Source organism: Pseudomonas sp. Sample_14 (assembly GCF_004307515.1).
GTDB lineage: Bacteria > Pseudomonadota > Gammaproteobacteria > Pseudomonadales > Pseudomonadaceae > Aquipseudomonas > Aquipseudomonas atacamensis.
Genome location: NZ_RCOC01000015.1, coordinates 56,315 through 169,599, shown reverse-complemented (window position 1 = coordinate 169,599; position 113,285 = coordinate 56,315). Strand labels below are relative to the sequence as shown.

The window sequence follows — 113,285 nt, the reverse complement described above, 5'->3', positions numbered from 1 at the left end:
TGAGAATTTCCAGCTTGCCGCCGGACGCTTTCTGCCCGAACAGCCGCGCCGGAATCACCCGGGTATTGTTGAACACCATCAAATCGCCCGGGCGCAAATGCTCAAGCAAATCAGTGAATTGACGGTGTGCCAGGGCGCCGCTCGGCCCGTCAAGGGTCAGCAGGCGACTACCGCGACGCTCGGCCAACGGATGGCGGGCGATCAGCGAATCAGGAAGCTCGAAAGTAAAGTCAGCAACGCGCATGATGGGGTTCGTCTAGCAGGGCCGGAAAGTCTAGCGGAAATATCAAAAATTGACCATGAAACGTGATTGACCAACGGTAATCACCTCTCTATACTTCGCCGCCATTGAGCCCTGATGGCGGAATTGGTAGACGCGGCGGATTCAAAATCCGTTTTCGAAAGGAGTGGGAGTTCGAGTCTCCCTCGGGGCACCACATAGCAGTATCTGAGAGTCTCTACCAGTCTCTCAGACCCAAAGAAACCGGCCACTTGGCCGGTTTTTTTGTGCCTAACTGTTTACCCCTGTCTCCCCCTATCCGTTGTATCCCTGTATCCCTCCTTGTATCCTGAGAAAATCACCTAACTTTGGGATACAAGGATGAAGCGCGCAGACATCAAGCGCCGCCCTCTCGCTGACACGACACTCGCGGGACTGGAGCCGGAATCAAAGGAATACCGTGAGTTGGACGGAAACGGCCTCTACTTCAGGGTAAAACCTGATGGCGGGAAGTCCTGGCAACTTCGGTACAAACGACCGGCGGGCAACTGGGCATGGATGGGGCTCGGGGGTTACCCTGAAGTAAGTGGAGCGCTGGCACGAGACAAAGCTGCTGATCTACGTAAAGTAGTGAGCAGTGGAGCAGATCCCCTTGAACAGAAGCGCTCTGCTAAGGCTGCGATTGATTTAGCCAAGACACGCACTTTTCGAGCCGCTGCCGATGCTTGGCTCAAGGCTAAGGAGGAGAAGGGTCTAGCACCCTCCACCCTCAACAAAATACGTACATATCTCGATAAAGACATTCTTCCTGCGCTCGGCGACAAGCCACTGGACGAAATTACTCGTACCGATTGCGCAGAACTTCAAGCATCCATCGAAGCAAGAGACGCTCACAACGTTGCGGAAAAATGCCGCACCTGGATCAATCAGATTTTTGGTCGAGCCATTGGCCTAGGCCTGACTGAGAACGATCCTGGAAGCCGTCTTCGAGACATTGCCGCCCAAGCACCGAAAACTCAGCAGCACCCTCATTTATTGGAGCATGAGCTAGGCGACTTTTTAATCGCTCTCAAGAACACGCCAAGCAGGCTGACGGCTCGAACTGCAGCGTGGCTCTGTCTTTGGACAGCGTCCAGGCCGGGAATGGTCCGCTTAGCCGAATGGAAGGAGTTCGACCTTCACAAAGCTATTTGGACAACACCTGCCGCGAAAATGAAAATGCGCAGGGATTTCGTATGTCCATTACCTAAGCAAGCGATATCAGCTTTGAAAGAGCTTCACAGCCTCACTGGGCGCAGTCGATGGTTATTCCCTGGAGTCGGCGCGAAGAATCCAACAATTAGTGAAAACACTATCAACAAAGTGTTTGCAACGGTCGGCTACAAAGGGAGGCTTGTGGGTCACGGCACACGCCACACTGCTAGCACCCTGCTCAGGGAGCACGGCTGGCCAAAGGAGCACGTCGAAGCTCAACTAGCTCATAAGGAAGAGGGCATTTCAGGAATTTACAATAAAGCTCAATACTTCGAGCATCGGGTAAAGATGATGCAGTGGTACGCGGATTACCTGGATCAGTTGGCAGCAGGAAATGTCATTCATGGACATTTCGGCGAGGCGGTCTGAGCGCACACTCTCAATTCCTCCAAAAATCCATGTAACGCGTGTAACCCGTGTAACGACCTCCGCCAAATGCCCGAATTCATTGGGTCTCCCAGTGGTTACACGTTTGAACGGGATCGCGTAGACCCGGTGTAACGACGACTAACCGTGTAACGCCGGATAGCACCACTTCACTGGTGGCCACATGTGGCTGGGACTTGAATGTCTCTCGCTAGTAACGACAGAAAGCATGGGGCGGGGGGCTGAAGTTCGGAAATTGAGAAACTGCAAAGAGAGAGTCAAAAACTCGGTAATAAAGTACCGTTTGTGTAAAAAATTGTGAAAAACGCGTTTTGCTTTTCATTTTTTCCACTGTATAGAAAACCAGTGGGACATGGTGGGACGGCCCGGCGAAAAATGAAAACTTTGTCGCGAACGTGCTGACTTTACTTGCCACTAAACGGAACACTGCTTCGAAGTAGACGAAAAATAAAGCTTTTAAAAATCAATTATTAGTTTACATAGCTGGGGCCTGTAAGAACTACGACAGGTAACCCCCTATGACTATCCACGACGCCGCAACCCCATTTATAACCATCCAGCCTGCTACAGAGCTTCTCACTACTGATCAGGTAGCGAACGCTCTAGGCTTGTCCAGCCGAACGCTCGCTGCATGGCGCAGCTCACGTACTCATTCACTCCCCTACGTCAAAACCGGATCACGTGTGCGCTATCGCTCCGGGGACGTCGCGGCCTGGCTTGAAAGTCGGGTTTGCTCCACCGCTACCCCGGCGGGAGGACAAACCGAGTGACCGCTTCCAGCCCAGTCAAGAAAATTAAAGAGCTCTCTGCATCCGCCACGTCGATAACTGACCGACGTGACAGCGCCAACGCGCCGCAATCACAAGTCAACGCTTCTGATTGGGATCTCTGCCGGTATGACCCCGCTGCCACGTTGATTCGTATCAACCAAGTCATGGCCCTCACAGGCATCGGCCGCGCAACCGTTTACAAACTTATGAACCAGTCCGAAAGCGGATTCCCACAGGCAGTGAAACTCACCAATAGCAACGCACGCGGCGCGCCGGTGGCATGGGTTTTAGCCGAGGTTTTGAATTGGAATCGTGCACGCATCGCAGCCCGCAACGAGGTGGCCGCATGAAATTCAAGATAGCCAGCAAAGCGCTGATGCATCCGTTTTCAGTGTTGCGCCAAATCGGTTTTTCAACCCAAACCATGCAGCGGTTTGAACGCTTTCGCAGCCGAGAAGAAAAAAAGGGGCGTGTAGTCAGCATCCTCAGATGGGCCGACGGCACCTGGTGCATTCTCGCTCTCCACTGCGAAAAATTTGGATTTGTGGTCGTCGATGAAGGCCAGCAGATCGACGCCTACGAAGACGCCAGATCATTGATCGACGGCGACTTCCTGCCCCTGCTCTCCCTGCGCTGGGAAGCTCACGCCTGAAACGAAAACGCCCCCGGGGGCGATCCGGAGGCGTTGAGGTCAATCTACATGCCCGAACAATTTATGCCGCACCAGAACAAACCGCAAGCCACCAGCGCAGTTGCACTTTCGAAAAACGGACGTTACTCTCTGGCCGTCGCTGCAAATTCAGCGACCGACCTTGGCGGGTCGAACGATTTCAGGCGCAACGGCGCCATATACTCAATTGCAGGCGCTTTTTTTGTGCCCGCGATTACGCGTTATGGCGAGTTGCGCAGGAGCACCTTCGGGTGCGCCGGGTTCCTGAATCACCGGTCCGCCAATCTTGCGCAATTCGCCACCCATTCCTGCTTGGCGGCAGGCTGTGGTGGCTCCTCTGATTCGGGAGCTACATCTAATGATCACCATCGATCCGTCCAAAATTCGCGCCGCTGCACACCGTGCAATGGCTCTCGCCGCTTTACACGCCAACTCCAGCCTCGCTACACGCCTCTCCCGTTACAACGCTCACATGGCCAAAGCCCGCGCACTCGAAACCGCAGGCGGTGCCCAATGAATAACGCCCTGAGTTTCTCTCTGCCTGAAGACCTGCTTTGCGTGAATCCCACCGCAGAAGCCGGTGTGCCCATCGACGCTATTACCTGCGCGATTGACCGTGCCGATTCAGTGCTGACATTGCTCGAGGATCACTTCGAAAATGAATCCTCGCGCCTCGCTAATCACGTTATCGCAGCCGTCCTTTGGGATGTACGCGGCACCCTCGGCCTGATCAAAACACTGGCCATGCACGGCGATAACACGTCGACGCCTGCCATGCAGAAAGGCGGTGCGCTATGAGCGCTTCTACCACGCTCGGCCACGCCACTTTTACTCGCGTGAACGCCACCGACTTGAAGCTGTTCCGGGTCAATGCCGGAGTACCGGTCGAGGATGCACTGGAGATGGTTTCCCTGCTGCAGCATCACGCCAACCAGCTCAACTTCGACGCCGCCATGAGCGACAGAGGTGAGCGTTTCAGTTGGCCTGCTCTGTACCTTGGCGAGATGGCCAAAGCGCTGATCGATGACATCAACGACGCACTGTTTCTGCCGAGGGCTGACACATGAGCCAACGCCAGAACAACTCCGCGAAACGCCCAAGCTTTGCCGACGTGAAAGCCGCCGCGCTGAAAGAGATTGATCGTGTCTTGTCGCACTGGCTGCCCAACGGCAAGCGCGTCGACGGCGGCAAGGAATACACCGCTCCAAATCCGATCCGCAGCGATAAGCGCGCCGGTTCGCTCAAGATCAGTTTGAGCAAAGGCACATGGTCCGACTTTGCCACCGGCGATAAGGGCGGCGACCTGATTGATCTAGTGCGCTATTTGGACGGCGGCACCGACATTGAGGCCTGCAACAAACTCGCAGAATTGCTCAACGTATCGCCGGGCGCTGCCCAGGCGAAGACAGCGCCTGCTAAGACAAAAACACCTGAGTGGAGTGCCATTCAGCCGATCCCAGCCGAGGCCATGAACAAGTGTCCAGCCAAACATCGCAATCATGGTGTGCAGTCCAAGGTTTGGATCTATCGTGACGCAAAGGGTCAGCCTCTCATGGCGATCTATCGCTTCGACCTCGGGCCCGATGAAGACGGCAAGCCGAAGAAGGTCTTCGCGCCACTGACGTGGTGTCAGCGCGCCGATGGCCAATCCACACAATGGCGCTGGCAGGGTCTGCCAGATCCGCGCCCCCTGCTTCGCCTTGATGAACTGGCCCTCCGCAGTGACGCAACAGTGGTTGTGTGCGAAGGCGAGAAAGCTGCCGATGCCGCCGCCGAACTGCTGCCCAACCACGTGGCCACGTGCTGGCCGAACGGGTCCAACTCTTGGCACAAAGCCGACCTAACAACTCTCAAAGGTCGGGATGTGTTGTTGTGGCCGGACAACGACGACAGCGGCAAAGGCTGCATGGAAGTCGTTGCCAAGAAGCTGCGCGAAATCGGCGCTGCCTCGGTCCGACTCATCGAATTGGATGTGTTCAAACGCAAGCCGATCCGGAAGAACGAACGTGCCGCATTTGCCAAAGGTGGGCAATGGAACGACGGCGACGATGCCGCCGATGCAATCGCCAAAGGCTGGACCGTCGACCACTTCGTCGAGCTGGAAAGCAGCGGTGAACTGTTCGCGGTGATCGAGGAAAAAGCGGTTGTCGCACACGTTGAACCAGAACCCAAACAGAAGCCTAAAGCAGCGCCCAAGCGCCCAACCAAATCGAAAAAAGACCTAATGCCGGGAGGCTTTCGCCTGACGTCCGAAGGCGTGTTTTATGCCGGAGACGACGGCGAGGCGCGTCCGGTGTGTTCGCCGCTGGCTATCCTCGCCCGGACGCGTGATGACAAGGGCCAGAACTGGGGTCTGCTTGTCGAGTTCGACGATCCAGACGGCACCAAAAAACGCTGGAACATTCCGGCACGCACGATGACCGGCGACTTCGGCAAGGACGTGCTTGGGCCTTTGGTAGACATGGGCCTGCGCCTCGCCGGTAGCCGTTCGGGACGCAACGCACGCAATGACTTGCAGAGTTATCTCGGCGGATTTGACAGCGCGGAACGGGCACGACTGGTAACCCGCTTGGGTTGGCACGACAACGCCTTTCTGTTGCCCGAGCAGCAGGTTGGCACGCACAGCGAACATCTGCATTTCTATGATGCCGGTGCACAGCTTCCACCGATCAGCGAAGCGGGCACGCTCGAACAATGGCAACAGCAGATCGGCGCATTGTGCGTTGGCAATCATCGCCTAGCGTTTGTCGTCGGGGTGGCGTTCGCAGGTCCGCTGCTACACATGCTCGGCCATGAGTCGGGCGGCTTCCACCTGTACGGCGACAGCTCCGGCGGCAAGACCACTCACCTGCAAGTTGCCACCTCGATCTATGGCGGACCGCGCTTGGTGCGTTCGTGGCGCTCGACTGACAACGCGCTGGAGTCCATCGCTGCCGCGCATTCTGATGGACTCCTTGTACTGGATGAAATCGGCATGTGCGATCCACGCATCATTGGCGAAACGGTCTACATGCTCGGCAACGGCACCGGGAAGGCTCGCGCCAATGACCGAGGCCAAGCAGGCCGACAGGTACAAGAGTGGCGCCTGCTGTTCCTCTCCACAGGCGAGAAGACCTTGGCCCAGCACATGGCCGAAGCCAACAAGGAACTGAAAGCGGGCATGGAGGTGCGCATGCTCGCCGTTCCGGCCGATGCCAGCAAAGGCCTCGGCATGTTCGACACGCTCAACGGTTTCGAGGATGCGGCAGCGCTCTCCGATGCGCTCAAAGCCCGCGTAGCGAAATACTACGGCACCCCGCTCACTGCATTTCTGACGGCGCTGTGCGAGCCCGGCAAACGCCACGGTTGGGCGGCGATCTTGCGCCGCACGCTGGAAGGCTTTATCGCTAAATCGCTTCCAGCATCCGCGAGTGGGCAGGCGCACCGTGCCGCCGCTCGTTTCGGTCTCGCGGCAGCCGCAGGCGAGCTGGCCACCGCGATGGGTATCACCGGCTGGCCGGACGGGACGGCCACCACAGCCGCTCGCGTGTGCCTGAGCGCTTGGCTAAACGAACGTGGCGGCGCCGGTAATTTCGAAGGCGATGCGATATCGGCGAGGCTGCGACAGTTCATCGAGCGCTTCGGCGAAAGCCGGTTCACCCGCTGGGAATCGACTGCAGCCAAGATCGACGAACACGGCCCGCGCACGATCGACCGCCTCGGCTTTCGCAAGACGCTGGAGCACGGTATGGGCGACACCCTGCACACCACGAATACCTACTACGTGCTGACGGAAGCTTGGCGCTCAGAAATTTTCCGGGGCATGAACCTTACCGCAGTAAACAAGGAGCTCTTGCAACGCGGTGTGCTAGAGCCGAGCAGCGACGGCAAGGCATCAAGTCTGGTGCGATTGCCCGGCTTAGGCCAACAGCGCTGCTACATCGTGAAGGCAATTCCGGGAACGGATGACAGCGAGGCTCGGGCTGCCTGAGGGCATCTCAGCTGATCGAGGTAACTCCGGCTCACTCCCGGCCTCGCCAGCCAAATCAACGTAATCAGAACTCATCAAGGACCATGAACATGAAAATGAATGAATTGAAACAGCAACGAGCCGCTCTGGTCGCTGAGCACGACACCATCGAAAACAGTCTCTCCGCACTGGAAGCCGCCTGGCACAACGCGCCAAATAACTACAGCCCTGTTGGTAACATGATAGGAAGTCCTGAGAGGCGTGAAGCTATGGATCGACTCTCATCTGCCAAAGCCCGCTTACGAGCCATTCCATCCGAGATTGAACGTATCGATAAAAAGATCGCCTACTTAGAACGGATGGACCAGGTTGACGAAATCAAATCACAGTCGATCCAAACCATGTCCGTAGCTGCTGCTGAGGTCGAAGCGCTGGAACGGACACAGTCGCACTTGAAAGAACGTCTTCTGACGATTCAGACGGATGCGGAGCGATCCCTAGAAAAAGCGCAGCAAGCAGAAAGAGACGCTGCAAGCCTGTATGCCAGAAGTCTTGCGAGTGGCGATAGCGAAGGCGAAAAAGCTGCCAACGGCGAAATTCAGAAGGCAGCCAAGCAACTTGCAACCACAGATGAGCATGTCAGAAGGCAAGAACTTATCCTCGCGGCTTTACAGGCGGAACTCGACTCCCTTGAAGCACGTATCGCAGACGCCAAACAGCGTGAAAATGAAGCCAAAAAATCGGCCCTGAGCGCAGTAGGGCTTACGTTAGACGAAGAGTGGAATGCCGCCACGAATCACCTAGTAGCTATTGGTGCACGGATACTTGCCGTGGACTACCAACAAGGGAACTCGGGATACGGTTTCTCCAACCTAGATGTACCTCGATTCGGTCCTTTTCATTCGGATATTCGTCGTGAAGAGCTTGCCGCTGCTGCCCGAAATATCACATTAGAAGAACTGTTGGCAGCTTGAACCCGAAATAGCCCGCCGACGCGGGCTGTTTAGAAACCCTCGGATTAAATAAATCATGATTACTCCCATACGAAACAGCGCTAGCTGGACTGACACCCTGAAAGCGCGCAAAAGCTATTTGACGGCGCTGATGAAGGTCGTGGATATCAAAGCCGGAAAAGCATCTAAAGTTCAGGCACTAACCGTCAACTTGATCAAGAGCGAAATGAGCCTTATCGAAAGCCAGCTAAAAGGTCGAAAGTAACCTGAACTATATGCTGTAATGCTTTTCAGATAGATATCTTCAAAAATAAATCAGGAAGCAATTATGTCAAAACTTGCCGAATACCGTCAGCTAGAAAAACATTTGGCCGAACAGTTACAGACGCTGGAAGCGTTGAAGAGTGACGGAGCACTGAAAAAAGAGATCGAGTTTGAAACCAAGCTCCGTGAATTGCTCGCCCAGTATGGCTTCAGCCTCAAGCACATCGTCAACATACTAGACCCACAGAGCAGCGCACGGGGCAAAGCGCCTGCTCAAGCGCCAGGCACGCGTAAGCCTCGAGAGTTGAAGACGTATAAGAACCCGCACACTGGTGAAGTGGTTGAAACCAAAGGTGGTAATCACAAGACGTTGAAGGAGTGGAAAACTAAACACGGTTCCGACGTGGTTGAAAGCTGGCTGAAAAAGTAAGATCGCTTCGCCTGAAAAAGGGCCCAGACGGGCCCTTTTTGTCATTTTAGTGTCCCTGACTTACCTACATCGCCAAGTACGGTCGTTCTGGGAGCAGCACTATGTCGCAAGGCTGCGCCAATCCAGCCTCATTTTTTACAACCGTTGTAGCCTTGGCGACGCCCTCCGCGTGACTGGCATAACCTGAGGTTGACCCGATCCACAGTTGCCCCTCACGAAAGTCTTCTATCGGCAAAAAGCGGACGATTACGTCGGGCTTAGCAGGTTTCACTCGTGGCTTGGAGCTGTATACAAGACTTGGATCTATCCATTCATAGGAATTGATCGATATCAACGATGAGTTCCAAGGATATCTAAAGGGAGCAGAGGCTCTATTAGGACAGTTGACTTCCGACGGACTACCAGGGGGTAGCCCAACGCATTTCATAGGTGTTCTTCGTTTACTGTTATTACATCATTACCGGAGTTGAGCCATTGCCTAATCAGGCTATGAATTTGATAAAGCGCAGAAATTAAAAATGAAACAGCTAAAAAAGGAGTAAGAGTAGGCACCAACAAAACAAATTTATTACTTGAAAAGCCAAGAGTAAGCTGGCTGACGGAGGTTATTATCGACAAGAAGATAGCACATACCAGAAGCATGCTAATAAATCTAAGGGGACTGTAAAGATCTCTTTTGGAAATATAGTCACCCTCTTTCAGGTTGTGATGCAGAACATATAGCCTTAAATAATCAGCACTATCAAACATTTTTTCTTTAATATTTATCACAAGAAATGTAAGGAGAGAGATTAAGAATGAGGAAGCACCAAGAAATGCTGCAAACATGTAGCCTCTTATACTATTTTGATAGGAAGCTACCACAACATCCAAACATCCAGTCAGCTTAATTGCTATAGAGATTGTGACGACATAGGTAAGAAGTGCAGCTAAACAGCAGACTATTAATATTTTCTTCTCCATACTAACCTCTTAAGCTTTCTTTACAAGAGCGGAAGAAAGTATCTCTTTCTTAGCCATAGTGAAAAGTTTGCTTTGCAGGAATTGACTAAGACTTATACCATTTAGCTCGGAAATATATTCTGAATACTCCATTGCGTATATGCTGTTTACCGCATCGGCGACGCCTATTGTTTCTCCTGCGAGGCTTCCTGAGACTGTGCCCTTGATGCTGACATTAGAGCAGCCATTTTTAATGAGACCTTCCAAGTAATCAGAAAGTTCTTTTCTCTTTGTTAGCTTTTTAAGAGAATAGGCTCCTACACGCTGTGTAACTCTCAAAGACTTGGCATCCTTGAAGATTGAACCATTCATTCTTACCGAAGTGATTGGATTTGAAAAGGTTGCGTTAATTTCATCTATCTCACTTAGCCTAGATACCTTCTTAAGAATGTCGTCGGAGTCTACCAGCCGTTCAATGCTAAATTTTTCATCTCTTTTCGATTTCCCATATTTACCCCTTAGGACTTGTCTAAACGTCCATCTTAATTTTGACTCGAAAGTATTAATCCTCACCGACCCCTCATTGTGCAAGTAGGCTCCAGCAAAGTTTTTCTTACTGATGATCAAAACATTCGTTTCGGCTATTTTATTTAATATATCGTCACTCATTTTCCAAACAAAATCGCTCCCAGTATCGCTCCCCTCGCAGAAGTTTTTCAGTTCTTTCGTTGTTAAAGCTATCACTATGAAAACTTGCGAATCTTCAAAGAATTTGAATTTTACTTCTTTATCTGTAGATTTAAAGTCGGATTCGCCATTGTAGTTTTTTGTTAAGTAATCAAAAAACTCCGCAATGCTTAACCTGCTGCTCGATACTGCAATTTTGACTGGCGTAAAGTAAACTTTCATAGCAAAGTCCATTTAATTAATGTCATGACGATATCACAACCTCATAGAGTAGTAAAAGTGGCTTTTTGTAAACTCTTTTGCCGTATTGAGTCTTTGTGTTAATAGTTCTCAGAGCGCGCCTTGACTGCTCAGTGTCCACAGCTACCAAAGTCCATGTGTACTCACATCTCGCTTTCAGTGAGCCCCTTCAGTTTGGTCAGGATCTGCATTATATAAACCGCGTTGTGTCCATTCGCACAAAGCCCCCTCGAACGCTCTCCACAGCATAGGTTAGGACTGCTTGTTGGTTGGCCAGACAGAAAATAATCACCCTGCACGGGTTCGAGTTCCTACAAAGAGGAAAGATTACGTCGGGTTAGCCAGGCTGGTTCACGCCTTGGAGGATGGCTACGCCGAGTCCATGATCTGAGCTAGCCAGCGTCCGCTTTCAGCCGGTCTCCTTTCGGCCAGAAGCGGACGCTCGCAATCGAACACTCACGGTCAAAATCGCATGCCCACCACGAGAATGCTTAGGGAAGATTGCAGCCTCCAAATACAACAGATATCGGGTGATATTTATTGTAGAGGGCATTTATTAGGGGTTGGGTTCGGCCTTTTTTCCACGTAACGAAAGGGTTAGGGCATCCAAGCTCTTGATTTCCCGAATCCCAAGTCCCTTTATTTAAATGTGTTTAATCTAATATGATCGCCGTTCGGCTTTTGGGATGAAATTATCTTTCTGTCGACTAGTGACTTTGCAAAACGCCTATTCCTTTCAGTGTTTTCGAGCTTCGGTCGCATGCCAGGTTTTGCTAAATCAGCGAATGGCGATTCCAAAGTTAACATCGCGCTAACGATTTCGGCCTCGGGAAGTATATCTACGAAGTTGTAGAGGATGTCTTTTCGTTCCAGTATTTTTGGGGCGTTAGCGAGACAATAAGAGATCATTCCGAGATCAAAATCTTTATCGGTGAGATCTTGGCGCCCGAGTAATTGACTTGCGTGCTTCACCAGTTCTGCATTCGAGCTGAGCTCGTTTACGGTGATGTGACCCAGGATAAAACATTTCTGTTGCATAGAAAGAGTTGAAGTCAAGAGCAGGGTTTTTACGTCCTCGCTTAGAGGGTATTTTTCCATCGCAGTTGTATAAGCCAAGAAGCTTTTCTCTATAAGCTTTGCTCTGAGTGACACTGAACTTTGCGTCTCGCTGAACGATATGTCGTTGAGTCTTATAACCTCCAGATCGATTAGGATTATTGAGGATTCTTCTGGTATGCCTTTGGGAAACGACTGATAATGATATGGAACGCTTTTGCACAAAGCCCTAAAGCCTACTTCACTTAAGGCATTGTTGGAGATCAAGAAGCGGCACAGGCTCTTGACTAGCTCTTCTTCACCCTTGGCAATGGGAATTTTTTGCACAGAAAGCGCCTGGTAGACCGTATTGCGGTCAAGAATTTCGTTTAAGCGATCCTTATCGCTATCATCAAGGCCGTAAAACTTGAGAATATTAGGCCATGTTACATTTACCTTCTCGTTATATAGAAGTTCGTCCCATTGATAGGCAGGTAAATCATCGAAATTCGCAAAAGCGTGATCTTGCTGAAGGGCAAATTGAATAGCCAGGTCCTGATCAATTTCAGAGTGATTTAACAAACGGACTATAGCGTCCGGAGATTCTGAATCATTGCTATCTATCGCACAGGCAACATCGCGTATATAAGTATTAATATTTCGATCAATATACGACTTTAATGAATCGCTTCCGGATTCGAGTATCGCGGTATAATTCGCTTTCCCTAGGTCGAAAAGGTGATTAGTGCAGTGTTCTTGTTGCTGGATAGGTGTGCTGAACTGTTCAACTAGAAATTTAATATTGTCAGCCGTAATTCGATATAGGTCTTGTTGGTGTGCGTAGTTAAGTAGCGCGACATTTCGGGAAGTATCAGAGATTTGTTCGATTTTGATTTTTAAAAGCTCAAGGGCCTGAAAGCCTTTTTCAAATACGATATTCTCAGCAAATATAACTGCCGCATGTTTTGAAATGTAGCTGCTTAACGATCTGCCGATATTCATATGCTCTGCAACAAAATCCGGCTCGACGTAGGCGATAATGCGTGCGACGTGTTGTGTCGCCGAAGAGGTATCGATAGCGGCCATACCGTACCCCGGCCAGTATTGAGCAATGATCCGGGTTAGAGCTGCGGTATTTTTTCCAATTAGCCAGTAAGCGTCAAAGAATTTTTGTGACTCTGGAAGGCTGCTGGAGAAGTAATCAACGACCAGCTGTATTCTATTAGTATTAGTCGTTGCATTTTGGATAAGCTCATCAATCAGATGAGCATTGAGGGAGTGACCCGAGCCAAAATCCTCATCTCTAAGTTCCTCCAAGACTTCCGCTGGGTTATCAACCTGCGATGCTGGGTCAGGCGTTCTAAAATCTCGAATTGAGAGTATGAAATCCCAATCGTTTCGAGACATTCTACCTTCGTGAAAGGTAGAAATATAAAGATGATATGTTTCGTCAATGTGCCCATTTCGAATAAAATAATTCAACAGGCGAGGGTCATCAATATTGTGCTGCTTTGCTATATCCGAGATTTCAAAGCCAGAGAGCATTAAAAGCTGGCGCAGCGGCTGCCTAGCTAGAGAAGATTTTTCGGACTTTAGCTTTTCGATTTGCGCATTGAGCTCTGTTCTGTTTTTAGCTTTTTTATTGGTTATACTCCTGTGGCGCTGAGTAAATGTTGTGCCGGGAACTATCGCCTCCTCTAAATTTTTAAAAGACAAAGATATAGGGAGCCTGTGTTCGTAGTTGTTGTATTGATTGCGCTGGCGAACCTGCAAGTTTAGATTTTTTTCCTGAAAAATTTTCTCAAAGTTATTCCACTCCAAAAGCTGAGAGACATTGATGGTGGTTTCGCCTGAGTATACGCTTACAATATCATATTCATTATATGCTGAGCATAGGTGTCCCCAAAACAATTTCACAAGCTCAACAATGGCGGTGCTGGTTTCGTGATCTGACTCTTGAATCAGTGTTCTGAGATCCTCTATCTGGATATCTATGTCGCTGGCGGACTGTATCAAGATACTGGTACGCCTCTGAACTATGTCGTGTAATGCGCCACCTCCATGATGTAAGTTCTCAAAGTCTTTAGGGTATGCGTTTTTATAGATTATAGCTGCGAGTAGTCTATTTACGTTGAGATTGTTGGATCCTACTTTCTTTTCATATATCAAAAATTCATTGCTTATATTTTTTATTAACCTCATATCATCAAGATATAGCGAGACCTCTCCGATAAATCTATCTTTGACCCCTATGCCATAACCTGCTGACTCAATGCTCCTTTTTAAAACCTCTCGGGAGTTAGAGTTGTTTATTATTGGAATTATGGGAAGAATGAAGTCGAAAAATTTTGCCCGATCTTTGTTTAGAAATATGTCATCTTTAATGGCGTAAACAAATTTAAGCGGTTGCGTTCTGCTTAGGAATGGAAGCGTCGCTTTACGTTTGGGGCGATCATTTATGATCTTGTTTATTTCACGAAGCTTAATAAATATCTCAGGATTGCCGAATCGATCCAAATCCTCAAAAACGACTAGATCATAATCATTTTCTTCAAAAAAGTAGATAATCTCATCTAGGTGTTTGTTGAGTATGGAGCTTTCGGGTATTCCGTCTAATTCAACCTCACCGCTTTGAAGAGATAGCTTTTTGACTGACAGCGAATGTGAGGCTTGAAATGCCTTTGACACAGTCCGAGCCAGATAAAGGAGCACATACGCCGCGGTGAATATCCACACCCATTCCAATGTTTGGTCGCTGAGTGCCTTCAGAAGTTCGTCATGATTCTGATACAACATACCGACGGAGGCTATCCACCCTACAAACAAGATCGCATTGAGATCGACCCATCGTGGCCTGGAAATTCTCTTGAACCGTGAATAGGGCAATGTGCCAGAGCCCGCCCCATACAGCATTTGCTGAAGGATACTTCTTTCAACCTTAACGGTGACATCGACCTGCTGCGAATCTTGGAGAGGGGGGAGCAAAGAGTTTGGGTCACTGAACGTCGCTAAGGAAACATTCAAAGAGCGGTAAGGGCTGTTTTTCTCGAATGTTTTGATAACGCTGGTCTTGCCTGACCCATACGGGCCGGTAATGGCCACATTACGTATCGATGCATTGCACATCGCAAAGCGTAGCGCCTCTTGGTAAAGGCCATCTTGGTCGGCAAAATCGATAGGTGCCAAATCAACAAAACTGTTGCGGAAAGGGCTTTTCGCATGAAATCGCCGGGCGATACGTTTGTAGGTCGAGGTATTTTGCAGCTTTTCCAGTAACTTGTTAAATCCCATCATCCTTGCATCCTTGACTTTCGCTGCGTTCTCCATAGGAGTGCCGCACACGTCTGATAGATCTCAAAGACCCATTATGCTCTCCTACGTATTGATATCAATCTGCCTCATACATTTGTCCAACCTTGTTGGGCTCTGCGTCGTTAGTAGCGAGTTACCTGCTAAGAAGCAGGCCTGCTCAGAGGGGCACCACGACTGAATCGCCGAAATTATTCAGTGGCAGCTTTTGGCTGTGGATTCAACCGGTGGACGCAACTGACGGCCTGATGCCAGATGATTACCGACGGCTAACCATTACAAGTTGGAGCGCCCTGCTTTCATCTGAAACTGTTACACGACTTGAGTCAGTTACACGCTTGAAAATTGGCGTATCAGATCGGTGTAACTCTAATAAAACACAATAAATTCAATACCTTAGAGACCCCTGTTACACCGGTTACACGAGTTACACCGCATTTTGATCAGATACGATCCCCGCTCCCCGTTAGCACCAATCCCTCCAGCGAACTTCAGGAGCTTCTCCAGTGCTCTGCCGGGGGCCCCTGAGGCTTTCGTTGAAACACGGGGTCGGAAACCCGCCGGACTTTGTTAGCGGACTGGTGCCCAGCTTAGTGAACAGGTGAACCGGGTGAACACGCAGTTCACCAGTGCAATTGCACAAATGATGTGAGGTCGCCGGGAACCCTGAGCACTTCTGAATGACACGGGGCACAAAACCCGCGTGATCTTGGCAGTGGCTGATTTTTGAACATTGGTTGACAGGTTGACTTGGTTGACGGCCCAAGGTGTCCATAATCATCAACACAAAAGGCCATCGTTACCGCTGCGGTAACGATGGCCTTTTTTCAGCAGAATTCTTTCGATTTCAATGGCTGAAATTTCAGTAACTTTGAAATCCTCCCACTAACACAGTCCTGCGGGTTTCCGACCCCGTGTCTACTCAATATCGCCAGGGGCCCCCGGCTATTTTTCAATCGCCAGGCGATCCGGACCCGTTTTGCTCGTTGCCAAAGGTTCGGAAAACAAGCGAGGCAGTTTGGCGCTAGACTTCACCTTCACGTTCGTCCGCCTAAGGCGATGATAAGGCCATCTATGATCGCAAACTGGGAAGGAATGAGACGAATCGATGGTGAGATATTGATCATCGAGGACGATCCGACTCTGCGTAGGATTACCCAACACATCGTGGAGGAGTTAGGCGCGGAGGCCGTCACGTTTGAGTCAGCCGATGACGCGCTGGTGTATCTCTTGCAATCAAGCAAGCACTGCTGCCTTGTGATCGCTGACTACGGCGTGCCGGGCCAGCTCAACGGGATGGAGCTTATTCGACTGGTCAGAGAAAAGTGGCCGTCCGTCAAAACATTATTGATGTCCGGTTACGAACTCTTGCCTGCAACAGTGTCTGCTCCTACGGTCTACCTTCAGAAACCGTGGACGATCAATGAGCTCTTGGTTTCGATAGCTGATTTGCTACAACCCGACTTCCCTATACAGAAACTGTAGGTCGCAATCAGTCGTCGATACAGCCCGGCGAAAGGATGAGAAGGCTAACAGAGCACACCGTGTATCCCAGCTTGTATCCCAAACTTTCGGAATCCTCTACAGACCACAGGATATCTGGAACAAGCGAGTCTCCCTCGGGCACCAACACAGAGAAAAAGGTCTTGCGAAAGCAGGGCCTTTTTTTTCGTCTGGAGGAAAGTGGAGGGTTGTTTTTGTCTTTTTTCCAAAACAATCAGGGCAACCAGCTTTTCACTCTTGCGGCGCCGGGGCCAACGCACCACCGGCTAGCCTAATGCCCAACCGTCTAGGGCAACAAGCCCATCAAAAAACCTCAATCGAACCTGCAGTAATTGCTCTGACTCCATGTCCTGACGCTGGGGAACTGGCCGGATCGGTTACGTGTCGCAGGTTTTGCCAAACGCCCTGTCATAATCGCCTGATCCCGGCTAGTTCGAGCTCAAAGCCTACTTTCGATTTCCTCCCAGATGTACGCGTAGTTGTACTTCAACCAACGAACCAGCACTTTATCGAACTGGCGACGAAACCAGTTTCGCTCTCTAGCTGCCAGCCTTTCCTCAATCGATTCTCCGAGTATGTCGGGGTCGAAACCCGTCCATATCGGAGGCACAGGTGCAACGAGATTGGTAAAGCACACCGGCGCGACCTCTGAATAAAGAATTGAGTAAAGGATTTCAGGGTCGACACCTCTCACCTTATTCGCCAAATAATCATATTCCACGGGAAAATCATTGAATGGCTCGGAAAGAGCGGCTCTAACTTTTGTCAGTTGTGGCTCGGTCAGAAGATGTCCCAATGTGTGAGCTCCTCTAACTCTTCATCCAATGAACTCGCTACCGCTTCGCCTGCAATACCACCGGCAGGCGAGCTGCGGGCAAACCATCGAAGAAAACGTCAGGCGAACCTGTCGCGATGGGGTTCGTTCCGTGCCCTGGAACAGGACAGCTGGAGGGATCGCTTTTACGAGCGGCTGGGTTAGCCATGGATGACTCCTGTCAAAAAAATCCTTTTCGAGAGGTAAACCTATCACGAAATTCAGCCTGGACGGCCGCATCCGATCATTCAAAAAAGTGCTTGTTCACCAGACCGCGCTACCTGTTTCTCCGGTTAACGCGGTTGGTACTTCGCTGGCGTTTTCTACCTTACCATCAACTCACGTTTCAGAATGGGACGCGGCTCCTCCCTACTCCTTGACTGCAAACATCCGCTCAGCAATCTCCCGCCCCCGCTCCAACCCTTCCTCCGTCAACCATATCGATTTGTTCCGGTTCACCGGATTACTGATCAAACCCTGCTCGTGCAAGCGGTTCATGATTTCGAAGTCATAGCCCTTCCACGCATTGCCGTCGTCGGAGCTATAGGCAGCCAGGAGAGCAAGGACGGCGTCGTCGATCAGTTTCATGTCGTATTCCATGATGGTCGCTCCGCTGATGTTCAGTGTTTGTAATCAAAGCGTCGTATCAAAGTGGATGTCAATGCTGCGCGAGCTTGTAGGTTTTAGATGCCCGATTGCTGGTTGCCTCGACTGCGATCCCCGCCCGTATAATCACGCCCGCACGGCAAACCTCCTCTGGCGTTTTGCGCATTGGTTTCAAGCCTTCCACTTCACTGACAGACATCCCCATGGAAACCTCACTGGAAACCGTCGCCCTCTTCTCCCTCAAACTTGCCTACGAAGAAGAGGGCCTGAGCCCGATCCTGCGCGATGACATGGTCATGGGCGATTATCAGAAAGATGTTTTCGAGTTACTGGTGAAGCGCGGCGATGTCGAGGCCATTCAGTTCAAGATGAACGAATGCCTTAACCTGGCGCTGGATGCTTTGGGCGGGGTCGAGAAGCCGTTGGGGCGGGAGTTGCGCAAGTTGTCGGCGGAGTTGGCTCAGGCGCGGTCGGTGGAGCAGCTGGGTCAGCCGCTGCTCGCGCTGAAGGGGTATCTGCGCGACATTCTTTGAATGCCGCGCTACAGCCATGCCGGTATCTCTCCTGATCAGCGACGTGCTTTAAGCACCCGAATATCCGTTGGAAAGCCGTCAGCGCCAGCCAGTTTTTTCCAGCCCATGTATTGAAATTCGCCATTGGGATCAATGTAGTCGCCCTTCTCTGGTTGCCCTCCGCCAACTATCGCCACACGCTTCACTTCGCCGCAGCCGCCATCCGACGGGCGCACGGTGTAGATCACATACGGCTTCACATATTGCGTGGCGCGGAAGTATTGGCCGCAGATTTCGTCGACGGTGATGAGCATGGTTTTCAGGCGGGCTTCGCCGTCGGTGTCTTCGTGCAGTTTCAGAAAGGAGATGTCGCCGACGTCGCTGTAGCCGAGGGAACGGGCGCGTTGGTAGGCGGGGGAATTCTGGTGTGCAATACGGCCCTCCTCCACACCCCGTCGCATTTGCGCGGCGAACTCGGCTTTGCCTTGGGCCAGGGTTGCCTCGGCGTGGGCGGCGACGTTTTCGCAGTGGGCATACTCGCTGGAGTCAAGGTGTTGCGGTAGCAGGTTAAGGCGGCGCTCGTTCATGGAGGCGAGGCTGTCTTGCAGGCCCGACGTGGCTGCATAGGCAGCGGAGACGCGACCGCTCTGGACGTCGGCGATTGTCTCCTGCATCCGCTGGCAATTGGCGAGGTAGTAATTCCAGCTGGCTTGCGGGTGTTCTTTTGCGAAGCAGAAGGCTGGGGTGATGGAGACGGCAAGGGTGAGAGCGCCGAGCAGTTGCAGCAAACGGGTTGTGGAAAACATGGGTAGTCCATTACAGAGAAGGCATGGCGCGACGCTACTATTTTGCTATCGTGCCGTCCACTCTCAACAGGCGAACAAGTTGTCGCCTCTGTCTCGTAGCCAGGAAAGAAATCCGATGGATGCTGTGTTGTGTTTGGTAGTCATGGCTGCAATGTGGTTCTGGGTGGTGCGACAGCGTGGGCGCTGGAATCTGTTGTTGGCAAACCTCGCCGGAGCGGGCAGCGCTGTGGTGGCGGGCATTGTCTTCACACTGCTTTATGACGGGCTGTTCGGCACCACCATGGCAGCGCCGGGACTGCATAACAGCCTGGTGGTGTTCATGACCAGCGCGGGCGTTCTGGCGGGTGTGTGGTTGTGGATCGCCAAACGTCGTCAGCCAGCGCATTCGGTTGCACGTCAACTGCTCGCGGGCGCCTGTGGCGTTGCCGCAGGCATGGTCACGTTGATTTTTCTGGCGGCGAATTATTTTCCGCAACCGTAGCCGGACGGCGCGTCTATTTTGCTATCTTGCCGCGCATCGTCGGGGCTTGCTGATCGTCTCGCGCCGCGCTTGGATTGTTGAAAGGTAAGGAAAGGATCAAATGGAGTTTTTGCGTTTTCTGGCGTTCGTCGCTGTCTGGGGTTTCATGTGGCGCTGGGTGGTGAAGAACCGCGGCAGCTGGAATATTTTCTACGGCAACATCGTTGGCGCGGCGGGTGGGTTCATTGTCGGGCTGGTGATGTTGTCGATCACCTTTTCGCTGTTTCCTTCGTCGTTCGATCACGAGGCGCAGGCGCAAAACACGCCAGTCGTCGAGTCGACCTCTGTACTGCCTGAAGCCGAGGCAGTCACGCCCGCCACCGAACTGAAAGATGCGCCGGTTTTTGCTGCCATCGAAGCGGATGACAAACCTTCCCCGCCGGACTCCGCACTGTTGCCGAATAACGTCAGCCGAGCGCCGAAATCAATGGCGGTACAGACGGTGCTGAATCAGAGCGACTACGAGGGTCGCATGGCCCTGGCCGCGCTGAACAAGAAGTTGCGCGGCGACGCACAGGCCGACAAGTCGATGATCGCGTATGTCATGTGCAGCCCGTTTGTCACCAGCACCCTGCGTTATCCCGCTTCGGCGCGTTTTGCCGACAGCAAAGCGCTGGTCAGCCATCGCTACAAGGATCAGGTCTACAGCTTCAGCAACAGCGTCACTGCGCGCAACATGAATGGCGACGATGTCACCTACCGTTTCGATTGCTCCGTGCAGGAATTGCCACGGGTTGATGCGACGGCTGGGGAATGGCGTTTGCTGGCGCTGAAACTGCAAAAAGCCGACTCTTAAGGCTGATTTAAGGGATCAAGGCGCCGGCTGCGCTATCATCGCCGGCCTGTGCGCCTTGAACTTTATCCTCAATGTTTCCAACACCCGATAACCTCACCTCGCTGCCTCCTGTACTGGCCGGCCCGCTGCTGCGGCGGCTGGAGCCGACGCGCGTCGTGCTGTGGCTAGTCGGCTCGCGTGAACTGTCGCTGACCTTGCGCCTGCAAGGTGTAGGAGATATTCCGCTCGACTCAGAGAAATGCACGGTCATTGCCGTAGGCCGTCATGCGTTCGTGTATCTGATAGACGTTCAACTTGAAAGCGCCCTGCCCTGCGACACTTTCATCGATTACGACCTGCTGATCGATGACGCCATTGGTATGGCTGAGTGGGCGCCTCATCTGCTTTACCCAGATACCAACTGCGCAAACCTCGTCGTGCGTTCGCGGATCGACCAATTGCTCCACGGCTCCTGCCGCAAACCGCATCATCCGGCAACCGATGGTTTGCTCTGCGTCGATCAATTGCTGGCCGACGAAACCGATGCGCAACGGCGCCCGGCGTTGCTGATGATGAGCGGTGATCAGGTCTATGCAGACGACGTTGCCGGGCCGATGCTGCGGGCGATTCATGCCTTGATCGAGCGTCTGGGTCTGTTCGATGAGCACCTTGACGGTGCCGTGGTCAGCGACAGCGCCAAGCTCTATGAGCACCCGGCCAGCTACTACCACCGTGCGGATTTGTTACCGGCGCTGGAGAGCAACGAGACCTTGCGCGAGCGATTTTTCGGTGGCGCGCGTAAGCCGATTTTCACCAGCGGCAGCGCCGACAATCACCTGGTGACATTCGCCGAAGTCATGGCCATGTACATGCTGGTGTGGTCGCCGACGCCGTGGTCGCTGATCAATCCGAGCGCGCCGACGCTGACGCCGGAACGCCGCAAGCGCTACAACCTTGAGCAGACGCGCATCGATGCCTTCAAGGCGGGCCTGGGCAACGTCGCGCGGGCGCTGGCGCATCTGCCGAGCCTGATGATTTTCGATGACCACGACATCACTGATGACTGGAATCTTTCTGCGCAGTGGGAGGAAACGGCCTACGGCCATCCGTTCTCCAAACGCATCATCGGCAACGCGCTGATTGCTTATCTGTTGTGTCAGGGCTGGGGCAACAATCCGGATGCCTTCAAGGACGTGCTGGAGCAAACCGCACGACTGAGCGCCAGCGGTGATGACGGCTATCTGGACATGCCGGTGCAGGATGATCTGATTGATCAGCTGCTGCGTTTTCAGCAGTGGCATTTCGTATTGCCGAGCACTCCGGCACTGGTGGTGATCGACACGCGCACCCGGCGCTGGCGCAGCGAGATGGCGCTCAAGCAACCGTCGGGCCTGCTCGACTGGGAAGCCTTGAGCGAACTGCAACAGGAACTGCTCGATCACCCTTCGGCAATCATCGTGTCGCCGGCGCCGATCTTCGGCGTGAAGCTGATTGAAACCGTGCAGAAAGTGTTCAGCTGGTGCGGTTATCCGCTGCTGGTCGACGCGGAAAACTGGATGGCCCATCGCGGCGCGGCGCAGGTGATCCTGAACATTTTCCGACACTCGCGCACACCGGGGAACTACGTGGTGCTGTCCGGCGATGTGCATTATTCCTTCGTCTACGAAGTCCTGATCCGCCACCGCAAGGCCGGCCCCCGGATCTGGCAGATCACCAGCAGCGGCATCAAGAACGAGTTCCCGCCGACCCTGCTGGAATGGTTCGACCGCCTCAACCGCTGGCTCTACTCACCGCGCTCGCCATTGAACTGGTTCACCAAACGCCGCTTGATGCGCATCGTCCCGTATACGCCGGAACATGCCGAGGCCGGGGAACGGCTGTGGAATTCGGCGGGGATCGGACAGGTGTTTTTCAATGAACAGGGGCAGCCGAGCGAGATTGTTCAGCACAACTCGAATGGGGCGGAGAAGACGAGGATGCTGGCGCCGGAGTTGGGGGATGGGCTGGATTGAGGCCAGACTCTGAGCATTGGTGGAGTACCTGCAATGGGCACTCCACCTGCTGACAATTACCGCTGATAAGGATTACAAGCCTCTCGGAAACGTCTCCGAAGTGCTTGAGTGATACTGGGCGCAATAACAGTCGACCTCACTGTGTACCGACCACTCGCAGGGCTACATCATGCAAACCATCACCTTCAGCAAAACCACAGCTCACCTGGCCTTGTCGATGGACCAAGCAACCAATGATCGCGAACCGTTGCTGATTACCAGGCGCGGTGCCGAACCGGTTGTGATGATAGGTCTGACTGACTATGAGTCACTTTTGCGGACAGTCAATTCGCTGTCCTTACCAGACACTCCGCAGCAGTGATTATGCAGATAGGGCTGACGACAACGCCCGCCCGACCCCTCTGACAATCATCCCCACCTCGCGCTCATCAATCGTCAGCGGCGGCAGCAACCTGATGGTCTTGCCACGAGTCACGTTGATCAACAAGCCGTGATCCCGCGCGGCGATCAGCGTCAGGTCGCGCACCGGTTGTTTCAGTTCGATACCGATCATCAGGCCTTGCCCCCGGATTGCCAGCACGTTCGGGTTGTCTGCCAATTCGGCGCGCAAGCGTTCCAGCAGCCGTGCGCCCTGCACCCGCGCATTCTCCAGCAAACCTTGTTCTTCGATGATGTCCAGCACCGTGCAGCCGACCCGGCAGGCCAGCGGATTGCCGCCGAAAGTGCTGCCGTGGCTGCCCGGGGTGAACAGGTCGGCCGCGCGGCCACGGGCCAGGCAGGCGCCGATCGGCACGCCATTGCCCAAGCCCTTGGCCAAAGTCATGACGTCGGGCACGATGCCTTCGTGTTGACAGGCGAACCACTGCCCGGTGCGGCCGATGCCGGTCTGGATTTCATCGAGCATCAGCAGCCACGCGTGGCGATTGCACAGGTCGCGCAGGGCCTTGAGATAACCCGGCGGTGCGACTTGTACGCCGCTTTCGCCCTGGATCGGTTCGACCAGAATCGCCACGATGCGCGCGCCGTGTTTGCGCTGTATTTGCTCCAGCGCCGGGAGATCGCCGAACGGCACTTTGACGAAGTCCCCTGGCAGTTCGTTGAATCCCAGGCGCACTGCCGGGCCATCGCTGGCAGACAGCGTGCCGAGGGTGCGGCCATGGAAAGCGTTCGCCATGACCACCACCAGCGGCTGCTCGATGCCTTTGCGCCAGCCGTACAGGCGCGCCAGTTTCAGTGCCGTCTCGTTCGCTTCGGCGCCGGAGTTGTTGAAGAACGCGCGCTCCATCCCCGACAACACAGTCAGCCGCTTGGCCAGTTGTTGTTGCCAGTCGATGCTGTACAGGTTGGAGGTGTGCAGCAGCAGCCCCGCTTGCTCGCTGATCGCCGCGACGATGCGCGGATGCGAGTGCCCGACATTGGTCACTGCCACACCGGCAACAGCGTCCAGATATTCGCGCCCCGCCTGATCCCACAGACGCGTGCCCAGGCCCTTGGTGAAACTCAGGGCCAGTGGTTGGTAGGTGTTCATCAGGGCGGCGGTCATGACGTGAAACTCCATTGCGGGTCGGTGTTTTTGCAGTATGGTTAGCCACCTGAGCTGGATAAACTCGGAAAAACTTCAATCATTTAAAAGCCGGGCTTGATAATGGATTTGTTTCAGTCGATGGGCGTCTACGTCAAAGTGGTCGAAACCGGGAGCATGACGGCCGCCGCTGCGAAGTGTGAAATGTCGACGACGATGGTGGGCAATCATCTGCGCGCGCTGGAGCAACGGCTCGGCGTGCAACTGCTGCAACGCACTACGCGCCGCCAGCGCCTGACCGAATTCGGCAGCGTCTATTATCAGCGCTGCCTGGAAGTGCTCGGCCTGGTGGCCGACTCCGAACGCCTTGCCGAACAAGCGTCGGACGAGCCGCGCGGCTTGCTGCGTATCACCGCGCCGCTGACATTCGGCGTTGAACGACTGACCCCGGCTCTCAGCGAATACTCCTTGCTCTATCCGCAAGTGAAGCTCGACGTGGTGCTGACCAACAGCCGTCCGGATCTGCTGGAGAACGGCCTCGATGTCGCATTCCGCCTGGGCAATTTCGACCAATCCAACCTGATCGCCCGGCCCTTGATCGACTACACCCTGACGGTCTGCGCCTCCCCTGATTACATCGCGCGGCGCGGCATGCCGCACACGCCACAGGATTTGCAGCAACACGATTGCCTGTCCTTCGCCTACCCTGCTGGGGATGACTGGCAATCGGTGGAAAAACGCTGGCGTCTGAGCGGCCCGGAAGGTGAAGTCCTCGTCGACGTCAGCGGGCCGATGCTGATCAACAGCTCCGCCGGTTTGCACCAGGCGGCGCGCAACGGCATGGGCATCATGATGCTGCCCGACGCGCTGGTGGAGCAGGATCTGCGCGACGGCAAACTGGTCAGGGTAATGACGGACTACCAACCGCCAAGCAGGCCGATGCATCTGCTGTATGCGCAGGATCGCTATCGACTGCCGAAGCTGAGACGCTTTGTCGAGTTTGCGATGCGTACTTGGGGGAAACCCGCTGACGCCATGCTCGGAAAATAACGCACGCCGGGAAAAATCCCGACCACCAGACCGTTGCTCCGTGACAACGCCGCCCCGCTCCCCTAAATTAGTCGGCCTGAAAAAGACCCCTCGTGCTTTCTCGCCTCAACTCAAGTTAAAAAGTAGTGAAATTTCAATGTCCGATTTCAACACCGCTGAATCCGTAGTCACCCAGTCGTCCAAAGCGGAATACGAAAACTCCATCAATCTTTCACAACACCTGCCACAAGCCAAAATCATCAGCGAGATGGTCCTGGACGCGTTCCAGTCGACCCGCGAAAGCGACCAGATCCGCGAATTGCGTGCGGCGATCCGTCAGGCGCATGACAGCTTTGATGACGACAAGGCGTACGAGCTGATGGGCGAACTCAAGCGCCTGAAAGACGCCGAGGCAGCCGATATTGCCGCGCTGGAAGACCTGAGCAGCAAGTTCTCGATCGGGCGCATTCTGTCCAGCTTCAAGGACGATCCGGCATTCCAAGAAATCGTTTATGGTCTGGCGCTGAAAGTGCTGAATCAGACCCATCAGGCGATCAGCAATCCGAGCGGCGGCAAGAGCAAAGCTGCGAAGAAGAAAGAAGTGGAAATCTTCACCATCAGCAAGGACGGCGCCAGCGTGACTCTGCCAATGCGCACGCCGCGTTCGCGCCTGAATGTTGATCGTGAGGCACTGGAATTCCTCGGTTTCACCTTCGTCGGTGAAGGCGATGAAGCCGAGCTGGAGAGCGAAACCTTCGTCGATAACGCCGGCACGGAACAGGCGGTGAACCGCAAGAACATCATCACCGCGCTGCAGCAGCAGACGGCGTTTGACGGGTATAGCATCGCGGCGCAGTAATCTGCAAAGCGCTTGCGAAAAAGCCCCGCGCTGATTGATCAGGCGGGGCTTTTTGTTTGAGGCGGGAACCTCAAGCCGAAGGATGCAAAGCCGCAATCATGTCCACTTCAATCGCCGCATTCTTCGGCAACTGATACACGCCGATGGTCGTGCGCGTATGCCGTCCGGCATCGCCCAGCACATGGCTGAACACATCCGAAGCGCCGTTGGCCACTTCGCTCAGGTCGACAAAATCAGCGGTCGACTTCACATACACCGTGACCCGCAACAACGCGCGAATCTTGTCCAGCGAACCGACCGCATCGACGATCAGCGCCAGGCAACGCATGGCGCTGATGCTCGCCGCGGCTTGCGCATCCTTGAGGTTCAATTCCAGCCCCACGCGACCGGGATACAGGATCTTGCCATTGACCCGCGGCACCATGCCGCTGATGTAGAGCTCGTCGTGATGACGGATCAGCGGCGCGTAATTGCCACCAGCGGTGTTCTCGCCATAGATGTCGTAGTTGAGTTCTTCGGCCAGGGCGATAAAGCGCTCATCGCAGGTCATCCGTTCGGCCATTGCGCCCAGCCTTCTGATCAATGCACGGGTTAGGACAGTCGACCACAGGGGGATGGCGTGGAGCTACTACTGTCGGGGTTGGATCCAAATCTAGGGTGTTTGCGTAAGTTGTGCAACCAGCGTAGATGGAACAAAAAGCCCCAAACCTTCGGATGCCCCGGACCACAAGCTGATCTTCAGCGGCGCTCAAACAGTGTTCAAGCGCTCAACCATATCTGGAAATTTTTCAACCAGTCGTATCAATAAGGCTGCTTGAGCATTGGGCTTCGACTTTTCCTGCTCCCAATTTCGAAGGGTGTTTGGACTTGTCCTGATTCGACTGGCAAAAACAGCTTGAGACATATGCAGTTTTTCTCGAAGAGCCACAATTTCCTGTGCGCCCACTTCAGGTACAGGCTTGTCCTCAAGCACTGTATTGCGCAGTGTGATCTTGCCCTCGCGTTGAGCCGCCATCTCATCAACGCCCTGCATTAACTCTGCAAACAGGTCGCGTTTTTTCATGGGGTACCTCGTTTTTTCAACTCTTTATCAATGGCTGTCCTGAGTGCCCTCTCCTGCTCGGCAGTCAGCTTCTCAACCTCATCTTTGTCGTAAATGGCGAACATCCAGAACTGACCATCATTCATAAGCCAATAGTAGAGAACCCGCAAGCCGCCCCGTCTTCCCTTGCCACGGCGAGAATCAGCCCAGCGCAGCTTACGGAAGCCACCCGTTCGAGGCATTACATCGCCCGCAAGCGGATTGCTCTGAAGGTAGTTCTGCATTGTTCGATATTCGTCGTCCGTCAGATAGCGGCCAACGCTTGTGGTAAATATCGTGGTTTCAAAAAAGATTGTTCGCATAGTCAAACTATAAGCAGCTTGACTATAGATAGCCTATCAACAAATTGCTGCTCGAATAAACAAAAAACCCCGCACATCTCTCAACGTGCGGGGTTTTTTCTGAAGCTTGCAAACCTTACGGCGCGTATGTCAGCAACAGCTCTGTCGGCACCTTGAAGTCCAGGGACATCATGACGCTCAACGCAGTGATGGTGAAGATCGAGAACACGAACAGCTTGCGTGCCCAGACGGTGTCATCGACTGCCTTGTAGCCGGTCCAGGCCATGTACAGCCAGTACATGCCCATGGCGGCGGCGACGGCGAGGTAGCTCATGCCGGCGTAGCCGCTGAAGGTCAGCATCAAGGTCGCCACGAGGAACGCCAGGATGTAGAGCAGGATGTGCTTCTTCGCCACTTGAATGCCGCGTTTCACTGGCAGCACCGGAATCGATGCGGCCAAGTAATCATTGAAACGGAAAATCGCGATGGCGTAGGAATGCGGCATCTGCCACAGGCTGAACATCACCAGCAGGGTCAGTGCGGCCATGTCGAAGCTGTTGGTCACGGCAACGTAACCGATCACTGGCGGCATGGCGCCCGACAGACTGCCCACCAGCGTGCCGTGAACCGACTTGCGCTTGAGGTACAGGCTGTAGAAGCCGACGTAGATGATGAAGCCGATTACTGCGAACAAGGCAGCCAACGGGTTGGCCACCTTGTACAACAAGGCAACGCCGAGAACACCCAGAATGGTCGCGTAAACCAGGGCCAGTTTCAGGGAGATGAGGCCCTGGACCAGCACACGGTTCTTGGTGCGTTCCATCTTCAGGTCGATGTCGCGGTCGATGCAGTTGTTGAACACGCAACCGGAGGCCACGACCAGGGAAGTACCGATCATGGCGGCCAGAAACACCGCCAGATCGACATGCCCTTTCGAGGCCAGGAAGAACCCGCCTGCCACAGAAAGCACGTTACCGAAAATGATCCCCGGTTTGGTGATTTGGATAAAGTGCTTGAGCGACATCGGGTCTACCTCACTTCGCCATCATGTACGTGTGGATGCTGAACATGATCCACAGCGACAGGCCAACCAGCAGCACGATCACGATCGCCGTAAAGACGAATGCGATCACGTTGTTACGCTGTGCAATGGAACGGTCCAGGTGCAGGAAGTAATACAGGTGAACGATCACCTGGATCACTGCGAACAGCAGAACGATTGCCAGCGTCGTCGACTTCGGCAGGGTCGGGTACATCACCAGACCGAACGGAATGACGGTCAGGATTACCGAAAGGATGAAGCCGATGGCGTACGACTTGACGCTGCCGTGGCCAGCATCGTGGCTGTCATGGGAGTGTGCGTTAGCCATTACAAAGTCCCCATCAGGTAAACAACGGTGAAGACGCAGATCCAGACCACGTCCAGGAAGTGCCAGAACAGGCTCAGGCAGCTCAGACGGGTCTTGTTGGTCGACGTCAGGCCATGCTTGTTGACCTGATACATCATGATGCCCATCCAGATCAGACCGGCCGAAACGTGCAGACCGTGGGTACCGACCAGGGTGAAGAACGCCGACAGGAAGCCCGAACGGCTAGGACCGAAGCCCTCGGAGATCAGCAGGTGGAACTCGTTGATCTCCATGGCGATGAAGCCCGCGCCGAGCAGGAAGGTCATGAACAACCAGCCCAGGACTGCCTGCTTCTTGCCCTTGTACAACGCCAGCATGGCGAAGCCGTAGGTGATCGAACTGAACAACAGCAGAGCGGTTTCGCCCAGCACGTAAGGCAGTTCGAAGATCTCGTGGCCCGACGGGCCACCGGCAACGTTGTTTACCAGTACTGCGTACACCGCGAAGATCGACGCAAACAGAATGCAGTCGGTCATCAGGTAGAGCCAGAAACCGTATACGGTCATCTCGCCCGAGTCGTGGTGATGGTCATCGTGCCCATGGTCACCATGGGCGTGTCCAACATTGGTCACTAAGTTCGACATGGTTTAAGCCTGTTCCAACGAGGTTTCAACACGGGTGGCATTGGCCGGGATTTTCCCTGCCGCGACCAGACGCTTGTGCTGCTCGGCTTCGATACGCTCGATCGTTTCAACCGGAACCATATAGCCCTGGTCGTCACGTGCAGCGTGGATCACGAAGTAAACGACGGTGCCCACCAGGCTCGCGATCGCCAGCCACCAGATGTGCCAGATCATCGCGAAACCGAAGACGGTCAACAGCGCGCCCATCACCACACCAGTAGCGGTGTTGTTCGGCATGTGGATCGGCTCGTACTTGGCCGGACGCTGGTACGCAGTACCGTTTTCCTTGGCTTCGGTGAACGGGTCGATGCAGTCAGCCTTAGGCAGCACAGCGAAGTTGTAGAACGGTGGTGGCGACGAGGTCGACCATTCCAGGGTGTGTGCATTCCACGGGTCACCGTGATCGCAAACGTTCTCTGGCTTGTTGCGGTCACGCACACTGACGTACAGCTGGATCAGTTGGCAGGCGATACCGACAGCGATCATCACCGCACCGAACATGGCAACGTACAGGTACGGTACCCACTCAGGGTTGGTGGTGGCGTTCAGACGACGGGTCATGCCCATGAAGCCCAGTGCATAGAGCGGCATGAACGCGACGAAGAAGCCCGAGATCCAGAACCAGAACGCTGCTTTACCCCAGCCTTCGTGCAGCTTGAAGCCGAACGCTTTCGGGAAGTAGAACGCGAAGCCAGCGATGTAACCGAATACCGCACCGCCGATGATCACGTTGTGGAAGTGCGCGATCACGAACAGGCTGTTGTGCAGCACGAAGTCAGCACCCGGGATGGCCAGCAGTACGCCGGTCATGCCGCCGATGGCGAAGGTCACCATGAAGCCCAGAGTCCACATGACCTGGCTGGTGAAGCGCAGACGGCCCTGGTAGATGGTGAACAGCCAGTTGAACAGCTTCACACCCGTCGGGATGGAAATCAGCATCGTCGCCAGACCGAAGAAGGCGTTGACGCTTGCACCCGAACCCATGGTGAAGAAGTGGTGCAGCCAGACCATGAAGCCCAGTACCGAGATCGCGCCCGAGGCGTAGATCATCGAGTGGTGGCCGAACAGTTTCTTGCCGGTGAAGGCCGAGATCACTTCCGAGAAGATGCCGAAGGCCGGCAGGATCAGGATGTAAACCTCAGGGTGGCCCCACGCCCAGAACAGGTTGACGTACATCATCGGATTGCCACCAAGTTCATTGGTGAAAATGTGGAAATCCATGTAACGGTCAAGGGTCAGCAGTGCCAGGGTAGCGGTCAGGATCGGGAACGAAGCCACGATCAGAACGTTTGCCCAGGTGCAGGTCCAGGTGAAGATCGGCATGTCCATCAGTTTCATGCCAGGGGTACGCATTTTCAGTACGGTCGCGAGGAAGTTGACCCCGGTTAACGTCGTACCCAATCCGGATAGCTGTAGCGCCCAGATGTAGTAATCCATACCCACGCCAGGACTGTATTGCAGACCCGACAGCGGCGGATACGCAACCCAACCGGTCTTGGCGAATTCACCGATACCCAGCGACAGGTTGATCAGCACAACGCCGGACACCAGCAGCCAGAAGCTCAGGGAGTTCAAGAACGGGAACGCAACGTCACGCGCGCCGATCTGCAGCGGCACTGCAAGGTTCATCAGGCCGGTGAAGAATGGCATCGCCATGAAGATGATCATGATCACACCGTGAGCGGTGAAGATCTGGTCATAGTGTTCAGGTGGCAGGTAGCCAGGCGAACCCTCGGTGGCCATGGCCAGCTGGGTACGCATCATGATCGCATCGGCAAAGCCGCGCAGCAGCATGACCATGGCGACGATGATGTACATCACGCCGATTTTCTTGTGGTCGACCGAAGTCAGCCACTCGGTCCACAGGTACGTCCACTTCTTGAAGTAAGTGATCGCAGCGAACAGCGCCAGACCACCGAGGGCGATCATGGCGATGGTCACCATCACGATCGGCTCGTGGAATGGGACTGCTTCCCAACTTAATTTACCAAACATCGTTTACTCCTCTGCCCCGGCAGCTGAATGCGAACCCGCGTCAATATCCGTGGCCGCCACTTCTTTCTCTTTCTTCTCGTGCTTCAGCGGCTTGCCCGGCTTCATACCTTCGTACTTGTCGACGATGATCTGGAACTGGTTCGGCGTGACCGACGAGTAGAGTTCGACTGGGTTGTTCTGGCTCGGTTTGGCCAGGGCCGCGTATTCAGCCTGATCAAGCTGTTTAGGCGACTTCTTGACTTCACTTACCCAGGCGTCGAAATCTTCCTGAGTAGTGGAGATAGCCTTGAATTTCATACCGGTGAAACCGGCACCGCTGTAGTTGGCGGAGATACCGTCCATTTCAGCGTTGCGGTCAGCGATCAGGTGCAGCTTGGTCTGCATGCCCGCCATCGCGTAGATCTGGCCGCCCAGGCCCGGGATGAAGAACGAGTTCATCACGGCATCGGAGGTGATCTTGAAGTTGATTGGCGTGTGCGCCGGGAACACGATCTTGTTGACCGTGGCAATGCCTTGTTCCGGGTAGATGAACAGCCACTTCCAGTCCAGCGCGACGACTTCGATGGTCACCGGCTTGACGTCAGACTCGATCGGACGATACGGGTCCAGCTCGTGAGTCGAGATGTAAGTGATGTAGCCCAGGGCGATGATGATCAGCACCGGGATGGTCCATACGGCCACTTCGATCTTGGTCGAGTGCGACCACTTCGGCGTGTAGACGGCGTTCTTGTTCGAAGCGCGGTACTTCCAGGCAAACAGGAAGGTCATGACGATGACCGGCACGACGACCAACAGCATCAGCAGCGTGGCGGTGATGATCAGGTTGCGCTGTTCCAGGCCGACCTGGCCCGTTGGATTGAGCAAGGTCATGTTGCAGCCTCCCAGCAACAACGTGCCGAGCAGCGGCACTAGGCCTAGTAATCTGGGGTACCTGTTTTTACTCATCTCACGACCTCTAAAGCAGCTTGCGCAATGCAGTTGGGTTTTGATCGCCAACACTTCACCCTGCCAAGGGTTGGCATTTTCTTTGGATTGAATAAGGGCCGCCCGTCGCGCGTCTGACGCTCGACAAAACCTTGGGACAGCGTTCAGTTCTTATTCGAATTCGTGGTCAAAGGCCTTGTTACAGACCAATTCCATTTGGTGCGGAAAATTGGAAAGGCACCGACACCAGGGTGTCTCGAAAACCTCGCGGCTCGCTCGACACCCGACCTCCTGATCAGTTCCTTGATAAAGGCTGAACAGCGTCGGGAATTCAGTGCGGGCGATTGTAGATAGGTAGCGCCCTATACACCATGTCTTATCCCGAAATAATTTTTATCACTCAGAGCAACAATCCATCGCCATTTTTGCAAAAGTTGCGCAAGTTATCGAAAGCGTTTCTCAATAAAAGCGGCAAAATCTGCCAGCGTAACCGCCTCAAATCAGACAGCTCTGCACCCGATCTACAAACGCTGGAGCGGCGCAAAGCCTGATGTTCCAAGGGCTTCGCCCATCTGCCGGCGCCTGTTAAAACTGCCTGCTCTGGTACGTCCGTGCTCAAGCCCGAAAACACTAAAACTGGCCAATGTTTTTATGTAACAGGCGGCCAATCCGCCGCATCCCGAGTCCCTGCGACAGCCCCTGTGTGACAACATGTCGCACATTTGCCGCACGCTTCATTGCCGTTCGTCACGGTGTTTTCACAAACGCTCTGAAATGCAAAACGCCCCGATTTTCAGCAGCGAAAATCGGGGCGTTTTGTTTATCGGCAGCTCTGCCGAGAAGTTGACTCAGCGCAGCGCTTTTCGATTACGCGAAGTCAGCAGAGGCACCAGAATGACCACCAGCACGAAGGCCACCAGCGCCCATTGCGCCAGCGACAGACCGAGGATCGGCGGATACGGCGTCGAGCAGAAACCGTCAACCTGGAAGCCCAGCGGGAAGATCTTTGCCAGCGGCAGATCATCGACAATCGGCTGCAGCACATCGACGCCACAGCTCACCGCCGGATAGAACTGCGTATAGACGTGATGCCCGGCCACACCAGCCCCGGCGATCGCACAGATCACCACCAGCGTCTCGAACACGGTGATGCTGCGACGGCTGCGCATGCCCGCGCCAATGAAGGCGAACAGTGCAATCAGCAACAGTGCATAGCGCTGCAGAATGCACAGTGGGCAAGGTGCTTCGCCGAGCACGACCTGCATGTAAAGTGCGCCGCCGATCAACGCCAGGCAGATGATCCCCAGCAACACCAGGTAGCGCCGCTCACGCCCCAACCGCATCGTTTCCTCGCTCATTGCCTTTCCTTTGTAAGTCCATGATCCAGCCGGCCGGCGGCTGTAATTGTCGCAAGTCTACACCGGGGCAATAAACGATAGAGCGGTTAAGGAATGATTAACCAACATGGCTTTTGCGGCGCGCAGAAGATTCGCGAGCAGGCTCGCTCCCACAATGGATCTGCGTCGGACACAAATCCTGTGGGTGCTAGCCTGCTCGCGAACGAGACAACTCAGTCTCGGATCACTCCAGAGCAGCAGCCGGGCCGAAGAACTCGTAACGGCTCTGTTTCTCCGGAACGCCCAACGCTTTCAGATGCCGCTTGATCGCGCCCATGAACCCTTTAGGCCCGAGGAAGTACGCATCGACATCGCGCTGCGCCGGCAGCCACTGGCCGAGCAGTTCTTCGCTGAGCAGGCCAACCTTGTCCGCTGCCGGGCTGACGCCATCTTCTTCGGCGTAGCAATAGAAGCGCTTGAGTTGCGGATGACGCGCCGCCAACCCATCGACCCAGTCACGGAACGCGTGGACGCTGCCGTTGCGCGCGCAGTGGATAAAGTGCACCGGACGTTCGGTCGCCAGCGCGGCTTCCAGCATCGCCAGCGTCGGGGTGATGCCGACGCCGCCACTGATCAGCACCAGCGGCTTGTCGCTGGCCGCCAGGGTGAATTCGCCCGACGGCGGGAACAGTTGAATGTTTGAGCCGACGTGCAGTTGATCATGCAGGTAGTTGGACGCGCGACCATTCGGTTCACGCTTGACGCTGATGCGGTACTGGCCGTTATTGGCCAGTGCCGACAGCGAATAGTTGCGACGGATTTCTTCACCGTCGAGGATCAGCTTCATGCCGATGTACTGACCCGGTTCGGCCGCAAGAATCGGCCCTTTGTCCGCCGGTTCGAAGTAGAACGAGGTGATTTCCGCGCTCTCCTGCACCTTCGCTGCGACGATGAATTCCCGCGCACCGCGCCAGCCGCCGACAGCGTGTTCCTTCTGGTCATAGATCGCGGTTTCGGCGCCGATCAGGATGTCGGCCAGTTGCCCGTACGCAGCGCCCCAGGCACTCATCACCTCAGGCGTGGCGATCTCTTCGCCGAGCACTTCGGAAATGGCGCGCAGCAGGCAGGTGCCGACGATCGGGTAATGCTCCGGCAGAATCTGCAGGGCGACGTGTTTGTTGATGATCTTCGCCACCAGATCGCCCAACTGGTCGAGCTGATCGATGTGCCGGGCGTACATCAGCACGCCGTTGGCCAAGGCACGCGGCTGATCGCCACTGGCCTGATGCGCTTGGTTGAACAGCGGGCGCACTTGCGGGTATTCGGAGAGCATCATGCGGTAGAAATGCGTGATCAACGCCTCGCCGCCGCTTTCCAGCAGAGGCACGGTGGATTTGATGATGGCACGATCCTGGACGCTAAGCATAAGGTGACTCCTGCGCTTTCTTGAAAGATTGCATTAGGGATATCAGCTTTCGTGCCAACTAATTAATCCTTTGAATTCAACAGTTTGAACCCCTCATAGTCATTTCGACACAAATGAACGTATAGTCATCGCGACTACACCTTGTCTCTTTGACTACATAACCATGACCGCTAAATCCCTGCTTACCGCCCTGCTGCCTCTGGTCGCCGACCTCTCCCGCGAACTGCCCGAAGGTGAGCGCTACCGGCGTTTGCTCGAGGCCATGCGCGCCTTGTTGCCCTGCGATGCCGCCGCGTTGTTGCGTCTGGATGGCGAATCATTGGTGCCGCTGGCGGTGGACGGTCTAAGCACCGACACTCTCGGCCGGCGCTTCAAGGTCAGCGAGCACCCGCGTTTTGAAATCCTGCTGGCCGGCGCCGGGCCGACGCGCTTCGCTGCCGACAGCGACCTGCCCGATCCTTATGACGGATTGGTCGATGGCCTCGACGATCATCTTGAAGTTCACGACTGCCTCGGCTGTCCTTTATTCGTCGATGAAAAACTCTGGGGCCTGATCACCCTCGACGCGCTGGACCCGGAGCGTTTCGAGCCGATCGAACTCGACGCCCTGCAAGCCTTCGCCAGCCTCGCCTCGGCCACGGTCAACGCCGCCGAACGCATCGAACGTCTGGCCACCCGCGCCGAAGACGAGCATCAGCGCGCCGAGGTCTACCGTCAGGCCAGCGGTCAGCAGCACCGCGAAATGATCGGCCAGAGCAAAGCGCACAAACGCTTGGTGGAAGAAATCAATCTGGTCGGCGGCAGTGATCTGACTGTTCTGATCACCGGCGAAACCGGGGTCGGCAAAGAGCTGGTAGCCCAAGCGATTCACGCCGCCTCCGCGCGCGCCGACAAACCGATCATCAGCCTCAATTGCGCCGCCCTCCCCGACACGCTGGTGGAAAGCGAACTGTTCGGCCACGTGCGCGGCGCCTTCACCGGCGCCACCAGCGACCGGCGTGGCAAGTTCGAACTGGCCAATGGCGGCACGCTGTTTCTTGATGAAGTCGGCGAGCTGTCGCTGACAGTCCAGGCCAAGTTGCTGCGCGTATTGCAGAGCGGTCAATTGCAGCGCTTGGGCTCGGACAAGGAGCACCAGGTCGACGTGCGTCTGATTGCCGCGACCAATCGTGATCTGGCCGAAGAAGTGCGCAGCGGTCGCTACCGTGCCGACTTCTATCACCGCTTGAGCGTGTACCCGCTGCGGGTGCCGGCCCTGCGCGATCGCGGGCGCGACGTGTTGCTGCTCAGTGGCTTCTTTCTCGAGCAGAACCGCTCGCGCATGGGCCTCAACAGCCTGCGTTTGAACAGTGATGCTCAGGAAGCGCTGCTCGCCTATACCTGGCCGGGCAATGTCCGGGAGCTGGAGCATTTGATCGGACGCAGTGCGCTGAAGGCGCTGGGTAACTGCAAAGTGCGGCCGAAGATTCTGAGTCTGAGCGCGGCGGATCTGGATTTGCCCCGAGAGGTTGTGGATAACGTGGTTGCGCCTGCCAGTGCTGACTTGGTCGACGTGATGCCGATAATCAGCGGGGATCTGCGCAGTGCCACCGATGAGTTTCAGCGGCGCCTGATCAGTGCAGCGCTGGAGCGTCACCAGGATAACTGGGCAAGTGCGGCGCGGGAGTTGGGGGTGGATCGGGCGAATCTGGGGCGGATGGCCAAACGACTAGGCATGAAGAGCTAAAAGCACACCCTCACCCTAGCCCTCTCCCAGAGGGAGAGGGGACTGATTGGGGGATATTGAAGAATTCCACTGACGTGAAAGATTTCTTCCGAATCCATAATCGACTCGGTCGTTCAGGTCGGTGTAAAACGCCAGACACCTCCGTCGGCCCCCTCTACCTCTGGGAGAGGGCTGGGGTGAGGGGCAGTGATAGAGAGAACAGCGATCAACTCAAGCCGACTACCCGACAACTAACCTAAAGCCCATCCCTTTAACGCCGATAACACGGCATCAAAGGTTTCTGGCGATTCCCACTCTCGCCCCACAGAAGGTTCTTATGTCCTCCACCAAAGCCCGCGCAGATTCACTTTCGCTTCTGCTGTTTACCTTGCGCAGCGGCAAGCTGATGGCGATCAACCTGCTGAAAGTCAGTGAAATCATCCCCTGCCCGCCGCTGACCAAGCTGCCGGAGTCGCACCCGCACGTCAAAGGCATCGCCTCGCTGCGCGGTGCATCGCTGTCGGTGATCGACCTCAGCCGCGCGATCGGCGAGCGGCCGCTGGAAGATCCCAACGGTGGCTGCCTGATCGTCACCGATGTCAGCCGTTCCAAGCAGGGTCTGCATGTGCAGGCGGTGAGCAAGATCGTCCATTGCCTGACCACCGACATCAAGCCACCACCTTTCGGCTCCGGCGGCTCGCGCGCCTACATCACCGGCGTGACCTCGGTGGACGGCACGCTGGTACAGGTGCTGGACATCGAAAAAGTCATCCACAGCATCGCCCCGGCGCAGATCGAAATGGCGCCGACCGACCTGACCATGGAAGACGCTGAAGTGCTCGGCAACGCGCGCATTCTGGTGGTCGATGACAGCCAGGTGGCCCTGCAGCAATCGGTGCACACCCTGCGCAACCTCGGCCTGCAATGCCACACCGCGCGTAGTGCCAAGGAAGCCATCGACTGCCTGCTCGACCTGCAAGGCACCGCGCAGCAGATCAATCTGATCGTCTCCGACATCGAAATGTCGGAAATGGACGGCTACGCCTTCACCCGAACCCTGCGCGAGACCCCGGACTTTGCGCACTTGTACGTCTTGCTGCACACCTCCCTCGACAGCGCGATGAACAGTGAAAAGGCCCGACTGGCCGGTGCCAATGCGGTGCTGACCAAGTTCTCCTCGCCGGAGCTGACCCAACGTCTGATCGAAGCGGCCAAGCACGTCGCGGCCAACGGGCACTGAGTCTTGACCGAAACGTTTTGCTTTCTGCTGCGGCGCGACTTGAGTGGGGTTCTGCCGGATGCGCAGTGGCCGGACGGGGTTGAGCTGTCCGTCTACTGCGAGGAGCTGGCGCCGGCGGTGCATCAGTTGATGCAGCTCGGACAGCTGGAAGGTGGCGGTCGAGTGCCGTCACTGGACGACTGGCGTCAGCGCTTTGCCAGCGACCCTGAATACGATCCAGCTTTGTGTTTCGTGGCCTGCGATGCCGAGGGTGTGGTGGGCGTGGCGCAGTGCTGGACCAGTGCCTATATCAAGAATCTGGTGGTGCACCCGCGAATGCAGGGCCGGGGGCTTGGACGCGCGTTGTTGCTGCATGCCTTCAGCGTCTTTCAACAGCGGCGCGAGGGGTTTGTCGATTTGCGGGTTCTGGAGGACAACCTGCGGGCGCGGCGGTTGTATGAGAGTGTCGGGATGGTTGTGGTTCGGCGCGAGCTTGTGCCCGACTGATCTACCGCTTTCGCGAGCAGGCTCGCTCCCACAGATGGATTGCATTTCAAACTGTGGGAGCGAGCCTGCTCGCGAAGGGCAGCACTGGCAACTTCCGCTATCCGACAGACTCCAACCTTGGCCATAACCAAGGATGCCCCAACCATGAAAGCCATCACCCTGGCGCTGCTCAGCCTCACCGCCCTGGCCTCCCAGGCCCACGCCTCCAGCCCCGACGCCTGGGCCGCTTACGACAAGACCGTGCTCGCCAGTTGCACCAAGGCCAGCGGTCTGAAAAACGTCAAACCTGTCGGCACGCCCGCGCAATTCGACGACCGCGTCGGTTACACCGCCGTTCTGCTGCAAGGCCAATACCCGCAAAAACACATGAAAGGCCAGCAAGGCAGCGAGCTGTGCCTGTACAACAAACAGTCGAAAACCGCGTTCGTCACCGAGTGGGATTCGATTCGCCCGGCCACGAACACCCACTGAGTGGCGCAGTCCTTGCTTCGATCCGGTTCTGTGCGATGGTTTTCCGCCGTCGTTTCACACCCTGATTGAAGAAAGATCGCTCAATGAATACGACGTTTTCCTGCGTAGGCTGCGGCAAATGCTGCACCGACCACCATGTCCCGCTGACGCTCGCCGAAGCCCGCATGTGGGCGGCCGATGGCGGTCAGGTGATCGTGCTGGTCGAGGCGTTTCTCGGCAATGGCCTGGGCCTGCCGGCGCAGCAGCGCGAACATGCCGAGCGCCGTTCGGCGGTGGTCCGCAGTGGCACTACTGATGCTCACGTGGCGATCACCTTTGCCGCCTACAACGTCGGCCCCTGCCGGAATCTTGACGACGACAAGCGCTGCCGGATCTACGAGCGCCGCCCGCTGGTCTGCCGGATTTACCCGGCGGAAATCAATCCGCACATCTCGCTCAATCCAGCTGCCAAGGATTGCCCGCCAGAGTCCTGGGAGCAGGGACCGGAGTTGATTGTGGGAGGCGAATTGGTTGATCGGGCACTGGTTGAGCTGATCCAGCGTTCGCGTCAGGCGGACCGTGACGACATCAAACTCAAGGATGCGATCTGCGCTGCATTGGGGATTCGCACCACGGCGCTCAAGGGTGACGGGTTCACCGCGTACTTGCCGAACATGGATGCCTTTGCAGCGGTGATCGACCAGGTGAGCGCGCAACCGCTGGCGGCGCGAACCAGTGAATGGCTGTTTCATTTGTCCGGCGATGATGTCGCCGGGCAAGTGCTGGCAGCCGGGGGGCAGGTGGTGACGGAACCGGCGCAGACTTATGCGTTTATTTCATTGCGCGCGGCTTGATCTGATATTTGTGCTGTAGCGGATATCGCTTTCGCGAGCAGGCTCGCTCCCACAGGGTTGGGTTCTACACAAATCCAATGTGGGAGCGAGCCTGCTCGCGAAGAGGCCAGCACAAGCACCATCACTTTCCGATGTCAGCGCTTGCCCATCGACCGGCGCGTGCCCGGCGGCGCCATGCCCGGGGTTTTGGTGTGGCCATTCTTCGCGCCATTCTTGTACCACGGCTGATTCGAGCCTTTCGCCGAAGCCAGCTCGCCCGGCTTGAACGGGAACTTGAACGCCGGGATCTCGGCCTTGGTTTCGCTGGCGTCAGCCACTTCAGCCGGGACGTCGCTCACAGCGTCGTCAACCGGCGGTTGGGTCGGGGAAGTCATAAAAGCTCCGGGAACAAAAAGTCGGCCCGATCAGTGAGCCGCAAAGGCGCGCAGTATACCTGTGCGCTCTGGCTCGGCATCTGAAGATTTGCGCGATGCGCTGAATGGCTGCCTGGCACTGACACTGCGTGATGATATTTCAGTTCATGCGATGCTGAACGTCACCCAACAATTGCGACGTGCTCTCCAGCAATTGCTCAAGAAGCGCGTCATCTTCATCCATATAGCCTTCATATTCGGCGAGATTGCGCCGCTCGTGGCACAGCGCAAACAATCGCACCTGAACCTTGCTGCTTTGCGTGGTATGGATCAGGCACTGGAATACCAGATAGCGCTTGTCCGATCGATAGCCACTCAAGCGAAGAGCTGTCAGCGCCAGCGCGTGAGCGGCGTTGTAGGCCAAATCGAACCGGCTGGAAAACGACAGTGTGCAAGTGTGCGCATCCTTGAGCCTGTCCAAAGCCGAGCGCATCAGACCTTCACACTCCTTGCGGTCAGGTGGCTCCGCTTTCAGTACACCGCTACGTAGAAGATTCTCCAGTCTCTCGTTGCTGCCCATCCTTGGACTCCAAAGGGTTGGCCCCTGACAGATCGATTTTTTCCTGCTGCATCACTCGCATGACAAAGCTGTTCTGTGCCGCCAGCTTCCTGGCCCAGTCTTGCGGGGTATATAGCGTCGGGTTGATGGGACGCCCCAATTGCTCCTCCAACGGCATGAGTCGCTCCATCAACTCACTGTAGTGCAGGCCTTCACCAATCAGCATGAGATCTATGTCACTGAGTGTGTTCGCCGAGTTTTTGGCGATGGAGCCATACACGAACGCCCACGTGATCTGTTCGGCAAACGGTTCTAATGCCTGACGAAGAGGCTCGGCAAAACCGAATGTCTTGCGCGTGATGCCCAGAAGCTCCGCGTAAATAGGACATGCGGGATTGGCCTGGTAATGGGTCTGGTTACCCACTCGAGTCATGCTGAGGATCCCGGCTCGTTGCAATCGATCGAGTTCACGCATCAGGCCGCCTTTGCCAACCTGTGCCCAGCGCACAATTTCGTTGGCGTAGAACGTCTGGTCAGGCTTGCCGAACAACAATCCCAACACTTTTTGCTGGGTGGCGGTGAACAGAGCTTCGCTTAAAGAAAGGTTTTCCACTGGCGCAAACCGAAGAGTCCCAAAACAGGAACGATAGGTCCCTTTTAGGGACTTATCAACTCAACGGTAATCGCAGCCACTGCAATTAACGTCGGAAACTGACAATCCTGACAGCCAGCCGTCACCCTGCCGACCGCCTGACCGGTTTATAACTGGTCAATCTGCCCAAACTCCAGACTTCGGCGCCGCGCATGTCCATCCAGAAAAACAAAATCCTGCTAGCCACTCTCCTGATTCTGCTGGCAGCCGCCGGCCTGTGGTTCGCGCTCAAGCCAGCGCCGACCAAACTGGCGAGTCCGACCGCCATCCCGGTACGCGTCGTAACGGTCAGCGCCAAAGACGTGCCGCGTTACACCAGCGGCATCGGCTCGGTGCTGTCGCTGCACAGCGTGGTGGTGCGCCCGCAGATCGACGGAATCCTGACGAAAATTCTGGTCAAGGAAGGTCAGTTGGTCAAAGCAGGCGACCTGCTCGCCACCATCGATGACCGCTCGATCCGCGCCAGCCTCGACCAGGCCCGGGCGCAGTTGGGCGAGAGTCAGGCGCAGTTGCAGGTCGCGCTGGTCAATCTCAAGCGCTACAAACTGCTCAGCGTCGACGACGGCGTATCGAAACAGACCTTCGACCAGCAACAGGCCTTGGTCAATCAGCTCAAGGCCACGGCACAAGGCAATCAGGCCTCGATCGATGCGGCGCAGGTGCAACTGTCCTACACGCAGATTCGCTCTCCGGTTACTGGGCGCGTCGGTATTCGTACGGTCGATGAAGGCAACTTCCTGCGCATGACCGACACCCAAGGCCTGTTCACCGTCACGCAGATCGACCCGATCGCCGTCGAGTTCTCCCTGCCGCAGCAGATGCTGCCGACCCTGCAGAGTCTGATCAGCGATCCGCAACGCGCCCCGGTCAAGGCGTACATCGGAGCCGATACTGATGGCGAAACCGGCAATCTGCTCGGCGAAGGTCAGCTGACCCTGATCGACAATCAGATCAACGCCAACACTGGCACCATCCGCGCCAAGGCCGAATTCGCCAATGCCAGCCAGAAGCTCTGGCCGGGTTTGCTGGTGACGGTAAAAATTCAGACGGCTGTGGATAAAGATGCGCTGGTGGTTCCGCCCACCGTCGTACAGCGTGGCCTCGAACAACACTTTGTTTACCGCGTGAAGGACGACAAGGTCGAGGCGGTGCCGGTGCAAATGGTTTATCAGGGCAGCGGCCAGGACATCATCAAAGGCGTCAACGCTGGTGACGTGCTGGTGACCGACGGCCAGTCGCGACTCAAACCGGGCTCGAGCGTGCAAATCATGAGTGAGCCGCCGCAAGTGGTGCAGGCGGAGCCCAAGCCATGAACTCGCACAAGGGCATCTCGACCTGGTGCATCGATCACCCGGTGGCGACGATTTTGCTGACGTTCGCTCTGGTACTGGTCGGCGTAATTGCCTTCCCGCGTTTGCCGATTGCGCCACTGCCGGAAGCGGAATTTCCTACGATCCAAGTCTCGGCACAGTTGCCCGGCGCCAGCCCCGACACCATGGCTTCCTCCGTGGCCACGCCGCTGGAGGTGCAATTCAGCGCTATCCCCGGCATGACCCAGATGACCTCCAGCAGCGCGCTGGGCTCAACTCTGCTGACCCTGCAATTTACCCTCGATAAAAGCATCGACACCGCCGCCCAGGAAGTACAGGCGGCGATCAACACCGCCGCCGGCAAGTTGCCAAAAGACATGCCGACGCTGCCAACGTGGAAGAAGGTCAACCCGGCCGATAGCCCGGTGCTGATCCTCAGCGTCAGCTCGACACAGATGCCCGGCACCGAACTCAGCGACCTGGTGGAAACTCTGCTCTCGCGTCAGATCAGTCAGGTCGACGGCGTCGGCCAGATCAACATCACCGGTCAGCAACGCCCGGCGATTCGCGTACAAGCCTCGGCGGACAAACTCGCGGCCATCGGCCTGACGCTGGCCGACATTCGGCTGGCGATCCAGCAGACCAGCCTTAACCTCGCCAAGGGTGCGTTGTACGGCGAATCGAGTATCTCGACGCTGTCGACAAACGACCAGTTGTTCCACCCCGAGGACTACAGCGAGCTCATCGTTTCCTACAAGGATGGCGCCCCGGTTCACCTGCGCGATGTCGCCAAAGTCGTCAACGGTGCGGAAGATGCCTACGTGCAGGCCTGGGCCGGAGATCGCCCCGGTGTGAATCTGGTGATTTTCCGCCAGCCCGGCGCCAACATCGTTGAAACCGTCGACCGCATTCAAGCCGCCCTGCCCGGCCTCGAAGCGATGCTGCCGGCCTCGGTGCAGGTGAAAACCCTGATCGACCGCACGCAGACCATTCGCGCCTCGCTGCATGAAGTCGAGATCACCTTGCTGATCGCGATCCTACTGGTGGTCGCGGTGATGGCGCTGTTCCTGCGCCAGTTGTCGGCGACGCTGATTGTCTCGGCGGTGCTCGGTGTCTCGCTGATCGCCAGTTTCGCCCTGATGTACGTCCTCGGCTTCAGCCTGAACAACCTGACGCTGGTGGCGATCGTCGTCGCGGTCGGCTTCGTCGTGGACGATGCGATTGTGGTGGTGGAAAACATCCATCGCCATCTCGAGGCCGGTGACGATATGCGCGAGGCGGCGATCAAGGGGGCCGGCGAGATTGGCTTCACCGTCGTTTCGATCAGTTTCTCACTGGTGGCGGCGTTCATTCCGCTGCTGTTCATGGGCGGTGTGGTCGGGCGCCTTTTCAAGGAATTCGCCCTGACCGCGACTTCGACGATCATGATTTCCGTGGTGGTGTCGCTGACCTTGGCGCCAACCCTTGCCGCGCTGTTTATGCGTAAGCCGGTACATCACGCCAACGCCAAACCCGGCTTCAGTGAACGCTTGCTCGGCTGGTACGAAAAGGGCCTGCGTCGCGCCCTCGACCACCAGAAACTGATGATTGGTGTATTTGGCCTTTCGCTGGCGTTGGCGGTCGCCGGCTACATTTTCATTCCCAAGGGGTTCTTCCCGGTGCAGGACACCGGGTTCGTCCTCGGCACCACCGAAGCCGCTGCGGATATTTCCTACGGCGACATGGTGAAAAAACACTTGGCCATGGCCGAAATCGTCGCGGCCGATCCGGCGGTGCAGGCCTTCTCGCACTCCGTCGGGGTTTCCGGCAGCAACCAGACCATCGCCAACGGGCGCTTCTGGATCGCCCTGAAAAAACGTGGTGATCGCGATGTCAGCGCCAGCCAGTTCATCGATCGCATCCGCCCGCAACTGATGAAAGTGCCCGGCATCGTCCTTTATTTGCGCGCCGGGCAGGACATCAACCTCAGCTCCGGCCCCAGCCGTGCGCAGTACCAATACGTACTCAAGAGCAACGACGGCGCGACCCTCGCCACCTGGACCCAGCGCCTGACCGAGAAACTGCGCAGCAACCCGGCATTCCGCGACATTTCCAACGATCTGCAACTGGGCGGCAGCATCACCCACATCAGCATCGATCGCAGCGCCGCCGCGCGTTTCGGCCTGACCGCCAGCGATGTCGACGAGGCGCTGTACGATGCATTCGGCCAACGGCAGATCAATGAATTCCAGACCCAGGTCAACCAGTACAACGTGATTCTCGAGCTGGACACCAAGCAGCGCGGCAAGGCCGAAAGCCTCAACTATTTTTACCTGCGCTCGCCACTGAGCGGCGAGATGGTGCCGCTGTCGGCGCTGGCAAGGTTTGACGCGCCAACCATCGGCCCGCTGTCGATTGCTCACGACGGCATGTTCCCCGCCGCCAACATGTCATTCAACCTCGCGCCCGGCGTGGCATTGGGCGAAGCGGTGATTCAGCTCAATCAGGCCAAGGCCGAGATCGGCATGCCCACCGCGATCAGCGGCAATTTCCAGGGTGCGGCGCAGGCGTTCCAGAGTTCGCTGGCCAGCCAGCCGTGGCTGATTCTGGCAGCGCTGGTGGCGGTGTACATCATTCTCGGCGTGCTTTATGAAAGCTTCGTGCATCCGCTGACGATCATTTCGACCCTGCCGGCAGCAGGCCTCGGTGCGGTGATCATGCTGTGGATCTGCGGCCAGGACTTTTCGATCATGGCGTTGATCGGCCTGGTGCTGCTGATCGGCATCGTCAAAAAGAACGGCATCCTGATGATCGACTTCGCGCTCGAGGCGCAGCGCCAGCGTGGCCTGCCGCCGCAGGAGGCGATTTTCGAAGCGTGCATCACCCGGTTCCGGCCGATCATCATGACCACCCTCGCCGCCCTGCTCGGTGCGTTGCCGCTGATGCTCGGCTACGGCACCGGCGCCGAATTGCGCCAGCCGCTGGGGATTGCCGTGGTCGGTGGTTTGCTGGTCAGCCAGATGCTGACGCTGTTTACCACGCCGGTCATATACTTATGGCTCGAGCGGCTGTTTCATCGGCACTCACACCCACCAGCCCCAACGCCCGCAACGGCACTGGCGACCACAGACTGAGGCGGTCATGCGCGTCCTGATTATCGAAGACGAAGAAAAAACCGCGGACTATCTGCACCGTGGCCTGACCGAACAGGGCTACACCGTCGACCTTGCCCGCGACGGCGTCGAAGGCCTGCATCTGGCGCTGGAATGCGATTACGCCGTGATCGTCCTCGACGTCATGTTGCCGGGGCTCGATGGCTTTGGCGTACTGCGCGCATTGCGTGCGCGCAAGCAGACCCCGGTGATCATGCTCACCGCCCGCGAGCGCGTCGAAGACCGCATCAAAGGCCTGCGCGACGGCGCCGACGATTACCTCGGCAAACCGTTTTCCTTTCTCGAACTGGTCGCCCGCCTGCAAGCGCTGACCCGCCGCAGCGGCGGCCACGAACCGGTGCAAGTGACCATCGCCGACCTGTGGATCGATTTGATCAGCCGCAAGGCCACCCGCGCCGGCACGCGCCTGGATCTGACCGCGAAAGAGTTTTCCCTGCTCAGCGTGCTGGCCCGTCGCCAGGGCGAAATCCTTTCGAAGACCGCAATCGCCGAAATGGTCTGGGACATCAATTTCGACAGTGACGCCAACGTCGTCGAAGTCGCGATCAAACGCCTGCGCGCCAAGCTCGACGGGCCGTTCAACGAAAAGCTGCTGCACACCATTCGCGGCATGGGTTATGTGCTGGAGAGCCGTGGTGTCCAGTAACTCGATTGCCTTGCGCCTGAGCGGCATGTTCACGCTGGTGGCGCTGGTGGTGTTTCTGTTGATTGGCGGCGCGCTGTATCAACAGGTCGACAAGGGCCTGGGTCTGTTGCCGGAAGCTGAGCTGGATGCGCGGTACAGCGTGCTCGAATCCACCGTCGGCCGTTACGGCACGCCGGAACATTGGGTGAAGATCAACAACAAGCTCAAGCTGCTCAGCGAAGAAGACAAGCGCATCAGCTTCTGGATCAGCAGCGGTGATCCGCGCTACGAATACGGCAACCTTACCCCGCAGATTCGTGCCGCCATCAATGGCCCGTTGGGCATGCATGATCTGCAACTGCCCGATCAACCCTACCCACTGAAAGTGCTGGTCAGTCAGTTCCCCGCCAAGGATCAGCGCCCGCCGCTGCGCTTCATGATCGGCATCGACACCGAGACGCTGCATCAGACCCAGCATCACTTGCTCATCGCCCTGATCAGTCTGGCGATTGTCGGGGTGCTGCTGGCCTCTGCATTGGGCTATTGGGTCGCAAGAATCGGTCTGAAGCCGTTGATCAAACTGTCGCAGGAAGCCCAGCGTCTGGCACCACCGCTGCGCGCCGGACGCTTGCGCCTGTCGCCGCTGCCGCCGGAACTGGAACAGTTTGTCGAGTCGTTCAACTCGACCCTGGAACGGGTCGAACTGGCCTATTCACGGCTGGAATCATTCAACGCCGACGTCGCCCATGAACTGCGCTCGCCGCTGACCAACCTGATCGGCCAGACCCAGGTCGCACTGACTCGCGGGCGCTCCGCCGAACACTATTTCGAAGTGCTGCAATCGAACCTCGAAGAGCTGGAGCGGCTGCGTTCGATCATCAACGACATGCTGTTTCTGGCCAGCGCCGATCAGGGCAACAAGGCGACCAAACTGACCTCGACGTCATTGGCTGATGAGGTGGCGACGACGCTGGACTATCTGGATTTCATCCTCGAAGACGCGCAGGTTGAAGTGCAGGTCAGCGGCGATGCGCAAGTGCAGATTGAGGTCGCGCATCTGCGCCGGGCATTGATCAATTTGCTCAGCAACGCGGTGCAGCACACCGAACCGGGTCAAGTGATCGAGGTGCGCATCGAAGTTGAAGAGCATCAGGTGAGCATTGGCGTAGCCAATCCCGGGTCGCCGATTGCCAGCGAGCATTTGCCGAGGTTGTTCGAGCGGTTTTATCGGGTTGATGCCTCGCGTAGCAACAGCGGCAATAACCACGGCCTGGGGCTGGCCATCGTCAAGGCGATTGCGCTGATGCATGGCGGGGATGTGTTTGTGCGCAGTGATCGGGGCATGAACACCTTCGGCATTCACCTTCCGGTCTGAATGCTCAGCCAAGCCCTGTGGCGAGGGGATTTATCCCCGCTCGACTGCGCAGCAGTCGCAAATCCTGTGCACAAGGTCCAAGAATCTTTGAGGCTGGAATCCTTGGGGCCGCTTCGCAGCCCAACGGGGATAAATCCCCTCGCCACAGGCCACCATCACGCACAGACCGGGTTGTTACCCGTGCCGATCTTTGCTTTTGCTGTAACAGTCATTTATGAAAATCACGCTGTTTCCCAACCCCCGGCAACCTTATCTTTGCCCGCACCAAACAGCACTCGCCAAGCGAGAAGGTTTTCAAGATGTCCAACAGTATGGGTATTGCCAGCGCATTCGTTTTGTCCTCATTGATTCTGTCGCCGATGGCGATGGCTGAAGAATCGCAAGCGTTCGTGGCGCACAACGTCGCTCGTGCGCAGGCATTCGATCAGCATCAGGCCGAAGTGATGGCCAAGGCTCAAGACGCGACGCAATCCCCGCAGGCCGCTACTTCCCAGGCTCAAGCGCTCGAGAAAGACAGCTGAGTCGCACCGCGACAGGTTTCCCTCGACGCGGTTGTTTGGCTCTTCCCGTTCAACCGTCGTCACTCCAGGCCGCTGCCATTCAGCGGCCTTTTTTCGTTGTGGTCTGAAAGCCGTCTGCTGCGTCTGTAACAACAAGAAACATCAAGCCGCTCAAGAACCAGAGCGGCCCGCTGACCCAAGGAGCCCCACCGCACGTGTTTTACCCTGTCCGCCTCACCCCGCTGTTCATTGCAATTGCCGCAACGATTGCCCCCGCTGTCCACGCCGATGAGTCTGCCCAACGGGGCTTCGTCGCAGGCTCGAGCCTCAACCTCAACGCCCGCAACTACTACATGAATCGCAACCGCTTGCAGAAGGCGGACGACAATATCGAGTGGGGTCAAGGTTTTCTCGGCGTGTTCCAGTCCGGCTACACCGAAGGCACGGTCGGCTTCGGCGTCGATGCCCACGCCATGCTCGGCCTGAAACTCGATGGGGGTGGCGGGACCGACGGTTCGAGCATCCTGCCGATCAGCGATGGCAACGGCAAAGCGCCGGGCTCGTTCTCCACCGCAGGCGGGACGTTGAAGCTGCGCGCCTTCGATACCGAGTTGAAGGCCGGTGACCTGTTCCTCACCAACCCGGTCATCGCCGGCGGCGACACGCGGATGCTGCCGCAGACCTTTCGTGGCATCAGCCTGAGCAACCACAGCTTCGACGGCTGGCTGATCGAAGGTGGCCAGGCCAGTTTCACCAAACCCTATAACCAGAGTGGTCATACCCGAATCGGAACGTCATACGGCACCCTCGCCGACGGCGACGAAAGCCAGCACCTGAACTGGGCCGGTGTGGCCTGGAGCGGCGTTGAGGGCCTGACCAGCAGCCTTTACGCGTCCGAGTTCAAGGACATCTGGAACCAGTACTACTACGACCTCGACTACACCTGGCAACTGAACGATCTGGTCAGCCTCAACCCAGGCCTGCACTTCTATCACACGCAAGACACCGGTGATGCGCTGCTGGGCAACATCGACAACAACACCTACAGCCTGCACTTCACCGTTGGCGTCGGTCATCACAGCGTTACCGCCGCCTGTCAGCGGGTCAACGGTAATACGCCGTTCGACTACATCAGCCAGGGCGACAGCGTTTATCTGGACAACTCGCAGCAGTATTCGGACTTCAACGGCCCGAACGAACGCTCTTGGAAGCTCAAGTACGCCTATGACTTCACCGGTGTCGGCATGCCCGGCCTGACTTCGGCGCTGTCCTATTCACGCGGCACGCTGGATCTGACCAAAGCTGACCCGGACAGCGCAGGCTATTCGAGCTGGTACAGCGCCGATGGCCGCAACGCCAAACATTGGGAACGCGACATCGATTTGCAGTACGTCGTACAAAGCGGCCAGGCCAAGGATCTCGCGGTGCGCCTGCAATGGGCCACCAACCGGGGCGGCAACGGCTACGGCGCGATTGATTCGGATACAGATGAATACCGCGTGATCATCGACTACCCGGTCAACGTCTTCTAAGATCGGCGCTGCGTTTTTCAGATCCTCTGATCTACCCTGTGGGAGCGAGCCTGCTCCGGGCGGCGTTCCGACGAAAGCTGATTGTCAGTCAACATCTGTGTTGAATGACACACCGCTTTCGCGAGCAGGCTCGCTCCCACAAGGTTGTCCGGCGTCAGCCCTACTAAGCTTACGAAACCACTCCTACCGACAGCCCATCATGATCACCAGCCGCACGCCGTCCATCACAGGCCTTACCGGTCGCCCCGAGCGCCTGCTGATCCTCGGCAGCCTGCTGACCGTGATTGCGATGGTGTGCATCGTCACCTTCCTGCTGATCCGCGAGTACGCCAGTGCGCAGGAAGTCGCCACGCGCCGCGCCACGACCATCGCGCAATTGATCGATGCCGATGTGCTGCGCACCGTCGAGCTGTACGACCTGACGCTGCAAGGGCTGATCGCCGCCGCCCAGCGTGACGACCTGCAGAACGTCTCGCCGCAGATCCGTCATCTGGCGTTGTTCGATCGCTCTGCCACCGCGCGCTTCAAGGGCGACATCCTGCTGCTCGACAAGCATGGCGAGGTGATCGCCGACTCCTCGCGCATCGAAGCGAAACCGGGCAATTTCGCCGACCGCGATTATTTCCTTGCCCACGCCTTCAACCGCGACATCGGCATGTTCATCAGCCGCCCGTTCAAGACCCGCTGCGATTGCGAAGAGGCTGATCAGTGGCGCATCAGCTTCAGCCGGCGCATTTCCTCGCAGACCGGCGAATTCCTCGGCGTAGCAGTGGCGTCGCTGAAACTCGACTACTTCGACGACCTGTTCAAAAGCCTCGACATCGGCACCGACAGTACGTTGAACATCATCAACAGCGATGGCGTGCTGCTTGCGCAGAAGCCGTATCTGCAGAGCGATTCGGTCGGCAAGAGTTTCGGCAACCGCCCCAATGTCGTGCGGATTCTCAACGATCGCGATGGCAGCGGCAGTTTCACCAGCACTTCGAGCATGGATGACCAGCGGCGGCTCTATACCTACTCGCGGGTCGGCAATCTGCCGTTGACCGTGATGGTCGCGCTGTCCAGCGAGGAAGTGTTCGGCACCTGGCGGCGCACGGCGATCCTGATCAGCGGCGCCACCGGCGTGTTGTGCCTGGGGCTGTTGTGGCTGACCTGGCTGCTCGCTCGGGAACTGCGTTTGCGCCATCGCGCCGAACGCGAACTGGCGCAACTGGCTGCCACCGATGACCTGACCGGTGTGGCCAACCGGCGCATGCTCGATCAGACCCTGCGCCACGAGTGGTTCCGCGCCCAGCGCTCGGGCCAGCCGCTGTCGGTGATGATGATCGATGCCGACCACTTCAAGGCCTTCAATGATCGCCATGGCCATCAAGCTGGGGATCAGGTCTTGCGTGAACTGGCCAAGGTAATCACCGCGAACGTGCGACGCCCGGCGGATCTGGTCGCGCGGTATGGCGGTGAAGAGTTTTCGGTGATTCTCGCCGAGACCGACAGCGCAGGAGCGCAGCAGATCGCCGAGCAGATTCGCCAGGCTGTGGAAGACTTGCCCTGGGTCGAAGGCGCTGAGCGGGCGATGACCGTGAGTATCGGCATCGCCACCTGGACATCGGCAAGCGAGATGACCTTGGAGCAGCTGCTGTTTTCAGCGGACAAGGCGCTGTATCAGGCCAAGGAAGGAGGCCGTAATCGCGTTGTAGTGTAAGCCTAATGTTTCCAGGGTGATGGCGCCGCCACCTTCGCGAGCAGGCTCGCTCCCACAGTTGGAATGCATTTCAAAGGTGGGAGCGAGCCTGCTCGCGAAGAGGCCTGATCAGGCACTAGAGAAACCACAGGCATAAAAAAAGGCCATCCGAGGATGGCCTTCAAAAAACTAGAGAGGTTTTTTACTTACACCGCCGCAACCGGGCGCATGTAAGAGATTGGTGCGGTGCTGGCGTCTTCGAACGTCACCACTTCCCAAGCGTCTGTCTGCTCAATCAATTTGCGCAGCAGCTGATTGTTCAGTGCATGACCGGACTTGAAGCCTTTGAACTCACCAATCAGGCTGTTGCCCAGCAGGTACAGGTCGCCAATCGCGTCGAGGATCTTGTGTTTGACGAATTCGTCTTCATAACGAAGACCGTCTTCGTTCAACACGCCATCAGCGTCGACCACGATCGCGTTTTCCACGCTGCCGCCGAGTGCGAGGTTGTGCTTGCGCAGGTACTCGATGTCACTCATGAAACCAAAGGTACGAGCGCGGCTGACTTCTTTTACGAACGAAGTGCTGGAAAAATCCACGCTTGCACTCTGGGTGCGGTCCCGGAATACCGGGTGATCGAAATCGATCTCGAAGCTCACCTTGAAGCCTTCGAAAGGGACGAAAGTGGCGCGCTTGTCGCCGTCTTCCACTGTCACTTCACGCAGGATGCGGATGAATTTCTTGGCGGCGTCCTGTTCTTCCAGGCCTGCCGATTGAATCAGGAATACGAAGGGTCCAGCGCTGCCATCCATGATCGGGACTTCGGACGCGGAGAGCTCGACGTAGGCGTTATCGATGCCCAGGCCAGCCATGGCCGAGAGCAAGTGCTCTACCGTGTCCACTTTGACGTCGCCATTGATCAGCGTCGTCGACATAGTGGTTTCACCGACGTTTTCCGCGCGGGCAGGAATCTGCACCACAGGGTCGAGGTCAGCGCGACAAAACACAATGCCAGTGTCGACAGGCGCAGGCTTGAGGGTCAGATAGACCTTCTCACCGGAGTGCAGGCCTACACCTGTGGCACGGATAATATTTTTCAGTGTGCGTTGTTTAATCATGGCTTGGGCCGCTTCAGCGCAAATTGCGAACTGGTATCAACAAAGGCTGGCGATGATAGCAGACCACGCCTTTGCTGAACACCAATCACCTTCATAGCCCTGATACATTCCATCAATCGGCCTGACGACGCAGGAATGCCGGAATGTCCAAGTAATCCAGGTCATCCTGCGGATTCATCTTCGCGGCAGCCGCAGCACCGGCCTGAGCCTGGTTGCGCATGACGGTCGGACGGTCCAGATCACGGTAGTTCACCGCTGGCTGCTCCTGACGGGCCGGAGCCGGTTGTTGCACCTGCGCCGAAGCCATCGAGGTGTGCACGGTGTTGTCGATAACCTTCACAGGCTTCTCGATTTTCGCGCCCAGACCGGTGGCAACCACGGTTACGTGCAGCTCGTCGCGCATGTCCGGATCGATAACGGTACCGACCTTGACCATCGCGTGCTCGGAAGCGAAGGCTTCGATGATCGAACCCACGTCGGAGTACTCACCCAGGGACAGGTCAGGACCGGCGGTGATGTTCACCAGAATGCCGCGCGCGCCTTGCAGGTTGACGTCTTCCAGCAACGGGTTGCGGATTGCCGCTTCGGTAGCTTCACGTGCACGGTTCGGACCGCTGGCGCAGCCAGTGCCCATCATCGCCATGCCCATTTCGCTCATCACGGTGCGCACGTCGGCGAAGTCGACGTTGATCATGCCCGGACGCTTGATGATGTCGGAGATACCGCGAACGGCACCGGCCAATACATCGTCAGCCTTGGCGAAAGCCGACAAGAGGCTTGCGTCTTTGCCGAGGATGGTCAGCAGTTTTTCGTTCGGAATGGTGATCAGCGAGTCGACGCTTTCCGAAAGCATGCGGATGCCTTCGTCGGCGATCTGCATACGCTTGCGGCCTTCGAACGGGAACGGACGGGTCACGACCGCAACGGTCAGAATGCCCATTTCCTTGGCCACTTCAGCGATGATCGGCGCTGCACCGGTACCGGTACCGCCGCCCATGCCGGTGGTGATGAACACCATGTTGGTGCCGGCCAGCACTTCAGCGATGCGCTCACGGTCTTCTAGAGCGGCTTGACGGCCGACTTCAGGGTTGGCGCCGGCACCCAGGCCCTTGGTCACGCCGGTGCCCAGTTGCAGAATGGTCCGCGCGCCGATGTTTTTCAGCGCTTGAGCATCGGTGTTGGCGCAGATGAACTCAACGCCTTCGATGTTGCTCTTGACCATGTGATTGACAGCGTTGCCGCCGCCACCGCCGACACCGATAACTTTGATTACCGGGCTTGCGGGGATGTTGTCTACGAGTTCGAACATTTTCCCTCTCCTTACATTCTCTAGTTTTTTCGCCTACTGCTGTTTGTAGCGGTGTATCTACTGCAGTTGCTTGCCGCTTGAAGCTTGTCGCTCCAGGCTGCTTTTAAAAGTTGCCCTGAACCCACTTTTTCAGTCGGTCCAGCAGCGGCGCCTGAGGCTCTTCGCTGTTGTAGCTGTCGCGGCTGCCGATGCCGGAGAACGAAACTCCGTCGGACTGCTTCTGCAGGCCGTACATCAACAAACCAACGCCAGTGGAATAAATCGGGTTGCGCACCACGTCATCCAGACCTTTCACGCCATGCGGCACACCGAGGCGCACCGGCATGTGGAAGATTTCTTCGGCCAGTTCAGTGGCGCCTTCCATTTTCGACGTACCACCGGTGAGCACGATGCCCGCCGGGATCAGGTCTTCGTAGCCGCTGCGACGCAGCTCGGCCTGGATCAGGGTGAACAGTTCGTCGTAACGCGGCTCGACCACTTCGGCCAGGGCCTGACGCGACAGTTCGCGTGGTGGACGGTCGCCAACGCTCGGCACCTTGATGGTTTCGCCGGCACCGGCCAGTTTGGCCAGGGCGCAGGCGTAACGGATCTTGATCTCTTCGGCGTACTGGGTCGGGGTGCGCAACGCCATGGCGATGTCGTTGGTCACCTGATCACCGGCAATCGGGATCACCGCGGTGTGACGGATCGCGCCTTCGGTGAAGATCGCGATGTCGGTGGTGCCGCCGCCGATGTCGACCAGGCACACGCCCAGTTCTTTTTCGTCGTCGGTCAGCACCGAGTAGGCCGAGGCCAGTTGCTCGAGGATGATGTCGTCGATTTCCAGACCGCAGCGACGCACGCATTTTTCAATGTTCTGTGCAGCGTTGACGGCGCAGGTGACCACGTGAACCTTGGCTTCCAGACGCACGCCGGACATGCCCAGCGGCTCGCGCACGCCTTCCTGGTTATCGATCACGTAATCCTGCGGCAGGGTGTGCAGCACGCGCTGGTCAGCCGGGATCGCCACGGCCTGGGCGGCGTCGAGTACACGCTCAAGGTCCGCCGAGCTGACTTCACGATCACGGATCGCAACGATGCCGTGGGAATTCAGGCTGCGGATGTGATTGCCGGCCACGCCGACGAACGCCGAGTGAATGCGGCAGCCGGCCATCAGTTGGGCTTCTTCAATCGCGCGCTGGATCGACTGCACGGTGGATTCGATGTTGACCACCACGCCCTTCTTCAGACCGCGGGACGGATGCGTGCCGATCCCGACGATTTCCAGCTGGCCGTCGTCCGCGACCTCGCCTACCAGCGCCACCACTTTGGAGGTGCCGATATCCAGACCGACGATCATTTTGCCGCTTTGCACGTTTGCCATGGGTCCTGCCTCTTCTTAATTCTTTGCGACAGCGGGTTGGGCTGTCGTCGGCGCTACGGGTTCCCGCCAGCCAACAGCGAGGCCGTTGGCGTAGCGCAGATCGATGCGCGCAATGTTCGTAATCTGCTCTTTCAGCGTCTTGTCATAGATGGCGATGAAGCGGCGCATCTTTTCCACCAGGTTGCCGCGTCCCAGCAGCAACTCGATGCCGGGGCCGGAACTGCCGGCACCGGTGGTCAGGAACCAGCTGCCGCGTTCACGCAATTCCAGGCGTGCAATCGAAAAACCCAGCGGCCGCAGCAGTTGGCTCAGCACCTGATACTGCTGCATCACCTGCTGCTGAGCCCGTTGTGGGCCGAACAGCTGCGGCAGGTGTTCGTAGTTCGCCAGCTCTCTGGGGGTAAATGCCTGACCCTGATTGTTCAGCAGCGACTCGTCGCCCCATCGGGCCACCGGCAATTGCTCTTCGAGGCGGATCACCACCTGGTCCGGCCACACCCGGCGCACTTCGGCATGAGCGATCCATGGCATCTGTTCCAGCTCTTTGCGCATGCCGGCGAGGTCGATGGTGAAGAAGCTCGACGCCACGAACGGCGCGATTCGCTGCTGCACCGCCTGCTGGCTGATGTAACTCAGGTCGCCCTGCACCGCGACCTTGCTGATCGGCCGGTCGGCGTACGGCAGCAGACGCTGCGCGCCTTCGTAGGTGCCAAAGCCCAGCGCCACCAGCAGCACTGGCCAGAACAGGCTTTTCAGAAAGCTGAAATTGGCTTTCGGCAGGCGCGCGGACATCGGCTCTTTCGCCACCATTCGGCTGGCACCCCGCGGCACCGGCTTGCGGCCGGGTGCGGGGGGCTGATGTCTGAGATGAGCGCCTTGCATGGTCTTAACCTCGCGCCTCTGTTGCGCCTGCGTCTTCAACGCTGGCGGCCAGAATGGCCAGAACCAGTTGCTGGAAATCCAGACCGGCAGCCCGCGCCGCCATCGGCACCAGGCTGTGATCGGTCATGCCCGGTGCGGTATTGACTTCGAGGAACCAGAACTGCCCGTCGGCGTCCTGCATCACGTCCGCCCGGCCCCAACCGGCGATACCCAGCGCCTCACAGGCCTTGGCCGTGAGTTCCATGAGTTCCTGTTCCTTGGCCGCGTCGAGCCCGCACGGAATGCGGTACTGGGTATCGTTGGCGATGTACTTGGCGTCGTAGTCGTAGAACGTGTGCGGTGTACCCAGGGCGATAGGAGGCAACACCTGGTCACGCAGGGTGGCGATGGTGAACTCCGGACCTTGAATCCATTGCTCGACCAACACTTGCGAATCGTAGGTACTGGCCGCTTTCCATGCGTCGATCAACTCGGACGCAGAATTCACTTTGGCCATCCCGATACTTGAACCTTCATGCGCCGGTTTGACGATCAAAGGCAGGCCCAGTTCCGTCGCTGCGGAAATACAATCGGCTTCGCTGCACAGTACGGCGTGACGCGGCGTCGGAATCCCGAGGCTGTGCCAGACCTGCTTGGTGCGCAGCTTGTCCATCGCCAGTGCGGAAGCAAGAATGCCGCTGCCGGTGTAAGGGATGCCGGCGCACTCGAGCAGGCCCTGCATGCTGCCGTCTTCACCGCCGCGACCGTGGAGAATGATGAACGCGCGGTCGATCTTTTCGCTGAGCAGACGCTGCAGGAAGTCTTCGCCCACATCGATGCCGAACGCGTCGACGCCAGCGCTTTGCAGCGCCTCGAGCACGGCGTTGCCGGATTTCAGCGAAACCTCACGCTCGGCACTCAGGCCGCCGAAGAGCACGGCGACGCGGCCGAAGTCTTTCGGCGCGATGGTGGAGAACAGCTTGGCGTAGGCAGCAGTCATTTCAACTTCCCCTCGACCGGCGCCGCCACGGCGCCGGCGAACAATTCACTTTTCAACAGCTTCGGCGCGAGACCGCCGATATCACCAGCGCCCTGGCACAGCAGAATGTCGCCGGCGCGCAGCAGCGGCTTGACCAGCGGCGCCAGGTCAACGCCACGCTCGATGTAGATCGGGTCGAGCTGACCGCGCTGACGGATGCTGTTGCACAGCTTGCGGCTGTCGGCGCCCGGGATCGGCTCTTCGCCGGCCGGATAGACTTCCATCAGCAGCAGCACGTTGGCGTCGGCCAGTACATTGACGAAGTCGTCGTACAGATCACGGGTGCGGCTGTAGCGATGCGGCTGGTAGACCATCACCAGACGACGCTCCGGCCAGCCACCGCGCACGGCTTTGATCACGGCAGCGACTTCGGTCGGGTGGTGACCGTAGTCGTCGACCAGCATCACGTTGCCGCCGTCCACCGGCAGTTCGCCGTAGACCTGGAAGCGCCGACCAACACCCTGGAAGCCCGACAGGCCCTGAACGATGGCTTCATCGCTGACGCCTTCGTCGGTGGCGATGCAGATGGTCGCCAGCGAGTTGAGCACGTTGTGGTTGCCGGGCATGTTCACCGACACGTCCAGCGGCTCGCGATCCGGGCGCAGCACGGTGAAGAACGTCTGCATGCCTTGCTGGCGCACATTGATTGCGCGCACGTCGGCATCTTCGCTGAAGCCATAGGTCACGGTCGGACGTTTCACCAGCGGCAGGATTTCACGCACCACCGGATCGTCCAGGCACATCACCGCCAGCCCGTAGAACGGCAGGTTGTGCAGGAATTCGACGAAGGTTTTCTTCAGTTTGTTGAAGTCACCGTCGTAGGTCGCCATGTGGTCGGCGTCAATGTTGGTGACCACGGCCACCAGCGGCTGCAGATGCAGGAAGCTCGCATCACTTTCGTCGGCTTCGGCGATCAGGTAACGGCTGGTGCCAAGCTGGGCATTGGTGCCCGCTGCATTCAGGCGACCACCGATAACGAACGTCGGGTCCAGGCCACCGGCGGCGAACACCGAAGCGATCAGGCTGGTGGTGGTGGTTTTGCCGTGGGTACCGGCGACGGCAATACCGTGGCGATAGCGCATCAGTTCGGCGAGCATTTCGGCACGCGGCACCACTGGAATGCGGCGCTCAAGGGCAGTCGCCACTTCCGGGTTGGACGTGTTCACTGCGCTCGACACCACCAGCACGTCGGCGGTAGCGGCGTTCTCGGCACGGTGACCGATGAAGATCTGCGCGCCAAACGACTCCAGGCGTTCGGTGACCGGGGACGCTTTCAGGTCGGAACCGGAGACTTGATAGCCCAGGTTCAACAACACTTCAGCGATACCGCACATGCCCACGCCGCCGATGCCGACGAAGTGGATGCGACGGATGCGGCGCATTTCCGGTTGTGGCATGGCTTTCTGATTCTCAACCATGGGCCACCTCCAGACAGGTATCGACCACGCTACGGGTGGCATCGGGTTTGGCCAGTCGGCGGGCCGCTTGGGCCATTGCTTCGAGTCGTTGCGGTTGCATCAAGACCTCTGTCAGGCGCGCGGCAAGATCCGCGGCACCAGTCGTTCTTTGCGGCATCAGGAAGGCAGCGCCTTCGCGGGCCAAATAATCGGCGTTGCGGGTCTGGTGATCGTCGATCGCGTGGGGCAAAGGCACCAGCATCGAGGGCAGACCGGCGGCCGCCAGCTCACTGATGGTCAACGCGCCAGCGCGGCACACCACCAGGTCAGCCCAGCCATAGGCCTGGGCCATGTCTTTGATGAACGGCTGCACCTGCGCTTCCACACCCACGGCGCGGTAACGCTCGGCAGTCACTTCATCGTGATTTTTGCCGGCCTGATGAAACACTTCCGGGCGCAGGTCGGCAGCGACTTGGGCCAGGGCTTCAGGCAGCAATTTGTTCAACGGTTCTGCGCCCAGGCTGCCGCCAAGGATCAGCAAACGCGCTTTGCGCCCGGCCAGCGCCGGCCGCGATGTGTCGAGGAACAGCTCGCTGCGCACCGGATTTCCGGTGGTACGGCGGCTGTCCGACAGAGTAAAGGTGTCGGGGAACGCTTCACACACTCGGGCGGCGAACGGCACCAGCAACCGATTGGCGGTGCCGGCGACAGCGTTCTGCTCGTGAACGATCACCGGCACGCCAGCCAGTTTCGCGGCAAGACCACCAGGGCCAGTCACATAACCGCCGAAGCCGACCACGCACACCGGCTTCAGACGGCGCATGATCGCCCGCGCCTGCCACACCGACTTCAGCAGCATCAGCGGCGCCTTGAGCAGCGACAGCTTGCCCTTGCCGCGCAGACCGCTGGCGTTGATGCGGTGCAGTTCAAGTCCTGCCGCCGGAACCAGTTCGTTTTCGATCCCGCGTGGCGTGCCGAGCCAGTGCACGGTGTAGCCGCGCGCCTGAAACTCGCGGGCACAGGCCAGCGCCGGGAACACGTGACCGCCGGTACCGCCGGCCATGATCAATACGTTAGCGCCCATGAGTCGGCTCCTCGGCGAAGTCGCTCTCCTGGAATTCCATCTCTTCGCTGCCCAGGTGGGTCCGACTCTCCCACTCGATGCGCAGCAACAGACCCAGACAGGCGCAGCAGATCACCAGCGAGCTGCCGCCGTAACTGAGGAACGGCAAGGTCAGCCCCTTGGTTGGCAGCAGGCCGACGTTCACACCGATGTTGATCAGGAACTGACCAATCCACAGGAACGACAAGCCGTAAGCCACGTAAGCGGCAAAGAACTGCTTGGCCTTCTCCGCCCACAGGCCGATGTACATGCCGCGAATACACACGAACACGAACAGCGCGACGGTGCACAGCGAACCGACCGCACCGAGTTCTTCGGCGAGTACCGAGAACACGAAGTCGGTATGCGCTTCCGGCAGGTAGAACTGCTTCTGCACGCTGTTGCCCAAGCCGACGCCCAGCCACTCGCCGCGACCAAACGCGATCAAGGCCTGCGACAACTGATAACCGGCGCCGAACTGGTCGGCCCACGGGTCGGCGAAGTTGGTCAGACGCGCCATTCGATAGGGCTGCATCTGGATCAGCAAAACCACCGCGCCAACCGCCAGCACCACCATCAGCGAGAAACGGAACAGCCCGACCCCGCCAAGAAACAGCATCGCCGCCGCCGCGCCCATCATGACTACGGTGGCACCGAAGTCCGGTTCCATCAGCAACAGACCGGCCATCGGCAGCAGGACGATGAACGGCTTGAAGAAGCCCATCCAGCTTTCGCGTACTTCTTTCTGCCGGCGCACCAGATAACCGGCGAGGTAGATCACCACGAACACCTTGGCGATTTCCGACGGCTGCACGTTGAAGAAGCTGAAACCGATCCAGCGCATCGAACCGTTCACTTCGCGACCGATGCCGGGAATGATCACCATCACCAGCAGGCCGAACGCACCGATCAGCATCATCCAGCCGAGGCGCTGCCAAGTGGCGATCGGGATCATCATGGTGACAATGCACGCGCCCAGACCCAGCACCACATAGATAAGGTGGCGAATCATGTAATACAGCGGACTGCCCGACTGCGCCGCCGCCACTTCGGTGGACGCCGAAGCGATCATGATCAGGCCGAGACCAAGCAGCGCCAGGCAACCGGCGAGCATCGGGAAGTCGAGGTCGATGCCACGCCCGGTGATCAGCGGCGACGGGTACGGCTTGATGATGTTTCTCAGGTTCATGCCAGTTCCTCCACAGCGCGGACGAACTGGTGACCACGGTCTTCGTAATTCTTGAACATGTCGAAACTGGCGCAGGCCGGCGACAGCAGCACCACATCGCCCGGTTGGGCAGCGGCGCGGCATTGCGCAACAGCGTCGATCAGCGAGCTCGCGCGAATCAGCGGTACGGCGTCGCCAATGGCTGCGCCGATCTTGTCGGAGTCGCGGCCCATCAGCACCACAGCGCGGCAGTTGGCCGCCACCGGATCACGCAGATCATTGAATTCGGCGCCTTTGCCGTCACCGCCGGCGATCAGAATGACCTTGCCGTCGATGTCTGCGCCCAAACCTTCGATGGCGGCCAGAGCGGCGCCAACGTTGGTGGCTTTGGAATCGTTGTAATAGGCCACGCCGTCGAGATCGCGCACCCACTGGCAGCGATGCTCAAGGCCGGCAAACGTACGCAATGCAGAGAGCATGGCGTCGAACGGCAGGCCCACCGCGTGCCCCAGTGCCAATGCGGCGAGAGCGTTGGACTGGTTGTGCGCGCCGCGAATCTTCAGTTCACGCACCGGCATCAGGTTCTGGAATTCGAAGGCGAGGTACTTCTCGCCGTCTTCTTCGCGAATGCCGAACGCCTTGAAATCCGGTTTGCTCAGGCCAAAGGTCCAGCATGGCTGGCCTTCGCCGATCAATGGACGGCTCAGGGCATCCTGACGGTTGACCACAAACTGCTTCGCGCCCCGGAAGATCCGGTGCTTGGCCAGGTGATAGGCCGGCAGACCGCTGTAGCGATCCATGTGGTCTTCGCTGATGTTCAGTACGGTGGCGACTTCGGCGTTGAGCTGGTCGGTGGTTTCCAGCTGGAAACTCGACAACTCCATGACGTACAACTCGACATCATCGCTGAGCAGATCCAGCGCCGGCGTGCCTAGGTTGCCGCCAACGGCGACGCGCTTGCCGGCCGCAGCCGCCATCTCGCCGACCAGAGTAGTGACGGTGCTTTTGGCGTTGGAACCGGTGATCGCGACGATCGGCGCCCGCGCATTACGCGCGAACAGTTCGATGTCGCCGGACATTTTCACGCCACGGGCAGCGGCGGCTTGCAGGGCCGGGGTCGCCAGCGCCAGGCCGGGGCTCACGTAGAGCTCGTCGGCACGGCAGAGGAATTCGACGTCCAGCTCGCCACAACGCACTTCCACGTGCGGATAGTCACGTTTGAGCGTGGCCAGTTCCGGTGGATTTTCCCGCGTGTCGGCCACAGCAAACGACGTGCCCCGGTTCGCCAGGAAGCGAACCAGGGACATGCCGCTCTTGCCGAGGCCGACAACGATGCGGAAGTGGTCAGAAGCGATCAGAGACACTCGTTCTACCTCAGCTTCAGGGTGGCAAGGCCGACCAGGACGAGAATCACGGTGATGATCCAGAAACGGACGATCACGCGCGGCTCGGGCCAGCCCTTGAGTTCAAAGTGGTGGTGAATCGGCGCCATGCGGAACACGCGGCGACCGGTCAGCTTAAAGGAGGCAACCTGAATGACCACTGACAGGGTTTCCATCACGAACACGCCGCCCATGATGAACAGGACGATTTCCTGACGGACGATCACCGCGATGGTGCCCAGTGCCGCGCCGAGTGCCAGGGCACCGACGTCGCCCATGAACACTTGCGCCGGATAGGTGTTGAACCAGAGGAAACCGAGGCCGGCACCGATCAGCGCACCGCAGAACACGATCAATTCGCCCGCGCCCGGCACGTAAGGAATCAGCAGGTATTCGGCGAATTTCACGTTACCCGACAGGTAGCAGAAAATCCCCAGGCCGCCGCCGACCATCACAGTTGGCATGATCGCCAGGCCGTCGAGGCCGTCAGTCAGGTTGACCGCGTTGCTCGAACCGACAATCACAAAGTAGGTCAGCACGATGAACCCGGCGCCCAGAGGAATGCTGTAGTCCTTGAGCATCGGCAGGATCAGCGTGGTTTCCACCGGCGTCGCGGCAGTCATATAAAGGAAGATCGCAGCGCCGAGGCCGAACACCGACTGCCAGAAATATTTCCAGCGGCTCGGCAGGCCACGGGAGTTTTTCTCGATGACTTTGCGGTAATCGTCGACCCAGCCGATAGCGCCGAACAGCAGGGTCACCAGCAGCACCACCCAGACGTAGCGGTTGCTCAGGTCAGCCCAGAGCAGAGTGCTGACGCCGATCGACGACAGAATCAGCGCGCCACCCATGGTCGGCGTGCCGGATTTGGACAGATGCGATTGCGGGCCGTCGTTACGTACCGATTGGCCGATCTGACGGTTCTGCAGAGTACGGATCATCCACGGGCCATAGCACAGCGACAAGACCAGCGCGGTCAGTACACCGAGAATCCCGCGCAGGGTCAGGTACTGGAAGACCGCGAAGCCTTTGTAGAACTGTTGCAGATACTCCGCTAGCAGCAGCAGCATTAATGTTTCTCCAGACTGGACCCGCACAGAGCCGCAACGATGTTTTCCATCGCTGCGCTGCGCGAACCCTTGATCAAAATGGTGGTGTTTGTGTCCTGCTCGGCGGCGAGGGCCTGGATCAGCTCGGCCTGGGTGCCGAAGTGCTGCGCCTGCTCACCGAAAGCGTTTACCGCGTGGACCATGTTCGGCCCGACCGCGTAAAGCGCGGAAACCTTGCCTCGGGCGTACTCGCCCACGTCGCGGTGCCCCTGCTCCGCCCAGTCGCCCAACTCGCCGATATCGCCGAGCACCAGGACGGTGCGGCCGGAAAAGCCGGCGAGTATATCAACGGCCGCACACATCGAGGTGGGGTTTGCGTTGTAGGTATCATCGATGACGCGCATGCCGTTTTTCGCCAGTTGCGCGACGGTGCGCCCCTTGACCGGTTGCACCGCGCCGAGGCCGGTGGCGATGCCGAACAGCGAAACACCCAAGGCGTGGGCAGCAGCGGCGGCAGCCAGGGCATTGGCGACGTTATGAGTACCGAGCAGGTTCAGTTGCACGCGCTCGCTACCTTCTGGCGTGTGCAGGTTGAACGCCGGGCAACCACGGGCATCAGTGGCCAGATCGCTGGCGTGGAAATTCGCCTCGCTGTTGCTGAGAGCGAAGGTCAGCACCTGACGACCGGCAGCGCGGGTCTTCCAGATACCGAAAGCCTTGTCATCGAGGTTGAGCACGGCGATGCCATCGGCGGCCAGGCCTTCGATGATTTCACCTTTGGCTTCGACGATTTTTTCCGGACCGCCGAACTCACCGACGTGAGCGGTGCCGGCGTTGTTCAGGATCGCCACATGCGGCTTGGTCAGCCCGACGGTGTAGGCGATTTCACCGAGACGCGAGGCGCCCAGTTCGATTACGGCGGAGGTGTGCTCCGGCGCCAGTTCGATCAGGGTCAGCGGTACGCCGAGGTCGTTGTTCAGATTGCCACGGGTCGCCAGCACCGGACCGCGGGTACGCAGGATGCTCGCGAGCATTTCCTTGACCGTGGTCTTGCCGCTGGAACCGGTCACCGCTGCCACGGGCTGGGTGAACGCGGCACGGTTCAACGCGCCGAGTTGGCCCAGCGCCTGACGGGTGTCCTTGACCAGTAATTGCGGCAGCGCGCTGTCGGCGACTTCGCGCTCGACCAGTGCCGCCACGGCGCCTTTGCCGGCAACGTCGTTCAGATAATCATGACCGTCGAAACGCGGGCCGGTCAGGGCGATGAACAACTGGCCGGGCTGGATCGCACGGCTGTCGATACTGACGCCGTCGAAACTCACGTCAGCGCCGATCAAACGGGCCTCGAGTGCGTTGGTCAGTGCGCTGAGTGTCAGGGCCTTAAGCATGGGCCACCTCCCACGCGGTCAGGGCATGATCGGCCTCGACCAGATCGGAAAACGCATGGCGCACGCCGTTGATTTCCTGATAGTCCTCGTGACCTTTGCCGGCCAGCACAATCACGTCGTCAGCGGTTGCGCCGGCAATCAATTGCGCAATGGCCTGACCGCGACCGGCGACGAAGGTGACTTTATCCACAGCGGTGAAACCGGCGCGGATGTCGTCGAAAATCACCGCAGGATCTTCGGTGCGCGGGTTGTCATCGGTGACCAGCACCTGGTCGGCGAGGCGCTCTACCACTTCGGCCATCAACGGACGTTTGCCACGATCGCGATCACCGCCGCAGCCGAACAGGCACAGCAGTTGGCCTTTGACGTGCGGGCGCAGTGCGGTGAGAACTTTTTCCAGCGCATCCGGGGTATGGGCGTAATCGACCACCACCAGCGGCTGCGTGCCGCCACCCAGACGCTGCATGCGCCCGGCCGGGCCTTCGAGTTTCGGCAGCACTTTGAGAATTTCGTCGAGGGCGTAATCCAGACCGAGCAAGGCGCCGACTGCCGCCAGCACGTTGCTCAGGTTGAAACGCCCGAGCAGCGTGCTGCGCAGGTGGTGCTCGCCTTGCGGCGTTACCAGCGTGGCGCGTACGCCGTGGTCGTCGAACTGCGCTTCGCGGCAAAACAGGTAGGCGCTGCTGTCGAGCAGGCTGTAGGTGATCAAACGCGACTCGCGTTTTTCCGCCGCCAGTTGCCGGCCGAAATCGTCGTCGAGGTTGACCACGCGGCACTTCAGGTCATTCCAGGCGAACAGCCGGGCCTTGGCCTCGGCGTACGCCTGCATGGTGCCGTGATAATCCAGATGATCGCGGGACAGGTTGGTCATCACCGCCACGTCGAACGCCAGCGCGGTGACCCGGCCCTGATCCAGACCGTGGGACGACACTTCCATGGCCACGGCTTTCGCGCCGGCCTTTTTCAGGTCACCCAGGGTCGCTTGCACGGCAATCGGGTTCGGCGTGGTGTGCAGGCCGCTTTCCAGCGCGCCGTAGAAACCGGAACCCAGCGTACCGACGATGCCGCAATGCTGGCCGAGCAGATCCAGCGCCTGCGCGACCAATTGGGTCACGCTGGTCTTGCCATTGGTGCCGGTGACACCGATCAGGTTCAGATGGTGACTCGGCTCACCGTAAAAACGCCCGGCTATGTCCGACAGCTGCGCCGCCAGACCTTTGACCGGAATCAGCGGCACGTCAGTGATCGGCAATACGGTGGCGCCTTCGACCTCATACGCCACGGCAGCCGCGCCGCGTTGCAAGGCATCGGCGATATGCGCACGGCCATCGAAACGGCCACCGGGTACAGCAAGAAACAGATCGCCGGCGCGCACGTTGCGGCTGTCCAGCGCCAGTTCACGGATCAACAGATCGTGGCCGGCGTGGGGGAATATCTTGTTCAGACTTAATGACATCAGCCGCGCCCTCCATTGGCTTTCAGCGGAACGACCGGGGTGGCATTGGCCTGTTGGGTGGTCGGCAGGTTGTCCGGGGTCACGTTCATCAGGCGCAGGGTGCCGGACATCACACGGCTGAACACTGGCGCCGACACCAGACCACCGAAGTAACCGGCCTTGGTTGGCTCATCAATCACCACAACAATCGCGTAACGCGGATCGCTCATCGGGCCGAAGCCGGCGAACAGCGAACGGTAGGAGTTTTCTGCGTAGCCCTTGGTGCCGACCGAAGTCTTGCGCGCGGTACCCGACTTGCCGCCGACGTGATAAGCCGGCACCTGCGCACGGAACACTCCGCGCGGCGCTTCGATCACTTGCTGCAACATGCCCTGCATGGTTTTCGCCACGGCTTCCGGCAGCACTTGGGTGGTCTGCGGCATCTTGTCGGTTTTGATCAGGGTCAGCGGCGCGAGGCGGCCGTTGTTGGCCAGCGCCGAGAACGCGTGCACCAACTGGATCGCGGTCACGGAAATACCGTAGCCGTAAGACAAGGTTGCAGTTTCAGCCTTGCGCCATTCGCGGTAGTTGGGCAGATTGCCAACACGTTCGCCGGGGAAGCCCAGGCCGGTGTCCTGACCGAGGCCGACTTTCTGCGCCAGACGGAAAATCGTTTCGCCGCCGATATCGAAGGCGACTTTACTCATGCCGACGTTACTGGAATTGATCAGGATGCCGGTCAGATCGAGCACCGGCCCTTCGGTCTTCGACACGTCTTTGATGGTGTATTTGCCGATCTGCAACGAGCCGGGATACACCTCGACGGTGTCGCTCGGTTTCCAGCGGCCGGTTTCGATCGCCGCGCTCATGGAAATGGCTTTCATGGTCGAACCCGGCTCGAACACGTCGATCATCGCGCGGTTGCGCATCATCGCCGGTTGCAGGTTACGACGGTTGTTCGGGTTGTAGGTCGGCTGGTTGACCATGGCCAGGATCTCGCCGGTCTTCACGTCCATGATCACCAGACTGCCGGCCTTGGCGCCGTTCTCGATGATCGCGTTGCGCAGTTCGCGGTTGGCCAGGTATTGCAGACGCAGATCAATCGACAACGCCAAGGGCTTGCCGGCCTTGGCGTTTTTGGTGACCTGAACATCCTTGATCAGCCGGCCACGGCGATCCTTGATGACTTGTCGTTTGCCCGGCACCCCGGCCAGCCATTCGTCATAGGCCAGCTCGACACCTTCGCGACCGTGATCGTCGATATCGGTAAAGCCGACCATGTGCGCGGTGACTTCACCGGCCGGGTAGAAGCGGCGGAATTCTTCGATGCCATAAACGCCCGGCACTTTCAGATCGAGCACAGCCTGACCCTGCTCGGGGGTCAGCCCGCGCACCAGGTAAATGAATTCTTTGTTGGCCTGGGCTTCAAGGCGTTCGCTCAGGGCTTTCGGGTTCTGGCCCAACGCGGCGGCGAGCGCTGGCCACTTCTCTTTGGCCGTCTGCATTTCCTTGGCGTTGGCCCACAACGTGGTCACTGGCGTACTGACGGCCAGAGGTTCGCCATTACGGTCGGTGATCAGGCCACGGTGCGCCGGAATCGGAATGTGCCGCAGGCTGCGCGCGTCGCCCTGACCTTTGAGGAAGTCACGGTCGACCACTTGCAGGTCGATGATGCGCCAGCAGATCGCCGCGACCATCAGACCTAGCAGCGCCACCATCAGGCGGAAGCGCCATGGGAACAGTGCGCCTTCGAGTTTCATCATGGCGCCACCATTTTCACGTCAGCCGCGCCAGGGATGTGCATCTTCAGTTGTTCGGTGGCCAGCACTTCGATGCGGCTGTGCGCAGTCCAGGTGCTCTGCTCGAGAATCAGCCGGCCCCATTCGGCCTGCGCCTTGTCGCGCACGCTGAGTTCGTTATAAAGCGTGTTGAGCAATTGCCGGTTCCAGTGCGCGCTGTACGACACGGCAATGGCCGAAAACAGCACGCCGATAAACAGCAACAGCATCAGAAAGCTGCCGCCGGGCAGGGGTTTGGCGAAAAGCTTGCTCACCGCAACTTCTCCGCGACACGCATGACGGCGCTACGGGAACGTGGGTTGGCTTTGAGTTCGGCGTCGGAGGCCGTCTGCGCTTTGCCGTGGATTTTGATTTTCGGTTCGAAGGCGACGTGGCGAACCGGCAGATTGCGCGGCAGATTATCCGCCTCGCCTTTCACCAGTTTGCGCATGAACAGTTTGACGATGCGGTCTTCCAGCGAGTGGAAGCTGATGACCACAAGACGGCCGCCAACTTCCAGCGCGTCCAGCGCGGCGTCGAGGCCGGCTTCAAGATCGCCGAGTTCGTTGTTGACGTGAATGCGCAAACCCTGAAATGCGCGGGTGGCCGGGTTCTTGCCCTTTTCCCACGCCGGGTTGGCGACTTTCAGCACTTCGGCCAGATCGGCGGTGCGCTCGAACGGCTTGATGTCACGGCGCTCGGCGACGGCACGGGCCATACGCCCTGAGAAACGCTCTTCGCCGTATTCCTTGAACACCCGGGCGATTTCTTCCACCGGCGCGGTGTTGACGAATTCGGCAGCGCTGATACCACGGGACGGGTCCATGCGCATGTCCAGCGGCCCGTCATTGAGGAAACTGAAGCCGCGCTCGGCGTCATCGAGCTGCGGCGACGACACACCGAGGTCGAGCAGAATGCCGCTGACCTTGCCGGCCAGCCCCTGCTCGGCAACCACCGAACCGAGCTCGGCAAAGCTGCGCTGCACAACGACAAAGCGGCCGTCTTCGGCCGCTAGCGTTTGCCCGGTGGCAATCGCTTGAGGATCCTTGTCGAATCCGATGAGTCGACCGTCCGGCCCGAGCTGGCTGAGGATCAACCGACTGTGCCCGCCGCGCCCGAACGTGCCGTCCAGATAGCAGCCATCAGGACGTACGGCGAGAGCCTCGACGGCTTCGTCAAGCAGTACGGTGATGTGGTTAAAGCCGCTATCAATAGTCACAGGATCAAATCACGCAGTTCATCAGGCATCGCGCCCGGTTGTTGAATAGCAGCAAGGTCAGCGGCAGATACCGCGTTCCATGCATCCTCGTCCCACAATTGGAACTTGTTCAGTTGGCCGACCAGCATCGCGCGCTTATCGAGCTTGGCGTATTCGCGCAAACGCGGCGGAACCAGGAAACGACCACTGCCATCGAGTTCGAGGTCGACGGCATTACCAATCAATAAACGTTGCAGGCGACGGTTCTCTTCGCGAAGCGAAGGGAGTGCGCGCAACTTGGTTTCAATAATTTCCCACTCATCGAGTGGATAGACACACAGGCACGGATCAACGGCATCAATGGTCACGATCAATTGACCGGAACTGCGCGAATCGAGCTCGTCACGGTACCGGCTCGGCATGGCGAGACGGCCCTTTGCATCGAGACTGATAGCGTTAGCTCCGCGAAACACGTCAGCGTTTCTCCAATTTTTATCGTTTTGAGCTCAAAAAACCCACTTCATGCCACTTTCCGCCACTTGCGCACACTATAGGAATGCGCCCACCACACCGTCAAGGCGCGGATTAAAGGAAAAGCCTTACAGAACGGAGATTTAGCGACGTAAAAGGATGCGCAACGAGAATCTGACGTGAAGTTTCGACCAATAACTTGATGCAGCACTGAAAGCTGCGCTCGAAAGTTAAAGTAGTTTGTTAAGAGTAAGATTTTTTCGGTATTACAAAGGCGCTTCGGCTGTTGATTGAAGCAGGGTGGGAAAAGGCTATTACCGCGTTTGCCGCTGCCGGAGTTTCAGACCAGGCCGGCTGATATTACACAGCCGCGTCTTCTTTGTTTCAAGCAGGGAAAGAAAAAGGTGGAGAGTCGATCTGTAAGCCGGGTTCTGTCTTGAACAGTCATTCGTCTACGATGGCCATCACTGGACATCTTTAGCAACCTACCCGGTCCCAGCGCGGGCCACGCCTTGGGACCCTATTTGGTCTTGCTCCAAGTGGGGTTTACCTAGCCACGAACTGTTGCCAGACGTGCGGTGCGCTCTTACCGCACCTTTTCACCCTTACCGGCGCTTGCGCGCTTAGGCGGTTATTTTCTGTGGCACTTTCCGTAGGCTCACGCCTCCCAGGCATTACCTGGCACTTCGCCCTATGGAGCCCGGACTTTCCTCCCCCCTCTAATTTTCATAGAGGGCAGCGACTGTCCGATCGACTCTCCGCCGCGAAGGTTAACGGCAGAGCGCCGGAAGAACAAGCGCTAAAACCCTCATGAACGCCATGGGCGACGGCTTACACGCCTTTCTGTTTATCCAGCGCCACCTGATACAGCACGTTTTTGCGCTCGCCGGTGATTTGCGCTGCCAGCGCGGCGGCGCGCTTGAGCGGCATTTCCTCCAGAAGCAGATCGAGGATGCGCATGGCTTCACTGCTGACCGCGTCTTCCGACTCCGGCGCGGTCCAGCCGGCCACCAGCACTACGCACTCGCCGCGCTGCTGATTGCTGTCGGACTCGACGAACGCACGCAGTTCGCCGAGCGGCAGGCCTTTGAGGGTTTCGAAGGTTTTGGTGATTTCCCGCGCCAGCAGAGCCTGACGCTCGCCGCCAAACACTGCTTCCATATCCTGCAGGCATTCGAGAATGCGATGCGGCGCTTCATAGAAAATCAATGTGCGCGGCTCTTCTTTAACCGCTTCCAGACGCGCCTTGCGTCCGACCGACTTGGCCGGCAGAAAGCCTTCGAAGATAAAACGGTCGGACGGCAAGCCCGCCGCCGACAGCGCTGCGATCAACGCACAGGCACCCGGCACCGGCACCACGTTGATCCCGGCCGCACGGGCCTGACGCACCAGGTGATAGCCCGGATCGGAAATCAGCGGCGTGCCGGCATCGGAGATCAGCGCGACGTCGTCGCCCGCCAGCAACCGGGTAATAAAGCGGCTACCCTCATCCCGTTCGTTGTGTTCGTGACATGCGGCCAGCGGCGTGCCGATGCCGAAGTGCTGCATCAGGCGCGCCGAATGCCGCGTGTCTTCCGCTGCAATCAGGGCCACTTCACGAAGGATCTTCAACGCCCGGGCGCTGATGTCGTCCAGGTTGCCGATGGGCGTCGCCACCACATAAAGCGAGCCAGCAGCGGAATTCAAAGGACCTGGAGCAGTCAAAGCGCACACCTCGTGATCGGTAAAAGCGGCCATTGTAGCGCGTCATGAGGTTTGCGATGCGCTCCGGCCGAGCGCGGTTTTTCGCCCGGTTGTGCGCTGCCGCAACATTTACTCCAGCTAAATTGACCGATTCACGCCAGTAACATCGCGCCCCGGCCAGTGCTTGGGTACAATTCCACGCTAATTTGATCGAGTATCAGGAACACTTACATGATCGCTTGCCTGCGGCTGTTCACTGCCCTCTGCCTCGCTGCCTTGTTGGCCGCGTGTGCCAGCTCCCCTTCCTCCAGCCTTGGCGAACTTCCACGGACTCCGGACGCCAGCATCGAGCAACTGCTCGAACAGGCTGCCCAGGCTAAAACCCCGGAACAAGCCGCCCTGCTGCGCCTGAGCGCGGCGGACCAGGCTTACCGCCAAGGCAATGCCGGCCAGTCCGCGCAAATCCTGCAACAAGTGCCGGTGGAGCAACTCAAGCCAGGCCAGCAGATTTTCGCCAATACGCTGTCCGCCGAACTGGCCATGACGCGCAATCAGCCGAAAGCTGCGCTGACCGCCCTGAGCCATCCAAGCTTCCAGAAGCTCGGGGAAATGCCGGAAGAGCAGCAAGTGCGCACTGGCACTGTTCACGCCCGCGCCCTTGAAGCCGATGGCCAGACGCTGGCCGCTGCCCGTGAGCGTGTGTTCATTGCACCGATGCTGGAAGGCGAAGCGGCGAGCAAGAACCACGAAGCGATCTGGACCCTGATCGCGTCGCTGCCAACCGATCAATTGCAACCGAACAACACCGACGATCTCGGCGGCTGGATGGCGCTGGCGCAAGCGGTGAAAACCGCAGGCACGCTGGAACAGCAACAAGCCGCGATCGACAACTGGCGTGCGCAGAATCCAAAGCACCCGGCGGCTGTCAACCTGCCGCTGCCGCTGACCAAGCTCAAGGAACTGGCCAGCCAGCCACTGAGCAAAATCGCCCTGCTGCTGCCACAGGACGGCCAGTTGGCGTCGGTCGGCAAAGCGCTGCGTGAAGGCTTCATGGCCGCGCATTATCAGGCGCAACAGGCCGGCCAGAACCCACCTGCCATCGAGTTCTACGACAGCTCGAAGCTGACTTCGATGGACGAGTTCTATCGCAAGGCTCAGGCTGACGGCGTGCAACTGGTAGTCGGCCCGCTGGAAAAACCACTGGTCAAGCAACTGAGCACTCGCCCGCAACTGCCAATCACCACCCTGGCGCTGAACTACAGCGAAGGCGAGCAAGGCCCGGCGCAACTGTTCCAGTTCGGCCTCGCTGCTGAAGATGAAGCTCGCGAAGTCTCCCGTCGCGCCCGCGCCGATGGCCTGCATCGCGCCGCGATCATGGTGCCGAAAGGCGAATGGGGCGATCGCGTCCTGCGTGCCTTCAGCCAGGACTGGCAAGCCAATGGCGGCAGTATTGTTGCCACCGAGCGTGTCGATCAGCCGGTGCAACTGGCCCAGCAGATCGCCGACATGTTCCAGCTGCGTCAGAGCGAAGCTCGCGCGAAGAGCCTGCAGAATGTTGCCGGCACCAATGTCGCCGCCCAGCCTTCGCGTCGCCAGGACATCGAATTCATCTTCTTGGCCGCCACGCCGCAACAGGCCCAGCAGATCAAGCCGACCCTGAACTTCCAGTACGCCGGTGACGTGCCGGTCTACGCGACTTCCCACGTGTACAGCGCCAGCGGCGACGTCAATCAGTACAACGACATGAACGGCATTCGCTTCTGCGAAACCCCATGGCTGCTGGAAACCAGCGATCCGCTGCGCCAGCAGGTGGCTGCGCAATGGCCGCAAGCCAATGGCAGCCTCGGTCGCCTGTATGCCATGGGCGCCGACGCCTATCGCCTGGCACCGCGCCTGGGCCAACTCAAGGCCCTGCCGGACAGCCGCATCGAAGGTCAGTCGGGCAGCCTCGGCATGACCCAGACCCAACGCGTAGTGCGCCAGTTGCCATGGGCACAGTTCGTCAGCGGTCAGGTGCAGCGCCTGCCGGACACACCGCGCTGATGCCCGACAGGTCACGCTCGCAAAGCGGCAAGGATGCCGAGCGCCAGGCGCTCGAACATCTGCAACAACAAGGTCTGCGCCTGCTGGCGCAGAACTGGTTATGCAAACGCGGCGAGCTTGATCTGGTCATGCTTGATGGCGATACAGTAGTATTCGTTGAAGTTCGCTACAGAAAAAACACTCAATGGGGTGGCGCGCTCGCCAGTATCGACGAGCGCAAGCAGCAGAAACTGATCTTTGCAGCACAGTATTTTCTTCAGCGCGAGTCGCGTTGGGCCAATTCCCCCTGCCGCTTCGATGTGGTGGCGATCGACAGCCACCCGAATCAGCTGAACTGGTTGCAGAATGCTTTCGACAGTTGATCGCCTGCACCCTGCCCTGTTTTCGTCCGACACATTTTGCTCTTTGTTTTGCCGGCTGCACATTCACGTGCCGAACAGCCGCGCCACTTAAGGTCACACAGATGGACATGCAATCCCGAATTCGCCAGCTTTTCCAGGCCAGTATCGACACCAAGCAACAGGCGATGGACGTACTTGCACCGCACATCGAGCAAGCCAGCCAGATCATGGTCAACGCCCTGCTCAACGAAGGCAAAATGCTCTCGTGCGGCAACGGTGGTTCGGCCGGCGATGCCCAGCATTTTTCTTCGGAGCTGCTCAACCGCTTCGAGCGCGAGCGTCCGAGCCTGCCGGCGATTGCGCTGACTACCGACACTTCGACGATCACCTCGATCGCCAACGATTACAGCTACAACGAAGTGTTCTCCAAGCAGATCCGCGCGCTCGGCCAGCCGGGCGATGTGTTGCTGGCGATTTCGACCAGCGGCAACTCGGCGAACATTATTCAAGCGATCCAGGCCGCACATGATCGCGAAATGATTGTCGTAGCTTTGACCGGACGCGATGGCGGCGGCATGGCGTCGCTGCTGTTGCCCGAGGACGTCGAGATTCGCGTACCGGCCAACGTCACTGCACGTATTCAGGAAGTCCACTTGCTGGCGATCCATTGCCTTTGCGATCTGATCGACAGCCAACTGTTCGGGAGTGAAGAATGACCCCTAATCGCCTTGGCCTTCTGGCCTTGACCCTGTGCCTCGGCATCAGCGGCTGCACCTCGGTGGTGAACGCCAGCCGTGAGGCGCCGATCGAAGACGACCGCGGCACGCGTACCTTCGGCAGCAAGATCGACGACTCGCTGATCGAAACCAAAGCAGGCGTGAACATCGCCAAGGCCGATCCGGCACTGGACAACGACTCGCACATTGTCATCACCAGCTTCAACGGCGTCGTCCTGCTCGCCGGCCAGACTCCGCGCGAAGACCTCAAGGCCAAAGCCGAACAGGCCGCCGCCAACGTCCAGCGCGTGAAGAAGGTGCACAACGAGCTGCAAGTGCTGCAACCGTCCTCCCTGCTCGCGCGCCAGAACGACGCGTGGCTGACCACCAAGATCAAGACCCAGATGCTCACCGACGCCAGCATTCCTGGCTCGCGCATCAAAGTCGTGACCGAGAACGGCATCGTCTACCTGCTGGGTCTGCTGACCAAACAGGAAGCCACCCAGGCAACCAATCTGGTTCAGGGTGTGTCTGGTGTGCAGAAGATTGTGAAGCTGTTCGAATACATCGACTGACCGTAAAAGGCAGACACAAAAAAGGCGATCCATCCGGATCGCCTTTTTTTATTTCACAACCTTCAAGCTCGGCCGGCCACTCGGGCGTGGCGGCTCGCTGCCCGGTGGCGGCGAGTCGTCATCCGGATCGATGTCTTCTTCGTCGTCCATCGGCAACTCGAGGTCAAACACCATGCCCTGGCCGTTCTCCCGGGCGTAAATACCCAGGATCGCGCTGATCGGCACGTAGAGACTGTGCGGAACACCGCCGAAGCGGCCTTCGAACGTCACCACGTCGTTATCCATGTGCAGATGACGCACGGCACTCGGCGAGATGTTCAGGACGATCTGGCCGTCACTGGCAAAACCCTGTGGCACCTGCACCGCCGGGTACTCGGAGTTGACCAGCATGTGCGGGGTGCAATCGTTATCCACAATCCACTCGTAGAGCGCGCGGACCAGATAAGGTCGACTGGAGTTCATAGCGGCTCCTTAAGCCTTAGCGCATATCGCGTTCGACACCAGACAGACTCGCCTGGAAAGCCTCACGCGCAAACTGGCGCTCCATATAATCAAGCAGCGGCTTGGCCGGCCGCGGCAGTTCAATACCCAGAATCGGCAAACGCCAGAGTATGGGTAATAGGCAGCAATCCACCAGACTTTGTTCCTCACTGAGGAAGAACGGCTTGTCGGCGAACAGCGGCGAAACGCCGGTCAGGCTTTCGCGCAGTTCCTTGCGCGCCACGACCCGTGCGGCCTCTTTGCTCTTGGGATCCAGAATCAGATCCACCAGCCCGCACCAGTCACGCTGAATCCTGTGGATCAGCAGACGGCTGTTGGCCCGCGCCACCGGATAAACCGGCATCAGCGGCGGGTGCGGGTAACGCTCATCCAGATACTCCATCACCACGGTCGACTCCCACAACGCCAGGTCACGATCGACCAGCGTCGGCAGACTGCCGTAAGGGTTCACCTCAATCAGTTTAGGCGGCTGGCGGCCCGCTTCCACGTAAATGATTTCGGCGCTGACACCCTTCTCTGCAAGCACGATGCGCACTCGGTGGGAATAGTGGTCGGCGGGGTCGGAGTAACAGGCCAACCGATTGGTCACGCCCATGGCGATCCTCCTCGCTTGTTGAATTTGTCGGAACCGGAAAAACGCGCGCGCCCAGAGGGCACCTCCCGCAGGGTCTGACTGAGCAGATCCTGCTTTAGCGGAGGCGCCCTTGGGCGCGCGCGATTAACAGCAATGCTTGAAGCGTATCAGTGCACGTCTTTCCAGTATTCACGCTTGAGCAGGTAGGCGAACACAAAGAAGAACGCCAGGTACAGCAAGACATAAGTACCGATGCGCTGATGTTGCAGCTTAACCGGGTTAGCCGAGTAAGCCAGGAAGGTTACCAGATTCTTGACCTTCTCATCGAACTGCTCTTCGTTCAGAGCACCGGACTTCGGCATGATGGTCAACTGATCGCACGCTTCATGGGTCAGCGGCGTGCCGGTCAGCGGATCGTATTGCTTCTTGCCGTCCTCGACGATCTGCACCTGTTTGCAGCCGACAACCTGACGACCTTGCAGGCCGACCAGCACGTTAGGCATGCCGACGTTCGGGAAGACCTTGTTGTTCACGCCCCATGGACGCGCCGGATCTTCGTAAAACGACTTCAGGTAACCGTAGAGCCAGTCGGTACCGCGTACTCGCGCTACCAGCGTCAGGTCCGGCGGCGCTGCGCCGAACCAGGTCTTGGCGTCGGCCGGCTGCATGCCGATGTTCATGTGGTCGCCAATCTTGGCACCGGTGAACACCAGCTTCTCCAGCATCAACTCGTGCGGGATGCCGAGGTCATCGGCGACGCGCTCGTAACGCTGGAACTTGGCACTGTGGCAACCCATGCAATAGTTGGCAAAGGTCCGCGCACCATCCTGCAGGGCGGCTTTGTCGGAGACGTCGATATCGACACTTTCCAATTCCGGACCATGACCCTCGGCAGCAAAAACCAGGGAAGGCAGCGCAGCAAAAATCAGAGCAAGAAATAACTTTTTCATCAGCCAGTCACCCTTTCCGGAACCGGTTTGGTCTTCTCGAGCCGGGTGTAGAACGGCATCAGAATGAAGTAGGCGAAGTACAGGAAGGTGCAGACCTGCGACAGCAACGTGCGCCCTGGTGTCGGCGCCAGAACGCCAAGAATGCCGAGAATCACGAAGGAGATGCAGAACACCACCAGCCAGATTTTGCTCAGCCAGCCCTTGTAGCGCATTGATCTCACCGGACTGCGATCCAGCCAAGGCAGCACGAACAACACCGCAATCGCCGCACCCATGGCGATAACGCCCAGGAGTTTGTCCGGCACCGCACGCAGGATTGCGTAGAACGGAGTGAAGTACCAGACCGGGGCAATGTGCTCAGGCGTCTTGAACGGGTTGGCCGGCTCGAAGTTTGGTTTTTCGAGGAAGTAGCCGCCCATTTCCGGGAAGAAGAACACAATGAAGCAGAAGATGAACAGGAACACCACGACGCCGACAATGTCCTTCACCGTGTAGTACGGGTGGAACGCGATGCCATCCAGAGGGATGCCGTTTTCGTCTTTGTGCTTCTTGATATCGACGCCATCAGGGTTGTTCGAACCGACTTCGTGCAGCGCCAGAATGTGCAACACCACCAGACCGAGAATCACGATCGGCAGCGCGACCACGTGCAAGGCGAAGAAGCGGTTCAGGGTAATTCCGGAGATCAGGTAGTCACCACGAATCCACTGGGTCAGGTCATCGCCGATCAACGGAATCGCGCCGAACAGCGAGATGATAACCTGAGCACCCCAGTAGGACATCTGGCCCCACGGCAGCAGATAGCCCATGAACGCTTCGGCCATCAGTGCCAGGTAGATCAGCATGCCGAACACCCAGACCAGCTCGCGCGGTTTCTGGTACGAGCCGTAGAGCAGACCGCGGAACATGTGCAGATAGACGACGATGAAAAACGCCGAGGCGCCGGTCGAGTGCAGCAGACGCAGGATCGAGCCGTACTCGACGTCGCGCATGATGTATTCAACGGAAGCAAAGGCCTCTTCTGCCGACGGCGTGTAACTCATCGTCAGCCAGACACCGGTGACGATCTGGTTGACCAGCACCAGCAGCGCCAGCGAGCCGAAGAAATAGAAGAAGTTGAAGTTTTTTGGTGCGTAATATTTGCTGAGATGGTCTTCCCACATTTTGGTCGCGGGAAAGCGCGCATCAACCCAATCCATGAACTTGCTCATCACGCTTTCTCCGTATCGACGCCAATGACAATCAGGTCATCGGTCTCATAGGAATGCGGGGGAACTGGCAGGTTCAAAGGCGCAGGTTGCGACTTGTAGACGCGGCCAGCCAGATCGTAGTGGGAACCGTGGCACGGGCAGAAATAGCCGCCTACCCAGTCCTTGCCCAGATCCGCAGGTGCCACTTCGGGACGGAAGGTCGGTGAGCAACCCAGGTGCGTACAGATCCCGATCAGCAGGAGAATTTCCGGCTTGATCGAGCGTACTTCAGGGTCGACATAAGTGGGTTGCGTGGAGTTTTTGGAGGTCGGATCGGAGAGCTGACCCTCGATCTTCTTGAGATTCCCCAGGATTTCCTCGGTACGGCGGACAATGAACACCGGCTGGCCGCGCCATTCAGCAATCATCTGCTGGCCTGGCTCGATTTTGCTGACATTCACTTTCACCGGTGCACCGGCAGCTTTCGCCTTGGCACTGGGAAACCATGACCCCACGAACGGGACCGCAGCCCCCACCGCTCCTGCAGCACCCACCACGGATGTGGCTGCCACCAGGAAGCGACGCCGGCCTGCATTCACGCCGTCATTGCTCATTCAGTCCTCTCCCATCAGCTTTTTTGGCCTGTTAAATCAGGCGTCTACTAAATAAATCAAATGTTACTTATAAAAATTTTGCCCGAATGGTAATGAAAACCCCCAATTCTGACAAGGTTAATTCCCCGGGGCTCAGCCCCTTAAGCCTTGGAGTATAGGGGGTCTACAGCTGTGGCAAGTTGTCACAACGCAATTCTTTGATAAATCGCAGGCATAAAAAAACGCCCGCTTCCGTGAGGAGGCGGGCGTTCTTTTTTGAACGTGGAAGCGGAATTAACGCTTCGAGTACTGCGGACGCTTACGCGCTTTACGCAGACCAACTTTCTTACGTTCAACTTCACGGGCGTCGCGGGTAACGAAGCCAGCTTTGCGCAGAGCGCTACGCAGGGTTTCGTCGTAGTCCATCAGAGCGCGAGTGATGCCGTGGCGGATTGCGCCAGCCTGACCACTTACACCACCGCCGATCACGGTGACGTAGATGTCGAACTTCTCGACAGTCTCGGTCAGCTCCAGCGGCTGACGAACTACCATGCGGGCAGTTTCGCGGCCGAAGAAGTTATCCAGCGAACGGTTGTTGATGGAGATGTTACCAGTACCCGGACGCAGGAAAACGCGTGCGGTTGCGGTCTTGCGACGGCCAGTGCCGTAATTTTGAGTCGCCGACATAATGAACTATTCCGTTAAATCTTCAGTTCTTGGGGCTGCTGAGCAGTATGAGGGTGTGCAGCGCCCGCATAGACTTTCAGCTTACGGTACATGTCGCGACCCAGTGGGTTTTTAGGCAGCATGCCTTTAACCGCGGTCTCGATCACGCGCTCAGGGGCTTTGGCGATCAGCTTTTCAAAGTTGATCGACTTGATGCCGCCCGGGAAACCGGAGTGGGAGTAGTACATTTTGTCAGTGGTTTTAGCGCCGGTAACACGGATCTGCTCGGCGTTGATGACGACGATGTAGTCGCCGGTGTCAACGTGAGGAGTGTACTCAGGCTTGTGCTTGCCACGCAGACGGCTCGCGATTTCGGTGGCCAGACGACCCAGGGTCTGACCAGCAGCGTCGACGACAAACCAGTCGCGCTTTACTGTTTCCGGTTTAGCAGTAAAAGTTTTCATTCTTTATAGCCTCAGGGGCCGCCTGTAAATAAGACGGCGGATCTTACTGAATAGTGCGTACTTTGACAAGTCAAAGGCAGCCGGATACAGACGCTTTCGGGGGCTCGGGTCGGCGCGTCCGTTCAACGGCAAGATTCTTCGGCGGCGGCGCATCACTTCCACTGCAGAAAGAGGTCGGCAATTATGCAGATTGCGAAAAATTTTTCAACCTGCTTTTATGATTGTTTTGCCCAAGGAGCACCCGATGGACTATCGCCAGCTAGGCCGTACCGACCTGAACGTGAGTGCAATCTGCCTCGGCACCATGACCTGGGGCGAGCAAAACACTGAGGCTGAAGCCTTCGCCCAGATCGAGCGGGCCAAAGAAGCGGGGATCAATTTCCTCGACACCGCCGAAATGTATCCGGTGCCGCCAAAAGCCGAAACCTACGCCACCACCGAGCGCTACATCGGCAATTACTTCAAGAGTCGCGGTGACCGTTCCGACTGGATCCTCGCCAGCAAGATCGCCGGTCCCGGCAACACCATCGATTACATCCGCGACAAGAACCTGCGCCACAACCGCCAGCACATCACCGAAGCACTGGACGGCAGCCTCAAGCGCCTGCAGACCGATTACATCGATCTGTACCAACTGCACTGGCCGGAACGCAGCACCAACTTTTTCGGACAGCTGGGCTACAAGCACAAGATCGAAGCCAACCTGACGCCGCTGGAAGACACCCTCGAAGCCCTCGACGAACAGGTGAAGGCCGGCAAGATCCGCCACATCGGTCTGTCCAACGAGACGCCGTGGGGCACCATGCGCTTTCTGGCTCTGGCCGAAGCCCGTGGCTGGCCGCGTGCAGTGTCGATCCAGAACCCGTACAACCTGCTCAACCGCAGCTTCGAAGTCGGCCTGGCCGAGATCGCCATCCGCGAACAGTGCGGCCTGCTCGCCTACTCGCCACTGGCGTTCGGCTTCCTCTCCGGCAAGTACGAAGGCGGCGCCCGACCACCGAAAGGCCGTCTGAGCCTCTACAGCCGCTTCAGCCGCTATTTCAACCCGCAATCGGAGGCGGCGTGCAGCCGTTACGTAGCCCTGGCCCGTGAACACGGTCTGGACCCGGCGCAAATGGCCCTGGCCTTCGTGACCCAGCAACCCTTCGTCACCAGCAACATCATAGGCGCAACGACGCTTGAGCAACTGGACAGCAACATTGCCAGTTTTGATCTGAAACTGTCCGATGAAGTGCTGGCCGGGATTGAGGCGATTCACAAGGATCATCCGAATCCCGCGCCGTAACTGACCGCCAAAAGCTTCGCGAGCAGGCTCGCTCCCACAGGTACGGTGATCCCCTGTGGGAACGAGCCTGCTCGCGAAGAGGCCAGTCGGATTACCTCAACAGCGGAACGCGGAGCGTCCCCGGCGGCGTTCCCACGCACAGCGTGGGAACGATCATCAAAGCGACCGCGCAATAATCTCCTTCATGATTTCATTGGTGCCGGCATAAATCCGCTGCACCCGCGCATCCGCCCACGCCCGGGCCACCGGGTATTCCCACATGAAGCCGTAGCCGCCATGCAGTTGCACGCACTCGTCGAGCACTTTGCATTGCAGGTCGGTGCCCCAGTATTTGGCCATTGCCGCCGTCGGCACATCGAGTTTACCTTGCAGATGCAACTCCAGGCAGCGATCGACGAAGACCCGGCCGATCTGAATCTCGGTAGCCATTTCGGCCAGTTTGAAGCGGGTGTTCTGAAAATCGGCAATCGCCTTGCCGAACGCCTTGCGATCACGGGTGTAATCCAGCGTCCATTGCAGCGCTGCCTCGGCCGAGGCCAGGCCGCCGATAGCCACGGTCAGACGTTCCTGCGGCAACTCCTGCATCAGATAGGCAAACCCGGCACCCGCCTGGCCGAGAAGGTTTTCCTTCGGCACGCGCACGTCCTGAAAGAACAGTTCGGAGGTGTCCTGCGCTTTCATGCCGACCTTCTCCAGGCGCTTGCCTTTCTCGAAGCCCGGCGTATTCGCCTCCACCAGGAACAGGCTGGTGCCCTTGGCCCCAGCCTTGGGATCGGTCTTGGCCACCACGATGACCAGATCAGCCAGAAAGCCGTTGGTGATAAAGGTTTTCGAACCGTTGATCACATATTCGTCACCGTCGAGCACCGCCGTGGTTTTCACCCCTTGCAGGTCGGAACCGGCGCCAGGCTCGGTCATGGCAATCGCCGTGACCATTTCCCCCGAGACCAGTTTCGGCAGGTATTTGTGTTTCAGCGCCTCGCTGCCGTAATGCAGGATGTACGGTGCGACGATGTCCGAGTGCAGCGAGAAACCGATACCGGTCAGACCCAGACGCCCGACTTCCTCGATGGCCACGGTGCTGTAGAGGAAATCCGCGCCGAGCCCGCCGTACTCTTCCGGCAGATGCGAACAGAGCATCCCCGCCTCCCCCGCCTTGTTCCACAGCGCGCGATCAATGTGTCCCTGCTTCTCCCACTGCGCGTGATACGGCACGGCCTCTTTTTCGAGGAAAGTTCGCACGCTGTCGCGGAACAATTCGTGCTCGGAGCTGAACAGGGTTCTGGGGATCATGCGGCACCTTTCTTTGTTGTTGGAGGGATACGGCTCTCAGAGACTAAGCCCGACTCCTGCTACGGGACACTGGACACATCCGACAAAAAATAAGACGATCCAGCCGTCTGGTGACCACTTTCCCTTATAAAAACAAAACAAAAGTTGAATTATGTCTAAGCACGTCTCCCCGCCCTTGCGGCGCGTCAGCATCCTGGCCATCGACCGGGTTTTCGCTTACACCCTCATGCAGGCCAAGGATTTTTTCCATGTGGCCAGCCTGCGTTACGGCAAACAACTGGGCCACGGCCTGACACCGGCGTTCGAAACGCGCCTGGTCAGCCCCGATGGCAAACCGGTAAAAAGCTTCAGCGACGTAGTGATGCCGGTCGACGGCGGCCTGGAAAACGCCGACGTGATCATCCTCCCGGCGTTCTGGGACGATTTCGACACGCTGTGCAGCCGTTACCCGCAAATCCTGCCGTGGCTGCGCGAACAGCATGCGCGCGGCGCGGTGTTATGCGGCGAAGCCACCGGAGTGTTCTGGCTCGCCGAAGCAGGGCTGCTCAACGGCAAGGAAGCGACCACTTACTGGCGCTTCTTCAATGCCTTCGCCGAGCGCTTTCCAAAGGTCTATCTGAATCAGGACAAGCACCTGACCGACGCCGACAATCTCTATTGCGCCGGCGGCACGACCTCGGCCTGCGATCTGTACATCTATCTGATCGAACGCTTCTGCGGCGCAAACGTGGCACAAGCCGTGGCCCGCGACATTCTCTACGAAGTGCAGCGCAGCTATTCGCCGGGACGTATCGGTTTCGGCGGGCAGAAGCTGCATCAGGACGTGATCATCCTGCAGATCCAGCAGTGGCTCGAAGAACATTTCGCCGACAAGTTCCGCTTCGAAGACGTCGCCCGCGAGCACGGCATGAGCATCCGCAACTTCATGCGCCGCTTCCAGACCGCCACCGGCGACAAACCGCTGCACTACTTGCAGCGCCTGCGCATCGAGACGGCCAAGGGCCTGCTTTCGGGCACGCGCAAGAGCATCAAGACCATCAGTTATGAGGTCGGTTACGACGATGCGAGCTTCTTCGCGCGACTGTTCCGCCAGCACACCGAGCTGTCGCCGAATCAGTATCGGCAGCAGTTTCAGCAGGCTGCGTAATCCGACCTGATGATCGTTCCCACGCTCTGCGTGGGAATGCCGCCACTGGACGCTCTGCGTCCGGCTCGCAAGTGACGCGGAGCGTCACGGGATGCATTCCCACGCGGAGCGTGGGAACGATCAGTTACTGCGCTTTCGCGAGCAGGCTCGCTCCCACACGGAAAAACTTCAGCGCATAAAAAAGGCCTGCAATCGCAGGCCTTTTTCGTTGCCGAAACTCCGTTTAAGGCTTGTGCGCCCGCGACAGGAATTCGTGGGATTGCATTTCCAGCAATCGGCTCAGGGTGCGCTGGAACTCGAAGGTCAGCCGTCCGCCGGTGTACAGATCCTTCAGCTCGACTTCGGCAGAAATGATCAGTTTGACGTTGCGGTCGTAGAATTCGTCGACCATGTTGATGAAGCGCCGGGCGATGTCGTCGGTGGTGACGCTCATCTGCTCGACGCCGCTAAGCAGCACGGCGTGGAAAATCTTGCCCAGTTCGATGTAGTCGTTCTGGCTGCGCGGGCCGTCGCACAGTTCGCGGAAGTCGAACCAGGCCACGTCGTCGCAGGTGCGCAGAGCGCGGATTTCGCGGTTCTCGATGATCAGCACATCGTTTTCCACCGCTGCCGTGCACTCCGGCGTCAGTGCCTTGAAGCTCTTGCGCAGGCTTTCGTGGGCGGCTTCGTCGAGCGGATAGTGGAACAGCTCGGCTTGCTCGAGGTGACGCAGACGATAGTCAACACCGCTGTCGACGTTGACGATCTCGGTGTTCTGCTTGATCAGCGCGATGGCCGGGAGGAAGCGCGCACGTTGCAGGCCATCCTTGTACAGACCGTCCGGAACGATGTTCGACGTCGCGACGAGGGTCACGCCGTTCTTGAACAGCTCTTCCATCAGCGTGCCGAGGATCATCGCGTCGGTGATGTCGGAGACGAAGAATTCATCGAAGCAGATCACCCGCGACTCGGCCGCAAAGCGCTTGGCGATGATGGTCAGCGGGTTCTTCTCGCCGCCCAGTGTCTTCATTTCTTCGTGCACGCGCTTCATGAAGCGGTGGAAGTGCGTGCGGGTCTTTTCCTTGAACGGCAGCGCTTCGAAGAAGGTGTCGACCAGGTATGTCTTGCCTCGACCGACGCCGCCCCAGAAATACAGGCCCTTGACCGGTGCCTGATCCTTTTTGCCAAACAGCTTGCCGAGCAAGCCCGGCTTGTTCTGGTCAGCGGCGATCAAGTCGTCGTACAGACGCTGCAAGTGACGCACAGCAGTTTCCTGCGCGGCGTCATGGAAGAAATCCGGGCGTTTCAGATCAGCTTGATATCGTTCTAGGGGCGTCATAATTCGTTAGCAAGGCAACAAAAACGGGCCGTCACTGTAGCGACGGCCTGTGGGAATGGCAATCGGCCCTTGGTCGGGTCGTGCCGCCGATCAGTCTTGAGCTGGAGTCAGTGCGACGCGCAACGCCTCGATGGCGGCGTCCCGCGCACCGATGTCGGCAAACGCCGGGCTGTCGCCCACGCACTCACCGGCCAGCCAGACGCTGAAGCTCAATTCTTCAATACGCACGTCCAGCGGCTCGCCGGACTGCAACTGTTTGGTCACCTGGCCGGCAGTTTTGCCGTCGGCGAAGTTGCGCGACAGCAGCAATTGCTCGCCATCGGCCGCCAGCAGACGGAAACGGAAGCTGCCGTCGTCCTCGCGGAAGCTGACGAAACGTGCGGCTTTCGCGGCTTTTTTCTTGGTAGTCGCGGCGACCTGAACCTGATTGACGAAAGAACGCAGGCCAACGGCTTCGCGCAATTCATTGAGGAACGGCGTGGCCACGGCGCGGGCCTTCTTCGCACCGATCTGCAGGATGTCTTCCAGGTCCGCCGGACGCTCGATCAACTGGTGATACTTCTCGCGCGCCTCGCCCAGTTCGTTGTCGAGCAACTGGAACAGGCGATTCTTCGCTTCACCCCAGCCCAGACCACCGAGTAGCTCGCTGCGGAACTCGTCAGCCTGCGCCGGAGTGGCGAAAGCCTGGAACAGAGTGAACAGGTGCGAGTTATCGGGATCTTTCGCTTCGCCCGGGGCCTTGGAGTCGGTGACGATCCGCGAGATCGCATCCTTCATTTCTTTCGCGCTGCTGAACAGCGGAATGGTGTTGTCGTAGCTCTTCGACATCTTGCGACCGTCGAGGCCCGGCAAGGTAGCCACGCTTTCTTCGATCAGCGCTTCGGGCATGGTGAAGAACTCTCTGCCCTGGCCGAACAGATGGTTGAAACGCTGACCGATATCGCGAGCCATTTCCACGTGCTGAATCTGATCGCGACCGACCGGCACCTTGTGCGCGTTGAACATCAGGATGTCCGCCGCCATCAGCACCGGATAGCTGTAGAGACCCATGGTGATGCCGGCATCCGGGTCTTCACCGGTTTCAAGGTTCTTGTCCACCGAGGCCTTGTACGCGTGCGCACGGTTGAGCAGGCCCTTGGCGGCGACGCAAGTCAGCAGCCAGGTCAGCTCGGGGATTTCCGGGATGTCGGACTGGCGGTAGAAGGTCACGCGATTAACGTCCAGACCACCGGCCAGCCAGGTCGCGGCGATTTCCAGACGCGAGCGCTGGATGCGCAGCGGGTCATCGCATTTGATCAGGGCGTGGTAGTCGGCCAGGAAATAGAACGAATCGGCCTGACTGTCGCGGCTGGCGAGGATTGCCGGGCGAATCGCGCCGGCGTAGTTGCCCAGGTGCGGCGTGCCGGTGGTGGTGATGCCGGTGAGAATGCGGGTACGGTTGGTCATGGGTAATCGCTTGTCAGACTGCAATCAATTCGAGAGACGCGGCAGCAGCAGATCCTTGAGATCGGTCAGCTTGCCGTGAAAAAAGTGTCCGCATTCTGCCACTTTCAGCAGCTCATGGGCGCGCCGGAGTTGTTCCGACCATTGGTAGACCAGTTGCGGATCGATGACTTCATCGGTTTCCGGCTGGATCACGGTCAACCCGCCGTGTTGTGGCAGTTGATCCTGCTCGCCTAGACGCATCACCGCCGGGGCAACCATGAACAGGTGTGCAAGCTGCACGCCTTGGGCTTCGAGACGGCCGCCGAGACTTGCTGCAACAAATCCGCCGAAGGAGAAACCGAACAGGGTCAGCGGCAGATTCGGGTGTTTTTCCCGCAGCCATGTGGCGGCGGCCTGGGCGTCGTCAACTTCGCCGGTGCCCATGTCGTGGGTGCCCTGGCTGGCGCCGACGCCGCGATAGTTGAAACGCAAGGTGATCATGCCTGCGTCGCGCGCGGTGCGCTGCAGGGTCGAGACGACCTTGTTGAGCATGGTGCCGCCCTGTACCGGGTTCGGATGGCAGATCAGCGCGATGCCGCGCGGCTGCTCGTTATCCAGATACAAAGCCTCAATTTGGCCGACAGGGCCGTCAATCACTACAGGGGTTTCACGCATCAGCAAGGGAGGAACTCCGTGACCTCGAATCGGGTCGACTCGTCTAGCAAATTGTCTGTGCCAATCTATTGCGAGTGAATCGCGGTATACAGCGCAGGTTCGAGCCGTTAACGTAAAGCAAAGCCGTTTATAGAGGAAGGACTCGTGGAACACTCGCTCTTAGTTTGGTTGTTACCGACTCTTGCCCTGGTTGTGGGTGTCGCCATTGGATTCCTGATCGCGCGCGTTGCGCCGAACGCCGCACCGAGCCGCACGCAGCGTCAACTGGATGATATCCAGGAGCGTTTCGACAGTTATCAGAACGAAGTGGTCACCCACTTCAACAGCACCGCGATGCTGGTCAAGAAGCTGACCCAGAGCTATCAGGAAGTGCAGGATCACCTCGCCGAGGGCGCCAATCGTCTGGCCCTGGACGAGCAGACCCGCCAGCGCCTGATCGCCGCCCTGCACGCCGACGCAGCGCAGGCACCACGTGAACGCCTGACGCCACCGCGCGATCAGGAACCACCGCGTGATTACGCGCCGAAGAGCCCGAATTCGCCGGGCATGCTCGATGAGCATTATGGTTTGAAGAAGTAATCGGGTTTCGCGCCCAACAAAAAGCCCCCGGACAGTGATGTGTCCGGGGGCTTTTTTGTATCTGCAATCTTCGCTGCGCTTGCCGGCCTCTTCGCGAGCAGGCTCGCTCCCACAGGGGGAATGCATTTCAAATGTGGGAACGAGCCTGCTCCCGTAAGGGGTCGCACCGATGACACAAAAAAATGCCCGATCACAGGACCGGGCATTTCTTCATCCAGGCAATCGCTTATGGATACTGCTGCACCGTACCCGGCTGTTGCTGCTGACCACCATACTGCTGGCCCGGAATCGCCTTCAGGTTGACTTCGACCCGGCGGTTCTGCGCGCGGCCGTTGACGTCGCCGTTGCTGGCAATCGGGTTATCCGGGCCGGCGCCACGGGCCGACAGGTTGGCACCGCTGACACCTTGCGAGGTCAGGTAGGTCGCCACGCTCTGCGCACGACGCTGGGACAGGTCCATGTTGTGCTGGCGGCTGCCGGTGCTGTCGGTGTAGCCGACGATTTCGATCTGGTTCTGGCTGAACTCTTTCAACGAGTTGGCCAGGTTGTTCAGAGGCTGGTAGAAGCTCGGTGCGATGTTCGCCGAATCGGTGGCGAAGGTGATGTTGCCCGGCATGATCAGCTTGATCTGATCGCCCTGACGCTGCACTTCAACGCCAGTGTTGGCCATGCTCGCGCGCAGTTTCTTTTCCTGCTGGTCGGCGTAGTAGCCGTAGCCTGCTGCGGAGGCACCGACGACGGCAGCGCCGATCAAGGCGCCCTTGCCACGGTTGTCGTGTCCGATGGCGGCACCGGCGAGTGCACCGGCCAGCGCACCGAGGCCACCGTATTTGGCGGTTTTGCTCATGCCTTGCGAGCCACCGTCGGCCTGACCCTGATTGTCATACGGATTGGGCGAGGCGCAGCCGGACAGCACGGCCACGGCAGTAGCGACAATAATCAAACGACGCGTGGTGAACATGGAGAGCTCCTGGTTTTTTGCATTCTGTGGTGCAGCGGCCACTGATCAATCAATGGACCTGCGCGGGCGTTGGATCATGACAATGCCTAAAAATTCCGCCCGCTGCCCGTGACAAAAAATTCAGGCACGCACAAACGGGTTCTCACGCATCTCATCACCCAGACGCGTATCCGGGCCGTGCCCGGTGACAACCGTTGCATCCTCGTCCAGCGTATACAGCCGCTGCTTGATCGAACGCACGATGGTCGCCTGATCGCCACCCCACAAATCCGTGCGCCCTACCCCGCGACGAAATAGCGTGTCGCCGGCTATCAACAGCTTAGCCTCGGAAAACCAGAAGCTCATGGAACCTGGTGTATGTCCCGGTGTGTGCAGTGCCACGCCACAACCGCAGGCGAGTTCTTCGTCATCGCTCAACCAGCGATCCGGCGACGGCACCGGGGTGTAAGGCACGCCGAACATCTGGCATTGCATTTCCAGGTTGTCCCAGAGGAACTGGTCTTCCTTGTGCAGATGCAGGGTCGCACCGGTTTTTTCCTTCATCTGCCCTGAAGCGAGAAAGTGATCGAGATGGGCGTGGGTGTGGATGATGCTGACGACTTTCAGGCCATGGGCATCGAGACGCGCCATGATCAAGTCAGGGTTGCCACCGGGGTCGACGACGATGGCTTTTTTCGTGATCGGGTCGCCGATGATAGTGCAGTTGCACTGGAGCGGGCCGACGGGGAAGGTTTCGCGGATAAGCGCAGGGCTGGGCGTGGTCATGGAAAAATCCTGGACAGGGTCAACGCCGTTGGCAACGGCCGATGGCGAATTTTACCGTCGCTAGAGCAATAACCCCAATGCCTTCGCCCGCGCCACGGCCTGCGTACGCCGCTCAACCCCGAGCTTGCTGTTGATATGGCTGGCGTGGGTTTTCACGGTGTGAAGGGAAATGAACAACTGCTCGCTGATTTCCTGATTGGAACAGCCCTGAGCGATCAGACGCAGCACCGCCAGTTCACGGCTGCTGAGTTGTTCGGTAGCGGAGCTTTCCACGGTCGGGCGCGGCGCGGCTGTTGGGAAATGTGTGAGCAATTGCTGGCTGACGGCGTTGCAGGAAAGCGCCTGCAATTGCCCGCGCATCCAGTCGGCATGACTTTTCAGCAGCGCATCGAAGGGCTGGAAGACGCCGCCGGCCGCTGCTTCCAGGGCCTGACTCAACACTTTGCGCGCCTCGGGCTCGCGCCCACCGGACAGCAACAGCGCTACCTTCTGCGTCAACGCCATCACGCTTAGCAACTGCCGCCCGGTCTGCTGGCCGTTTTCATGCAACACGTTCAAGCGCCCTTCGGCAAGCATCGGTTGCCCCTGAATCACATCGAGCAGCGCCTGTTGCAGTTCCACATGCAGCGGCAGCTGTGGATGAAACTCCGGTGGCGCCGCAGCGTTTTCGCCGGTGTAGGTCTGGCCCAATCGTGCAAGCCACGCCTCGGCAAGATCAATCCGGCCCTGAGCCAGCCACAGCTCGCATTTGACCAGAGTGATCATCGCCAGATAGTAAATCGGCGGTACGTCCCAGATGTGCATCAGACGTTCGGCTTCGGCGAGTTCGGCGAAGGCCTTGGCGAACTCGCCGCTGGCGCCGTCGAGGCGGGCAATCACGCAGTGGCCGATCAGCACGCTGATGTCGCGACAGGCGCGCGCCTCGCCAATCCCGGCCAGCAGACGCACACGTGCGGCTTGCGGCTGCAAACGCATCGCCAGCAGGAAACCTTCATACAACGTCAGCCGCGCGCGCACGGCGTACAGTCGTTGCGGCGACAGACCGCGCAAGCGTTCCAGGCCCTGATGCACTTCATCCAGCGCGCGCAGAATCTCGCCCCGCGATTGCAGAACCCGCGCCCTGTCGTAATGCGCGAGTGCTTCGAATAATGGATTGCCAACCCGCTGTGCCAGCTCGAGGGATTCGCGGTTCAGGCCACGGGCGCGCCACAGATCGCCGTCGGCGATCGCCAGATTGGACAGGGTCGACAGGCACATCAGCCGCTGGCCATAACGCTTGGCCGGCAGGCTCTCCAGCGCTTCACTGCAATAGCGCAGGGTCAGTTCGCGATGGCCGCGTCCGCGAGCGATGATCCCGCTCAGCGCCAGCCATTGCGCCAGCATGGATTTCTGCGCAGTGGCCGAAGGCGCCGGCAGGAAACGGCTCAAATGGCTGGCCAGCTCTTCAGCGGCATCGAGCTGACAGGCCAGCCCCAGCGCCCAGCTGTAGAGCACAATCAGCCGTGGCGTGCTGATCAGCAGACTGTCGGGCAAGTCCATTTTCCAGCGCAGCAGCATGCCGACGTTCTGCTCGGCGAGCAGCTGTTCTTCGGACAGGTTCTGTACGAGATTTGCCGCGACATCGAGATGCCCGGCACGCAACGCCTGTTCCACCGCCTCGTCGAGCAAGCCTTGCGCATTGAACCAGCGGCAGGCGCGCAAATGCAGGGTGGCGTTGGGCACCATTGCCTGGGCGATCGGCCGGCTGCGCAACAAGTCGGAGAACAGATGGTGATAGCGATACCAATGACCGTGCTCGTCCAGCGGCACCAGAAACACTTGGTGAGCGAGGAGAAAGCGCAGGATCTCGGCGCTGTCATGGGCTTCGCGGACCGCGTCGCACAGCTCGCTGCAAAAGCGTTCCTGCGGAGCGGTTTCGTAGAGAAACGATTGCACTTCGGCCGGCAGGCAATCGATGACTTCTTCGAGCAGATAATCGCGTATCAGCCCTTCGCCGCCGTTCAGTGCTTGCGGCAGCGCGGCATCGTTGCCCGCCTCGGCCACCGCCAGCAGCCAGAAGCGCAGACCGGCGACCCAGCCTTCGCTGCGCTGGATCAGGCTTTCCAGTGCTTCGCCGCGCAGTGAGCTGCTGTGGCGGTCGAGCAAGGTCAGGGCTTCGTCGTGGGTCAGGCGCAAGTCCTGTTCGTGCAGCTCAAGCAACTGCCGCGACAGGCGCAGACGCGCCAGATGCCAGTCCGGACGCTGACGGCTGGTGACCATCACCAGCAAGCCATCGGGCAGATGATTGAGGAAAAATTGCAGGCAACGATCCAGCACCGGCCCCTGGGCGAGGTGGTAGTCGTCGAGCACCAGCAGCAGCGGTGCAGCAGGATCGAGATGCAGCGCCAGCTCATCGAGCAGACCGTCGAGCCACTCTTCGAACGCAAACGGCTGATGGCGCTGACGCATTTTCAACAGACCGAGAGCGCCAGCGCCCAAGGCCGGAAAATAGTCCTGCAGACCTTCGAGCAAGCGCTCGAGAAAACGCCCGGGATCACTGTCTCGTGGGCTCAAGCCCAGCCAGAGACTTTGCCAATGCGCCGGCAGGCTTTGACAGAACTCCACCGCCAGCGAGCTTTTGCCGAACCCGGCCGGGGCGCTGACCAGCAGCAACCGACCTCCGAGCCCGGCCTGCAGACGCTGGCAAAGGCGCGGCCGCAAGACATAGCCATCAGGCAGCGGCGGGCGGAAAAAACGCCCGTCCAGTGCTGCGACGGTGATGCTTGCGGGACCCGGAAGTGGGGACAGATCAGTCATGGCCGGCTCTTGTTCGAAGGCGATTGGCGGCGTTGCAGATGTCCGCAGCCTAGCCTTAAACGAAGAGGTAATGAAGGTCACTGCTACAAATGGCTACAAAAAGGCTACTGACACAAAAACGCCCCGAACCGGTCGGGGCGTTTTCACGAGGATGCGGCCTCGGGTTTACGCAGGTTTAGCGAACACCATCCTGACGCAGAGCGGCCGGGGTGAAGTCGCTGGTGGTGGCGGTGAAGCCGAAGTCATACGCCTGCTTCTCTTCGTTCTTCATGCCCAGTGCCAGATAACGGCCGGACTGCAGGTCGTAGAGGGTTTCGAGGGCGTACCACGGCACTTGCTTGTCGTAGTAGTTCTCGGCATGTGCCTCGGCTACACGCCACAGTTGGCCACGACCGTCATAGTGGTCGATGACCGCTGCCTGCCAGGTGTCCTCGTCGATGTAGAAGTCACGCTTGGCGTAGATGTGGCGCTGGCCTTCCTTCAGGGTCGCGACCACGTGCCAGACGCGGCGCAGCTCATAGCGTGCCAGGTCCTGATTGATGTGGCCGGCCTTGATGATGTCCGAGTACTTCAGTTTCGGATCGTCGAGCTTGTAGCTGTCGGAGGCGATGTACATCTCTTTCTTGCCTTCGAGCTTCCAGTCGTAACGATCCGGCGCACCGTTGTACATGTCGAGGTTGTCGGAAGTACGCAGGCCGTCGGCGGCGGTACCCGGGCCGTCGTACGACACTTGTGGTGCACGGCGCACACGACGCTGACCGGCGTTGTAGACCCACGCCGAACGCGGCTCCTTGACCTGATCGAGCGTCTCGTGCACCAGCAGTACGCCACCGGCCAGACGCGCCGGCGCGGTTACTTTCTGCTTGAAGTAGAACAGGATGTTGCCCGGGTTCGCCGGATCGTAGTCCTTCATCTTGTCGCGGAATACGAACTGATCCTGGAAGTACACCAGGCTGTACGAGCCGTTCGGTTGCGGCGTGGCCTGGGTCACCAGACGGGTCACGCTGCCGCCGCGATAGCGGGTGATGTGGTTCCAGATCACTTCCACGCCGGTTTTCGGGATCGGGAACGGCACGGCGGTATCGAAGTTTTCCAGACCGTTGCCGCCGGACACCAGGTTGGTGCTGGTGGCGTTCTTCTTGATCGCGGCGAACACGTCATCCGGCACGGTGGCGCCGCGATGGGACGGGTAGACCGGCATCTTGAAGGTTTCCGGGTAGCGCTTGAACATCGCGTACTGGCCCGGGGCAAGCTTGTCCTTGTACTTGTCGACATCCTTGGCAGTGATGGTGAACAGCGGCTGCTCACTGGCGTAAGGGTTGGACAGGAAGCCTTTGCTGTCGACGCTGCCGGCATTTTTCGGCAGCGGTTTCCAGGCCGGGATCGAACCGTCGGCATTACCGGCCATTTCCCCGCCCATCGGCGTCAGGCTCTTGCCCAGTTTGTCCGCTTCGGCAGCAGGCACCGCCGCCATGACACTGGTCGCCAGCAGCGACAGGCCCAGAACACCGGCGTGGAACAGACTCTTTGTTATTTTCATAAATTCGTTCGTCCTGAAATGCAGTGCTTAGAAGTTCACGCCGAAGCTGAGCGCCACGAAGTCGCGGTCATCCACGGTGGTGTACTTGCCGTCGAAGAAATTGGTGTAGGCCAGGCTCGCGGTGTAGGTGTTCTGGTACTCGGCATCGACGCCCAGGCTGACCGCTTTGCGACCTTCCTCGAAGTTGCCGCCAGGGCCTGGCGAGTAACCGCTGACGTCGTGGGACCAGGCCACGTTCGGCTTGAGGTTCACACCGGCAAACACGTCGTTGTATTCCCAGATCGCCCGACCACGGTAGCCCCACGACATCGACGTGGTGAAACCGTCGTTTTCGCAATTGCGGCTGCGGTTGTTCTGCGGCGAACCGGGACCTGCACCGTTGATGGTGCTGTTGTTGAGGATGTTGGCGCAGGTATCGATACCGCCAGTGGCCGGCAATTCGCCCGGACCGTAGACCGGGTCACGGCCATAGCGCTTGTCGGAACGGCTTTCCAGGCCACCGACGTAGGTCGCGCCGACTTCACCGACGAGGGTCAGACGGCTGGCGCCCATGACCTGATCGAAGAAGTGCGTGAAGGTCGTCTGGATCTGGGTGATTTCCTTGCGCTCATAGCCATGCAGATCCTGACCCGGCACGCCGGTCAGCAGCGAAGCGTTGGTCAGTGCACCGCCCAATGGACGCACGCCGGCAAACAGGATGTCGGTGGAGTTGAGTTGTACCGGCGCGTTCGGACGGTAGCTGATCTCACCGCTCCACGCCGTACCGGTAGGCAGGGTGGTGGAGAAACTCAGGCCGTAGAGACGAATGTCTTCCGGGTATTCGATGAAGTAATTCGAATTGCCCGCGACCAGCAGCGGTGCGAGTGCGGCGAACGGCCCCGGCAGCGCGGCGGCAGTGTTGTAGACCGACTGCGGTGCGCCGGTTGCACTGAAGATCGGCGCACGGCTGTGGTAGTTCATGAAGTAGGCGCCGAACTCGGTGTCGAGTGGCTCAAACATGTATTTGAGGGACGCGCCCCACTGACCGCTGTCGCGCGCGTCACGGTCCGGCCCACGGCGCACCAGCACGCCTTCTTGGTCGACGTTCACACCGTTGGCGGCCAACGGCCCCAAAGCGATCGCCGGAATCTGCGAACGCTTGTTCAGTACGCGCAGATTGTTGTCGCAACCGTCGGCAACGATGTCCGGCTGGGAGAAGAAGGTGCCGCAGTTGTCGACGACGGTCTGGTCCCATTCCAGTTGGTAGAACGCTTCGGCCGAGAGGTTATCGGTGAGGCTCTGCGACACGTAGAACATGTTGACCGGAATCAGGCCTTCCTTGATTTCGGCGCCCGGACGACGGAACGCGGAGACGTCGATCGGGTTGATCGAGTTGATGCCGCCGCCGATGAAGGTACTTTCACCCCAGCTCACTACCTGCTTGCCCAGACGCACGGAGCCCGGCTGATCGGCAATCGCGTAGTTGTGGTAGACGAAGGCGTCGAGGATCTGCCCGCCGGAGGACTTGGCGCCCTCTTTGCGGTTGCTGTCGCTGATGTCCTTGAATTCGCGGCTCTCGTCCTTCAGTTCGAAGTCGTACCAGTATTTGCCACGGACGAACACGCCGGTGTCGCCGTATTTCAGTTCAAGGTCATGGATGCCCTTGAAGATCTTCGAAAAGGTTTCGCCGCTCTTGAAGTTGGCGTGACCGTCATCGGAAGTCTGCGACAGGCCGCGGCCGCCGTTGTTGACGCCGATGAGGTTCTTGTTCGGGCTCTGAGTAGACCAACTGGCACCGATCGACAGGGACGAGTCGAACTGGCCTTCGATTTCACCGACGTTGAAACTGACGCCGAATGCAGGCCCGGCGAGCGAGGAGGCAAGACTGACCGCCAGAGGCAGTTTCGCCCGGCGCCAGAACTGGTTTACTGAGGTCATCGACGCTACTCCATGTGCATTATTGTTATGGCAGTGAGTACTTTTAAAAACGCTGTGGAGGACCGGGCGCCAGGGCTGCCCGAAATCATTCCAGAGTTGCTCGCCCCGTTCAGTGCGTGTGCTCCGTTTTCAAAAAGTCCTTGAGCGGACTATAGCCAGCGGGTGGTAGTGCTTGATCCCTCTAAAGTGTGATTTGCAGCCGCCAACCACTCTGGAACAGTCCTTTCGCCAGTCCGACACACGTCGGCACGGCAAGGATGGCTGATTTTTTCGATTTCACAAGCCAAGCGCTTGCTTGGTGGGTCTGGCGCGCCGGTTTCGGCGCGCCAGCAGGCACTTAAAGTGTCGAAAGGAAGGTGCTGTTGTTGGCCTGCCATTCGGTGATGTCGAGGCGGATGCGCTTCTTGTCGAGCTTGCCGACACTGGTCTTGGGAATTTCGGTAACAAGGGCGATCTGACTGGGAATCGCCCACTTGCTCAGGTGCCCCAGCTCGACGAATGGCTTGAGGTGTTCCTTCAGTTCCCGTGCGCCAATCACCTGCCCTTCGCGGACCACCAGCAAGGCAAACGGACGCTCGCCCCACTGCGGATCGGCGATGCCTACCACTGCTACTTCGCGTACCGCCGCATGCCGGCTGATGAGGTCTTCGAGGTCGAGTGAGGAGATCCACTCGCCGCCGGTTTTGATCACGTCCTTGATGCGATCACGAATATCGATCACGCCCATACTGTCGAGCGTGGCGACGTCACCGGTGTGCAACCAGCCACCGGCCCAGAGCTCGGCGCCCTTCTGCGGCTCGTTGAAATAACCTTCGGTCAGCCATGGCGCGCGCAGCACCAGTTCGCCCTGGGTTTCGCCGTCGGCCGGAAGGAAATTGCCCTCGCCGTCGACAATCGCCGCTTCGACCAGTGGCCCCGGCACGCCAGCCTTGATCCGGTAAGTGGTGCGCTCGTCTTCGCTGCCGGCCATCAATTCGTCGTTGAGGTGCGCGCAGGACACCAGCGGCCCGGTTTCCGACATGCCGTACGCGGCCGTCAGTTGAATGCCTCGGGCCTTGGCGTTTTCATAGAGGCTGCGATTGAGCGCGCTGCCGCCGATGACGATTTTCCAGCCGCCAAAGTCGGCACCCTGCGCGGCCTTGGCGTTGAGCAGCATCTGCAGGATGGTCGGCACGCAATGGGAAAAGGTGACCTTCTCCTTGCGCCACAACTCCACCAGATACTCCGGATCGTAGCGCCCCGGATAAACCTGCTTGAGCCCGAGCATGGTCGCCACGTACGGCAAACCCCAGGCGTGGACATGGAACATCGGCGTGATCGGCATGTACACATCGTTGGTGCCGAGCAGCCGCACGCTGTCGATCGAACCCATGATCGTCGCCACGCCGATGGTGTGCAGCACCAGTTGCCGATGGGTGAAATACACGCCTTTGGGATTGCCCGTGGTGCCGGTGGTGTAGAACGTGGTGGCCACCGAGTTTTCGTCGAAGTCCTGGAAATCGTATTGCGCACTCGCAGCGGCCAGCAGTTGCTCGTATTCGCCGACAAGGTTCGGCAGCTCCGCGGTTTTCTCCGGGAGATCGGTCAGCAGCAGGGTTTTCTCCACCGTGGTCAGCTGCGGCGCGATGGCCTGATACAGCCCGACGAACTCGCTGTTGACCAGCACGAAGCGGTCCTCGGCGTGGTTCATGGTGTAGAGGATCTGCTCGGGCGACAGACGAACGTTGATGGTGTGAATCACCGCGCCGATCATCGGAATGGCGAACATGCATTCCAGATAACGGTGGCTGTCCCAGTCCATCACCGCCACGGTGTCACCGGCCTTGACCCCGGCAGCCGTGAGCACGTTGGCCAGCCGCGCAACCCGCTCGATCAGGGTCGGATAGCTGTAGCGCAACTGGTCGCGGTAGATGATTTCGCGGGTTTTCTCGTAACGGGCGCCGGACATCAGCAGCCGTTTGATCAGCAATGGATACTGGTAGGCCCCATCGGCCGGCGGAATGACCCGAGTCTGCAACATAAGAATCCCTTTTCTGACTGCACGGTGTTGGCGGAGAGATTCGTACTCTAGTGCGCCTGCATGACAGTCAAATCAGCCAAAGGAATGATTTGCAGAGCCGTACAAATGCTAGCTTTGCGCCAGCATTTCGGGCCGAAGTTGAAGAAAACACGACCGGTGGGAGCGAGCCTGCTCGCGAAGGCGTCGGGTCAGTCGACATTTTTGGTGACTGGACTGGCGCTTTCGCGAGCAGGCTCGCTTCCACAGGGATTGATGTGTCCCAGTTCTCAATGCATCTCGGTGAACGCGATTTTCACACCGAGAGCGATCAGCACCGCGCCCATAGTGCGGTCGAACCAGTGGCCCATGCGGGCGAAGCCGGCGCGCACGCGTTGCTGGCTGAACAGCATCGCCACCAGACAGAACCAGATCGCCGTCGCCACCGCCAGGTAAACGCCGTAACCGGCCTGCACGGCCAGCGGCGTGTGCGGGTTGATCACCACGGTGAACAGCGAGAGGAAAAACAGCGTGGCTTTCGGGTTCAGGCCGTTGGTGACGAAGCCCGAGGTAAACGCGCCCCGCGCGGTGCGTACGCCGGTTTCCCGGTGCAAGTCATCGCTGACGGTTTTCGCCGGTTGCGCGCGCAAGGCCTTGAAGCCGATGTAAAGCAGATACGCGGCGGCGGCCCACTTCAGCGCGTTGAACAGCACGATCGACTGCGACACGATCAGACCGATGCCGAGCAACGAATAGCCGACATGCAGGAAAATCGCCGAGCCCACGCCCAGCGCGGTCCAGGTGCCGGCGCGACGCCCGTGGGTCACGCTCTCGCGCACGACCACGGCAAAGTCCGGGCCAGGGCTGGCCACGGCGAGCAGATGGATCAGGGCAACGGTCAAGAACTCGGTCCAGTACATGGGGGCTCCTTTGGGGCAGCTTGGTCAATAAAAAATCTGTAAAGAGCACAGTCCTGTGGCGAGGGGATTTATCCCCGTTGGGTTGCGAAGCAGCCCCAAAAACTTCTGTCTGGCCCGCAGGCAATGATTTTGCGACGGCTGCGCAGCCGATCGGGGCGGTGCGACGTTTCGCTAAATCCCCTCGCCACAGGGTTATGTGTCCGCTGCGGGGTCAGCGTAACGATTTGTTTCATCTGGTAGGCTCGGCAGAGTACGCCCTCCGCTCACAGCACAAAAGGTACAGTTGATGACGAACACGCGCCGCGCGGTATTCCTTGATCACCCTTCGCTGGACCTCGGCGATCTGGACCTCGGTCCGTTGCGCGAATGCTTCAGCGACTTGTAGCTGTTCGCCCAGACTCTGCCGGAACAGGTCAGCGAACGCCTGCACGGCGCCAGTGTGGCGATCACCAACAAAGTCGTGATCGACGCGGCCGCCATGGCTGCCAACCCGCAACTGAAACTGATCCTGATCAGCGCCACCGGCACCAACAATGTCGACCTCACTGCCGCACGCGCCCACGGCATCACCGTGTGCAATTGCCAGGCTTACGGCACGCCGTCGGTGGCGCAACACACGATCATGCTGTTGCTCAACCTCGCCACGCGCCTGGCCGACTATCAAAAGGCTGTGGGCGAAGGCCGCTGGCAACAGGCGAAACAGTTCTGCCTGCTCGACTACCCGATCGTCGAACTGCAAGGCAAAACCCTCGGCCTGCTCGGCCATGGCGAACTCGGTGGCGCCGTGGCGCGACTGGCCGAAGCGTTTGGCATGCGCGTGTTGCTCGGGCAGATTCCGGGGCGCCCGGCTCGGCCGGATCGCTTGCCGCTGGAAGAACTGCTGCCGCAGATCGACGCCCTTACCCTGCACTGCCCGCTCAACGAGCACACCCGTAACCTCATCGGCGCCGGCGAACTGGCCGCAATGAAGCCCGGCGCATTTGTGGTCAATACCGCTCGTGGCGGCCTGATCGACGAGCAAGCGCTGGCCGACGCTTTGCGCAGCGGCCACCTCGGCGGTGCGGCGACAGATGTGTTGAGTGTCGAGCCACCGACCCAGGGCAATCCGCTACTCGCCGCCGATATCCCGCGCCTGATCGTCACCCCGCACAACGCCTGGGGCAGCCGCGAGGCACGCCAGCGTATCGTCGGGCAACTGAGCGAAAATGCCCAGGCGTTCTTCAGCGGTGAGGCGCTGCGGGTCGTCAGTTGATAAACTGCGGCACTTTTTTTCAAGGAGCAGTTATGGATCCGCGCAGTGAAGTACTGCTTCGTCAGGCCGAGTTATTCCAGGGTTCGCTGCTGTTGGCCGGCCTGCCCGCCGATGATTTGCTCGGGTGTCTGCCGAATGCGTTCGGCTGGTGCTGGCACGCTGGCGACCAAGCCGCACTGGACGCGCGTTTCGAGGGCCGCAGCCAGTTCGGCGTGAATGTCCCGGAGCGCGATTTCGACAGCGCTGTGGTGTTCCTGCCCAAGTCCAAGGACCTCACCGATTACATCCTCAACGCCGTGGCGTCGCGTCTGGCCGGGCGTGAGGTGTTTCTGGTCGGGGAAAAACGCAGCGGCATCGAAGGCGCATCCAAGCAGCTCAATCCGTTCGGCAAGCCACGCAAACTCGACAGCGCCCGGCACTGCCAGCTCTGGCAAGTCACCGTGGCCAATGCGCCTGAAGCGAAACCGCTGGAAAGCCTGGCGCAGACCTACGAACTGCCGCTGGCCGAAGGGCCGTTGAAAGTCATCAGCTTGCCGGGCGTGTTCAGCCATGGGCGCCTGGATCGCGGCAGCGCCCTGCTGCTGGAGCATCTGGACAAACTGCCGAGCGGCCATCTGCTCGATTTCGGTTGCGGCGCCGGCGTGCTCGGGGCTGCGGTGAAACGTCGCTATCCGCACAATCAGGTGACGTTGCTGGATGTCGACGCATTCGCCGCCGCCAGCAGCCGTCTGACCCTGGCTGCCAATGGCCTGGAAGCCGAAGTGCTGACCGGCGACGGCATCGACGCCGCGCCGATGGGTTTGAGCGCGATTCTGAGCAATCCACCATTCCATGTCGGCGTGCACACCGATTATTTCGCAACGGAGAACCTGCTGCGAAAAGCGGCGAAACATCTGAAAAACGGTGGCGAACTGCGCCTTGTGGCGAACAGCTTCCTCAAGTATCAGCCGTTGATCGAGGAGCACCTGGGCGTGTGTGCGATCAAGGCTGAAGGCAATGGTTTCCGGATCTACCGGGCCAAGCGCGGCTGAAAATTTGTTCTTGCCCAATCGGATTTGCCTAGGCAGAATCCGCTCCGTCCTAGGGGAGTAGTCTCCCACGAGCGCCAAGCTCGTCCGGCATACGTCAACATACTTGATCCTCAGATCATGGCGTATGCGACCCAAGCGTCCGCATCAGACGGTTCGCAGGGTTTGACAAGACCTATGACACGCACACCTTACCCGGGGCGGGAAGGCTGTACGTGTCATAGCCGTGTCGACCCGCCCCTTAGGAAATCCCTGATGCTGGACTCGCTACTCGTTCCCACCGCTATCGTTGCCTTGGCCGAAATCGGCGACAAGACGCAACTGCTCGCGCTGATTCTCGCCGCTCGCTTTCGCAAACCCTGGCCGATCATCGCCGGGATTGTCGCCGCGACTTTGGCCAACCACGCAGCAGCCGGTGCGGTAGGTGCCTGGGTCGGCAGTTTCTTCTCCGACGCCGTTCTGCACTGGATCCTCGCCGCCAGCTTCGCCGCCACGGCACTGTGGACCCTGGTCCCGGACAAAATGGATGACGACGAAGCCAGCACGGCGCGCAAGTTCGGGCCGTTCCTGACCACGCTGATCGCGTTCTTCCTCGCGGAAATCGGCGACAAGACGCAGATCGCCACGGTGATGCTCGCCGCGCAATATCCGGAACTGTGGCTGGTGATTATCGGCACCACCGTGGGCATGCTGATTGCCAACGTGCCGGTGGTCCTGGCGGGTAACTTTGCTGCAGAGAAACTGCCGCTGACCCTGATCCGCCGCCTCGCGGCTTCGGCGTTCATGATTCTGGCGATTGTTGCGGTTTATAAAGCGATGCAGAGCAGCGGCTGGGTTTAACCCCGTCTACTGAACTACCCAAAACCTGTGGTGAGGGGATTTGAAGGCTCGTTCCCACGCTCTGCGTGGGAATGCCTCAAGGGACGCTCCGCGTTCCAATGGGACGCAGAGCGTCCCGGGCTGCATTCCCACGCAGAGCGTGGGAACGATCATTGGCTCAGGACTTCGGGGCTTTTTCGTACAGCGGCATCACCTTCGGAATCGCTGCCTGCAACGCAGCAATGCGGCTGCTCGATGCCGGGTGAGTGCTCATGAATTCCGGTGGCGCGCCTTCGGAAGCCTTGCTCATCTTGTCCCACAGGGTGATCGCCGCGTTCGGGTTGTAACCGGCGCGGGCGGCCAGTTCCAGGCCGATCAGGTCGGCTTCGTTTTCGTTGGCGCGGCTGTTGGGCAAGGTCATGCCGTAGTTGGCCACGGTGTCGGCCAGTGCCAGGCTGTCCTGACCCAGACCGAACAGGGCACCAGCGCCCTGCTTGGCCATCTCCATTCCGTAAGCCTTGGACATCGCTTCACGACCGTGCTCGCGCAGGGCGTGGGCGATTTCATGGCCCATGACCGCAGCGATTTCATCGTCGGTGAGTTTCAGACTGTCGATCAGTCCGGTGTAGAAGATGATCTTGCCGCCGGGACCGCAGTTGGCGTTGAGCTCATCGCTCTTGATCAGATTGACTTCCCATTGCCACTGCGCCGCGTCCGGGCGGAAGGTTGGCGCCTGGGCGATCAAGCGGTTGGCGATGGTCTGCACGCGCTTGGCTTCAGGGCTGGTCTTGTCCAGCACACCTTTGCTCGACGCCTCGCCGACGGTCTTCTGATACGACTGCGCGTACATCTGATCGACCTCTTGCGAGGACAGCATGCTGAACATGTACTGCTTGCGCTCCACGCCCACGGCACCGCCGCTGGTGGTGTTGACCGACTGACAACCGGCCAGCAACAGCGCTGCGCTCAAAGCACTTACCACTAATGTCTTGTTCATTCAAAAGCTCCCTGAAAACCTGAGGCGTATCCTAGGCGGCTAATTGTATCGGCGCCAGATACAACGGACGCATTGCGCGTACATTCACCTATGGCCGCAAGACCTCGTGGAAATTCCTCAAGCGCATTGAATCCGCCGCGCACCGATCCATCAGCGACATCGCGGGCCGATTCCGACCAACGTCTCTCATGGCCCTGCACACCCCGCCGATAAATCCCTCGCAGATTGTCCTCTTGCGTGCGGAGCTCCCATGAAGTTCAAGTCGATCCAGTTTTCCGTCGCCGCCCTGGCCGGCGCCATCGTTCTGAGCGTGGTCGCGGCGCTGGTGCTGTACGCGCTGTTCTCCGGCGCTCGCACTCAAGAAATGGTGCAACAGCGCACCCAGGCGCAGTTCGAGCAAGTCATCGAACAGCGCCTGACCTCGCTGGCGCAGACCCAGGTCAGCCAGATCCAGCGCGAACTCGAAGCGCCGCTGCTGATTGCCGGCGGCCTGGTGCGCGTCAACGCCCTGCTCGGCACAACCGGCACCGATGGCCAGCCGCGCCTGAGCGTCAGCCGCGAACAACTGATCAGCCTGATCAAGGAAAACGTCGAAAAGAACCCGAAGGTTCTCGGCACCTACATCGGCTGGGAAAAAAACGCACTGGACCACAATGACGCGGCCTACATCGGCAGCGCCGTGGTCGGTATCGACCCCGCCACCGGGCGCTTTTTGCCGTGGTGGTTCCGCAATACCGACGGCAGCCTGGGCGTGGACAAACTGGCCGATGTCGACGATCAGAAAACCCTGTCCACCGGGGTGCGCGCCAGCGAGTACTACCTGTGCTCGAAAGAGACGAAGAAAGCCTGCGTGATCGACCCGGCACCGTACAAGGTCGGTGACAAGATTGTCATGCTCGCCTCGTTCATTGAACCGATCATGGTCAACGGCGCGTTCCAGGGCATCGTCGGCGCCGACCTCTCGGTGAACTTCATTCAGGACATGCTGCTCGCCGCCAACCAGAAGCTTTACAGCGGCGCCGGTGAAATGGCTCTGGTCGGCGGCAACGGGCGGATCGTTGCCTACACCAAGGACTCGAGCAAATTTGGTGAAAAAGTCAGCGACATCCTCGACGCCGAACAGGCCAGCAGTCTCGCCAATCTCAAGCGCGACGAGGTCACCTATTCGGTGAATCAGGCCAAGGGCCGCATCGAACTGTACCTGCCGTTCGGCATCGGCCAGACCGACGCACGCTGGACACTGATGCTGCAATTGCCGCTCAACGCGGTCATGGCCGATCTGCAAAACCTCCAGGCTGATCTTGATGCCCAGCGCAAATCCGACACCTTCGGCATGGCCATGGTCGGCCTGATCATCGCCGGCATCGGCCTGCTGGTGATCTGGCTGGTGGGTCACGGCATTGCGCGGCCACTCAAGCAAATGGTCGCCATGCTTGATGACATCGCTCAGGGCGAAGGCGATCTGACCCGTCGCTTGAGCAGCGACCGCAGCGATGAACTGGGCTCGATTGCCAAAGGCTTCAACACCTTCCTCGCCAAGTTGCAGGCGATGATTACGCAAGTGGTGACCTCGGTGCAGAGCGTCAGCGATTCCTCGGAACACACCGCCGACATCGCCATTCGCACCAACATCGGCGTGCAGAAACAAATGGCCGAAATCGATCAGGTGGCGACTGCGGTGCAGGAAATGACCGCCACCGCCCAGGACGTGGCGCGCAACGCCACCCAGGCCGCACAAGCGGCAAGCCACGCCGACCAGGCCGCCAGCCAGGGCATGCAGATCGTGCGCGACACCTCGAATTCGATTGGCGTACTGGCGGTGGAAATCGGCAAGGCTGTCGAGGTGGTGCAGACGCTGGCCAAGGACAGCGAAAACATCAACGCCATCCTCACCGCCATTCGCGGCATCGCTGAACAGACCAATCTGCTGGCACTGAACGCGGCAATCGAGGCCGCCCGGGCCGGCGAGCAGGGTCGCGGTTTTGCCGTGGTCGCGGATGAGGTGCGCAATCTGGCGCAGAAAACCCAGAAGGCCACCGAAGAAATCCAGAGCATGATCCAGCAGTTGCAACAGGGCACCCGCGATGTGGTGCGCGTCATGGAAGACAGCCAGAACCGCACCGACGAAAGCGTGCAGCACGCGGCGAAAGCGGCCGAAGCGCTGGAGACCATTACTCAGGCCGTGTCGGTGATCAACGACATGAACACCCAGATCGCCAGTGCGGCAGAAGAGCAAAGTGCAGTGGCCGACGACATCAACCGCAATGTGATCAACATCGGTCAGGTGGCGAATGAAGTGGCCGGCGGTGCGGATGAATCGAGCTCGGCGAGCGCCGGGTTGACCAAACTGGCCGAGCAGCAGCGGCGGTTGATCAATCAGTTCAAGGTCTGAAAGATCAAGAGCCCCTCACCCTAGCCCTCTCCCGGAGGGAGAGGGGACCGACCGCGATGTCTTGCGCTATACATCGACCTGAAAAAAACAGTCGATTATGGATTCACAACAGATCGTTCAGGTCGGTGTACCTCTCAAGCATCCCCCATTCGGCTCCCTCTCCCTCCGGGAGAGGGCTGGGGTGAGGGGCTTTTGATCCACGCAAATCAAGCCGGGGTCAAACACTCCGGCCCGTTCAACTTCGGATCATTCACCAGATTCGCCAACACTCGCTCGCGCAGCGCCGCCGGTTCACTGGCGAGCAAACCCTGCAACACATGCAGCGGCGTTTCGGGATCAAGCCAGGCAGCCTGCCCCGCTTCATCAAGAATCAACGGCCGCCGCTGACTCGCCGCCGATTGAGTGATCACCGCCGTGCTCAGCCAGACCTGTTCCTGCACCGGATACGCTTCCCAGATCGCGGCGAAAAACAACGACGAGCCCTCCCCCGGCGTCAACCAGTAAGGGCGCTTGCGCTGGGTGCCACGCCATTCGTAGAAACCGTTGGCCGGCAGCAGGCAGCGACGCAAGCGCAAGGCCTCACGAAACATCGGTTGTTCAGCGACGGTTTCGGCGCGGGCATGGGCCGGGGTCTTCGACAGATCGGTCAGCCACGGCGGCGTCAGGCCCCAGCGCGCACGGGCCAGCGTGCGCTGGCCATCTTCTTCGGCACGCAGCATCAACACCGAATCATTCGGGGAAATGTTCCACTGCGCCTGCTGATCGGCGGGAAAACCTGGCAGGGCCGCGAACTCGCGGTTCCAGCGAAACAGGGCATAACGTCCACACATGGGGCAACACGACTCTGAATAAAACGAAGGCCAGCCTAACAGACCAGCGTGCCGGGAAAGCTTTCCGGTTCGTCGCCGGGCAGCGGCAGCGCGGCATTGTACGCGGTGATCAACTCGCGGGCGTATTCGGCCTGATCGTTATCCACCGACAGCCAGAGCAGGCCGAAGATCGGCAATTCACCCGCACCGCCCACCAGATCACGGCCAATCAGATGCGCCTCGATCCCCTCAGTGGCAAGCATGCCCTTGAGCATTTCGCCCTCCATCAGGTTCGCCGGTTCGTAGATGCGCTGCATACGCGGCCCTCACTCGTTTTCGCTGAAGACTTCCAGATGCCACTCTTCTTCATGCACCTGCAGGACGAACGTGATCGGACGACAGCACACCTGGCAGTCTTCGATATACGTTTGATCCCCACCGGACAAATCCAGAGTGGTCTCGACTTCCTCACCGCAATACGGACATTCATACAGTGCATTTTCCAGCATCGCGGTCTCCCCAGTGACTTGTGCGTATAATCGCCGGTCTATTTGCAGGGCTATTTTTGTCTGACTACTTTTCAGACCGTGCCCCGCGGGTTTTCGATCAAACCCTTTACTTACCCTAGCCGTTTCCAACAAGAGAGCATGATGGGCGAATTCGATGCCATCCGACCTTACGACGACAGCGAAGTACCTGCGGTACTGGCAAGGCTGCTCGGCGACAAGGCGTTTCTAGATATCCTCACCCACTTCCGCTTCCCGCGTTTTGCCGGTGCCTTCGGCTGGATGCTCAAACCTCTTATAGCCCATCGGCTGCGTCGTGAGTTTGCCGGCGTGAATTCCGTGGCTACCTTACAGGACAAAGTCGAGTTCTACGTCGACCACACCATCGAGCGCGCCACCGACGGCGTGACGTATACCGGTGTCGAGCAATTCAAGTCCGGCAGCGCCTACCTGTTCATCGCCAACCACCGCGATATCGTCATGGACCCGGCCTTCGTCAATTACGCCGTGTACCACGCCGGCCTGCCGACGCCGCGCATCGCGATTGGCGACAACCTGCTGCAGAAGCCGTTTGTCAGTGACCTGATGCGCTTGAACAAGAGCTTCATCGTCCACCGTTCGATCACCGGCCGTCGCGAGAAAATGGCGGCGTATCAATTGCTGTCGGCGTACATCAATCACTCGATACGCAACGATTGCGCGTCGATCTGGATTGCTCAGGCTGAAGGTCGGGCGAAGGACGGCGACGACCGCACCGAGTCGGCGATCCTCAAGATGTTCCACATGAGCCGCAAGGACGAGCCGTTCGGCGAAGTGATCCGCTCGCTCAACGTGACGCCAGTGTCGATCAGCTATGAGTACGACCCTTGCGACCAGGCCAAGGCCCGCGAACTCTACATCCGCGCCACCACCGGCACCTACGCCAAAGCGCCGGGCGAGGATGACGTGAGCATCGCCAAGGGCATCACCGGCTACAAGGGCCGGGTGCACGTGAACTTTGCCGCACCGATCACCGAGGTGTTCGAAGACACCAAGCAATTGGCGATCGAAATGGACAAGCAGATTCTCGGCGGCTACCGGTTGTTCCCGGTGCATTACCTGGCGTACGCGCAGTGGGCGGATGCCGACCCGCAACTGAATGTGCCTACGGCGGCCGAGGTGTTCCCGGCTGACGAACTGGCCAAGGCGCAGGATGAATGGCAGAGCCGACTGGACGCCTGCCCCGCTGAGCATCGGCCGTACCTGGTGCTGCAATATGCGACGCCGGTGCGCAACCAGTATCGGGTCAAGGCTGGATTGCCGCTGTAGGCAAAAGCGGTGGCGAGGGGATTTATCCCCGCTGGACTGCGCAGCAGGCCCTGTTTTTCTCAGGTAAAAACTTGGGAGCGCTGCGCACTCCAACGGGGATAAATCCCCTCGCCACAGGTTTGCTACTGCTTCAGAAGCGGGTGCTGATCCAGGACACCAGCAGCGCCAGACCGAGGCAAGCAAAACCAAAACGATAGAAAAACCGGTTCATGCGCAATGTCGCCCAATCGAGCATCGGCTCGGCATTCGGCTGCGCCTGGCGCTGGGCGGCGAGGCTGGCCTGGGCGCGTTGCTCTCGTCGGCGGGTCGCGTGCAGCAGCCAACTGCCTGGAAAGGCCAGCAGCAAGGCCAGCAGGTTGATCAACTTGGCGGGATGGGCGGTAAACAGCGTCATCAAGTGCAGCGACATCACAGACCTCGAACTTAACCGGTGTGGCAGACGCCAGACCGACGACCGCGGCGCGGATTCTACCCAAACCGGCCCACCCTGCCCCAGCCTTTGCGACAAATAACCTGACAATCGACCGATGGCTGTCCTGTGTCATGGCATCGTCACGTGGATGCTTCACCCTGCGCGCCTCGAAACCCGAATGGAATGCGACATGCTGCACGCGGAAAACCAGGATCGCCTGTACCTCATCACTCCTTACGACGACCAGCAAAGCCTGGTCGGCAGCCTCGCCTTCAACGTGCAGGACCGGCACTGGCTGGTGTATTGCGCGCTGGGCGGGCATCAGCATGCGGACTTGCCCGAGACCGATTTGCTGACTGGCGTGAGCGTGCTCGATTTTTATTCTCAGGCTGCCTGAACGTCAAAAGCACCCTCACCCTAGCCCTCTCCCAGAGGGAGAGGGGACTGACCGAGGTGTTTGCGGTAGATACGCCGACATGAGATACCGCGCCGAACTCAGGTTTTGAAGCACACGCGATCGACTCCCTCTCCTTGGGGAGAGGGGACTGAACGAGGTGTTTGCGGTAGATACGCCGACTTGAGATACCGCGCCGAACTCAGGTTTTGAAGCACACGCGATCGGCTCCCTCTCCCTCGGGAGAGGTCTGGGGTGAGGGGAATCGATTTCCCATACGACACAAATCTCAGATCCACAAAAAAGCCCGGAACCATCACTGGCCCCGGGCTTTTTCAGATTCGCTGCAAACTTACTCAGCGAGCACCTGCCCCACGGTCGGGTCCTTGAACAGACGCGTCAGTGCGTCACTCAATACATCGCTGACCAGCTTGGTATTGGTCTCCTGATTCGGCGCCATGCCGAAGCGCTGGTCCAGCGACGCACCGTAACGGCCGCTGTAACGGCGGTTGGCGTTCTGCACGTCGGAGCGGAAGGTCGCGCCGATGGTGGCTTCGGTCACGTACATGCCTTCTTTTGGCGACTGGTATTTCAGCTCGGCCAGGGTCACGGTCAGCTGCGGCGCGTTGGGTGCGTTGGTGGTCGGGGTGAAGCCGAGCAGCCGCACGGCGGCTTCGGCCTGGGCCTGCAGCTTGGGCAGGATCTGCTCGCGCTGTACGGTGATGGCGCTGGTTTCCGGGTACAGACCGCCACGGGTGCCGAGGGTCGGCGAAGGACGACCGTCGACCACACGCACGATGACAGGCTGGCCGCGACCGACCGCTGGCAGTTGCGTGGTCAGCTTCGGCTCCGGATTCAGTTGTTGCGGGCTGTGGGCGCAGCCGGCGAGGGTCAAACCGGCGACAGTGATCAAACCGAACAACAGGCGTTGCAACATGCTCTTCTCTCCAGAATCAGGCACAAACAGGCCGGCAGTATAGCGGTGGGCCACTGCGCGTAACCAGCGTCGCACAGTGAATACTGAAATGTCTGACAAACCCCGCCGAAAGCGGTTCCTGTCACACATTCTTCACCGTCCATACACCGCGACGTCACGGCCCACCGGCAAGCTTCACAGCAGTCCTCCTTCAAGGAACTCTGCCATGCGTTATCTGATCTCGCTGTTCGCCCCTCGCCCACTGCATCGCAGCTTCGCCCTGCTCGACCGCAACGGCCGTTGCCAGGCTTTCAAGCAGTGCAGCCTGCAACCGATGGGCGATGGCTGGGTGGAAATCGAAGAAATCCGCCTGACCTGGTTGAACCAGCCGCTGCCCGCCAGCGCCCGAGTCGTACCGCGACAAATGCGCGCACGGGGTCAGGTGCAGTTGAGCATCTGACCGGATGCCTAATAAAAGTCATTAAACACGAGCAACTGCGCGCATTTCTTCGCTACAATCTCCCCCCGATTATAAGGACGTCTCCTGATCGGGCCCCGCAACAGCGTCAATGCGCATGCATCGACATCAAAATCGCCCACAGAGAGCCGCCCACACAGATCGAGTGAAGTTGGCGCGCTTGCCTGTTCTTCCGGCAAAAACCCGCTTTTCGCGAATCTGCAGAGCTGTCATTCGCTCGGCCACCGCGTTGTTTTGCCCTAGCGGGCAGGTGCCAGGCCAAGGCAGCCCTTTTTTGAGGTTCACGTCTTCAAAAGAGCGTGAAAAAAACGGGTTTTCACAACTTCACAAGAGTGTGGCGAGCAAATGAATAGTTTTGCGTCTGAACATGCACCATTAGCGTCTGAAACAGCCCAACGACACAGGACCGGGTATACCTCGAACATCGGAGCCTGAAGCCTGTCCGCTACGGATTTGGTTGCACGAAAACGGATGACTCGACCATAAGTCGAATTGCCAGCCCTGCGCGAAAATGCGTTCATTGAACGCTTGAAACCAGGCCGCACGCATCCGTCGAAGTTGCGAAAAATTGCGAAGATTCGGACATGGCCCACCTGACCATGGATAGCCCGGGCCCACTGACCTGCCCTGGAACGCCTGGCAGCCATGCCGACAATTTGGTGCTGCAGATTTGGGAGACGCGTTAAATGGCGCATAACGAAGCAGTCGACGTAGTTCTGGTAGGGGCCGGCATCATGAGTGCCACCCTGGCCGTACTGCTCAAAGAGCTCGACCCCGCGATCAAGCTGGAAGTCGTCGAGCTGATGGATTCCGGTGCCGCGGAGAGTTCCAATCCGTGGAACAACGCCGGTACCGGTCACGCCGGGCTGTGTGAGCTGAACTACACGCCGCAGGCCGCTGACGGCACCGTCGACATCAAGAAAGCCGTGCACATCAACACCCAGTTCGAGGTGTCGAAGCAGTTCTGGTCGTACCTGACCAAAAAAGGCACGTTCGGCTCGTGCAAATCCTTCATCAGCCCGGTACCGCACCTGAGTTTCGTTCAGGGCGAAAGCGGTGTGTCGTTCCTCAAGGAGCGCTTCAATGTCCTGAGCAAGCACCACGCGTTTGCCGACATGGAGTACACCGAAGACAAAGGCAAGATGGCCGAGTGGATGCCGCTGATGATGCCGGGCCGCTCGCCGGACGAAGTCCTCGCCGCCACCCGCGTGATGAACGGCACCGACGTCAACTTCGGCGCCCTGACCAATCAGTTGCTCAAGCACTTGAGCAGTGCCCCGGACACCCAGGTCAAATACTGCAAGCGCGTGACCGGCCTCAAGCGTAACGGCGCCGGCTGGACCGTCAGCATCAAGGACGTCAACAACGGCAACACCCGCGAAGTCGACGCAAAGTTTGTCTTCCTCGGTGCCGGTGGCGCGGCCCTGCCGTTGCTGCAGGCTTCGGGCATCGAAGAAAGCAAAGGCTTCGGCGGCTTCCCGATCAGCGGCCAGTGGCTGCGTTGCGATAACCCGGAAGTGGTCAAGCACCATCAGGCCAAGGTCTACAGCCAGGCGGCCGTGGGTTCGCCACCGATGTCGGTGCCGCATCTCGACACTCGCGTCGTCGACGGCAAGAAATCGCTGCTGTTCGGGCCATACGCCGGTTTCACCACCAAGTTCCTCAAGCATGGCTCATTCATGGACCTGCCGATGTCGGTGCGCGCCGGTAACATCGGGCCGATGCTGGCGGTGGCGAAAAACAACATGGACCTGACCAAGTACCTGGTCAGCGAAGTGATGCAGTCGATGGAACAGCGTCTGGAATCCCTGCGCCGTTTCTACCCGCAGGCGAAAGCCGAAGACTGGCGCCTGGAAGTGGCCGGCCAACGGGTGCAGATCATCAAGAAGGACCCGAAAAAGGGCGGCATCCTGCAGTTCGGTACCGAACTGGTCGCGGCGAAGGACGGCTCCCTCGCTGCCCTGCTCGGCGCTTCGCCAGGCGCGTCGGTGACCGTTTCGATCATGCTCGAGCTGATCGAAAAATGCTTCCCGGCCAAGGCGTCCGGCGAGTGGGCCACCAAACTGGCGGAAATCTTCCCGGCCCGTGAAAAGGTTCTGGAAACCGATGCTGCGCTGTATCGCAAGATCAACACGCAGAACAACATCGCCCTGGAACTGGTTGAAGAAAGCAGCGAGACACCAAGCTTCGCTTGATCTTGCGGCATAAAAAACGCCCCGTACTCCTTGAGTGCGGGGCGTTTTTTATGGCCAAGCAAGAACCAATAATTCTGGCTTACAAACCTTTGTAGTGAGGTGGCCTCAGCTGCGAGCTTTCTTGATCAATTCGATGTAGTCGGCAGCGTTGCGATGATCCTCGATCAAATTGACGAAAGTGTTGCCCTGCTCATCCTTGCCATCAACGTCATAACCCGCCGCAACAAAGAAGCCCAGAAAGCGCTCGAAGTCATCGATGCGCAAACCGCGATAGGCCTTGATCAGTTTGTGCAGCGACGGCGAAGTGGCGTCGACCGGCTCAAAATCGAGGAACAGCTTGATCTGCTCATCGCCGATCTCGTCACCAATCACTTGTTTCTTATCTTTACGCATTGCCGACTCCAGCTCGCAGACATGACACGGGGCGGGCAGTTTACCCCTGCCCGACCGCCCGGCTCAACGCGGACGAATCGCCCCGGTGTGCAAATCGGCCCAGATATGGCCGTTGGCATAACTGAGGAACTGCACATACACCGTGTCATTGCGCAACAGATCAATCACCACGCGGTACTGAGCGAGCGGATAGAACAGCGTCAGGGTTTTGCTTTTGTCATCGTAGGCCGGCTTTTTCAGGCTTTTGCTTTCGCCGTCGAAACTCACCAGCACCTGAGAAATGCTCGCGCCCTTGTTCAGCGATTTGCCTTTGAGGCGGATCAACAAGGATGAGGTGACCGGAATCGGCTGCTGATTGGACTGGCGCTGCGCACCGACCACCACCGAATACTCGCTGACCTGCAGCAGTTGCTGTTGCTCGGGTTCAGCGTCGCGCAGGGTCAGATCGTCCGGCGGCAGGAACTGGCTGTGCATCGGCGCGGCGGACAGCGGCAGGCTGAGAGACAGCAACAGGGCGGCGAGACTGCGGATCAAGAGGCGCATGACAGGCTCCGGGGGCGGGGCCGAGCACTCTAGCATGGCTGTCGCGCAAGGATCAGCACACACAAAAACAACTGTGGGAGCGAGCCTGCTCGCGAAAGCGGTGTGTCAGTTTTCAATGATGCTGACTGACACGACGCCTTCGCGAGCGGGCTCGCTCCCACAGGGGGCAATGCAGGTTCTTACATGCCTTTAACGGCGTAAATCCCGTTGGCATTGCGCCAGTAGCCTTTGTA

General features: G+C 58.6%; 110 protein-coding genes, 1 tRNA gene, 1 other RNA gene, 2 pseudogenes and 1 riboswitch (2 of these 115 running past the window's edge). Of the genes and pseudogenes, 47 read left to right on the top strand and 67 right to left on the bottom strand.

Features of this window, described 5'->3' with window-relative positions; all coding sequences use genetic code 11:
• Positions 1–244 carry the 5' end (the start) of a tRNA preQ1(34) S-adenosylmethionine ribosyltransferase-isomerase QueA gene (gene queA / locus D8U61_RS03675; protein ID WP_016773315.1) on the bottom strand. Its footprint begins 821 nt before the window's first position, so 244 of the gene's 1,065 nt are visible here — the first part of the coding sequence; its start codon is at positions 242–244; its stop codon lies beyond the left edge, outside the window.
• Positions 245–352: 108 nt separating this feature from the next.
• Here queA and D8U61_RS03670 point away from each other — a divergent pair.
• The 12 genes from D8U61_RS03670 (at position 353) to D8U61_RS03620 (ending at position 8,897) form a co-directional block, all read left to right on the top strand.
• Positions 353–437 (top strand) — tRNA-Leu (locus D8U61_RS03670).
• 164 nt (positions 438–601) lie between these two features.
• A complete protein-coding gene (locus D8U61_RS03665; protein ID WP_130926431.1) occupies positions 602–1,843 on the top strand; it encodes a tyrosine-type recombinase/integrase in 1,242 nt (413 codons plus the stop codon).
• A 536-nt stretch (positions 1,844–2,379) separates the two neighbouring features.
• Positions 2,380–2,631 carry a helix-turn-helix domain-containing protein gene (locus tag D8U61_RS03660; RefSeq protein WP_130926430.1) on the top strand — a complete coding sequence of 84 codons (252 nt, stop codon included), beginning with the start codon at positions 2,380–2,382 and terminating at the stop codon, positions 2,629–2,631.
• Between the two features lie 23 nt (positions 2,632–2,654).
• Positions 2,655–2,981, top strand: coding sequence for an AlpA family phage regulatory protein (locus tag D8U61_RS03655; RefSeq protein ID WP_130926436.1), 327 nt, complete (start codon positions 2,655–2,657; stop codon positions 2,979–2,981).
• Positions 2,978–3,283: a hypothetical protein gene (locus tag D8U61_RS03650; RefSeq protein ID WP_130926429.1), complete on the top strand. Its 306-nt coding sequence runs from the start codon at positions 2,978–2,980 to the stop codon at positions 3,281–3,283. The genes D8U61_RS03655 and D8U61_RS03650 overlap by 4 nt, the downstream gene beginning before the upstream one ends.
• Before the next feature lie 376 nt (positions 3,284–3,659).
• Positions 3,660–3,818, top strand: a complete 159-nt coding sequence (locus D8U61_RS27745) for a hypothetical protein (RefSeq protein WP_177431405.1) — start codon at positions 3,660–3,662, stop codon at positions 3,816–3,818.
• Positions 3,815–4,099, top strand: a complete 285-nt coding sequence (locus D8U61_RS03645) for a hypothetical protein (protein ID WP_038362940.1) — start codon at positions 3,815–3,817, stop codon at positions 4,097–4,099. Before D8U61_RS27745 ends, D8U61_RS03645 begins: the two co-directional genes overlap by 4 nt.
• Positions 4,096–4,368 (top strand): DUF3077 domain-containing protein, encoded by a 273-nt coding sequence (locus tag D8U61_RS03640; protein WP_130926428.1) that lies wholly within the window; start codon positions 4,096–4,098, stop codon positions 4,366–4,368. Before D8U61_RS03645 ends, D8U61_RS03640 begins: the two co-directional genes overlap by 4 nt.
• The gene (locus tag D8U61_RS03635) at positions 4,365–7,271 is read left to right on the top strand and encodes a DUF927 domain-containing protein (RefSeq protein ID WP_130926427.1); all 2,907 of its coding nucleotides are present in this window, start codon (positions 4,365–4,367) and stop codon (positions 7,269–7,271) included. Before D8U61_RS03640 ends, D8U61_RS03635 begins: the two co-directional genes overlap by 4 nt.
• Before the next feature lie 89 nt (positions 7,272–7,360).
• Positions 7,361–8,224 (top strand): hypothetical protein, encoded by an 864-nt coding sequence (locus D8U61_RS03630; RefSeq protein WP_241663598.1) that lies wholly within the window; start codon positions 7,361–7,363, stop codon positions 8,222–8,224.
• A 55-nt stretch (positions 8,225–8,279) separates the two neighbouring features.
• Positions 8,280–8,468, top strand: a complete 189-nt coding sequence (locus tag D8U61_RS03625; protein WP_130926426.1) for a hypothetical protein — start codon at positions 8,280–8,282, stop codon at positions 8,466–8,468.
• Positions 8,469–8,531: 63 nt separating this feature from the next.
• Positions 8,532–8,897, top strand: a complete 366-nt coding sequence (locus D8U61_RS03620; protein WP_130926425.1) for a histone-like nucleoid-structuring protein, MvaT/MvaU family — start codon at positions 8,532–8,534, stop codon at positions 8,895–8,897.
• A 423-nt stretch (positions 8,898–9,320) separates the two neighbouring features.
• On the opposite strand, the gene D8U61_RS03615 is transcribed toward D8U61_RS03620, so the two are convergent.
• The 3 genes from D8U61_RS03615 to D8U61_RS03605 all read right to left on the bottom strand — a co-directional run bounded on the left by D8U61_RS03615 (position 9,321) and on the right by D8U61_RS03605 (position 15,095).
• Complete coding sequence (locus D8U61_RS03615) at positions 9,321–9,860, bottom strand: hypothetical protein (protein WP_130926424.1); 540 nt, start codon at positions 9,858–9,860, stop codon at positions 9,321–9,323.
• Positions 9,861–9,869: 9 nt separating this feature from the next.
• Entirely contained in the window at positions 9,870–10,748 is an 879-nt protein-coding gene (locus D8U61_RS03610; RefSeq protein WP_130926423.1) for a hypothetical protein, read from the bottom strand.
• A 657-nt stretch (positions 10,749–11,405) separates the two neighbouring features.
• Positions 11,406–15,095, bottom strand: a complete 3,690-nt coding sequence (locus tag D8U61_RS03605) for a hypothetical protein (RefSeq protein ID WP_130926422.1) — start codon at positions 15,093–15,095, stop codon at positions 11,406–11,408.
• Between the two features lie 1,089 nt (positions 15,096–16,184).
• On the opposite strand from D8U61_RS03605, the gene D8U61_RS03600 reads away from it, so the two are divergent.
• Complete coding sequence (locus tag D8U61_RS03600) at positions 16,185–16,595, top strand: response regulator (RefSeq protein WP_130926421.1); 411 nt, start codon at positions 16,185–16,187, stop codon at positions 16,593–16,595.
• Positions 16,596–17,052: 457 nt separating this feature from the next.
• On the opposite strand, the gene D8U61_RS03595 is transcribed toward D8U61_RS03600, so the two are convergent.
• From D8U61_RS03595 to D8U61_RS03585, 3 genes and pseudogenes are all read right to left on the bottom strand, one after another.
• Positions 17,053–17,409: a hypothetical protein gene (locus tag D8U61_RS03595; RefSeq protein ID WP_130902238.1), complete on the bottom strand. Its 357-nt coding sequence runs from the start codon at positions 17,407–17,409 to the stop codon at positions 17,053–17,055.
• 67 nt (positions 17,410–17,476) lie between these two features.
• Positions 17,477–17,596: pseudogene (locus D8U61_RS03590) on the bottom strand (PAAR domain-containing protein); the annotation flags it as partial.
• Positions 17,597–17,796: 200 nt separating this feature from the next.
• Positions 17,797–18,015, bottom strand: a complete 219-nt coding sequence (locus D8U61_RS03585) for a DUF6429 family protein (RefSeq protein ID WP_232245565.1) — start codon at positions 18,013–18,015, stop codon at positions 17,797–17,799.
• Positions 18,016–18,236: 221 nt separating this feature from the next.
• On the opposite strand from D8U61_RS03585, the gene D8U61_RS03580 reads away from it, so the two are divergent.
• Positions 18,237–18,566, top strand: a complete 330-nt coding sequence (locus D8U61_RS03580; protein ID WP_016773313.1) for a hypothetical protein — start codon at positions 18,237–18,239, stop codon at positions 18,564–18,566.
• 35 nt (positions 18,567–18,601) lie between these two features.
• Here D8U61_RS03580 and D8U61_RS03575 read toward each other — a convergent pair whose 3' ends face one another.
• A complete protein-coding gene (locus tag D8U61_RS03575; RefSeq protein WP_130926420.1) occupies positions 18,602–19,351 on the bottom strand; it encodes a hypothetical protein in 750 nt (249 codons plus the stop codon).
• A gap of 115 nt (positions 19,352–19,466) precedes the next feature.
• Here D8U61_RS03575 and D8U61_RS03570 point away from each other — a divergent pair, with 115 nt between their 5' ends.
• The 4 genes from D8U61_RS03570 to D8U61_RS03555 all read left to right on the top strand — a co-directional run bounded on the left by D8U61_RS03570 (position 19,467) and on the right by D8U61_RS03555 (position 23,019).
• On the top strand, positions 19,467–19,832 hold the full coding sequence (locus tag D8U61_RS03570; protein ID WP_130926419.1) for a hypothetical protein: 366 nt from the start codon (positions 19,467–19,469) through the stop codon (positions 19,830–19,832).
• Between the two features lie 100 nt (positions 19,833–19,932).
• Positions 19,933–20,667, top strand: coding sequence for a hypothetical protein (locus D8U61_RS03565; RefSeq protein ID WP_071173532.1), 735 nt, complete (start codon positions 19,933–19,935; stop codon positions 20,665–20,667).
• A 71-nt stretch (positions 20,668–20,738) separates the two neighbouring features.
• Positions 20,739–22,658, top strand: coding sequence for an alkaline phosphatase D family protein (locus tag D8U61_RS03560; RefSeq protein ID WP_130926418.1), 1,920 nt, complete (start codon positions 20,739–20,741; stop codon positions 22,656–22,658).
• Between the two features lie 169 nt (positions 22,659–22,827).
• Complete coding sequence (locus D8U61_RS03555; RefSeq protein ID WP_016770565.1) at positions 22,828–23,019, top strand: type II toxin-antitoxin system Phd/YefM family antitoxin; 192 nt, start codon at positions 22,828–22,830, stop codon at positions 23,017–23,019.
• Here D8U61_RS03555 and D8U61_RS03550 read toward each other — a convergent pair whose 3' ends face one another.
• Entirely contained in the window at positions 23,020–24,201 is a 1,182-nt protein-coding gene (locus D8U61_RS03550; protein WP_130926417.1) for an aspartate aminotransferase family protein, read from the bottom strand.
• Positions 24,202–24,303: 102 nt separating this feature from the next.
• Between D8U61_RS03550 and D8U61_RS03545 the strand changes: the two genes are divergently transcribed.
• Both D8U61_RS03545 and D8U61_RS03540 read left to right on the top strand, forming a co-directional pair.
• Positions 24,304–25,230 carry a LysR family transcriptional regulator gene (locus tag D8U61_RS03545; protein WP_016773308.1) on the top strand — a complete coding sequence of 309 codons (927 nt, stop codon included), beginning with the start codon at positions 24,304–24,306 and terminating at the stop codon, positions 25,228–25,230.
• A 136-nt stretch (positions 25,231–25,366) separates the two neighbouring features.
• Positions 25,367–26,068 carry a hypothetical protein gene (locus D8U61_RS03540; protein ID WP_016773307.1) on the top strand — a complete coding sequence of 234 codons (702 nt, stop codon included), beginning with the start codon at positions 25,367–25,369 and terminating at the stop codon, positions 26,066–26,068.
• Between the two features lie 70 nt (positions 26,069–26,138).
• Here D8U61_RS03540 and D8U61_RS03535 read toward each other — a convergent pair whose 3' ends face one another.
• The 10 genes from D8U61_RS03535 to hmpA form a co-directional block, all read right to left on the bottom strand.
• Positions 26,139–26,630, bottom strand: coding sequence for a RidA family protein (locus D8U61_RS03535; protein WP_130926416.1), 492 nt, complete (start codon positions 26,628–26,630; stop codon positions 26,139–26,141).
• A gap of 186 nt (positions 26,631–26,816) precedes the next feature.
• On the bottom strand, positions 26,817–27,131 hold the full coding sequence (locus D8U61_RS03530) for a helix-turn-helix domain-containing protein (RefSeq protein WP_041479944.1): 315 nt from the start codon (positions 27,129–27,131) through the stop codon (positions 26,817–26,819).
• Positions 27,128–27,472, bottom strand: a complete 345-nt coding sequence (locus D8U61_RS03525; RefSeq protein WP_130888210.1) for a toxin — start codon at positions 27,470–27,472, stop codon at positions 27,128–27,130. Before D8U61_RS03525 ends, D8U61_RS03530 begins: the two co-directional genes overlap by 4 nt.
• A gap of 115 nt (positions 27,473–27,587) precedes the next feature.
• The gene (gene cyoE, locus D8U61_RS03520; protein WP_016773305.1) at positions 27,588–28,475 is read right to left on the bottom strand and encodes a heme o synthase; all 888 of its coding nucleotides are present in this window, start codon (positions 28,473–28,475) and stop codon (positions 27,588–27,590) included.
• A gap of 10 nt (positions 28,476–28,485) precedes the next feature.
• Positions 28,486–28,821: a cytochrome o ubiquinol oxidase subunit IV gene (gene cyoD, locus D8U61_RS03515; protein ID WP_011335842.1), complete on the bottom strand. Its 336-nt coding sequence runs from the start codon at positions 28,819–28,821 to the stop codon at positions 28,486–28,488.
• Positions 28,821–29,444: a cytochrome o ubiquinol oxidase subunit III gene (gene cyoC, locus D8U61_RS03510; protein WP_024014230.1), complete on the bottom strand. Its 624-nt coding sequence runs from the start codon at positions 29,442–29,444 to the stop codon at positions 28,821–28,823. The genes cyoD and cyoC overlap by 1 nt, the downstream gene beginning before the upstream one ends.
• Positions 29,445–29,447: 3 nt before the next feature.
• Positions 29,448–31,478 carry a cytochrome o ubiquinol oxidase subunit I gene (gene cyoB, locus D8U61_RS03505; protein WP_016773302.1) on the bottom strand — a complete coding sequence of 677 codons (2,031 nt, stop codon included), beginning with the start codon at positions 31,476–31,478 and terminating at the stop codon, positions 29,448–29,450.
• Positions 31,479–31,481: 3 nt separating this feature from the next.
• On the bottom strand, positions 31,482–32,423 hold the full coding sequence (gene cyoA / locus D8U61_RS03500; RefSeq protein ID WP_024014231.1) for a ubiquinol oxidase subunit II: 942 nt from the start codon (positions 32,421–32,423) through the stop codon (positions 31,482–31,484).
• Positions 32,424–33,250: 827 nt separating this feature from the next.
• The gene (locus D8U61_RS03490) at positions 33,251–33,760 is read right to left on the bottom strand and encodes a disulfide bond formation protein B (protein ID WP_016773299.1); all 510 of its coding nucleotides are present in this window, start codon (positions 33,758–33,760) and stop codon (positions 33,251–33,253) included.
• Positions 33,761–33,983: 223 nt separating this feature from the next.
• Positions 33,984–35,165 carry an NO-inducible flavohemoprotein gene (hmpA, locus tag D8U61_RS03485; protein ID WP_130926415.1) on the bottom strand — a complete coding sequence of 394 codons (1,182 nt, stop codon included), beginning with the start codon at positions 35,163–35,165 and terminating at the stop codon, positions 33,984–33,986.
• A 163-nt stretch (positions 35,166–35,328) separates the two neighbouring features.
• Here hmpA and norR point away from each other — a divergent pair, with 163 nt between their 5' ends.
• From norR to D8U61_RS03460, 5 genes are all read left to right on the top strand, one after another.
• Positions 35,329–36,891: a nitric oxide reductase transcriptional regulator NorR gene (gene norR, locus D8U61_RS03480; RefSeq protein ID WP_130926414.1), complete on the top strand. Its 1,563-nt coding sequence runs from the start codon at positions 35,329–35,331 to the stop codon at positions 36,889–36,891.
• 316 nt (positions 36,892–37,207) lie between these two features.
• Entirely contained in the window at positions 37,208–38,110 is a 903-nt protein-coding gene (locus D8U61_RS03475) for a chemotaxis protein (RefSeq protein ID WP_016773296.1), read from the top strand.
• A 3-nt stretch (positions 38,111–38,113) separates the two neighbouring features.
• Positions 38,114–38,596: a GNAT family N-acetyltransferase gene (locus D8U61_RS03470; protein WP_177433299.1), complete on the top strand. Its 483-nt coding sequence runs from the start codon at positions 38,114–38,116 to the stop codon at positions 38,594–38,596.
• A gap of 144 nt (positions 38,597–38,740) precedes the next feature.
• Entirely contained in the window at positions 38,741–39,067 is a 327-nt protein-coding gene (locus tag D8U61_RS03465; RefSeq protein WP_016773294.1) for a hypothetical protein, read from the top strand.
• Between the two features lie 83 nt (positions 39,068–39,150).
• Positions 39,151–39,900: a YkgJ family cysteine cluster protein gene (locus D8U61_RS03460; RefSeq protein WP_125925697.1), complete on the top strand. Its 750-nt coding sequence runs from the start codon at positions 39,151–39,153 to the stop codon at positions 39,898–39,900.
• 134 nt (positions 39,901–40,034) lie between these two features.
• On the opposite strand, the gene D8U61_RS03450 is transcribed toward D8U61_RS03460, so the two are convergent.
• The 3 genes from D8U61_RS03450 to D8U61_RS03440 all read right to left on the bottom strand — a co-directional run bounded on the left by D8U61_RS03450 (position 40,035) and on the right by D8U61_RS03440 (position 41,425).
• On the bottom strand, positions 40,035–40,274 hold the full coding sequence (locus D8U61_RS03450; RefSeq protein ID WP_016773292.1) for a hypothetical protein: 240 nt from the start codon (positions 40,272–40,274) through the stop codon (positions 40,035–40,037).
• A gap of 139 nt (positions 40,275–40,413) precedes the next feature.
• A complete protein-coding gene (locus D8U61_RS03445; RefSeq protein WP_125925700.1) occupies positions 40,414–40,833 on the bottom strand; it encodes a hypothetical protein in 420 nt (139 codons plus the stop codon).
• A complete protein-coding gene (locus tag D8U61_RS03440) occupies positions 40,796–41,425 on the bottom strand; it encodes a nucleotidyltransferase domain-containing protein (RefSeq protein WP_125925701.1) in 630 nt (209 codons plus the stop codon). The genes D8U61_RS03445 and D8U61_RS03440 overlap by 38 nt, the downstream gene beginning before the upstream one ends.
• A gap of 191 nt (positions 41,426–41,616) precedes the next feature.
• Between D8U61_RS03440 and D8U61_RS03435 the strand changes: the two genes are divergently transcribed.
• The 7 genes from D8U61_RS03435 to D8U61_RS03405 all read left to right on the top strand — a co-directional run bounded on the left by D8U61_RS03435 (position 41,617) and on the right by D8U61_RS03405 (position 51,660).
• Entirely contained in the window at positions 41,617–42,777 is a 1,161-nt protein-coding gene (locus D8U61_RS03435) for an efflux RND transporter periplasmic adaptor subunit (RefSeq protein WP_130926412.1), read from the top strand.
• Entirely contained in the window at positions 42,774–45,887 is a 3,114-nt protein-coding gene (locus tag D8U61_RS03430; protein ID WP_130926411.1) for a multidrug efflux RND transporter permease subunit, read from the top strand. Before D8U61_RS03435 ends, D8U61_RS03430 begins: the two co-directional genes overlap by 4 nt.
• A gap of 7 nt (positions 45,888–45,894) precedes the next feature.
• Positions 45,895–46,572 (top strand): heavy metal response regulator transcription factor, encoded by a 678-nt coding sequence (locus D8U61_RS03425; RefSeq protein WP_016773287.1) that lies wholly within the window; start codon positions 45,895–45,897, stop codon positions 46,570–46,572.
• A complete protein-coding gene (locus tag D8U61_RS03420; protein WP_130926410.1) occupies positions 46,562–47,926 on the top strand; it encodes a heavy metal sensor histidine kinase in 1,365 nt (454 codons plus the stop codon). Before D8U61_RS03425 ends, D8U61_RS03420 begins: the two co-directional genes overlap by 11 nt.
• 299 nt (positions 47,927–48,225) lie before the next feature.
• Entirely contained in the window at positions 48,226–48,447 is a 222-nt protein-coding gene (locus D8U61_RS03415; protein WP_016773285.1) for a hypothetical protein, read from the top strand.
• 194 nt (positions 48,448–48,641) lie between these two features.
• Complete coding sequence (locus D8U61_RS03410) at positions 48,642–49,958, top strand: OprD family porin (RefSeq protein WP_130926409.1); 1,317 nt, start codon at positions 48,642–48,644, stop codon at positions 49,956–49,958.
• Positions 49,959–50,157: 199 nt separating this feature from the next.
• Positions 50,158–51,660 (top strand): sensor domain-containing diguanylate cyclase, encoded by a 1,503-nt coding sequence (locus tag D8U61_RS03405; RefSeq protein ID WP_130926408.1) that lies wholly within the window; start codon positions 50,158–50,160, stop codon positions 51,658–51,660.
• A 185-nt stretch (positions 51,661–51,845) separates the two neighbouring features.
• Here the strand turns inward: D8U61_RS03405 and lpxC are convergent, their stop codons facing one another.
• The 18 genes from lpxC to rsmI all read right to left on the bottom strand — a co-directional run bounded on the left by lpxC (position 51,846) and on the right by rsmI (position 71,434).
• A complete protein-coding gene (gene lpxC / locus D8U61_RS03400) occupies positions 51,846–52,757 on the bottom strand; it encodes a UDP-3-O-acyl-N-acetylglucosamine deacetylase (protein ID WP_007916984.1) in 912 nt (303 codons plus the stop codon).
• A gap of 112 nt (positions 52,758–52,869) precedes the next feature.
• The gene (gene ftsZ, locus D8U61_RS03395; RefSeq protein WP_016773283.1) at positions 52,870–54,066 is read right to left on the bottom strand and encodes a cell division protein FtsZ; all 1,197 of its coding nucleotides are present in this window, start codon (positions 54,064–54,066) and stop codon (positions 52,870–52,872) included.
• A gap of 103 nt (positions 54,067–54,169) precedes the next feature.
• Complete coding sequence (ftsA, locus tag D8U61_RS03390; RefSeq protein ID WP_130888199.1) at positions 54,170–55,429, bottom strand: cell division protein FtsA; 1,260 nt, start codon at positions 55,427–55,429, stop codon at positions 54,170–54,172.
• A 15-nt stretch (positions 55,430–55,444) separates the two neighbouring features.
• Entirely contained in the window at positions 55,445–56,311 is an 867-nt protein-coding gene (locus tag D8U61_RS03385) for a cell division protein FtsQ/DivIB (protein ID WP_016773281.1), read from the bottom strand.
• Positions 56,312–56,315: 4 nt separating this feature from the next.
• Entirely contained in the window at positions 56,316–57,290 is a 975-nt protein-coding gene (locus D8U61_RS03380) for a D-alanine--D-alanine ligase (RefSeq protein ID WP_016773280.1), read from the bottom strand.
• Positions 57,287–58,747, bottom strand: coding sequence for a UDP-N-acetylmuramate--L-alanine ligase (gene murC / locus D8U61_RS03375; protein WP_039761387.1), 1,461 nt, complete (start codon positions 58,745–58,747; stop codon positions 57,287–57,289). Before murC ends, D8U61_RS03380 begins: the two co-directional genes overlap by 4 nt.
• Positions 58,740–59,810 (bottom strand): undecaprenyldiphospho-muramoylpentapeptide beta-N-acetylglucosaminyltransferase, encoded by a 1,071-nt coding sequence (murG, locus tag D8U61_RS03370; protein ID WP_016773277.1) that lies wholly within the window; start codon positions 59,808–59,810, stop codon positions 58,740–58,742. The genes murC and murG overlap by 8 nt, the downstream gene beginning before the upstream one ends.
• Positions 59,800–61,011 carry a putative lipid II flippase FtsW gene (gene ftsW / locus D8U61_RS03365; protein WP_172667897.1) on the bottom strand — a complete coding sequence of 404 codons (1,212 nt, stop codon included), beginning with the start codon at positions 61,009–61,011 and terminating at the stop codon, positions 59,800–59,802. Before ftsW ends, murG begins: the two co-directional genes overlap by 11 nt.
• 2 nt (positions 61,012–61,013) lie before the next feature.
• Positions 61,014–62,360: a UDP-N-acetylmuramoyl-L-alanine--D-glutamate ligase gene (gene murD / locus D8U61_RS03360; protein WP_130888197.1), complete on the bottom strand. Its 1,347-nt coding sequence runs from the start codon at positions 62,358–62,360 to the stop codon at positions 61,014–61,016.
• Positions 62,361–62,365: 5 nt separating this feature from the next.
• Complete coding sequence (mraY, locus tag D8U61_RS03355; RefSeq protein ID WP_016773275.1) at positions 62,366–63,448, bottom strand: phospho-N-acetylmuramoyl-pentapeptide-transferase; 1,083 nt, start codon at positions 63,446–63,448, stop codon at positions 62,366–62,368.
• Positions 63,448–64,815 carry a UDP-N-acetylmuramoyl-tripeptide--D-alanyl-D-alanine ligase gene (gene murF, locus D8U61_RS03350; RefSeq protein WP_130926407.1) on the bottom strand — a complete coding sequence of 456 codons (1,368 nt, stop codon included), beginning with the start codon at positions 64,813–64,815 and terminating at the stop codon, positions 63,448–63,450. Before murF ends, mraY begins: the two co-directional genes overlap by 1 nt.
• Positions 64,808–66,271, bottom strand: a complete 1,464-nt coding sequence (locus tag D8U61_RS03345; RefSeq protein WP_016773271.1) for a UDP-N-acetylmuramoyl-L-alanyl-D-glutamate--2,6-diaminopimelate ligase — start codon at positions 66,269–66,271, stop codon at positions 64,808–64,810. The genes murF and D8U61_RS03345 overlap by 8 nt, the downstream gene beginning before the upstream one ends.
• Entirely contained in the window at positions 66,271–68,010 is a 1,740-nt protein-coding gene (locus D8U61_RS03340; RefSeq protein WP_177433300.1) for a penicillin-binding protein 2, read from the bottom strand. Before D8U61_RS03340 ends, D8U61_RS03345 begins: the two co-directional genes overlap by 1 nt.
• On the bottom strand, positions 68,010–68,303 hold the full coding sequence (ftsL, locus tag D8U61_RS03335) for a cell division protein FtsL (protein ID WP_016773269.1): 294 nt from the start codon (positions 68,301–68,303) through the stop codon (positions 68,010–68,012). The genes D8U61_RS03340 and ftsL overlap by 1 nt, the downstream gene beginning before the upstream one ends.
• The gene (gene rsmH, locus D8U61_RS03330; RefSeq protein WP_125925733.1) at positions 68,300–69,241 is read right to left on the bottom strand and encodes a 16S rRNA (cytosine(1402)-N(4))-methyltransferase RsmH; all 942 of its coding nucleotides are present in this window, start codon (positions 69,239–69,241) and stop codon (positions 68,300–68,302) included. The genes ftsL and rsmH overlap by 4 nt, the downstream gene beginning before the upstream one ends.
• 2 nt (positions 69,242–69,243) lie before the next feature.
• Positions 69,244–69,699 (bottom strand): division/cell wall cluster transcriptional repressor MraZ, encoded by a 456-nt coding sequence (gene mraZ / locus D8U61_RS03325; protein WP_007917012.1) that lies wholly within the window; start codon positions 69,697–69,699, stop codon positions 69,244–69,246.
• A gap of 402 nt (positions 69,700–70,101) precedes the next feature.
• An RNA gene (rnpB, locus tag D8U61_RS03320) (RNase P RNA component class A) lies at positions 70,102–70,455 on the bottom strand.
• 73 nt (positions 70,456–70,528) lie between these two features.
• Positions 70,529–71,434, bottom strand: coding sequence for a 16S rRNA (cytidine(1402)-2'-O)-methyltransferase (gene rsmI, locus D8U61_RS03315; protein WP_130888195.1), 906 nt, complete (start codon positions 71,432–71,434; stop codon positions 70,529–70,531).
• A 177-nt stretch (positions 71,435–71,611) separates the two neighbouring features.
• On the opposite strand from rsmI, the gene D8U61_RS03310 reads away from it, so the two are divergent.
• The 4 genes from D8U61_RS03310 (at position 71,612) to D8U61_RS03295 (ending at position 75,055) form a co-directional block, all read left to right on the top strand.
• The gene (locus D8U61_RS03310) at positions 71,612–73,423 is read left to right on the top strand and encodes a penicillin-binding protein activator (protein WP_122603712.1); all 1,812 of its coding nucleotides are present in this window, start codon (positions 71,612–71,614) and stop codon (positions 73,421–73,423) included.
• Complete coding sequence (locus tag D8U61_RS03305) at positions 73,423–73,785, top strand: YraN family protein (protein WP_016773265.1); 363 nt, start codon at positions 73,423–73,425, stop codon at positions 73,783–73,785. The genes D8U61_RS03310 and D8U61_RS03305 overlap by 1 nt, the downstream gene beginning before the upstream one ends.
• A 101-nt stretch (positions 73,786–73,886) precedes the next feature.
• Complete coding sequence (locus tag D8U61_RS03300) at positions 73,887–74,480, top strand: phosphoheptose isomerase (RefSeq protein ID WP_008082788.1); 594 nt, start codon at positions 73,887–73,889, stop codon at positions 74,478–74,480.
• Positions 74,477–75,055, top strand: coding sequence for a BON domain-containing protein (locus tag D8U61_RS03295; protein WP_024014250.1), 579 nt, complete (start codon positions 74,477–74,479; stop codon positions 75,053–75,055). Before D8U61_RS03300 ends, D8U61_RS03295 begins: the two co-directional genes overlap by 4 nt.
• Before the next feature lie 48 nt (positions 75,056–75,103).
• Here D8U61_RS03295 and D8U61_RS03290 read toward each other — a convergent pair whose 3' ends face one another.
• The 7 genes from D8U61_RS03290 to rplM all read right to left on the bottom strand — a co-directional run bounded on the left by D8U61_RS03290 (position 75,104) and on the right by rplM (position 79,993).
• On the bottom strand, positions 75,104–75,517 hold the full coding sequence (locus D8U61_RS03290) for a ClpXP protease specificity-enhancing factor (RefSeq protein WP_016773263.1): 414 nt from the start codon (positions 75,515–75,517) through the stop codon (positions 75,104–75,106).
• A 16-nt stretch (positions 75,518–75,533) separates the two neighbouring features.
• Positions 75,534–76,151, bottom strand: a complete 618-nt coding sequence (locus D8U61_RS03285; RefSeq protein ID WP_007961620.1) for a glutathione S-transferase N-terminal domain-containing protein — start codon at positions 76,149–76,151, stop codon at positions 75,534–75,536.
• A gap of 146 nt (positions 76,152–76,297) precedes the next feature.
• Positions 76,298–77,080, bottom strand: a complete 783-nt coding sequence (locus D8U61_RS03280; RefSeq protein WP_130926406.1) for a cytochrome c1 — start codon at positions 77,078–77,080, stop codon at positions 76,298–76,300.
• Positions 77,080–78,291, bottom strand: a complete 1,212-nt coding sequence (locus tag D8U61_RS03275) for a cytochrome bc complex cytochrome b subunit (protein WP_024014252.1) — start codon at positions 78,289–78,291, stop codon at positions 77,080–77,082. The genes D8U61_RS03280 and D8U61_RS03275 overlap by 1 nt, the downstream gene beginning before the upstream one ends.
• The gene (gene petA / locus D8U61_RS03270; protein WP_007917031.1) at positions 78,291–78,884 is read right to left on the bottom strand and encodes a ubiquinol-cytochrome c reductase iron-sulfur subunit; all 594 of its coding nucleotides are present in this window, start codon (positions 78,882–78,884) and stop codon (positions 78,291–78,293) included. Before petA ends, D8U61_RS03275 begins: the two co-directional genes overlap by 1 nt.
• Positions 78,885–79,157: 273 nt before the next feature.
• The gene (gene rpsI, locus D8U61_RS03265; RefSeq protein ID WP_003228056.1) at positions 79,158–79,550 is read right to left on the bottom strand and encodes a 30S ribosomal protein S9; all 393 of its coding nucleotides are present in this window, start codon (positions 79,548–79,550) and stop codon (positions 79,158–79,160) included.
• 14 nt (positions 79,551–79,564) lie between these two features.
• Positions 79,565–79,993, bottom strand: a complete 429-nt coding sequence (rplM, locus tag D8U61_RS03260; protein ID WP_003228062.1) for a 50S ribosomal protein L13 — start codon at positions 79,991–79,993, stop codon at positions 79,565–79,567.
• Between the two features lie 244 nt (positions 79,994–80,237).
• Between rplM and D8U61_RS03255 the strand changes: the two genes are divergently transcribed.
• Positions 80,238–81,278 carry an NADP(H)-dependent aldo-keto reductase gene (locus D8U61_RS03255; protein ID WP_024014253.1) on the top strand — a complete coding sequence of 347 codons (1,041 nt, stop codon included), beginning with the start codon at positions 80,238–80,240 and terminating at the stop codon, positions 81,276–81,278.
• A gap of 156 nt (positions 81,279–81,434) precedes the next feature.
• On the opposite strand, the gene D8U61_RS03250 is transcribed toward D8U61_RS03255, so the two are convergent.
• Positions 81,435–82,571 (bottom strand): acyl-CoA dehydrogenase family protein, encoded by a 1,137-nt coding sequence (locus D8U61_RS03250; protein WP_130926405.1) that lies wholly within the window; start codon positions 82,569–82,571, stop codon positions 81,435–81,437.
• Positions 82,572–82,821: 250 nt separating this feature from the next.
• Here D8U61_RS03250 and D8U61_RS03245 point away from each other — a divergent pair, with 250 nt between their 5' ends.
• Positions 82,822–83,718, top strand: coding sequence for a GlxA family transcriptional regulator (locus D8U61_RS03245; protein ID WP_162999820.1), 897 nt, complete (start codon positions 82,822–82,824; stop codon positions 83,716–83,718).
• A 223-nt stretch (positions 83,719–83,941) separates the two neighbouring features.
• Here D8U61_RS03245 and zapE read toward each other — a convergent pair whose 3' ends face one another.
• From zapE to D8U61_RS03230, 3 genes are all read right to left on the bottom strand, one after another.
• On the bottom strand, positions 83,942–85,036 hold the full coding sequence (gene zapE / locus D8U61_RS03240; protein ID WP_016773254.1) for a cell division protein ZapE: 1,095 nt from the start codon (positions 85,034–85,036) through the stop codon (positions 83,942–83,944).
• 90 nt (positions 85,037–85,126) lie between these two features.
• On the bottom strand, positions 85,127–86,482 hold the full coding sequence (locus D8U61_RS03235; RefSeq protein ID WP_125925711.1) for a tryptophan--tRNA ligase: 1,356 nt from the start codon (positions 86,480–86,482) through the stop codon (positions 85,127–85,129).
• A 24-nt stretch (positions 86,483–86,506) separates the two neighbouring features.
• On the bottom strand, positions 86,507–87,136 hold the full coding sequence (locus D8U61_RS03230) for an alpha/beta fold hydrolase (RefSeq protein WP_130926434.1): 630 nt from the start codon (positions 87,134–87,136) through the stop codon (positions 86,507–86,509).
• A gap of 144 nt (positions 87,137–87,280) precedes the next feature.
• Here D8U61_RS03230 and D8U61_RS03225 point away from each other — a divergent pair, with 144 nt between their 5' ends.
• Positions 87,281–87,715, top strand: a complete 435-nt coding sequence (locus D8U61_RS03225) for a DUF1043 family protein (protein WP_016773251.1) — start codon at positions 87,281–87,283, stop codon at positions 87,713–87,715.
• A gap of 226 nt (positions 87,716–87,941) precedes the next feature.
• Here the strand turns inward: D8U61_RS03225 and D8U61_RS03220 are convergent, their stop codons facing one another.
• The 7 genes from D8U61_RS03220 to D8U61_RS03190 all read right to left on the bottom strand — a co-directional run bounded on the left by D8U61_RS03220 (position 87,942) and on the right by D8U61_RS03190 (position 98,610).
• Entirely contained in the window at positions 87,942–88,676 is a 735-nt protein-coding gene (locus D8U61_RS03220) for an OmpA family protein (RefSeq protein ID WP_076564082.1), read from the bottom strand.
• Positions 88,677–88,796: 120 nt separating this feature from the next.
• On the bottom strand, positions 88,797–89,441 hold the full coding sequence (locus tag D8U61_RS03215; RefSeq protein ID WP_024014263.1) for an MBL fold metallo-hydrolase: 645 nt from the start codon (positions 89,439–89,441) through the stop codon (positions 88,797–88,799).
• Positions 89,442–89,501: 60 nt separating this feature from the next.
• A complete protein-coding gene (locus tag D8U61_RS03210) occupies positions 89,502–92,237 on the bottom strand; it encodes a LuxR C-terminal-related transcriptional regulator (protein ID WP_125925712.1) in 2,736 nt (911 codons plus the stop codon).
• Positions 92,238–92,412: 175 nt separating this feature from the next.
• Positions 92,413–93,777 (bottom strand): DUF1329 domain-containing protein, encoded by a 1,365-nt coding sequence (locus D8U61_RS03205; RefSeq protein WP_130926404.1) that lies wholly within the window; start codon positions 93,775–93,777, stop codon positions 92,413–92,415.
• Positions 93,778–93,804: 27 nt separating this feature from the next.
• The gene (locus tag D8U61_RS03200) at positions 93,805–95,694 is read right to left on the bottom strand and encodes a DUF1302 domain-containing protein (protein ID WP_110603014.1); all 1,890 of its coding nucleotides are present in this window, start codon (positions 95,692–95,694) and stop codon (positions 93,805–93,807) included.
• 337 nt (positions 95,695–96,031) lie between these two features.
• Positions 96,032–97,714: a fatty acid--CoA ligase gene (locus tag D8U61_RS03195; protein ID WP_073473480.1), complete on the bottom strand. Its 1,683-nt coding sequence runs from the start codon at positions 97,712–97,714 to the stop codon at positions 96,032–96,034.
• Positions 97,715–97,980: 266 nt separating this feature from the next.
• Complete coding sequence (locus tag D8U61_RS03190) at positions 97,981–98,610, bottom strand: LysE family transporter (protein ID WP_125925714.1); 630 nt, start codon at positions 98,608–98,610, stop codon at positions 97,981–97,983.
• A 286-nt stretch (positions 98,611–98,896) separates the two neighbouring features.
• On the opposite strand from D8U61_RS03190, the pseudogene D8U61_RS03185 reads away from it, so the two are divergent.
• From D8U61_RS03185 to D8U61_RS03175, 3 genes and pseudogenes are all read left to right on the top strand, one after another.
• Positions 98,897–99,862: pseudogene (locus tag D8U61_RS03185) on the top strand (2-hydroxyacid dehydrogenase).
• A 32-nt stretch (positions 99,863–99,894) separates the two neighbouring features.
• The gene (locus D8U61_RS03180; RefSeq protein ID WP_130902216.1) at positions 99,895–100,893 is read left to right on the top strand and encodes a class I SAM-dependent methyltransferase; all 999 of its coding nucleotides are present in this window, start codon (positions 99,895–99,897) and stop codon (positions 100,891–100,893) included.
• A gap of 40 nt (positions 100,894–100,933) precedes the next feature.
• Positions 100,934–101,056, top strand: a riboswitch (yybP-ykoY riboswitch).
• 89 nt (positions 101,057–101,145) lie between these two features.
• The gene (locus D8U61_RS03175; RefSeq protein ID WP_041479980.1) at positions 101,146–101,730 is read left to right on the top strand and encodes a TMEM165/GDT1 family protein; all 585 of its coding nucleotides are present in this window, start codon (positions 101,146–101,148) and stop codon (positions 101,728–101,730) included.
• Positions 101,731–101,887: 157 nt separating this feature from the next.
• Here D8U61_RS03175 and D8U61_RS03170 read toward each other — a convergent pair whose 3' ends face one another.
• Positions 101,888–102,706 (bottom strand): M48 family metallopeptidase, encoded by an 819-nt coding sequence (locus D8U61_RS03170; protein ID WP_016773242.1) that lies wholly within the window; start codon positions 102,704–102,706, stop codon positions 101,888–101,890.
• A 250-nt stretch (positions 102,707–102,956) separates the two neighbouring features.
• Here D8U61_RS03170 and D8U61_RS03165 point away from each other — a divergent pair, with 250 nt between their 5' ends.
• The gene (locus D8U61_RS03165) at positions 102,957–105,098 is read left to right on the top strand and encodes a methyl-accepting chemotaxis protein (RefSeq protein ID WP_130926403.1); all 2,142 of its coding nucleotides are present in this window, start codon (positions 102,957–102,959) and stop codon (positions 105,096–105,098) included.
• A gap of 206 nt (positions 105,099–105,304) precedes the next feature.
• On the opposite strand, the gene D8U61_RS03160 is transcribed toward D8U61_RS03165, so the two are convergent.
• Genes D8U61_RS03160 through D8U61_RS03150 form a run of 3 tightly spaced genes read right to left on the bottom strand, consistent with a single transcriptional unit; the run spans position 105,305 to position 106,416 of the window.
• Positions 105,305–105,928: an SOS response-associated peptidase gene (locus D8U61_RS03160; RefSeq protein ID WP_024014271.1), complete on the bottom strand. Its 624-nt coding sequence runs from the start codon at positions 105,926–105,928 to the stop codon at positions 105,305–105,307.
• 35 nt (positions 105,929–105,963) lie between these two features.
• Positions 105,964–106,224, bottom strand: coding sequence for a DUF2007 domain-containing protein (locus tag D8U61_RS03155; RefSeq protein ID WP_016773239.1), 261 nt, complete (start codon positions 106,222–106,224; stop codon positions 105,964–105,966).
• A 9-nt stretch (positions 106,225–106,233) separates the two neighbouring features.
• Positions 106,234–106,416: a CPXCG motif-containing cysteine-rich protein gene (locus tag D8U61_RS03150; protein WP_024014273.1), complete on the bottom strand. Its 183-nt coding sequence runs from the start codon at positions 106,414–106,416 to the stop codon at positions 106,234–106,236.
• A 138-nt stretch (positions 106,417–106,554) separates the two neighbouring features.
• Here D8U61_RS03150 and D8U61_RS03145 point away from each other — a divergent pair, with 138 nt between their 5' ends.
• Complete coding sequence (locus D8U61_RS03145; RefSeq protein WP_122880675.1) at positions 106,555–107,721, top strand: 1-acyl-sn-glycerol-3-phosphate acyltransferase; 1,167 nt, start codon at positions 106,555–106,557, stop codon at positions 107,719–107,721.
• A gap of 130 nt (positions 107,722–107,851) precedes the next feature.
• Here the strand turns inward: D8U61_RS03145 and D8U61_RS03140 are convergent, their stop codons facing one another.
• Positions 107,852–108,130 (bottom strand): hypothetical protein, encoded by a 279-nt coding sequence (locus D8U61_RS03140; RefSeq protein WP_064362140.1) that lies wholly within the window; start codon positions 108,128–108,130, stop codon positions 107,852–107,854.
• A gap of 193 nt (positions 108,131–108,323) precedes the next feature.
• Here D8U61_RS03140 and D8U61_RS03135 point away from each other — a divergent pair, with 193 nt between their 5' ends.
• Positions 108,324–108,530, top strand: coding sequence for a hypothetical protein (locus D8U61_RS03135; RefSeq protein ID WP_016770662.1), 207 nt, complete (start codon positions 108,324–108,326; stop codon positions 108,528–108,530).
• A gap of 349 nt (positions 108,531–108,879) precedes the next feature.
• Here D8U61_RS03135 and D8U61_RS03130 read toward each other — a convergent pair whose 3' ends face one another.
• Complete coding sequence (locus D8U61_RS03130) at positions 108,880–109,464, bottom strand: YajG family lipoprotein (RefSeq protein WP_024014276.1); 585 nt, start codon at positions 109,462–109,464, stop codon at positions 108,880–108,882.
• A 205-nt stretch (positions 109,465–109,669) separates the two neighbouring features.
• Between D8U61_RS03130 and D8U61_RS03125 the strand changes: the two genes are divergently transcribed.
• Both D8U61_RS03125 and mqo read left to right on the top strand, forming a co-directional pair.
• Positions 109,670–109,903 (top strand): hypothetical protein, encoded by a 234-nt coding sequence (locus D8U61_RS03125; protein ID WP_016773235.1) that lies wholly within the window; start codon positions 109,670–109,672, stop codon positions 109,901–109,903.
• Between the two features lie 704 nt (positions 109,904–110,607).
• The gene (mqo, locus tag D8U61_RS03120; RefSeq protein ID WP_130926402.1) at positions 110,608–112,116 is read left to right on the top strand and encodes a malate dehydrogenase (quinone); all 1,509 of its coding nucleotides are present in this window, start codon (positions 110,608–110,610) and stop codon (positions 112,114–112,116) included.
• 105 nt (positions 112,117–112,221) lie between these two features.
• On the opposite strand, the gene D8U61_RS03115 is transcribed toward mqo, so the two are convergent.
• From D8U61_RS03115 to D8U61_RS03105, 3 genes are all read right to left on the bottom strand, one after another.
• Positions 112,222–112,509 (bottom strand): PA4642 family protein, encoded by a 288-nt coding sequence (locus D8U61_RS03115; protein ID WP_130926401.1) that lies wholly within the window; start codon positions 112,507–112,509, stop codon positions 112,222–112,224.
• Between the two features lie 63 nt (positions 112,510–112,572).
• A complete protein-coding gene (locus tag D8U61_RS03110) occupies positions 112,573–113,052 on the bottom strand; it encodes a hypothetical protein (RefSeq protein WP_130926400.1) in 480 nt (159 codons plus the stop codon).
• 179 nt (positions 113,053–113,231) lie between these two features.
• Positions 113,232–113,285, bottom strand: the 3' portion of a protein-coding gene (locus tag D8U61_RS03105) for a hypoxanthine-guanine phosphoribosyltransferase (protein WP_016773231.1). The gene runs 504 nt beyond the window's last position; 54 of the gene's 558 nt are visible here — the last part of the coding sequence; the start codon falls outside the window, past its right edge; the stop codon is at positions 113,232–113,234.

Excerpts from the sequence above, each read along its gene's own strand:
- D8U61_RS03545 (WP_016773308.1), top strand. The coding sequence starts at position 24,304 with ATGGATTTGTTTCAGTCGATGGGCGTCTACGTCAAAGTGGTCGAAACC.
- D8U61_RS03175 (WP_041479980.1), top strand. The coding sequence starts at position 101,146 with ATGCTGGACTCGCTACTCGTTCCCACCGCTATCGTTGCCTTGGCCGAA.
- D8U61_RS03190 (WP_125925714.1), bottom strand. The coding sequence starts at position 98,610 with ATGTACTGGACCGAGTTCTTGACCGTTGCCCTGATCCATCTGCTCGCC.
- D8U61_RS03625 (WP_130926426.1), top strand. The coding sequence starts at position 8,280 with ATGATTACTCCCATACGAAACAGCGCTAGCTGGACTGACACCCTGAAA.
- D8U61_RS03450 (WP_016773292.1), bottom strand. The coding sequence starts at position 40,274 with ATGACTTCCCCGACCCAACCGCCGGTTGACGACGCTGTGAGCGACGTC.
- rplM (WP_003228062.1), bottom strand. The coding sequence starts at position 79,993 with ATGAAAACTTTTACTGCTAAACCGGAAACAGTAAAGCGCGACTGGTTT.
- D8U61_RS03430 (WP_130926411.1), top strand. The coding sequence starts at position 42,774 with ATGAACTCGCACAAGGGCATCTCGACCTGGTGCATCGATCACCCGGTG.
- D8U61_RS03490 (WP_016773299.1), bottom strand. The coding sequence starts at position 33,760 with ATGAGCGAGGAAACGATGCGGTTGGGGCGTGAGCGGCGCTACCTGGTG.
- D8U61_RS03205 (WP_130926404.1), bottom strand. The coding sequence starts at position 93,777 with ATGAAAATAACAAAGAGTCTGTTCCACGCCGGTGTTCTGGGCCTGTCG.
- D8U61_RS03155 (WP_016773239.1), bottom strand. The coding sequence starts at position 106,224 with ATGCAGCGCATCTACGAACCGGCGAACCTGATGGAGGGCGAAATGCTC.
- D8U61_RS03280 (WP_130926406.1), bottom strand. The coding sequence starts at position 77,080 with ATGAAAAAGTTATTTCTTGCTCTGATTTTTGCTGCGCTGCCTTCCCTG.
- murC (WP_039761387.1), bottom strand. The coding sequence starts at position 58,747 with ATGGTTGAGAATCAGAAAGCCATGCCACAACCGGAAATGCGCCGCATC.
- D8U61_RS03645 (WP_038362940.1), top strand. The coding sequence starts at position 3,815 with ATGAATAACGCCCTGAGTTTCTCTCTGCCTGAAGACCTGCTTTGCGTG.
- D8U61_RS03560 (WP_130926418.1), top strand. The coding sequence starts at position 20,739 with ATGTTTCCAACACCCGATAACCTCACCTCGCTGCCTCCTGTACTGGCC.
- D8U61_RS03340 (WP_177433300.1), bottom strand. The coding sequence starts at position 68,010 with ATGAAACTCGAAGGCGCACTGTTCCCATGGCGCTTCCGCCTGATGGTG.
- D8U61_RS03585 (WP_232245565.1), bottom strand. The coding sequence starts at position 18,015 with ATGAAACTGATCGACGACGCCGTCCTTGCTCTCCTGGCTGCCTATAGC.
- D8U61_RS03575 (WP_130926420.1), bottom strand. The coding sequence starts at position 19,351 with ATGTTTTCCACAACCCGTTTGCTGCAACTGCTCGGCGCTCTCACCCTT.
- D8U61_RS03385 (WP_016773281.1), bottom strand. The coding sequence starts at position 56,311 with ATGCAAGGCGCTCATCTCAGACATCAGCCCCCCGCACCCGGCCGCAAG.
- ftsZ (WP_016773283.1), bottom strand. The coding sequence starts at position 54,066 with ATGTTCGAACTCGTAGACAACATCCCCGCAAGCCCGGTAATCAAAGTT.
- D8U61_RS03435 (WP_130926412.1), top strand. The coding sequence starts at position 41,617 with ATGTCCATCCAGAAAAACAAAATCCTGCTAGCCACTCTCCTGATTCTG.
- D8U61_RS03415 (WP_016773285.1), top strand. The coding sequence starts at position 48,226 with ATGTCCAACAGTATGGGTATTGCCAGCGCATTCGTTTTGTCCTCATTG.
- D8U61_RS03565 (WP_071173532.1), top strand. The coding sequence starts at position 19,933 with ATGGAGTTTTTGCGTTTTCTGGCGTTCGTCGCTGTCTGGGGTTTCATG.
- D8U61_RS03165 (WP_130926403.1), top strand. The coding sequence starts at position 102,957 with ATGAAGTTCAAGTCGATCCAGTTTTCCGTCGCCGCCCTGGCCGGCGCC.
- mraY (WP_016773275.1), bottom strand. The coding sequence starts at position 63,448 with ATGCTGCTGCTGCTAGCGGAGTATCTGCAACAGTTCTACAAAGGCTTC.
- D8U61_RS03530 (WP_041479944.1), bottom strand. The coding sequence starts at position 27,131 with ATGAAAAAACGCGACCTGTTTGCAGAGTTAATGCAGGGCGTTGATGAG.
- D8U61_RS03635 (WP_130926427.1), top strand. The coding sequence starts at position 4,365 with ATGAGCCAACGCCAGAACAACTCCGCGAAACGCCCAAGCTTTGCCGAC.
- D8U61_RS03215 (WP_024014263.1), bottom strand. The coding sequence starts at position 89,441 with ATGACCACGCCCAGCCCTGCGCTTATCCGCGAAACCTTCCCCGTCGGC.
- D8U61_RS03110 (WP_130926400.1), bottom strand. The coding sequence starts at position 113,052 with ATGCGCCTCTTGATCCGCAGTCTCGCCGCCCTGTTGCTGTCTCTCAGC.
- D8U61_RS03475 (WP_016773296.1), top strand. The coding sequence starts at position 37,208 with ATGTCCTCCACCAAAGCCCGCGCAGATTCACTTTCGCTTCTGCTGTTT.
- D8U61_RS03310 (WP_122603712.1), top strand. The coding sequence starts at position 71,612 with ATGATCGCTTGCCTGCGGCTGTTCACTGCCCTCTGCCTCGCTGCCTTG.
- D8U61_RS03135 (WP_016770662.1), top strand. The coding sequence starts at position 108,324 with ATGCTGCACGCGGAAAACCAGGATCGCCTGTACCTCATCACTCCTTAC.
- cyoA (WP_024014231.1), bottom strand. The coding sequence starts at position 32,423 with ATGAGTAAAAACAGGTACCCCAGATTACTAGGCCTAGTGCCGCTGCTC.
- cyoE (WP_016773305.1), bottom strand. The coding sequence starts at position 28,475 with ATGTCGCTCAAGCACTTTATCCAAATCACCAAACCGGGGATCATTTTC.
- D8U61_RS03115 (WP_130926401.1), bottom strand. The coding sequence starts at position 112,509 with ATGCGTAAAGATAAGAAACAAGTGATTGGTGACGAGATCGGCGATGAG.
- D8U61_RS03195 (WP_073473480.1), bottom strand. The coding sequence starts at position 97,714 with ATGTTGCAGACTCGGGTCATTCCGCCGGCCGATGGGGCCTACCAGTAT.
- D8U61_RS03170 (WP_016773242.1), bottom strand. The coding sequence starts at position 102,706 with ATGAACAAGACATTAGTGGTAAGTGCTTTGAGCGCAGCGCTGTTGCTG.
- cyoD (WP_011335842.1), bottom strand. The coding sequence starts at position 28,821 with ATGGCTAACGCACACTCCCATGACAGCCACGATGCTGGCCACGGCAGC.
- zapE (WP_016773254.1), bottom strand. The coding sequence starts at position 85,036 with ATGACGCCCCTAGAACGATATCAAGCTGATCTGAAACGCCCGGATTTC.
- D8U61_RS03615 (WP_130926424.1), bottom strand. The coding sequence starts at position 9,860 with ATGGAGAAGAAAATATTAATAGTCTGCTGTTTAGCTGCACTTCTTACC.
- D8U61_RS03405 (WP_130926408.1), top strand. The coding sequence starts at position 50,158 with ATGATCACCAGCCGCACGCCGTCCATCACAGGCCTTACCGGTCGCCCC.
- D8U61_RS03160 (WP_024014271.1), bottom strand. The coding sequence starts at position 105,928 with ATGTGTGGACGTTATGCCCTGTTTCGCTGGAACCGCGAGTTCGCGGCC.
- D8U61_RS03145 (WP_122880675.1), top strand. The coding sequence starts at position 106,555 with ATGATGGGCGAATTCGATGCCATCCGACCTTACGACGACAGCGAAGTA.
- murF (WP_130926407.1), bottom strand. The coding sequence starts at position 64,815 with ATGCTTAAGGCCCTGACACTCAGCGCACTGACCAACGCACTCGAGGCC.
- norR (WP_130926414.1), top strand. The coding sequence starts at position 35,329 with ATGACCGCTAAATCCCTGCTTACCGCCCTGCTGCCTCTGGTCGCCGAC.
- D8U61_RS03640 (WP_130926428.1), top strand. The coding sequence starts at position 4,096 with ATGAGCGCTTCTACCACGCTCGGCCACGCCACTTTTACTCGCGTGAAC.
- D8U61_RS03230 (WP_130926434.1), bottom strand. The coding sequence starts at position 87,136 with ATGCGTGAAACCCCTGTAGTGATTGACGGCCCTGTCGGCCAAATTGAG.
- D8U61_RS03610 (WP_130926423.1), bottom strand. The coding sequence starts at position 10,748 with ATGAAAGTTTACTTTACGCCAGTCAAAATTGCAGTATCGAGCAGCAGG.
- D8U61_RS03290 (WP_016773263.1), bottom strand. The coding sequence starts at position 75,517 with ATGAACTCCAGTCGACCTTATCTGGTCCGCGCGCTCTACGAGTGGATT.
- D8U61_RS03300 (WP_008082788.1), top strand. The coding sequence starts at position 73,887 with ATGGACATGCAATCCCGAATTCGCCAGCTTTTCCAGGCCAGTATCGAC.
- D8U61_RS03600 (WP_130926421.1), top strand. The coding sequence starts at position 16,185 with ATGATCGCAAACTGGGAAGGAATGAGACGAATCGATGGTGAGATATTG.
- D8U61_RS03620 (WP_130926425.1), top strand. The coding sequence starts at position 8,532 with ATGTCAAAACTTGCCGAATACCGTCAGCTAGAAAAACATTTGGCCGAA.
- D8U61_RS03220 (WP_076564082.1), bottom strand. The coding sequence starts at position 88,676 with ATGTTCACCACGCGTCGTTTGATTATTGTCGCTACTGCCGTGGCCGTG.
- D8U61_RS03425 (WP_016773287.1), top strand. The coding sequence starts at position 45,895 with ATGCGCGTCCTGATTATCGAAGACGAAGAAAAAACCGCGGACTATCTG.
- D8U61_RS03570 (WP_130926419.1), top strand. The coding sequence starts at position 19,467 with ATGGATGCTGTGTTGTGTTTGGTAGTCATGGCTGCAATGTGGTTCTGG.
- mqo (WP_130926402.1), top strand. The coding sequence starts at position 110,608 with ATGGCGCATAACGAAGCAGTCGACGTAGTTCTGGTAGGGGCCGGCATC.
- D8U61_RS03140 (WP_064362140.1), bottom strand. The coding sequence starts at position 108,130 with ATGTCGCTGCACTTGATGACGCTGTTTACCGCCCATCCCGCCAAGTTG.
- D8U61_RS03255 (WP_024014253.1), top strand. The coding sequence starts at position 80,238 with ATGGACTATCGCCAGCTAGGCCGTACCGACCTGAACGTGAGTGCAATC.
- cyoB (WP_016773302.1), bottom strand. The coding sequence starts at position 31,478 with ATGTTTGGTAAATTAAGTTGGGAAGCAGTCCCATTCCACGAGCCGATC.
- D8U61_RS03465 (WP_016773294.1), top strand. The coding sequence starts at position 38,741 with ATGAAAGCCATCACCCTGGCGCTGCTCAGCCTCACCGCCCTGGCCTCC.
- D8U61_RS03665 (WP_130926431.1), top strand. The coding sequence starts at position 602 with ATGAAGCGCGCAGACATCAAGCGCCGCCCTCTCGCTGACACGACACTC.
- rsmI (WP_130888195.1), bottom strand. The coding sequence starts at position 71,434 with ATGGCCGCTTTTACCGATCACGAGGTGTGCGCTTTGACTGCTCCAGGT.
- D8U61_RS03180 (WP_130902216.1), top strand. The coding sequence starts at position 99,895 with ATGGATCCGCGCAGTGAAGTACTGCTTCGTCAGGCCGAGTTATTCCAG.
- D8U61_RS03550 (WP_130926417.1), bottom strand. The coding sequence starts at position 24,201 with ATGACCGCCGCCCTGATGAACACCTACCAACCACTGGCCCTGAGTTTC.
- D8U61_RS03150 (WP_024014273.1), bottom strand. The coding sequence starts at position 106,416 with ATGCTGGAAAATGCACTGTATGAATGTCCGTATTGCGGTGAGGAAGTC.
- D8U61_RS03345 (WP_016773271.1), bottom strand. The coding sequence starts at position 66,271 with ATGTCATTAAGTCTGAACAAGATATTCCCCCACGCCGGCCACGATCTG.
- D8U61_RS03605 (WP_130926422.1), bottom strand. The coding sequence starts at position 15,095 with ATGATGGGATTTAACAAGTTACTGGAAAAGCTGCAAAATACCTCGACC.
- D8U61_RS03460 (WP_125925697.1), top strand. The coding sequence starts at position 39,151 with ATGAATACGACGTTTTCCTGCGTAGGCTGCGGCAAATGCTGCACCGAC.
- D8U61_RS03660 (WP_130926430.1), top strand. The coding sequence starts at position 2,380 with ATGACTATCCACGACGCCGCAACCCCATTTATAACCATCCAGCCTGCT.
- D8U61_RS03285 (WP_007961620.1), bottom strand. The coding sequence starts at position 76,151 with ATGGGCGTGACCAATCGGTTGGCCTGTTACTCCGACCCCGCCGACCAC.
- murG (WP_016773277.1), bottom strand. The coding sequence starts at position 59,810 with ATGGGCGCTAACGTATTGATCATGGCCGGCGGTACCGGCGGTCACGTG.
- D8U61_RS03525 (WP_130888210.1), bottom strand. The coding sequence starts at position 27,472 with ATGCGAACAATCTTTTTTGAAACCACGATATTTACCACAAGCGTTGGC.
- D8U61_RS03295 (WP_024014250.1), top strand. The coding sequence starts at position 74,477 with ATGACCCCTAATCGCCTTGGCCTTCTGGCCTTGACCCTGTGCCTCGGC.
- D8U61_RS03210 (WP_125925712.1), bottom strand. The coding sequence starts at position 92,237 with ATGACTGATCTGTCCCCACTTCCGGGTCCCGCAAGCATCACCGTCGCA.
- D8U61_RS03535 (WP_130926416.1), bottom strand. The coding sequence starts at position 26,630 with ATGGCCGAACGGATGACCTGCGATGAGCGCTTTATCGCCCTGGCCGAA.
- rpsI (WP_003228056.1), bottom strand. The coding sequence starts at position 79,550 with ATGTCGGCGACTCAAAATTACGGCACTGGCCGTCGCAAGACCGCAACC.
- D8U61_RS03275 (WP_024014252.1), bottom strand. The coding sequence starts at position 78,291 with ATGAGCAAGTTCATGGATTGGGTTGATGCGCGCTTTCCCGCGACCAAA.
- D8U61_RS03125 (WP_016773235.1), top strand. The coding sequence starts at position 109,670 with ATGCGTTATCTGATCTCGCTGTTCGCCCCTCGCCCACTGCATCGCAGC.
- D8U61_RS03200 (WP_110603014.1), bottom strand. The coding sequence starts at position 95,694 with ATGACCTCAGTAAACCAGTTCTGGCGCCGGGCGAAACTGCCTCTGGCG.
- D8U61_RS03250 (WP_130926405.1), bottom strand. The coding sequence starts at position 82,571 with ATGATCCCCAGAACCCTGTTCAGCTCCGAGCACGAATTGTTCCGCGAC.
- ftsA (WP_130888199.1), bottom strand. The coding sequence starts at position 55,429 with ATGGCAAACGTGCAAAGCGGCAAAATGATCGTCGGTCTGGATATCGGC.
- cyoC (WP_024014230.1), bottom strand. The coding sequence starts at position 29,444 with ATGTCGAACTTAGTGACCAATGTTGGACACGCCCATGGTGACCATGGG.
- D8U61_RS27745 (WP_177431405.1), top strand. The coding sequence starts at position 3,660 with ATGATCACCATCGATCCGTCCAAAATTCGCGCCGCTGCACACCGTGCA.
- D8U61_RS03445 (WP_125925700.1), bottom strand. The coding sequence starts at position 40,833 with ATGGGCAGCAACGAGAGACTGGAGAATCTTCTACGTAGCGGTGTACTG.
- petA (WP_007917031.1), bottom strand. The coding sequence starts at position 78,884 with ATGAGCAATGACGGCGTGAATGCAGGCCGGCGTCGCTTCCTGGTGGCA.
- D8U61_RS03630 (WP_241663598.1), top strand. The coding sequence starts at position 7,361 with ATGAAAATGAATGAATTGAAACAGCAACGAGCCGCTCTGGTCGCTGAG.
- D8U61_RS03380 (WP_016773280.1), bottom strand. The coding sequence starts at position 57,290 with ATGACTGCTGCCTACGCCAAGCTGTTCTCCACCATCGCGCCGAAAGAC.
- D8U61_RS03555 (WP_016770565.1), top strand. The coding sequence starts at position 22,828 with ATGCAAACCATCACCTTCAGCAAAACCACAGCTCACCTGGCCTTGTCG.
- D8U61_RS03580 (WP_016773313.1), top strand. The coding sequence starts at position 18,237 with ATGGAAACCTCACTGGAAACCGTCGCCCTCTTCTCCCTCAAACTTGCC.
- D8U61_RS03305 (WP_016773265.1), top strand. The coding sequence starts at position 73,423 with ATGCCCGACAGGTCACGCTCGCAAAGCGGCAAGGATGCCGAGCGCCAG.
- lpxC (WP_007916984.1), bottom strand. The coding sequence starts at position 52,757 with ATGATTAAACAACGCACACTGAAAAATATTATCCGTGCCACAGGTGTA.
- D8U61_RS03130 (WP_024014276.1), bottom strand. The coding sequence starts at position 109,464 with ATGTTGCAACGCCTGTTGTTCGGTTTGATCACTGTCGCCGGTTTGACC.
- D8U61_RS03540 (WP_016773307.1), top strand. The coding sequence starts at position 25,367 with ATGTCCGATTTCAACACCGCTGAATCCGTAGTCACCCAGTCGTCCAAA.
- hmpA (WP_130926415.1), bottom strand. The coding sequence starts at position 35,165 with ATGCTTAGCGTCCAGGATCGTGCCATCATCAAATCCACCGTGCCTCTG.
- D8U61_RS03235 (WP_125925711.1), bottom strand. The coding sequence starts at position 86,482 with ATGACCAACCGTACCCGCATTCTCACCGGCATCACCACCACCGGCACG.
- D8U61_RS03650 (WP_130926429.1), top strand. The coding sequence starts at position 2,978 with ATGAAATTCAAGATAGCCAGCAAAGCGCTGATGCATCCGTTTTCAGTG.